The organism is Candidatus Dormiibacterota bacterium, assembly GCA_035544955.1.
Taxonomy (GTDB): domain Bacteria; phylum Chloroflexota; class Dormibacteria; order CF-121; family CF-121; genus CF-13.
In genome coordinates this window covers 1-112,682 of record DASZZN010000034.1, presented here as the reverse complement: position 1 = coordinate 112,682, position 112,682 = coordinate 1, and the positions used below count along the sequence as shown (strand labels likewise).

118 protein-coding genes and 1 tRNA gene (1 of these 119 running past the window's edge) are annotated in these 112,682 nt (G+C 65.9%); 49 read left to right on the top strand and 70 right to left on the bottom strand.

Annotated features, from left to right (window positions below):
* From VHK65_13035 to VHK65_13015, 5 genes are all read left to right on the top strand, one after another.
* On the top strand, window positions 1-820 hold the 3' portion of the coding sequence (locus tag VHK65_13035) for a trypsin-like peptidase domain-containing protein (GenBank protein ID HVS07069.1). It extends 236 nt beyond the left edge of the window; 820 of the gene's 1,056 nt are visible here — the last part of the coding sequence; its start codon lies beyond the left edge, outside the window; its stop codon occupies window positions 818-820.
* A 23-nt stretch (window positions 821-843) separates the two neighbouring features.
* Complete coding sequence (gene queF / locus VHK65_13030) at window positions 844-1,248, top strand: preQ(1) synthase (protein HVS07068.1); 405 nt, start codon at window positions 844-846, stop codon at window positions 1,246-1,248.
* A gap of 66 nt (window positions 1,249-1,314) precedes the next feature.
* Window positions 1,315-2,331, top strand: coding sequence for a pyruvate dehydrogenase (acetyl-transferring) E1 component subunit alpha (gene pdhA / locus VHK65_13025; GenBank protein HVS07067.1), 1,017 nt, complete (start codon window positions 1,315-1,317; stop codon window positions 2,329-2,331).
* Window positions 2,331-3,311, top strand: a complete 981-nt coding sequence (locus VHK65_13020) for an alpha-ketoacid dehydrogenase subunit beta (protein ID HVS07066.1) — start codon at window positions 2,331-2,333, stop codon at window positions 3,309-3,311. Before pdhA ends, VHK65_13020 begins: the two co-directional genes overlap by 1 nt.
* 11 nt (window positions 3,312-3,322) lie before the next feature.
* Complete coding sequence (locus VHK65_13015) at window positions 3,323-4,768, top strand: dihydrolipoamide acetyltransferase family protein (protein ID HVS07065.1); 1,446 nt, start codon at window positions 3,323-3,325, stop codon at window positions 4,766-4,768.
* A 20-nt stretch (window positions 4,769-4,788) separates the two neighbouring features.
* Here VHK65_13015 and VHK65_13010 read toward each other — a convergent pair whose 3' ends face one another.
* Window positions 4,789-6,447, bottom strand: coding sequence for an FAD-binding dehydrogenase (locus tag VHK65_13010; protein ID HVS07064.1), 1,659 nt, complete (start codon window positions 6,445-6,447; stop codon window positions 4,789-4,791).
* A gap of 55 nt (window positions 6,448-6,502) precedes the next feature.
* Between VHK65_13010 and VHK65_13005 the strand changes: the two genes are divergently transcribed.
* On the top strand, window positions 6,503-6,748 hold the full coding sequence (locus tag VHK65_13005; GenBank protein HVS07063.1) for a DUF4242 domain-containing protein: 246 nt from the start codon (window positions 6,503-6,505) through the stop codon (window positions 6,746-6,748).
* 10 nt (window positions 6,749-6,758) lie between these two features.
* Here the strand turns inward: VHK65_13005 and VHK65_13000 are convergent, their stop codons facing one another.
* A complete protein-coding gene (locus tag VHK65_13000; protein HVS07062.1) occupies window positions 6,759-7,355 on the bottom strand; it encodes a hypothetical protein in 597 nt (198 codons plus the stop codon).
* Window positions 7,356-7,756: 401 nt separating this feature from the next.
* On the opposite strand from VHK65_13000, the gene VHK65_12995 reads away from it, so the two are divergent.
* Window positions 7,757-8,662 carry a PQQ-binding-like beta-propeller repeat protein gene (locus tag VHK65_12995; protein ID HVS07061.1) on the top strand — a complete coding sequence of 302 codons (906 nt, stop codon included), beginning with the start codon at window positions 7,757-7,759 and terminating at the stop codon, window positions 8,660-8,662.
* An 18-nt stretch (window positions 8,663-8,680) separates the two neighbouring features.
* Here VHK65_12995 and VHK65_12990 read toward each other — a convergent pair whose 3' ends face one another.
* The 4 genes from VHK65_12990 to VHK65_12975 form a co-directional block, all read right to left on the bottom strand.
* Window positions 8,681-9,829: a D-alanyl-D-alanine carboxypeptidase gene (locus VHK65_12990; GenBank protein HVS07060.1), complete on the bottom strand. Its 1,149-nt coding sequence runs from the start codon at window positions 9,827-9,829 to the stop codon at window positions 8,681-8,683.
* Window positions 9,830-9,876: 47 nt separating this feature from the next.
* The gene (locus VHK65_12985; protein ID HVS07059.1) at window positions 9,877-10,092 is read right to left on the bottom strand and encodes an Rdx family protein; all 216 of its coding nucleotides are present in this window, start codon (window positions 10,090-10,092) and stop codon (window positions 9,877-9,879) included.
* Between the two features lie 66 nt (window positions 10,093-10,158).
* Entirely contained in the window at window positions 10,159-10,563 is a 405-nt protein-coding gene (locus tag VHK65_12980; protein ID HVS07058.1) for a DUF4260 domain-containing protein, read from the bottom strand.
* A complete protein-coding gene (locus tag VHK65_12975) occupies window positions 10,560-11,450 on the bottom strand; it encodes a 5'-3' exonuclease (GenBank protein ID HVS07057.1) in 891 nt (296 codons plus the stop codon). Before VHK65_12975 ends, VHK65_12980 begins: the two co-directional genes overlap by 4 nt.
* A 152-nt stretch (window positions 11,451-11,602) precedes the next feature.
* Here VHK65_12975 and VHK65_12970 point away from each other — a divergent pair, with 152 nt between their 5' ends.
* The 3 genes from VHK65_12970 (at window position 11,603) to VHK65_12960 (ending at window position 14,450) form a co-directional block, all read left to right on the top strand.
* Window positions 11,603-12,220 carry a twin-arginine translocation signal domain-containing protein gene (locus VHK65_12970; GenBank protein HVS07056.1) on the top strand — a complete coding sequence of 206 codons (618 nt, stop codon included), beginning with the start codon at window positions 11,603-11,605 and terminating at the stop codon, window positions 12,218-12,220.
* A gap of 100 nt (window positions 12,221-12,320) precedes the next feature.
* Entirely contained in the window at window positions 12,321-12,875 is a 555-nt protein-coding gene (locus tag VHK65_12965) for a hypothetical protein (GenBank protein HVS07055.1), read from the top strand.
* Window positions 12,876-12,878: 3 nt separating this feature from the next.
* A complete protein-coding gene (locus tag VHK65_12960) occupies window positions 12,879-14,450 on the top strand; it encodes a vanadium-dependent haloperoxidase (GenBank protein ID HVS07054.1) in 1,572 nt (523 codons plus the stop codon).
* Here the strand turns inward: VHK65_12960 and VHK65_12955 are convergent.
* The 3 genes from VHK65_12955 to VHK65_12945 all read right to left on the bottom strand — a co-directional run bounded on the left by VHK65_12955 (window position 14,447) and on the right by VHK65_12945 (window position 17,283).
* The gene (locus VHK65_12955) at window positions 14,447-15,847 is read right to left on the bottom strand and encodes an amidase (protein HVS07053.1); all 1,401 of its coding nucleotides are present in this window, start codon (window positions 15,845-15,847) and stop codon (window positions 14,447-14,449) included. The genes VHK65_12960 and VHK65_12955 overlap by 4 nt on opposite strands.
* Window positions 15,848-15,885: 38 nt before the next feature.
* A complete protein-coding gene (locus tag VHK65_12950) occupies window positions 15,886-16,593 on the bottom strand; it encodes a hypothetical protein (GenBank protein HVS07052.1) in 708 nt (235 codons plus the stop codon).
* A 111-nt stretch (window positions 16,594-16,704) separates the two neighbouring features.
* Window positions 16,705-17,283 (bottom strand): YceI family protein, encoded by a 579-nt coding sequence (locus tag VHK65_12945; protein ID HVS07051.1) that lies wholly within the window; start codon window positions 17,281-17,283, stop codon window positions 16,705-16,707.
* 87 nt (window positions 17,284-17,370) lie between these two features.
* Here VHK65_12945 and VHK65_12940 point away from each other — a divergent pair, with 87 nt between their 5' ends.
* Genes VHK65_12940 through VHK65_12925 form a run of 4 tightly spaced genes read left to right on the top strand, consistent with a single transcriptional unit; the run spans window position 17,371 to window position 20,217 of the window.
* A complete protein-coding gene (locus VHK65_12940) occupies window positions 17,371-17,838 on the top strand; it encodes a MarR family transcriptional regulator (GenBank protein ID HVS07050.1) in 468 nt (155 codons plus the stop codon).
* Between the two features lie 3 nt (window positions 17,839-17,841).
* Window positions 17,842-19,269, top strand: coding sequence for an MFS transporter (locus tag VHK65_12935; GenBank protein ID HVS07049.1), 1,428 nt, complete (start codon window positions 17,842-17,844; stop codon window positions 19,267-19,269).
* Between the two features lie 14 nt (window positions 19,270-19,283).
* Window positions 19,284-19,589, top strand: coding sequence for a Dabb family protein (locus VHK65_12930; protein HVS07048.1), 306 nt, complete (start codon window positions 19,284-19,286; stop codon window positions 19,587-19,589).
* A gap of 1 nt (window position 19,590) precedes the next feature.
* Entirely contained in the window at window positions 19,591-20,217 is a 627-nt protein-coding gene (locus VHK65_12925; protein HVS07047.1) for a CPBP family intramembrane glutamic endopeptidase, read from the top strand.
* Here the strand turns inward: VHK65_12925 and glpX are convergent.
* Window positions 20,214-21,239 carry a class II fructose-bisphosphatase gene (glpX, locus tag VHK65_12920; GenBank protein ID HVS07046.1) on the bottom strand — a complete coding sequence of 342 codons (1,026 nt, stop codon included), beginning with the start codon at window positions 21,237-21,239 and terminating at the stop codon, window positions 20,214-20,216. The genes VHK65_12925 and glpX overlap by 4 nt on opposite strands.
* A 146-nt stretch (window positions 21,240-21,385) precedes the next feature.
* Between glpX and VHK65_12915 the strand changes: the two genes are divergently transcribed.
* The 6 genes from VHK65_12915 (at window position 21,386) to VHK65_12890 (ending at window position 26,775) form a co-directional block, all read left to right on the top strand.
* On the top strand, window positions 21,386-22,105 hold the full coding sequence (locus VHK65_12915) for a lysophospholipid acyltransferase family protein (GenBank protein HVS07045.1): 720 nt from the start codon (window positions 21,386-21,388) through the stop codon (window positions 22,103-22,105).
* A gap of 103 nt (window positions 22,106-22,208) precedes the next feature.
* Complete coding sequence (locus VHK65_12910; GenBank protein HVS07044.1) at window positions 22,209-23,267, top strand: hypothetical protein; 1,059 nt, start codon at window positions 22,209-22,211, stop codon at window positions 23,265-23,267.
* A 389-nt stretch (window positions 23,268-23,656) separates the two neighbouring features.
* Window positions 23,657-23,866 carry a DUF5670 family protein gene (locus VHK65_12905; GenBank protein ID HVS07043.1) on the top strand — a complete coding sequence of 70 codons (210 nt, stop codon included), beginning with the start codon at window positions 23,657-23,659 and terminating at the stop codon, window positions 23,864-23,866.
* Window positions 23,867-23,980: 114 nt separating this feature from the next.
* Window positions 23,981-24,142, top strand: coding sequence for a hypothetical protein (locus tag VHK65_12900; GenBank protein ID HVS07042.1), 162 nt, complete (start codon window positions 23,981-23,983; stop codon window positions 24,140-24,142).
* A gap of 52 nt (window positions 24,143-24,194) precedes the next feature.
* The gene (locus tag VHK65_12895) at window positions 24,195-25,484 is read left to right on the top strand and encodes a Clp protease N-terminal domain-containing protein (protein HVS07041.1); all 1,290 of its coding nucleotides are present in this window, start codon (window positions 24,195-24,197) and stop codon (window positions 25,482-25,484) included.
* Window positions 25,485-25,518: 34 nt separating this feature from the next.
* Window positions 25,519-26,775, top strand: a complete 1,257-nt coding sequence (locus tag VHK65_12890; protein HVS07040.1) for an ArgE/DapE family deacylase — start codon at window positions 25,519-25,521, stop codon at window positions 26,773-26,775.
* Here VHK65_12890 and VHK65_12885 read toward each other — a convergent pair.
* From VHK65_12885 to gabT, 8 genes are read right to left on the bottom strand one after another with little or no spacing between them, the layout of a single operon-like run.
* Window positions 26,741-28,273 carry an acyl-CoA dehydrogenase family protein gene (locus tag VHK65_12885; protein HVS07039.1) on the bottom strand — a complete coding sequence of 511 codons (1,533 nt, stop codon included), beginning with the start codon at window positions 28,271-28,273 and terminating at the stop codon, window positions 26,741-26,743. The genes VHK65_12890 and VHK65_12885 overlap by 35 nt on opposite strands.
* Window positions 28,274-28,284: 11 nt before the next feature.
* Complete coding sequence (locus VHK65_12880; GenBank protein ID HVS07038.1) at window positions 28,285-28,698, bottom strand: TIGR03618 family F420-dependent PPOX class oxidoreductase; 414 nt, start codon at window positions 28,696-28,698, stop codon at window positions 28,285-28,287.
* Window positions 28,685-29,086, bottom strand: coding sequence for a pyridoxamine 5'-phosphate oxidase family protein (locus tag VHK65_12875; protein ID HVS07037.1), 402 nt, complete (start codon window positions 29,084-29,086; stop codon window positions 28,685-28,687). The genes VHK65_12880 and VHK65_12875 overlap by 14 nt, the downstream gene beginning before the upstream one ends.
* The gene (locus VHK65_12870) at window positions 29,086-30,168 is read right to left on the bottom strand and encodes an ABC transporter permease (GenBank protein ID HVS07036.1); all 1,083 of its coding nucleotides are present in this window, start codon (window positions 30,166-30,168) and stop codon (window positions 29,086-29,088) included. The genes VHK65_12875 and VHK65_12870 overlap by 1 nt, the downstream gene beginning before the upstream one ends.
* 1 nt (window position 30,169) lies before the next feature.
* The gene (locus VHK65_12865) at window positions 30,170-30,976 is read right to left on the bottom strand and encodes an ABC transporter ATP-binding protein (protein HVS07035.1); all 807 of its coding nucleotides are present in this window, start codon (window positions 30,974-30,976) and stop codon (window positions 30,170-30,172) included.
* Window positions 30,977-31,018: 42 nt separating this feature from the next.
* A complete protein-coding gene (locus VHK65_12860) occupies window positions 31,019-31,999 on the bottom strand; it encodes a GNAT family N-acetyltransferase (GenBank protein HVS07034.1) in 981 nt (326 codons plus the stop codon).
* A 13-nt stretch (window positions 32,000-32,012) separates the two neighbouring features.
* A complete protein-coding gene (locus VHK65_12855; GenBank protein ID HVS07033.1) occupies window positions 32,013-32,522 on the bottom strand; it encodes a hypothetical protein in 510 nt (169 codons plus the stop codon).
* Window positions 32,523-32,528: 6 nt separating this feature from the next.
* Window positions 32,529-33,848: a 4-aminobutyrate--2-oxoglutarate transaminase gene (gene gabT / locus VHK65_12850; protein ID HVS07032.1), complete on the bottom strand. Its 1,320-nt coding sequence runs from the start codon at window positions 33,846-33,848 to the stop codon at window positions 32,529-32,531.
* 134 nt (window positions 33,849-33,982) lie between these two features.
* Here gabT and VHK65_12845 point away from each other — a divergent pair, with 134 nt between their 5' ends.
* Window positions 33,983-35,533 (top strand): APC family permease, encoded by a 1,551-nt coding sequence (locus tag VHK65_12845; protein HVS07031.1) that lies wholly within the window; start codon window positions 33,983-33,985, stop codon window positions 35,531-35,533.
* Between the two features lie 51 nt (window positions 35,534-35,584).
* The gene (locus VHK65_12840; GenBank protein ID HVS07030.1) at window positions 35,585-37,030 is read left to right on the top strand and encodes a gamma-aminobutyraldehyde dehydrogenase; all 1,446 of its coding nucleotides are present in this window, start codon (window positions 35,585-35,587) and stop codon (window positions 37,028-37,030) included.
* Between the two features lie 21 nt (window positions 37,031-37,051).
* Here VHK65_12840 and VHK65_12835 read toward each other — a convergent pair whose 3' ends face one another.
* Complete coding sequence (locus tag VHK65_12835; protein HVS07029.1) at window positions 37,052-37,432, bottom strand: nitroreductase/quinone reductase family protein; 381 nt, start codon at window positions 37,430-37,432, stop codon at window positions 37,052-37,054.
* A gap of 181 nt (window positions 37,433-37,613) precedes the next feature.
* Here VHK65_12835 and VHK65_12830 point away from each other — a divergent pair, with 181 nt between their 5' ends.
* Window positions 37,614-38,087 (top strand): allene oxide cyclase family protein, encoded by a 474-nt coding sequence (locus tag VHK65_12830; GenBank protein HVS07028.1) that lies wholly within the window; start codon window positions 37,614-37,616, stop codon window positions 38,085-38,087.
* Window positions 38,088-38,124: 37 nt separating this feature from the next.
* Here VHK65_12830 and VHK65_12825 read toward each other — a convergent pair whose 3' ends face one another.
* Window positions 38,125-38,403 (bottom strand): hypothetical protein, encoded by a 279-nt coding sequence (locus VHK65_12825; protein ID HVS07027.1) that lies wholly within the window; start codon window positions 38,401-38,403, stop codon window positions 38,125-38,127.
* 51 nt (window positions 38,404-38,454) lie between these two features.
* Between VHK65_12825 and VHK65_12820 the strand changes: the two genes are divergently transcribed.
* From VHK65_12820 to VHK65_12810, 3 genes are all read left to right on the top strand, one after another.
* Window positions 38,455-39,438, top strand: coding sequence for an LLM class F420-dependent oxidoreductase (locus tag VHK65_12820; protein ID HVS07026.1), 984 nt, complete (start codon window positions 38,455-38,457; stop codon window positions 39,436-39,438).
* Window positions 39,435-40,046, top strand: a complete 612-nt coding sequence (locus VHK65_12815) for a DsbA family protein (GenBank protein HVS07025.1) — start codon at window positions 39,435-39,437, stop codon at window positions 40,044-40,046. Before VHK65_12820 ends, VHK65_12815 begins: the two co-directional genes overlap by 4 nt.
* A gap of 89 nt (window positions 40,047-40,135) precedes the next feature.
* A complete protein-coding gene (locus VHK65_12810; GenBank protein HVS07024.1) occupies window positions 40,136-40,723 on the top strand; it encodes a class I SAM-dependent methyltransferase in 588 nt (195 codons plus the stop codon).
* Here the strand turns inward: VHK65_12810 and VHK65_12805 are convergent.
* From VHK65_12805 to VHK65_12795, 3 genes are read right to left on the bottom strand one after another with little or no spacing between them, the layout of a single operon-like run.
* The gene (locus VHK65_12805) at window positions 40,720-40,992 is read right to left on the bottom strand and encodes a UBP-type zinc finger domain-containing protein (protein ID HVS07023.1); all 273 of its coding nucleotides are present in this window, start codon (window positions 40,990-40,992) and stop codon (window positions 40,720-40,722) included. The genes VHK65_12810 and VHK65_12805 overlap by 4 nt on opposite strands.
* Window positions 40,993-41,017: 25 nt before the next feature.
* On the bottom strand, window positions 41,018-42,832 hold the full coding sequence (locus VHK65_12800; protein HVS07022.1) for an ABC transporter ATP-binding protein: 1,815 nt from the start codon (window positions 42,830-42,832) through the stop codon (window positions 41,018-41,020).
* Between the two features lie 45 nt (window positions 42,833-42,877).
* Window positions 42,878-43,765, bottom strand: a complete 888-nt coding sequence (locus VHK65_12795; GenBank protein ID HVS07021.1) for a trypsin-like peptidase domain-containing protein — start codon at window positions 43,763-43,765, stop codon at window positions 42,878-42,880.
* A 150-nt stretch (window positions 43,766-43,915) separates the two neighbouring features.
* On the opposite strand from VHK65_12795, the gene VHK65_12790 reads away from it, so the two are divergent.
* Window positions 43,916-44,686, top strand: coding sequence for an SIMPL domain-containing protein (locus VHK65_12790; GenBank protein ID HVS07020.1), 771 nt, complete (start codon window positions 43,916-43,918; stop codon window positions 44,684-44,686).
* Window positions 44,687-44,884: 198 nt separating this feature from the next.
* On the opposite strand, the gene VHK65_12785 is transcribed toward VHK65_12790, so the two are convergent.
* The 12 genes from VHK65_12785 to aroH are packed head-to-tail and all read right to left on the bottom strand — an operon-like array spanning window position 44,885 to window position 54,572.
* Window positions 44,885-45,130 (bottom strand): rhodanese-like domain-containing protein, encoded by a 246-nt coding sequence (locus VHK65_12785; protein HVS07019.1) that lies wholly within the window; start codon window positions 45,128-45,130, stop codon window positions 44,885-44,887.
* Window positions 45,127-45,573, bottom strand: a complete 447-nt coding sequence (locus VHK65_12780; protein ID HVS07018.1) for a hypothetical protein — start codon at window positions 45,571-45,573, stop codon at window positions 45,127-45,129. The genes VHK65_12785 and VHK65_12780 overlap by 4 nt, the downstream gene beginning before the upstream one ends.
* A gap of 2 nt (window positions 45,574-45,575) precedes the next feature.
* Window positions 45,576-46,220, bottom strand: coding sequence for a response regulator transcription factor (locus tag VHK65_12775; GenBank protein ID HVS07017.1), 645 nt, complete (start codon window positions 46,218-46,220; stop codon window positions 45,576-45,578).
* Window positions 46,221-46,237: 17 nt separating this feature from the next.
* On the bottom strand, window positions 46,238-47,182 hold the full coding sequence (locus VHK65_12770) for a Fe-S cluster assembly protein HesB (protein ID HVS07016.1): 945 nt from the start codon (window positions 47,180-47,182) through the stop codon (window positions 46,238-46,240).
* Entirely contained in the window at window positions 47,175-47,606 is a 432-nt protein-coding gene (locus VHK65_12765; GenBank protein HVS07015.1) for a type II 3-dehydroquinate dehydratase, read from the bottom strand. Before VHK65_12765 ends, VHK65_12770 begins: the two co-directional genes overlap by 8 nt.
* A complete protein-coding gene (aroB, locus tag VHK65_12760) occupies window positions 47,603-49,195 on the bottom strand; it encodes a 3-dehydroquinate synthase (GenBank protein ID HVS07014.1) in 1,593 nt (530 codons plus the stop codon). The genes VHK65_12765 and aroB overlap by 4 nt, the downstream gene beginning before the upstream one ends.
* Window positions 49,192-50,337, bottom strand: coding sequence for a chorismate synthase (gene aroC, locus VHK65_12755; GenBank protein HVS07013.1), 1,146 nt, complete (start codon window positions 50,335-50,337; stop codon window positions 49,192-49,194). Before aroC ends, aroB begins: the two co-directional genes overlap by 4 nt.
* Window positions 50,334-51,092 carry an NAD(P)-binding domain-containing protein gene (locus VHK65_12750; protein ID HVS07012.1) on the bottom strand — a complete coding sequence of 253 codons (759 nt, stop codon included), beginning with the start codon at window positions 51,090-51,092 and terminating at the stop codon, window positions 50,334-50,336. The genes aroC and VHK65_12750 overlap by 4 nt, the downstream gene beginning before the upstream one ends.
* Window positions 51,082-52,386, bottom strand: a complete 1,305-nt coding sequence (aroA, locus tag VHK65_12745; GenBank protein HVS07011.1) for a 3-phosphoshikimate 1-carboxyvinyltransferase — start codon at window positions 52,384-52,386, stop codon at window positions 51,082-51,084. The genes VHK65_12750 and aroA overlap by 11 nt, the downstream gene beginning before the upstream one ends.
* The gene (locus VHK65_12740; GenBank protein HVS07010.1) at window positions 52,373-53,185 is read right to left on the bottom strand and encodes a prephenate dehydrogenase; all 813 of its coding nucleotides are present in this window, start codon (window positions 53,183-53,185) and stop codon (window positions 52,373-52,375) included. The genes aroA and VHK65_12740 overlap by 14 nt, the downstream gene beginning before the upstream one ends.
* Window positions 53,185-54,207, bottom strand: a complete 1,023-nt coding sequence (aroF, locus tag VHK65_12735; protein HVS07009.1) for a 3-deoxy-7-phosphoheptulonate synthase — start codon at window positions 54,205-54,207, stop codon at window positions 53,185-53,187. The genes VHK65_12740 and aroF overlap by 1 nt, the downstream gene beginning before the upstream one ends.
* The gene (aroH, locus tag VHK65_12730) at window positions 54,204-54,572 is read right to left on the bottom strand and encodes a chorismate mutase (protein ID HVS07008.1); all 369 of its coding nucleotides are present in this window, start codon (window positions 54,570-54,572) and stop codon (window positions 54,204-54,206) included. Before aroH ends, aroF begins: the two co-directional genes overlap by 4 nt.
* 265 nt (window positions 54,573-54,837) lie before the next feature.
* Here aroH and VHK65_12725 point away from each other — a divergent pair, with 265 nt between their 5' ends.
* The gene (locus VHK65_12725; GenBank protein HVS07007.1) at window positions 54,838-55,329 is read left to right on the top strand and encodes a hypothetical protein; all 492 of its coding nucleotides are present in this window, start codon (window positions 54,838-54,840) and stop codon (window positions 55,327-55,329) included.
* On the opposite strand, the gene VHK65_12720 is transcribed toward VHK65_12725, so the two are convergent.
* A complete protein-coding gene (locus tag VHK65_12720; GenBank protein HVS07006.1) occupies window positions 55,326-56,702 on the bottom strand; it encodes a M23 family metallopeptidase in 1,377 nt (458 codons plus the stop codon). The genes VHK65_12725 and VHK65_12720 overlap by 4 nt on opposite strands.
* Window positions 56,703-57,079: 377 nt before the next feature.
* Between VHK65_12720 and VHK65_12715 the strand changes: the two genes are divergently transcribed.
* Together VHK65_12715 and VHK65_12710 are read left to right on the top strand one after the other, a co-directional pair.
* Window positions 57,080-57,994, top strand: coding sequence for a CHAP domain-containing protein (locus VHK65_12715; GenBank protein ID HVS07005.1), 915 nt, complete (start codon window positions 57,080-57,082; stop codon window positions 57,992-57,994).
* Between the two features lie 17 nt (window positions 57,995-58,011).
* Window positions 58,012-59,388: a dipeptidase gene (locus VHK65_12710; protein HVS07004.1), complete on the top strand. Its 1,377-nt coding sequence runs from the start codon at window positions 58,012-58,014 to the stop codon at window positions 59,386-59,388.
* Between the two features lie 15 nt (window positions 59,389-59,403).
* Here the strand turns inward: VHK65_12710 and VHK65_12705 are convergent, their stop codons facing one another.
* The 4 genes from VHK65_12705 to VHK65_12690 form a co-directional block, all read right to left on the bottom strand.
* A complete protein-coding gene (locus VHK65_12705) occupies window positions 59,404-59,676 on the bottom strand; it encodes a hypothetical protein (GenBank protein ID HVS07003.1) in 273 nt (90 codons plus the stop codon).
* Window positions 59,669-60,571, bottom strand: a complete 903-nt coding sequence (locus tag VHK65_12700) for a hypothetical protein (protein HVS07002.1) — start codon at window positions 60,569-60,571, stop codon at window positions 59,669-59,671. Before VHK65_12700 ends, VHK65_12705 begins: the two co-directional genes overlap by 8 nt.
* A gap of 91 nt (window positions 60,572-60,662) precedes the next feature.
* Window positions 60,663-61,364, bottom strand: coding sequence for a response regulator transcription factor (locus tag VHK65_12695; protein HVS07001.1), 702 nt, complete (start codon window positions 61,362-61,364; stop codon window positions 60,663-60,665).
* A 9-nt stretch (window positions 61,365-61,373) separates the two neighbouring features.
* Window positions 61,374-62,993, bottom strand: coding sequence for an ATP-binding protein (locus tag VHK65_12690; GenBank protein HVS07000.1), 1,620 nt, complete (start codon window positions 62,991-62,993; stop codon window positions 61,374-61,376).
* A 221-nt stretch (window positions 62,994-63,214) separates the two neighbouring features.
* Here VHK65_12690 and VHK65_12685 point away from each other — a divergent pair, with 221 nt between their 5' ends.
* From VHK65_12685 to VHK65_12675, 3 genes are all read left to right on the top strand, one after another.
* Window positions 63,215-64,252 carry a zinc-binding dehydrogenase gene (locus VHK65_12685; GenBank protein HVS06999.1) on the top strand — a complete coding sequence of 346 codons (1,038 nt, stop codon included), beginning with the start codon at window positions 63,215-63,217 and terminating at the stop codon, window positions 64,250-64,252.
* A complete protein-coding gene (locus VHK65_12680; GenBank protein HVS06998.1) occupies window positions 64,249-65,388 on the top strand; it encodes a PQQ-dependent sugar dehydrogenase in 1,140 nt (379 codons plus the stop codon). Before VHK65_12685 ends, VHK65_12680 begins: the two co-directional genes overlap by 4 nt.
* Before the next feature lie 172 nt (window positions 65,389-65,560).
* A complete protein-coding gene (locus VHK65_12675; protein HVS06997.1) occupies window positions 65,561-66,163 on the top strand; it encodes a Tim44-like domain-containing protein in 603 nt (200 codons plus the stop codon).
* Window positions 66,164-66,559: 396 nt separating this feature from the next.
* Here VHK65_12675 and VHK65_12670 read toward each other — a convergent pair whose 3' ends face one another.
* From VHK65_12670 to VHK65_12655, 4 genes are read right to left on the bottom strand one after another with little or no spacing between them, the layout of a single operon-like run.
* On the bottom strand, window positions 66,560-67,156 hold the full coding sequence (locus tag VHK65_12670) for a JAB domain-containing protein (GenBank protein HVS06996.1): 597 nt from the start codon (window positions 67,154-67,156) through the stop codon (window positions 66,560-66,562).
* A 48-nt stretch (window positions 67,157-67,204) separates the two neighbouring features.
* Window positions 67,205-67,522: a hypothetical protein gene (locus VHK65_12665; protein ID HVS06995.1), complete on the bottom strand. Its 318-nt coding sequence runs from the start codon at window positions 67,520-67,522 to the stop codon at window positions 67,205-67,207.
* The gene (locus tag VHK65_12660; protein HVS06994.1) at window positions 67,519-68,442 is read right to left on the bottom strand and encodes a Tim44-like domain-containing protein; all 924 of its coding nucleotides are present in this window, start codon (window positions 68,440-68,442) and stop codon (window positions 67,519-67,521) included. Before VHK65_12660 ends, VHK65_12665 begins: the two co-directional genes overlap by 4 nt.
* Window positions 68,439-69,536: an SPFH domain-containing protein gene (locus VHK65_12655; protein ID HVS06993.1), complete on the bottom strand. Its 1,098-nt coding sequence runs from the start codon at window positions 69,534-69,536 to the stop codon at window positions 68,439-68,441. Before VHK65_12655 ends, VHK65_12660 begins: the two co-directional genes overlap by 4 nt.
* Window positions 69,537-69,678: 142 nt before the next feature.
* Here VHK65_12655 and VHK65_12650 point away from each other — a divergent pair, with 142 nt between their 5' ends.
* Together VHK65_12650 and VHK65_12645 are read left to right on the top strand one after the other, a co-directional pair.
* Window positions 69,679-71,340 carry a hypothetical protein gene (locus VHK65_12650; GenBank protein ID HVS06992.1) on the top strand — a complete coding sequence of 554 codons (1,662 nt, stop codon included), beginning with the start codon at window positions 69,679-69,681 and terminating at the stop codon, window positions 71,338-71,340.
* Window positions 71,341-71,378: 38 nt separating this feature from the next.
* Window positions 71,379-72,134, top strand: a complete 756-nt coding sequence (locus VHK65_12645; protein HVS06991.1) for a glycosyltransferase family 2 protein — start codon at window positions 71,379-71,381, stop codon at window positions 72,132-72,134.
* A gap of 33 nt (window positions 72,135-72,167) precedes the next feature.
* Here VHK65_12645 and VHK65_12640 read toward each other — a convergent pair whose 3' ends face one another.
* The 6 genes from VHK65_12640 to VHK65_12615 all read right to left on the bottom strand — a co-directional run bounded on the left by VHK65_12640 (window position 72,168) and on the right by VHK65_12615 (window position 79,769).
* A complete protein-coding gene (locus VHK65_12640; GenBank protein ID HVS06990.1) occupies window positions 72,168-74,009 on the bottom strand; it encodes a hypothetical protein in 1,842 nt (613 codons plus the stop codon).
* A gap of 34 nt (window positions 74,010-74,043) precedes the next feature.
* Window positions 74,044-75,180, bottom strand: coding sequence for a DegT/DnrJ/EryC1/StrS family aminotransferase (locus tag VHK65_12635; protein ID HVS06989.1), 1,137 nt, complete (start codon window positions 75,178-75,180; stop codon window positions 74,044-74,046).
* Complete coding sequence (locus VHK65_12630; protein ID HVS06988.1) at window positions 75,177-76,211, bottom strand: Gfo/Idh/MocA family oxidoreductase; 1,035 nt, start codon at window positions 76,209-76,211, stop codon at window positions 75,177-75,179. The genes VHK65_12635 and VHK65_12630 overlap by 4 nt, the downstream gene beginning before the upstream one ends.
* A 26-nt stretch (window positions 76,212-76,237) precedes the next feature.
* Complete coding sequence (locus tag VHK65_12625; GenBank protein HVS06987.1) at window positions 76,238-78,085, bottom strand: hypothetical protein; 1,848 nt, start codon at window positions 78,083-78,085, stop codon at window positions 76,238-76,240.
* A 60-nt stretch (window positions 78,086-78,145) separates the two neighbouring features.
* Window positions 78,146-78,220: transfer RNA gene (locus tag VHK65_12620), tRNA-Asn, on the bottom strand.
* 40 nt (window positions 78,221-78,260) lie between these two features.
* A complete protein-coding gene (locus VHK65_12615) occupies window positions 78,261-79,769 on the bottom strand; it encodes an NAD(P)/FAD-dependent oxidoreductase (GenBank protein ID HVS06986.1) in 1,509 nt (502 codons plus the stop codon).
* Between the two features lie 64 nt (window positions 79,770-79,833).
* On the opposite strand from VHK65_12615, the gene VHK65_12610 reads away from it, so the two are divergent.
* Entirely contained in the window at window positions 79,834-81,729 is a 1,896-nt protein-coding gene (locus VHK65_12610; protein HVS06985.1) for a bifunctional homocysteine S-methyltransferase/methylenetetrahydrofolate reductase, read from the top strand.
* Here the strand turns inward: VHK65_12610 and VHK65_12605 are convergent.
* Complete coding sequence (locus VHK65_12605; protein HVS06984.1) at window positions 81,701-82,231, bottom strand: nitroreductase family protein; 531 nt, start codon at window positions 82,229-82,231, stop codon at window positions 81,701-81,703. The two genes, VHK65_12610 and VHK65_12605, sit on opposite strands and share 29 nt — an antisense overlap.
* Before the next feature lie 17 nt (window positions 82,232-82,248).
* On the bottom strand, window positions 82,249-83,289 hold the full coding sequence (locus VHK65_12600; protein HVS06983.1) for a hypothetical protein: 1,041 nt from the start codon (window positions 83,287-83,289) through the stop codon (window positions 82,249-82,251).
* 137 nt (window positions 83,290-83,426) lie between these two features.
* Here VHK65_12600 and VHK65_12595 point away from each other — a divergent pair, with 137 nt between their 5' ends.
* Together VHK65_12595 and VHK65_12590 are read left to right on the top strand one after the other, a co-directional pair.
* A complete protein-coding gene (locus tag VHK65_12595; protein ID HVS06982.1) occupies window positions 83,427-84,830 on the top strand; it encodes a glutamine synthetase family protein in 1,404 nt (467 codons plus the stop codon).
* 19 nt (window positions 84,831-84,849) lie between these two features.
* On the top strand, window positions 84,850-85,260 hold the full coding sequence (locus tag VHK65_12590) for a PaaI family thioesterase (protein HVS06981.1): 411 nt from the start codon (window positions 84,850-84,852) through the stop codon (window positions 85,258-85,260).
* A gap of 1 nt (window position 85,261) precedes the next feature.
* Here the strand turns inward: VHK65_12590 and VHK65_12585 are convergent, their stop codons facing one another.
* From VHK65_12585 to VHK65_12570, 4 genes are all read right to left on the bottom strand, one after another.
* Complete coding sequence (locus VHK65_12585) at window positions 85,262-86,647, bottom strand: adenylate/guanylate cyclase domain-containing protein (protein ID HVS06980.1); 1,386 nt, start codon at window positions 86,645-86,647, stop codon at window positions 85,262-85,264.
* A 131-nt stretch (window positions 86,648-86,778) separates the two neighbouring features.
* A complete protein-coding gene (locus VHK65_12580; protein HVS06979.1) occupies window positions 86,779-87,369 on the bottom strand; it encodes an orotate phosphoribosyltransferase in 591 nt (196 codons plus the stop codon).
* A gap of 4 nt (window positions 87,370-87,373) precedes the next feature.
* A complete protein-coding gene (locus VHK65_12575; GenBank protein ID HVS06978.1) occupies window positions 87,374-88,579 on the bottom strand; it encodes an RNA polymerase sigma factor in 1,206 nt (401 codons plus the stop codon).
* 5 nt (window positions 88,580-88,584) lie between these two features.
* Entirely contained in the window at window positions 88,585-88,935 is a 351-nt protein-coding gene (locus VHK65_12570) for a YciI family protein (GenBank protein ID HVS06977.1), read from the bottom strand.
* A gap of 151 nt (window positions 88,936-89,086) precedes the next feature.
* On the opposite strand from VHK65_12570, the gene VHK65_12565 reads away from it, so the two are divergent.
* Window positions 89,087-89,833 carry a DedA family protein gene (locus VHK65_12565; GenBank protein ID HVS06976.1) on the top strand — a complete coding sequence of 249 codons (747 nt, stop codon included), beginning with the start codon at window positions 89,087-89,089 and terminating at the stop codon, window positions 89,831-89,833.
* A 59-nt stretch (window positions 89,834-89,892) separates the two neighbouring features.
* Here the strand turns inward: VHK65_12565 and VHK65_12560 are convergent, their stop codons facing one another.
* Complete coding sequence (locus VHK65_12560; GenBank protein ID HVS06975.1) at window positions 89,893-90,225, bottom strand: hypothetical protein; 333 nt, start codon at window positions 90,223-90,225, stop codon at window positions 89,893-89,895.
* A gap of 139 nt (window positions 90,226-90,364) precedes the next feature.
* On the opposite strand from VHK65_12560, the gene VHK65_12555 reads away from it, so the two are divergent.
* The 3 genes from VHK65_12555 to VHK65_12545 are packed head-to-tail and all read left to right on the top strand — an operon-like array spanning window position 90,365 to window position 92,919.
* Window positions 90,365-91,039, top strand: coding sequence for a response regulator transcription factor (locus VHK65_12555; protein ID HVS06974.1), 675 nt, complete (start codon window positions 90,365-90,367; stop codon window positions 91,037-91,039).
* The gene (locus tag VHK65_12550; protein ID HVS06973.1) at window positions 91,036-92,481 is read left to right on the top strand and encodes an ATP-binding protein; all 1,446 of its coding nucleotides are present in this window, start codon (window positions 91,036-91,038) and stop codon (window positions 92,479-92,481) included. Before VHK65_12555 ends, VHK65_12550 begins: the two co-directional genes overlap by 4 nt.
* A 30-nt stretch (window positions 92,482-92,511) precedes the next feature.
* Window positions 92,512-92,919, top strand: coding sequence for a DUF4388 domain-containing protein (locus VHK65_12545; protein HVS06972.1), 408 nt, complete (start codon window positions 92,512-92,514; stop codon window positions 92,917-92,919).
* Here VHK65_12545 and VHK65_12540 read toward each other — a convergent pair.
* The 3 genes from VHK65_12540 to VHK65_12530 are packed head-to-tail and all read right to left on the bottom strand — an operon-like array spanning window position 92,877 to window position 95,714.
* Complete coding sequence (locus VHK65_12540; GenBank protein HVS06971.1) at window positions 92,877-93,272, bottom strand: hypothetical protein; 396 nt, start codon at window positions 93,270-93,272, stop codon at window positions 92,877-92,879. The genes VHK65_12545 and VHK65_12540 overlap by 43 nt on opposite strands.
* 19 nt (window positions 93,273-93,291) lie before the next feature.
* The gene (locus VHK65_12535; protein HVS06970.1) at window positions 93,292-94,407 is read right to left on the bottom strand and encodes a potassium channel family protein; all 1,116 of its coding nucleotides are present in this window, start codon (window positions 94,405-94,407) and stop codon (window positions 93,292-93,294) included.
* Window positions 94,408-94,451: 44 nt separating this feature from the next.
* Window positions 94,452-95,714: an alkaline phosphatase family protein gene (locus VHK65_12530; protein HVS06969.1), complete on the bottom strand. Its 1,263-nt coding sequence runs from the start codon at window positions 95,712-95,714 to the stop codon at window positions 94,452-94,454.
* An 84-nt stretch (window positions 95,715-95,798) separates the two neighbouring features.
* On the opposite strand from VHK65_12530, the gene VHK65_12525 reads away from it, so the two are divergent.
* A complete protein-coding gene (locus VHK65_12525; protein HVS06968.1) occupies window positions 95,799-97,274 on the top strand; it encodes an MFS transporter in 1,476 nt (491 codons plus the stop codon).
* Here VHK65_12525 and VHK65_12520 read toward each other — a convergent pair.
* Window positions 97,271-97,780, bottom strand: a complete 510-nt coding sequence (locus VHK65_12520; GenBank protein ID HVS06967.1) for a methyltransferase — start codon at window positions 97,778-97,780, stop codon at window positions 97,271-97,273. The two genes, VHK65_12525 and VHK65_12520, sit on opposite strands and share 4 nt — an antisense overlap.
* 27 nt (window positions 97,781-97,807) lie before the next feature.
* Here VHK65_12520 and VHK65_12515 point away from each other — a divergent pair, with 27 nt between their 5' ends.
* Together VHK65_12515 and VHK65_12510 are read left to right on the top strand one after the other, a co-directional pair.
* Complete coding sequence (locus tag VHK65_12515) at window positions 97,808-98,980, top strand: amidohydrolase family protein (GenBank protein ID HVS06966.1); 1,173 nt, start codon at window positions 97,808-97,810, stop codon at window positions 98,978-98,980.
* 49 nt (window positions 98,981-99,029) lie between these two features.
* Window positions 99,030-99,347, top strand: coding sequence for a hypothetical protein (locus VHK65_12510; protein HVS06965.1), 318 nt, complete (start codon window positions 99,030-99,032; stop codon window positions 99,345-99,347).
* A 3-nt stretch (window positions 99,348-99,350) separates the two neighbouring features.
* Here VHK65_12510 and VHK65_12505 read toward each other — a convergent pair whose 3' ends face one another.
* Entirely contained in the window at window positions 99,351-100,055 is a 705-nt protein-coding gene (locus VHK65_12505; GenBank protein ID HVS06964.1) for a type 1 glutamine amidotransferase, read from the bottom strand.
* A 32-nt stretch (window positions 100,056-100,087) separates the two neighbouring features.
* On the opposite strand from VHK65_12505, the gene VHK65_12500 reads away from it, so the two are divergent.
* On the top strand, window positions 100,088-100,993 hold the full coding sequence (locus VHK65_12500; GenBank protein ID HVS06963.1) for an LLM class F420-dependent oxidoreductase: 906 nt from the start codon (window positions 100,088-100,090) through the stop codon (window positions 100,991-100,993).
* 94 nt (window positions 100,994-101,087) lie between these two features.
* A complete protein-coding gene (locus VHK65_12495; protein HVS06962.1) occupies window positions 101,088-101,336 on the top strand; it encodes a histidine kinase dimerization/phospho-acceptor domain-containing protein in 249 nt (82 codons plus the stop codon).
* Window positions 101,337-101,340: 4 nt separating this feature from the next.
* On the opposite strand, the gene VHK65_12490 is transcribed toward VHK65_12495, so the two are convergent.
* Window positions 101,341-102,978: a hypothetical protein gene (locus tag VHK65_12490; protein HVS06961.1), complete on the bottom strand. Its 1,638-nt coding sequence runs from the start codon at window positions 102,976-102,978 to the stop codon at window positions 101,341-101,343.
* Between the two features lie 103 nt (window positions 102,979-103,081).
* Between VHK65_12490 and VHK65_12485 the strand changes: the two genes are divergently transcribed.
* Window positions 103,082-104,308 carry a glycosyltransferase gene (locus VHK65_12485; GenBank protein ID HVS06960.1) on the top strand — a complete coding sequence of 409 codons (1,227 nt, stop codon included), beginning with the start codon at window positions 103,082-103,084 and terminating at the stop codon, window positions 104,306-104,308.
* Window positions 104,309-104,324: 16 nt separating this feature from the next.
* Here the strand turns inward: VHK65_12485 and VHK65_12480 are convergent, their stop codons facing one another.
* Genes VHK65_12480 through VHK65_12465 form a run of 4 tightly spaced genes read right to left on the bottom strand, consistent with a single transcriptional unit; the run spans window position 104,325 to window position 108,386 of the window.
* Complete coding sequence (locus VHK65_12480) at window positions 104,325-105,335, bottom strand: transglutaminase family protein (GenBank protein HVS06959.1); 1,011 nt, start codon at window positions 105,333-105,335, stop codon at window positions 104,325-104,327.
* A 2-nt stretch (window positions 105,336-105,337) separates the two neighbouring features.
* On the bottom strand, window positions 105,338-106,156 hold the full coding sequence (locus tag VHK65_12475; protein ID HVS06958.1) for a transglutaminase family protein: 819 nt from the start codon (window positions 106,154-106,156) through the stop codon (window positions 105,338-105,340).
* A 56-nt stretch (window positions 106,157-106,212) separates the two neighbouring features.
* A complete protein-coding gene (locus VHK65_12470) occupies window positions 106,213-107,106 on the bottom strand; it encodes a transglutaminase family protein (protein HVS06957.1) in 894 nt (297 codons plus the stop codon).
* Window positions 107,091-108,386, bottom strand: a complete 1,296-nt coding sequence (locus VHK65_12465) for a circularly permuted type 2 ATP-grasp protein (GenBank protein ID HVS06956.1) — start codon at window positions 108,384-108,386, stop codon at window positions 107,091-107,093. Before VHK65_12465 ends, VHK65_12470 begins: the two co-directional genes overlap by 16 nt.
* A gap of 278 nt (window positions 108,387-108,664) precedes the next feature.
* Between VHK65_12465 and VHK65_12460 the strand changes: the two genes are divergently transcribed.
* On the top strand, window positions 108,665-110,152 hold the full coding sequence (locus VHK65_12460; protein HVS06955.1) for an MFS transporter: 1,488 nt from the start codon (window positions 108,665-108,667) through the stop codon (window positions 110,150-110,152).
* A gap of 64 nt (window positions 110,153-110,216) precedes the next feature.
* Here the strand turns inward: VHK65_12460 and VHK65_12455 are convergent, their stop codons facing one another.
* The 3 genes from VHK65_12455 to VHK65_12445 all read right to left on the bottom strand — a co-directional run bounded on the left by VHK65_12455 (window position 110,217) and on the right by VHK65_12445 (window position 112,563).
* The gene (locus tag VHK65_12455; protein HVS06954.1) at window positions 110,217-110,396 is read right to left on the bottom strand and encodes a Flp family type IVb pilin; all 180 of its coding nucleotides are present in this window, start codon (window positions 110,394-110,396) and stop codon (window positions 110,217-110,219) included.
* Window positions 110,397-110,573: 177 nt separating this feature from the next.
* Window positions 110,574-111,965, bottom strand: a complete 1,392-nt coding sequence (locus tag VHK65_12450; GenBank protein ID HVS06953.1) for a glycosyltransferase family 39 protein — start codon at window positions 111,963-111,965, stop codon at window positions 110,574-110,576.
* 19 nt (window positions 111,966-111,984) lie between these two features.
* The gene (locus tag VHK65_12445; GenBank protein HVS06952.1) at window positions 111,985-112,563 is read right to left on the bottom strand and encodes a dihydrofolate reductase family protein; all 579 of its coding nucleotides are present in this window, start codon (window positions 112,561-112,563) and stop codon (window positions 111,985-111,987) included.
* Window positions 112,564-112,682 lie beyond the last annotated feature (119 nt).

The window sequence follows — 112,682 nt, the reverse complement described above, 5'->3', positions numbered from 1 at the left end:
CTTTGGCACGGCGTTCCTCATCGACACGCAGGGCGACTTCCTGACCGCGGCCAGCCTCATCGACGGCAGTCCGAGCCTCCGGCTGATCGACAACACCGGCGGAACCCATTCCGTGCGTGTGATCGGGATCGATACCACGCTCGGTCTGGCGGAGATCCGGGCGACCAACGAGGGCACGCCATTGCCTTTTGGCGACCCGGCGATCCTCCAGCTGGATGACCCGGTCGTACTGCTGGCCAGTCCCAAGGTCGCTAACCTGCGGCCGTCGACGCCGGCGGTGGTGACCCAGCGCAGCGCGACCCAGCTGATGCTGCGCGTGGACGACCTGCCGGGAGACCTCGGCGGGCCGGTGGTCGGGCCGGGCGGCAAGGTGATCGGCATCCTGACGGCCACGGGCAGAGCCCTTCCCATCAACCTCTCCTCGAGCGACATCGCGCAGTGGCATGGTCAGGCCGGCACCGCGATGCCCCTGGCGCCGATCCCCGGTACGCTGGTGTTGCGCGGCAGCGACAGCACCAGCTCGCCTACCGGTGGACTCAGCATTCAATCGGTCACCCCCACGCGCGCGTCGGCGGCGCAGGACACCGTCATCACCATCGCCGGCAGCGGCTTCATCGGCGGCGCCATGCTGGGTGTCCACTTCGTTCCCCTCGCCAGCCCCAACGGCGCCTTCGATGGCCTGGCGGCTACCCTTGCCAACCCGTCCACCCTGACTGTCAAGGTGCCGGCGGGCCGTGTCGTCCAGGACTACGTGATCCAGCTCACGAACGGCGATGGCAGCAGCACCAGCTCACGCACCGCCTTTACCGTCACTCCCTGAAGGCCTCCCGCTAGCATTAGCCGATGACGTACGGCGCCAGGATGATCGCCGAATCGCGGCTCGAGGCGGTCCCCAACGACACGCCGGACCGCGATTATGAGATCGACTTCACGATCCCCGAGTTCACCTGCCTGGCACCCGATTCCGGCTTCCCGGATTTCGCCACCATCCGGATCCGCTACATCCCCGACCAGAAGCTGGTCGAGCTCAAGTCGCTGAAGCTCTACATCAACAAATTTCGCGACCAGGAGATCTTCCACGAGGCAGCCGTGAATCGAATCCTCGATGACCTCCTCGCCCTGCTCGATCCGCGGTTCATGGAGGTGGTCGGTGACTTCAACGTCCGGGGCAACATCAAGACCGTGGTGACCGCGCGCCACACCCAGACGGGGTACTCACCGAACGGTGCCAGCCGGGCCCAGCCATAGAAATCATTGATAGTTACAATAGATAGGATTTTGCACTGATCGCGGACCACATTCCAGGAGCCATCCATGAAAGTTGAGCAGCGAGCGACGGAAGGCCGGACGAAAACCGTGCTCTCCGACAAGGACACCCTGCTCAAGCTCTACCGTGAGATGCTGCTGATCCGGCGCTTCGAGGAGAAGACCGCCGAGATGTACCAGGCGGCCAAGATCGGCGGTTTCTGCCACCTCAACATCGGCGAGGAGGCGACCATCGTCGGTACCATCTCGGCGCTGCAGCCCAAGGATTACGTCTACAGCACCTACCGCGAGCACGGCCACGCCCTCGCCAAGGGGATCGACGCCAGGGCGGTGATGGCCGAGCTCTTCGGCAAGGAAACCGGCACCTCGCACGGCCGCGGCGGGTCGATGCACCTCTTCAGCCAGGAGCACCGCTTCTATGGCGGTTATGCCATCGTCGGCCAGGCCCTCCCGATCGCCTGCGGCAGCGGCTATGCGATCAATTACCAGGGCACCAACGAGGTGGTGATGAGCATTTTCGGCGACGGCGCCACCAACATCGGTGCCTTTCACGAGGCGCTAAACGTGGCCAAGCTGTGGCATCTGCCGATCGTCTTCGTCTGCGTGAACAACCTCTATGGCATGGGCACCGCGGTGAGCCGCGCCTCGGCCGTCACCGAGATCTGGAAGAAGGCGTGCGCCTACGACATGACCGGCGAACGCGTCGACGGCATGGACGTGCTGGCCGTGCGACGCATCAGCGACCAGCTGGTCGCCCAGGCGCGCGAGCATCACGAGCCCAGCCTGCTCGAGTGTGTCACCTATCGCTACCGCGGCCACTCGATGTCGGACCCGGACACCTACCGCGGTAAGGACGAGATCAAGGAATGGCAGACCCGCGACGCGATCCTCAGCCTCGGCGAGCATATGAAGAAGGAGAAGATGCTCACCGACGACGAGATCCAGCAGATCGATGAGGAGGTCACCGCCCAGGTCGAGGACGCGGTCAAGTTCGCGGACGAGAGTCCGGACCCGGACCCGAAAGACCTCTATCGCAACGTCTACGCCGACGAGGTGGCGAGCTGATGGCCGTCCTTGCCATGCGCGACGCCCTCAACCAGGCGCTCCGAGAGGAGATGAAGCGCGATGCGTCGGTGTTCCTCCTGGGCGAGGACATCGGCCTCTACGACGGATCATTCAAGGTCACGCGAGGCTTGATGAAGGAATTCGGCGAGAAGCGCGTGCTCGACACGCCGATCGCCGAGGAGATCATCATCGGCACCGCCATCGGGGCGGCGATGTCAGGACTTCGCCCGGTCGCGGAGATGATGACGGTCAACTTCATCATGGTCGCTATGGACCAGGTGGTCAACGCGGCGGCGCACATCCGCTATATGTTCGGCGGCGGGACGAAGGTCCCGTTGGTGATCCGCACCCCGGGTGGCGGCGGCCACCAGCTCGGGGCACAACACTCCCATAGCCACGAGAACTGGTTCGCGCACGTTCCCGGCCTGAAGGTCGTCGCACCCGGCACGCCGGCCGATGCCAAGGGCATGCTGAAGTCCGCGATCCGGGACGACAACCCCGTCATGTTCATCGAGAACGAGGGCACCTATGCCGTCAAGGGCGAGGTCCCCGACGGCGAGCACCTGGTGCCGCTGGACAAGAACGAAGTCAAGCGGCCGGGCGAGCACATCACGATCTGCGCCCACTCGCGCATGCTGATCGTGGCCATGGACGCCGCTGCCGAACTGGAAAAAGAGGGCATCAGCGCCGAGATCGTCGACATGCGGGCGCTGCGGCCGCTGGACATGGCGCCCGTGATCGAGTCGGTCAAGAAGACGAGCCGGCTGATCACCGTCGAAGAGGGCTGGCGCTCGTACGGCGTCGGCGCGGAGATCGCCTCCCGAGTCTACGAAGAGGCCTTCGATTACCTGGATGCCCCGGTGGCCCGCATCGGCGCGGCCGAGGTCCCAGCCCCCTACAACAAGAAGCTGGAGAAAATCGTGTTCCCCGGTAAAGCCGACGTGATCGTGACCGCCAAAGCACTGCTCGGCAAGAACTAGGCTAGACGCTGATGGCGAACGTCCAGATGCCGCGTCTGTCCGACTCGATGGAGACCGGCAAGATCCTGCACTGGCTGAAGAAGGAAGGCGAGGAGGTCAAAAAGGGCGAGCCGCTGGTCGAGATCGAGAGCGACAAGGCCAACATCGAGGTGGAGGCCTACGCTTCCGGCAAGCTGAGCAAGATCGTTGTCCAGGAAGGCGAGAGCGCGCCGATTGGCGCAGTGATCGCCGAGATCGGGGGCGCCGCCGAGCCCGTATCGAAAGCGGAACAGCCGGCCGCCCCGAAAGGCGAGACGCCCGCGACGCCAGAAGGCCAGGCGGAGGCGGCCGGGCCCAAGCAAGACGCGAGGCCGGTGTCCGCCGACGCCCCGAAACCACAAGCCACCAAGGCTGAGGCGCACGTCGCGCAGGCCGAGAAAGCCGTGGCCGCCACCGCCCCGACCGCCGCCGATGCCGGCGGGGAACAGTATCCGCACGGCGGGCCGGACGACCGAACCGAAGTCGGTGCGGCCGCGCAGGCAGCGCTGGATGTCATCCGGCGCCCGGCGGAGCAAGAAAACGGCGAGCGGCAGCGCGTCTCCCCCGTCGCCCGTCGCCTCGCCGAAGAACTCGGCGTCGACCTGCGCCGCGTCCAGGGGTCCGGCCCGGGTGGGCGGATCCAAAAAGAGGACGTCGAGGCCGCGGCCCAGCAGAAGACGCAACCGCGGGCGGCCGCGCCCGCCGCCGTCGCCCCCTCGCGCGAAGCGCGGCAAGCGACGGCGCGTCCCACCGGCGAGGTCGAGATCGTCGAGCTCTCCAAGCTGCAAACGACCGTCGCGACGCGTCTCGCCCAGAGTGCGCTCTCGGCGCCCCATTTCTACGTGACGTCGGAGATCGCGATGGATGACGCCGTCCGGCTACGCCAGATGTTCAACGAGGCGGTCGACAAGTCGGAGGCGATCAGTCTCAACGACCTGGTGGTCAAGGCTGTCGCACTGGCGCTGACAAAGTTCCCCGAGGTCAACGCCTCATGGGCCGAGGGCCGGATCGAGCGCAAGCGCGACATCAACATCGGGATCGCGGTCGGTCTTCCGGATCGCCTGATCGTGCCGGTGCTGCGCAACGCCGACCAGAAGTCGCTCAAAGACATCGCCAGCGAGTCCAAGCAGCTGATCGAACGCGCTCGCAGCAACAAGGCGTCGGCGCAGGACTACATCGGCAACACCTTCAGCATCTCCAACCTCGGGATGTACGACGTCGACCAGTTCACCGCGATCATCAACCCGCCCGACTCGGGCATCCTCGCGATCGGCGCGATCGAGGACAAGGCCGTCGTGAAGGACGGCCAGGTCGTCGCCGGCAAGCGGATGCGGGTCACCCTCTCCGTGGACCACCGCGTCTTCTACGGCGTGACCGCCGCGCAGTTCCTGCAGGAGGTCAAGCGCCTGCTGCAGAGCCCGATGGCTCTGGTCCTCTAGCCGCGCCAGCCGCCGACCAGCTAACGGAGCGCGGCCGCGACGGCGCGGCCGGCAGTGCGACCCGAGAACAGGCAGCCGCCGAGGAAGGTGCCTTCCAGTGATCGATATCCGTGCATCCCTCCTCCCCCGAAGCCGGCGATCTCGCCCGCGGCATAGAGGCCTGGCAGGGGCGTTCCGTCGGATCGCAGGACGCGCCCGGACAGATCGGTCTGAAGGCCGCCCAGCGTTTTGCGCGTCAGGATCCGCAGCCGGACGGCGATCAGTGGGCCCGCCGATGGATCAAGGATCCGATGCGGCGTCGCGACGCGAATCAGCCGGTCGCCGAGGTAGCGTCGCGCGGCGCGAATCGCGAGGATCTGCGCGTCGTGGGTCATTCCGTTGGGGATCTCCCGGTCGCGGGCCGCGATTTCGCTTTCCACCTTGCCGAGATCCAAGCGCGGCTCGTCCGTCAGGGCGTTCATGCCGCGCACCAGATCGTCGACGTTGGTGGCGACCACGAAGTCGGCGCCGCGTTCCTTGAAGGCTTCGACCGGCGCCGGGCCAGACTTCGAGATCACCCGCCGCAAGAGCAGGCCGATGTCCTTGTTCGTCAGGTCGGGATTCTGTTCCGACCCGGACAGCGCGAACTCGCGCTTGATGATTCCCTGCGTCAGCACGAACCAGGAGTAGTCGAAGCCGGTCTTCCTCAAGTACTCGAGCGTGCCGAGCGTATCGAAACCGGGAAACAGCGGCGCGGGCAAACGATTCCCAGCGGCGTCGAACCACATGGACGAGGGTCCGGGCAGGATCCGGATGCCGTGGTGAGGCCAGATCGGGTTCCAATTCTGGATCCCCTCCACGTAGTGCCACATGCGATCGCGGTTGATCACCGTCCCGCCGGCGGATGCCGTAATGGCCAGCATGCGGCCGTCGACATGGGCCGGCACGCCACTGAGCATCTGCTGTGGCGGTTGACCAAGCCGGGCCGGCCAGTTCTTTCGGACCAGGTCGTGGTTCCCGCCGAGCCCGCCCGAGGTCACGATCACCGCTTGCCCGCGGAGCTCGAATTCCCCGATCGCGACACGCGAGCTGGGCCGTCCTCGGTCCACCGCGCTCGGCTCAAGGATCGCCCCATGCACGCCATCAACGGCGCCGCCGCTGACCGTCAGCGCGTCGACTCGATGCCGGAATAGCAACCTGACGAGGCCGCGCGACGCCGCCTCGCGCACACGCCGCTCGAAGGGCGCCACGACGCCGGGGCCGGTGCCCCAGGTCACATGAAACCGCGGCACCGAATTCCCCGGACCCCCGGCCAGCGAGCCGCCTCGCTCGGCCCAGCCGACGATGGGGAAGAACCGAATGCCCTGCGAGCGCAGCCACGATCGTTTCTCGCCGGCTGCGAACGCGATGTAGGCCTCGGCCCACTTCCTGGGCCACCGGTCTTCCGGCCGATCGAACCCGGCCGTCACCATCCAGTCCTTCAGGGCCCGCTCGTGCGAGTCGTGAACCCGCAGCCGGCGCTGCTCCGGCGAGTCGACGAGGAAGAGCCCGCCGAAGGACCAGAAGGCCTGCGCGCCCAGCCAAGGCGCCGGTTCCTGCTCGAGGAGGATGACTCGGCGACCGGCGTCGGCCAGCTCGGCCGTTGCCACCAGGCCGGCAAGGCCCCCGCCGACGACGATGACATCGGCGGGGTCAGGCATTGCCGCTACCATAAGGGCCACTGACGACAGCTTGAAGGGAACAGGAGGTAGATTCGTGCCGACATTCATGGACGTACACGATGGGATGCACGTGACTCCGCAGCAGCTCGCCGAAGCCCATCAGAAGGATGTCGATGCGCAAAAGGGTACCGGCGTCGAGTACGTGCGCTACTGGCTCGACTCCAAGGCTGGAAAGGTCTTCTGCCTCGCGAAAGGGCCGAACAAGGAGGCCGTCGCGGCCGTGCACAAGAAGGCCGGGCATCCCGCGAATGAGCTTTACGAGGTCAGCGAGGGCCAGTAGGCCCAGGTCTCTAGCCGCCGAAGGCTTTGCCCAGGCGGCGGCGGATCTGACGCCAGGACAACGCGTCTCGTACGCGGTCCAGTCCGCGCCGTGACGGAGGAATCGCCTCCGGCTTGTAGCTGGCGCCGAACTCGCTCGCGTACGCCACCAGGTCGCGGAGCTCGAGCAGGGGGATCGCGTACTCTCTCGTAACCTCTCGGAGCAAGCGCGCCGTCCGTTGCTGGACGCCCGGGCTTTCTGGGCGGCAGAGCGCCAGAGGGCGGGCATGCTGCGCGCGCATGCCCTCGGGGTGGATCACGATCCTCCCCCAGCACAGCACGGCCCCTCCGAACATGTAAGGCTCTTCGCGCAGCGCCCGGGTCATCGGCGCGATGTCGTGATAGGCGTAGATGCCGCAGCTACACGCCGGCTCCGGCGACATCCGCTCCTCGTCGTGCCGGTGCAGTCCAGCGCGGGCGAGGCGCAGGCCAGGACGGGTTTGACATTCCGCGTCGAGCCGATCAAGGGGCGGCCAGAGCGTCTCGGCGACCGGCGATTGGAGGCGGCCACGGGTCCAGGCATCGTCGGGGTCCACGCGCCAGAAGCGATAGCCGACGGCGGGGATCATGCCGGAGTTGTCGCCGGAACCTCTTCTTCCCTCTCCGTCCGCTGCGGCTCGCGCTCAGGCGCAAGCAGCGGCTCAGAGATCGGTTCCGGTATTTCGATGACCCTGACAGGCTTGCTCGTGAATCCCATGATCCAGCCCTCGTTTTCACAGTAACAAAGAACGGCGTTCTTGAGGCGAATCGCTATTGCCTATACTTCGGCAGCGTGCAGCCGGCATTTCCTAAAAGACTGATAACTGCGCTGCCGCTGATCGGGATAGCACTCCTTGCGATGGCCGCCTGTTCCGGGTCACCGCCGACCGCGGCGCCGCAGAAGTCCGCCCAGCTGGGTGAAGAGCTTCCACCGCCGTCGCCCCTCCCTGTAACAACGCCCGCAGCCACGCCGACCGCAGCGCCAGGCGCCATGCCCGCCAACCTGCTGATCGCCGACCGGGCGAACAACCGTGTGATCGAGGTGACGCCCGACCGCAAGATCGTCTGGGAGTTTCCGCGACCCGGTGACCTGCAGCCCGGTCAGCGATTCCGTTGGCCGGACGACGCGTTCTACGCACCCGACGGGAAATCGATCGTCATCAACGAGGAGGAGTCGCACGCGATCGTGCTGGTCGATTATGCGACTCACCGGATCGTATGGCAGTACGGCGTGTCGGAGCGTTTCGGCTCGGCCAAAGGCTATCTCAATGGTCCGGACGACGCCTACATGTGGCCCGACGGCAACGTCGGGGTAGCCGACATCCGCAACTGCCGCCTGATCCTCATCGCTCACGACACGAAAGCCATCAAGACCCAGCTCGGTCGGACGGGCTACTGCGCCCACAATCCGCCGAAGAGTTTTGGCTTGCCGAATGGCGACACGCCGCTGGCCAACGGGCACGTCCTGATCACCGAGATCCTCGGCTCCTGGGTGAGCGAGGTCGGCTGGGACGGCACGGTTTACTGGACGACGCGGGTGCCGGGCATCCGCTATCCCTCGGACGCGCAGATGCTCCCGGACGGGAACATCCTGCTGGTCGACTACTCCCGCCCTGGGCAGGTCCTGATCATGACGCCGAAGGGGCAGCCCATCTGGCGTTATGCGCCCAGGTCCGGCCCGGGAATGCTGGACCACCCATCGCTGGCGATCGAGCTCGGCAATGGGCTGATCGCGCTGAACGACGATTTCCGCAACCGGGTGGTGGTCATCGATCCAAAGACGAACCAGATCGTCTGGCAGTACGGCGTCAACGACCGACGCGGGCGGACCGATGGTTTGCTGTTCGTTCCGGACGGCATCGATCTGAAGCCGCCGAACTGGGGCAATCCTGCATAGCACGACGTGTAAGCCGAACTAGAGTCCGCGCGTCAGGCGCCAGCCAGCATCGGGGCCAGTGATCGGCGCAGCAAGGAGCAGTGGAACCTCGGCCTTGTGGGCGCCGGCATCGATGAGCAATGTCCCGACGCGCGTTCCAGCGGCGAGCGAGGCCGGCAGCTCGTCGAGCCTCACCTGGCGCGAGACGGCCGTCCCATCGAGCAGCACCCAGGTGACCGACCGGCTCGCCACGATCGCCCCCGCCTCGTCCCATGGCGTCCGGAAGCGGGCGATGACATCGCCGCGACTGACGATCGAGTGCGCATGCAGCGACGGGGTAAGCCCTAGCAACAGCGCACTGGTTGCCTTGAAGGCGCCAGCCAGCGCGTTAGGCTGTCCCATCACTGCGCCGTAAACCCGCACCGAAAGGCCGTCGATCGTCAGGTCGGCCGCCATGACGAAGCATCCGCCGGCCTCGTCGGTGTGCCCGGTCTTGATCCCCAGGACGCCTCCCTGGCCGAGGAGGGTATCGAGATTGCGAACGACGCCCGCCACGGGAAGGGTCGCTTGCGATTGGGCGACGATCTGCGCGAAAACCGGCTGCAGCATCGCGGTTTGTCCAAGCTTGATCAGATCTCCCGGGATGCTGACACTCAACGGCGAGAACCCGCTGACATCCGCGTAATGGGTCGCGCTCAGGCCCAGCGCCACCGCTCGCGTGTTCATCTGGGCGACAAAGGCGGGCACGGAGCCGAGGTCCCAGGCCGCCAGCATCTCGGCGTAGTTACTCGCCGAAGGCAGGAGCAACCCCTGCAGTAACTGGTACTCACTCAGTTGTTCCCCCGCTACCACCGGAAGTACGGACTCACCCTGGTTTCGCTCGGCGAAAAAGGTGTTGACATCGGCGCGGGTGACGGTGAGCGCCGGACCGGGTTCGTTCAGCACCAGCGGATGGTCTTCCAGAACGAGGAGCGCCGTCATCATCTTGGCGGTGCTCGCCATGGGCACCGGCGATTGTCCGCCGAAGCTCCCGACCTCGCCGATGCCGTCGACGGACAGGGCCGCCTTGCCCTGCGCGGGCCAGGGGAAAACGGGCGCGGCTCCAAGGAGCAGCTGCGCTGGGACGACGGAGGTCGCCGCGGTTACCGGCAGCGGGCGGAAGTACTGGAAGGCCGCGGCCGCCAGCACCAGGACGAGCAGGTACGGAAGTGGACGGCGAACGAGTGAATTGTGCGCTAGCGCCAGGCGATCGGCGGTCCGAGCACCGGCTCGGCCAGGCCGAGGATCTCACCCCGATTGGGGAAACGACGCAATTTGACCTTGCTGAAGATGAGCTGGTCGTCGAGCGCCACCTCGAAGCGCCCCTTGCTGCCCGTGCGCAGGGACACTTCGATCATGATGGGCGCCCAGGCCCCGAGGATCTCAGCCGCCAGACCGACGGCTTGGTCCAGGTAGTTTCAGGGAACGCAGTATTCGATCGTGACGCGGTGCTTGGGGTCAATCACGAGCCAAGCGTATCAGCGATTCCGGCCGATGCGTCCGAGATGCGTGTCCTGAAAGCCGGTCGGTAGCTTGAGGCCGTAACCGAGGAGCCGATCCACGCCGATGTGGCCGAACCAGATGAGCGCAATGGGCAGGTCCGCGCTCGCGCTGGCCAGAACCCCAACGATTCCGATGAGCCCGGGCAGCAGCCAGCTATGACCGAGGTTGTAGACCGCGGCGCCCGCGCGCGGGCCACGGAGGTAGCCGAGCATGAACAGGTCCGGAGCAAGGATCAGCACGGCGTAGAGCAGCCACGCGCCGGAGTACTTCCAGAACAGGAGCAGCGAAAGCACGAGCATCATTCCACCTTCGAGCCGCTGCAGCACGATCGGATCGAGCAGGAAGGCGAGCGGACCGCGGCGAGCATCCCGGCCCGTCATGGCCGCGGGGTACGAATGGCGGCCGGTGGTCCCGCCAGGGCACGGACGAGCCGGTCGATCGACGAGCCGACGCCATAGATCTCGCTCGGTTTTGCGAGCGCCTGCGGATCGCTGGGTGTGGCCGGGCGGGTCCCTTTCGGTTTTGGGACGGGCGCGATGCTGACCGGGACGCCGACCCGACGCGCTCGCTCGATGTAGGCATTGGCCGCGTCGCCGAGTTTGCCGCTGGCGATGATGCCATCGAGATCTTTGAAGCGCCGCACCAGCTGGGCGGCGGTCTTCTCCCCCACACCAGGAACACCAGGCAGCCCGTCGGATGGGTCGCCGCGCAGCACCGCGTAGTCGCCGTAGGAACGGCCCGGGATGCCGTACCGGCTCTCGACTTCCGCCTCATCGACCACGAGCAGATTGCCGATTCCTTTCTGCGTATAGAGCACGGTGACGTCCGGATCGCGCACCAGCGAAAAGAGGTCGCGGTCACCGGTCACGATCTCGACCTTGCCGGTGATCTTCGGCAGCAGCGAGGCGATCACGTCTTCGGCCTCGAAGCCCGCCGCCCCCATCACCTCGACGCCAATCGCGCGCAGCACCGCGTGGATGATCGGCTCCTGTGGCTGGAGCTCCGGAGGCATCGCGCCGCGCTCGAGACGCTCCGTCTTGTAACTCGCGATCACCTTCACCCGAAATGCCGGCCGCCAGTCTTCATCGGTCGCGACCACGAGCGCCTTGGGCTTCCGGTCGGTGACCAGGCGAGCCAGCATGTCGAGGAATCCGCGCACGGCGTTCACCGGCTGGCCGTCCGGAGCCTTGAAGGCGCCGACAGGAATGCCGAAGAAAGCGCGGAACATCAGGCTCGAGCCGTCGAGGAGGAGCCAGTCCGTTGCCATGGTCTCTCGATCGTATCCGAGCGTAACAGCGAACTCAGGATTAGTCGCTTCTTAAAATATCTTGACCGTTATCCTAGTTTGGCGTAGGGTGAAGCCGCTCGGAGTGGGCCGGGCGTGCAGTAGGGTCGCTATTTAGTCAGGGAGGGGAACTCATGACAGACCCGGGGATCACCAGACGGCAGATCATCAAAGTTGCCGCGGCGGTTGGCGCCCTCGGTGCGGTGGGCCTCCCGTCGGTAGCATTCGCCGAGGGGGACGGCAAGGGAGCCGGAAGGATAAGGTGGGACCTGATCGACATCAGCCCTCCCGATGTCAGAGCTGGCGGGGACGACACAGCGAGCTCAGAGGGTGAATTTACGCTGACCCTGACGGGCAGTGGAACGTTCCGGCCCGGGCATCCTCGTCAGGTGACCGGTGGTGGGACATGGAGCACAACCAATCCGGATGTGCCGGGCAGCGGCACCTATCGGGTGACGGAGCTCGTCAGCTGGGTTCTCGCGCCGGGCCACCTGCGGCCACCCCTCGTCGACCACATCGGAAGCCTCGCCGATACGCGCGCTGGACTGGCTGTCCTCCGCATCAAGTACTCCGATGGACTCGACGGAATCCTCTTCGTCAGCTGCAACCTGTTTGGCACGCCGCCGTCCGTTGACGAGGGGATCAATGCTTCGAGGGGGTTCGTGAACTTCTTCATGCCGGCGCCCCCGGGGTTCGGCAAGCACTCGAACCGCACCCTGTTCCACGCGCTTCACGGGGAACAGGAAAACTAGCTCACCGCAACGTATGTGTAGCTAAGCGGATCGTCCGGGGAGACGCCGCTAGGCGTCTCCCCACTTTCAGGCAAGCCTAAGAGGATAGGAGGGAAATGGCATGTTAGGCAATCAGTTGATTTCCGAGCCACTCGGTCGGTTCAGCGGTGTTCGGGGGCGGCGACGGTTCTGGCTCCTGGCTGGGGCCGCACTCCTGGCGGCTGCCCTGGTTGGCTCCGCCACCCGATCGATAACCGCAGGCGCCGAGAGGGAGGGCGATCACCAGGTCGCCGGCGCGGGGAAGACCATCATCGAGGGTGGGACCGGCGCCCCGTCGTTCATCCCAGTGATCACAGTGCTCGCCTTCCACGCCAGTGGGCAGAGCGGGCACTTCGAATGTCTGGCTCTCGCGCCGACGACCGCATCTGGCGCGCCAGAGAGCGGGCAGTTCGAAGTCAACGCGATGTACGTCACCGGAACGGTCAGCTCGGTGCAGGTATCGGGCGGCACCGCCGTACTGAAGGGGACGGCGACCGTGACCGGGCTCGGAGCCGGACCCAGCCAGGCCTTCACATTTACGGTGAAGTCGGGAGGCCCCGGCGCCACAGCCACGCTGGTCATTTCGGGGTTGACTTTCCATGAGATCCTGCTGGAGGGCCAGGTCACGATCCATTAGCTAATGAGCGAGCGAGAACCGCTTCGCATTAATCGCCGAACCGCGCTGAAATGGGGCGTCCTGGCGGCGGCTACACCAGCGTTGAGTGGGCTGCCGCTCGACGCCTTCGCCTCCAGCGACAGCGCCGTCCTGCTCTGGAACGAGGCGGCGCTACAGGGGGTCAGGGATTCGAAGCTCGGGCCGCCCATGGTGGCCCGGGCCCTCGCCATCGTCCACACCTGCATCTTTGACGCCTGGGCCGCCTACGACCATCAGGCTGTCGGGACCCGACTCGGCGGCGCTCTCCGCCGGCCACCTCGGGAGCGCACGCTGGCCAATATCAACACGGCGATCAGCTTCGCGGCGTACCGGGCGGCTGTCGATCTATTCCCTGGTGACCGGGGGAGCGTTCTCGACCCGCTGATGCGCCGGCTCGGTTATGACCCCGCCAACACGACGGACAACATCAGCACACCCCAGGGAGTCGGGAATGTGGCCGCCCGGGCGGTCCTCGATTTCCGGCACCGGGACGGCGCGAACCAGCTGGGCGACGAGCCTGGTGGGAAGCCTGGCGTCGCCTACTCGGACTACACGGGCTACAAGTCGACAAACGATCCGATGGATCTGAGGCCGGGCAGCAAGTTCGACCCTGCGACTGTCCACGACCCGAATCGCTGGCAGCACCTGCGCTACATCGATGCGAGCGGAGCCGACTTCACCCAACCCTTCGTCGGCGCCCAATGGCAACACGTCACGCCGTTCGCGCTCACCAACGTCGCCCAGCTACGATCGCCGACCGGGCCAGCCAGGTTCGGCTCCGCGGCATACGAGTCGCAGGCCCGCGCTCTGCTCGCCCTCAGCGCCGGTCTCAACGATGCGCAGAAGATGATCGCCGAGTACTGGGCGGATGGGCCGCACTCCGAGCTGCCGCCCGGGCACTGGGACCTCTTCGCCCAGTTTGTCTCACGCCGTGACCATCATGGTGCGCACAAGCACGGGGTCGACGCCGACGTCAAGCTCTTCTTCGCCCTGACGAACGCCGTCTTCGACGCGAGCGTCTGCTGCTGGGACAATAAGCGATTCTACGACTCGGTCCGGCCGATCACCTCCATCCGCTACCTCTTCCGAGGGCAACAGGTACGTGCCTGGGGTGGCCCGTATCGGGGCACCCGACTGATCGATGGTGCGGACTGGCTGCCCTATCAGGCCTCAACGTTCCCGACGCCGCCCTTCCCGGAGTACAGCTCGGGTCACAGCACCTTCAGTGCGGCCGGGGCGGAGATCCTGAGACTCTTCACAGGGAGCGAGACGTTCGGGGCTTCGGTCACGTTTCCGGCGGGCAGCTCGAAGTTCGAGTCCGGAGCCGTGCCGGCCGCCGATCTTACCCTTCGCTGGGCAACGTTCGGCGAGGCCGCCAACCAGGCCGGATTCTCGCGGCGCTACGGGGGGATCCACTTCGAGCAGGGCGACCTGGACGCCAGGTCCGCCGGCCGCCGCGTCGCCCGGCAGGCGTGGGCCAAGGCGCAACGCTATATCAGCGGTGCTGACGACGACCGCGATCACGGCGACGAGAACGATGACCGCGAAACAGACTAATTACGGCGCCCGGCGGTAATGTCCGCTTGCGGCTTGAGCGTCGCCTCGAGCTGGGCACCCAGCGACAGGATGCTGTACTCGTCACGCGGCCGGCCGACGAGCTGGATGCCGATCGGGAGCCCCGCCTTCGAGGTGGCCAGCGGAAGGCTGATCGCCGGCTGCCCGGTGCCGTTGAATGGGTGCGTAAAGCTCAACCAGTCGAGAAACTCGCCGGACGCCGTGTCGACGTCCTGGCCCAGCGTTCCGATCTTCGGCGCGGGATCGGTGAGCGTCGGGGTGAGCAACACGTCGATCTGGTCCCAGGTCGCGATCAGCCGTCGCGCCTGCTGATGGAGCTCGGTCAACGCCTTCAGGTAATCGACCGCCGTCGACAACGGCGCGGCTTGAAACATCCGTTCATTGAGAGGGTCGAGCAACTCCGGCCTGGTGATTGGTAACGCGCCGACGGCCGTGACGGCAAGGATCTGGATCAGCGGGCGAAACTGCCCGAGGTCGGGTTTCACCCGGCTCACACGATGCCCGAGGCGGGCCAGCTCCGCCGCGACGGACTCGACGGCGGCCGCGACCTCCGGGTCAACCGCAGCCGGCGCATCGATGGTCCATCCGACACGCAGCAGCGCCGGCTTGCGCTGCGCCGCCGCGAGGAATGGTTCCGGAATCTCAGCCCAATACGGATCGCCAGGCAGGTGGCCGCTCATGGCGTCGAGGCCGAGCGCCGCATCCGCGACAGTCCGGCCAATGATGCCGCTGGTGGCGAGCCCCGCCCAGTCTTCCCCGAGCAGCGGCCCGCTCGAGATGCGGCCCCGCGATGGCTTCAATCCGACAACTCCGCAACACGAGGCGGGGATGCGGATGGAGCCGCCGCCATCGCCCCCATGGCTCAGGGCACACAAGCCCGCCGCCACGGCCGCGGCCGCGCCGCCACTCGATCCGCCGGCGGTCCGGCTCTTGTCGACCGGGTTGCGGGCCGGTGGGAACATCGGGCCTTCGGTAACGGGCCGCGTCCCGAACTCCGACGCGTTCGTCTTGCCCAGGATGACGGCACCCTCGTTCTTCAGCCGGCCGATGGCAAAGCCGTCGACCTGGGCGGTGGACGTCTCGAACACGCGGGAGGCGAGGCTGTTGCGATACCCGGCGAGGGCCGACGTCTCCTTGATCGAGACCGGCACCCCGTCGAGCAGGCCGAGGTGTTCGCCCCTCGCCACGCGCTTTTCCGCCGCGGCGGCCTGGCTTTCCGCCAGCTCCCTGGTCAGGAGAACGTAGGCATTGAGTTCTGGGTCGATCGCCTCGATGCGCCCGTAATAGAGCGCGACGAGTTCGCTCGGCTTGACCTGCCTGGCCGCGACGGCGCGCGCCTGCTCGAGGGCACTCTTGACTGCCCAGCCGTCATCGATCACCCGCTAACTTTATCGACGACGCGGGAATCCCGCGAACACTACCGCCACTGCCAGGAGGAGAGGATCGCGGCGAAATCGCCACTGCGCATTTGCTCGAACTGGCTCGGTGGCGCCGCCAGCGCGACGATGTAGGTGGTCGTGCCGTAGTTGACGAAGAGAAGCTGGCCACTGGACTGCGGTGTTTCGATGTCAACGCGGAGCGCTGGAGTGCCGCCGATCGTGGTCGACGTCAACGTTCCGAGGTGGGCCTGCATCTGGGCGGCGACCTCGCCCCAGTGGTTCTGGATGTCCGCCAGAGGGACCAGCTGGCCGAAGTCCGCCACGTCGAACTCGGATCGCTCACCACTGGAACGCCTGGCCAGCGCGAGGACCACCCGCCGACCCGCGACGAAGCTGGTAGTCGTCGGGACCCAACCGCGCGGGGCCTTTACGGAGAAATGACCGTCGGACGCCACCGCCGGCCCCCCCAAATTCAGCGAGATCAGGACGCCGATGGCGATGACGGCGACGATCGCCAGGATGCCGGCCGGAAGCAGCAGCGTCCAGTTCGGTTGCCTCGTACCCGACGCTCCAAGAGCAGGGAACGGCTGTGGCGTACTCGGAAGAGCGGGGTCCGGCAACGGGCCGCCCGCGGTGACGGGCGGTGCCCCCGCATCGGCGACCGTCAGCGGCATGTGGCAGTGCGGGCAGACGGTCTCCCCCTTGATGTACCACGTCCAGCAGTTGCGGCAGACAGCCCGGCTCACGCGTGACCCTCAGGAAACGCAACGGTTGGTCTTCGCAATCCCGCTGCGACGGGCCTGAAACGAAACAGCCCGCCACAACGCTGGCGGGCTGCTGTATGAAAGAGGGTCGGCTTAGCGGGACTCGACCGCGGCTTCGACCTCGATTTCCTTCTTGGCCGCAGCTGGGGTCGGCGCCGGGACCGCCTCGAGGTCGATCTCGAGCTTGACATCGTCACCGAGCAGGAAGCCGCCGGCCTCGAGTGCCTGGTTCCAGGTCAGGTCGTAGTCCTTACGGTTCAGCTTGGTCTCGGCGGAGAAGCTCACGCGGCGGTTGCCCCACGGGTCCTTGCCCTCGCCGTTGAAGCTGGCGTTGAGCGTGACCTCCTTGCTTTTGCCGCGGATGGTCACGTCACCGATCACCTTGAAGTCCGAGGGCTCCTTACCTTCGACGCGCGTGCTCTTGAAGGTGATGGTCGGGTATTTCTCGACGTCAAAGTGCCCATCGGCGCTGCGCAGGTGGTTGTCACGCATCTCAACCCCGGTATCGACGGTCGCCGCATCGAGGACAACGTCGACTTTCGCCGTGTTCAGGTTGTCGTTGTCGACCTCGATGTAGCCCTCTTTGGCCTTCATCTGGCCGCGCACTTTCGACATCATGTGCCGGATCGTAAACGTGACGCTGCTATGACTCGGATCGATTGCCCACTTCATCTAACTCGGTCCTCCCGGTCTCTCAAGGATTTGTTGCGTATACAACAATCGCTAGAGCAAACAGTTTGATGGGACAATCTATTCCGTATGGCCGCCGAGCTCAAACCTGCCGAACTGCGTGCCTGGGCGGCCTTCCTAGATGCCCAGGCCGCCCTACTCCGCCAGCTGGAATCGGAACTCATCGAAAAAGAGAACATGACCCTCGCCGAGTTCGACGTCCTCATCCAGCTCGGGATGGCCCCCGACCGGCGCCTCCGCATGACGGAGCTGTCGGAGCGGGTCCGCCTGAGCCGCAGCGGTCTTACCCGCCTAGTCGACCGCCTGGTTCAGGCCGGCCTCGTGAAGCGGGGCAAGTGTGCCGAGGACCGGCGGGGCACCTTCGCGATCTTGACGACGGTTGGCGGATCCCGCCTGCACCGTGCCAGGCCGGTCCACCTGCGCGGCGTCCGGGAGCATTTTGGCAAGCGCCTATCCGCAGCGCAGCTGTCTGCGCTAGCCGATGCCCTAGAGCCGCTCGGGCGTCCCATGCGGACCACACCGGCCGGCGCCGACTGACCGATGTCGCAAAAGTGGCGCACCATGCTTGGTGTTTCGCTGGGGGCGTTTTGCCCACCGATCGGCATCAGCACGATTTCAATCGGACTCCCCGTGATCGCGGGTGCGTTGCACCAGCCGGTCACGTCGGCGGAATGGGTGATCGTCACCTACGTGCTCGTCATCACGTCGCTGCTGATGACGTTTGGGCGACTGGGCGATCTGATCTCGACCAAGCGGCTTTATGTTGTGGGCTTTGTCGTCTTCACGCTAGGCGCCCTCGCCAGCGGGCTCAGCCCCGGCTTCGGATGGCTGCTCGCGAGCCGCGCGTTGCAGGGGCTGGGCGGCGCGATGATGTTCTCGGTTGCCGCCGCCATCGTCACGCGTGCCTTCCCGCCGACTGAACTAGGCCTGGCGCTCGGCATCAATGCCGTCTTCATCTATGCCGGGCTCACCGCCGGGCCCCTAATCGGCGCATTCGTCCTCGTCACCGGGTCGTGGCGCGGTCTCTTCCTTGTCAACCTGCCGCTCGGCCTCGGCGGCATCCTCCTCGCGCTGCTCTTCTTGCGCGAAGATGCCAGGCCGCAACGCCGAGAGCCCACGCGCTTCGACGTTCCCGGTGCACTGCTGGGCTCGCTCGCGCTCTTCTGCCTCTTGCTTCTATTGAGCCAGGCCCCGAGCTGGGGCATCCTGTCGCCCGCCGTACTCGGCCTGCTGGTGCTGAGCGCCGGGCTCGCGATTGGCTTCGTCCGATGGGAACGCCGGGCTTCAGCACCCATGGTCGACCTTTCGATGTTCGGTGACCGGCTCTTCTCGGCGGCGCTGGCCAGCAGCGTGCTGGCCTACCTCGCGATCTTCATGCTCAACCTGCTGGTCCCCTTCTACCTAATCCACGGGCTGGGGTTCGATTACTTCCACGCCGGGATCCTGCTGACACCGGTGCCGGTCGCGATGCTGGTCTTCGCGCCAATCAGCGGCTGGCTCTCGGACCGCGTCGGGTCGCGTGCTCTGACCTCGGGCGGGATGATCCTGGTTGCCATCAGCTTCTACTGGTTGAGCCGGCTCGGGCTTCATCCGAGTTACGCCGACCTCGTCCCGCCACTGCTGGTCAACGGAGTGGGCACCGGTCTCTTTACGTCGCCGAACAACAGCGCCGTGATGGGCGCGGTGCGAGCGGCGCGAACGGGGACCGCGGCCGGCCTGCTCGCCACCAGCCGCAATCTCGGCATGGCGCTGGGCACTGCCACCGCCGCCGCCGTCATCGCGTTTCGAATACCGGCCCACCTGGCCGAGCATGCCGGACCGACGGCGGCCGCGCTCGCGTCGTATCAGGACGGCTTCCTGGTCGCCGGCATCGCCGCGCTGCTGGCCGCGGTGACGTCGATGGTGCGCGGGTCCGCGGCCTCGGCCGATCAGTCGTCGCGGGCCGTCGAGCAGCAGGCGATCGGGTAAGCTCGAAACCGCCAGTGCTGCGCCACGTTGCCCTCTTCCGCTGGAAGCCGGAGACCACCGCCGAGGACGTGTCCAAGGTCGAGGCGGCCCTGCATCAATTGCCCGCCAAGATCCCGTGCATCCAGTCCTACCGATACGGCCGCGATCTCGGCGTCCAGTCCGGCAACGCCGATTTTGCGCTGGTGGCGGACTTCAGTGATCAGGAAGGGTTGCAGACCTACGCGAACCATCCGGACCACCAGGCGGTGATTCAGAACCTGATCCGGCCCATTCTCGCGCAGCGCGAGGCGATCCAGTACGTCATCGACCACTCGGATTAACGTGACGGCCGCGCCGGCTGTCCTGCGCACAACCGTTGCGAGCAGCTGGTCGTGGATGCGCCTCGACCTGGCGGTTCGGCTCGTCCCGCTCACCCTTGTCCCCTTCGTCTTCAGCTGGCTAACCGGGACGCCGCTGCGCGACCTCGGGCTGGTGATCACGCATCCATCGCGCGACCTTCTCGTGGCGATCCCCGCCGCGGCGGCAGGCTTTGCCATTGCCGCGGCCTTCAACGTCTATCTCTCGCGCCGCAGCGGCCGCTGGTTCGTGCCCACGGAGCCGGACCTGCTCGTGCAGAGCGCCTATTACCTTGTGCTCAACGCCCCCATCGAAGAGTGGTTCTTTAGGGGATTCCTGCAGGGCAGCCTGGCTCGCTGGTGGAACGCGCCGTTGCTCGCCGTGCTCACAGCCACCGCGGTGTTCGGCGCCTATCACTTCATCGATCGCTGGGGTTGGCGCCCGGTCGTCGGGGCGACGGCCGCTGGCCTGACGCTGGGTCTGATCTATCTCTGGCAGCCGTCGCCGCCATCGTTACTCGCCCCCGTGGTGGTCCACGCCGCGATCACCTGCGGCTTTCTCAGCCTCGGGCCCTACCTCGTGTATCGCTGGCGCCTGGTCGGTCGGGGCTAGCCTTCTTCGGGCTGGCCCAGCCACTCCCGCTGCTTGTAGCCCCAGTGGTGGCGCGCGTAAATCCGGCGAAGCGTGCCCGACCGGCTACGTGTGACCAGCGATTCCGTCTCCGCCCAGTTCATGTGGTACTTGACGCCCTGGAGCATCTCGCCATCGGTGATCCCGGTGGCGGCGAAGAAAACATCGTCGCTACGGACCAGGTCGTCGATGCCGAGCACGCGGTCGAAATCCGCGCCGGCGGCTTCGGCTTTCTCTTTCTCTTCGGGGTTGCGGGCGTAGAGCTTGCACTGGATCTCGCCGCCGAGGCATTTCAGCGCGGCGGCAGCCAGCACGGCTTCGGGCGATCCGCCGATGCCCATGAGCAGGTCGAGACCGGTGCCGTCGATGGCGGTCATGACGGCGCCGGCGACATCGCCGTCGGTGATCATCTTGATGCGGGCGCCCGTCTCGCGGACTTCCTTGACCAGCCCCTCATGTCGCGGCCGGTCGAGGATGACCACCGTGAGATTGCTGACGCGCATGCGCTTCGCTCGAGCAACCCGTTGCAGGTTGACCGCCACCGGGTCATCGATGTTCAGCGAGCCGGCAGCATCGGAGCCGGTCGCAATCTTGTGCATGTAGTGGACGTGCCTGGCGTCGTAGAGCGACCCGCGCCCGGCGGCCATGGCGACGACGGAGATCGCGTTGGGCAGTCCCTTCGAGAGCAGCGTCGTGCCGTCAATCGGGTCAACCGCCACATCGACTTGCGGAGGCTCGCCGGTGCCGATCCGCTCGCCGATGTAGAGCATCGGCGCTTCATCCTTCTCACCCTCGCCGATGACGACGATCCCATCCATCGTGACGAGGCCGAGCGCACGCCGCATGGCGTCGACCGCGGCGCCATCGGCGTTGTTCTTGTCCCCCCGGCCCATCCAGCGCGCACTGGCCAGAGCCCCGGCCTCGGTGACCCGAACCAGCTCGAGGGCCAGGTTTCGGCTGATCTCGGCAGACACGCTTTCGGTCGCCCCGAGCGGGCGAGCCATCAGGGCGTTGTAAAGGTCCTCAATGGACCTATGCCAACCGACCTGTGGTTGTTACGCTTGCGATGTTCCGGCATGGAATCCCGCACCTACTTTAGCTGGGCGGGCCGCCGGAGGGGAGAATTTTGGGAACCACAAGTCCGCCGCCCGTGACGGTTCCCGCCTGGACCCAGCGAGGATCGATCCGCGGTGCGCGCGCCGTGCTGCAAACCTTCCTGATCTTTCCGCTGATGGGCGCCTTCTCGCCGCTCACCGTGATCGACCGCTACCGGGTCAAGCCTCTCAAGGGCGGTGCGGTCTTCGTCTCCAACCATAGCAGCGCCCTCGATGCGGTCGTGATGCTCCAGGCGCTCCCCGCCCGCTTCCGCTTCAGGGCCTTTGTGGTCGCAGCCGCCGACTCGATCTTCAAGCGCAAATGGGAGGGGGCCCTGACGCAACTGCTGATCAACACGTTTCCGATTCCGCGGGCGGGTGGCGCCCGACCCGCGCTGGATCGATTGAAGGAACATCTCGCCCATCGCTGGTCGGTCGTCATCTTTCCCGAGGGGACGTTGTCCCGGACCGGCAATATCGGGACCTTCAAAAAAGGCGCCGCGATCCTGGCCATCGACGCCGGGGTGCCGATCGTGCCGGCCTACGTCGACGGCCTCTACGAGGTCTTTCCCCGGTTCCGCCGAATCCCCAGGCGGCACCCGGCGAGCATCAAATTCGGCGATCCCCTTTACCCGCAGTCGGGCGAGGACTACGACACCTTCATTGCCCGGACGGAGCAAGCCGTCCGCACGCTGGCCGGGCCCAAGGGGCTGCTGCGGGACGAGCCGGCGCCAACGGGCTCAGCCTCAGCCGAGGGCTCGAATTACTGGTACTGAAACGCACTTTGGGCGGCCTCCCTCATTGACATCCGCCACAGGCGGTGATAAGACTGGGCGGATCGTTTTCCTTAGGCCCCTTTAACAGAGGAGGAGTGGGACATTGATGCTGCCATTGATGGCGCGCGCTCGCACACTCGGATTGGCGATGGCCCTGGCAACCACAGGACTTGGCGCCGTCGCGACGGTTCCCGCCTCGGCTGACACCCAGAAGACGTGGAACATCACGGTTGGCGGCGAACACTTCGCGTCGTTCGCCTCGCTGAACCGCTTCTACGTATCGGACATCACCGTTCATCCGGGTGATCTGGTCAATTTCAATTGGGCAGGATTCCACACCGTCACCTTCAACCCGCCAGCCGGGAAATCCGTCCTCGATTACGTGTTTCCGCCGGGCCTGACCGGCTCCACTAGCCTGGACACGCCCACCACTTTCGTCAACGGGACTCCCGGCGGCGGTGGTGGACCGGGATCGCCCCCGCCGCCACCATTCACGCTCAAGATCGGAGCCAACCTCCCCAACGGGACCTACCACTTCCAGTGCATGCTCCATCAGTACATGCACGGCTCGATTCGGGTTACGCGGGGCGATCTACCGCGCACCGATGCTCAGAACCAGACGCGGGCACACGCGCAGATGGCAGCGGACATCGCACGATCGGTCGCCCTTAATGCCGCCTTGCTGCGTCGCGATAGCGAAGACGGCGCCCTGGTCGGCGCCGGCGATCGAACCATCGACTTGATCAACTACTATCCGACCGAAGTCCGCGTCCAGGCCGGGGAAAAGGTGACCTTTAGGCTGGCGAACTTTGGCGATCCGCACAGCGTCACCTTTGGCTACGCGAGTGCACCGCTGTCGCCCCCCGGTGAGATCTTCGCCTCGGCCCCCTCACCCGCAACCTACAGCGGCGGCAACCTGAACTCCGGGTACCTGATGTCCCGGAGCATGTTCAAGTACTGGAACCTGGCTGGGAAGCTACCCGGCTTCATACGCCGGAGCGAGTACACGATCACCTTCACGACGCCTGGGACGTATGGGTTCTACTGCACGATCCATGGCGGCATCCTGCCCAACGGCACCGTGGTCGGAATGAGCGGCCACGTCACCGTGGTGGCACCTGAAGACGACAACGGGAACCACGGAGACCGGGCAGCAAGCTGACCGGCTGTTCAGGAAATCGATAAGGCCGGGCACGCGCCCGGCCTTTATCTTTTTTGACGACGCACGTCTTAGGGAGCTCATAGGGTGCCCTCATGAGGGCTTCAATGTCGGCGCGCAGGATTGATCCTCATGGAGGCGTCGGACGGCGAGAGCACGGCCCTTCCCGCCTTTGCGGCGGTGGGCATCCTTGCCCTCTTCGTGCTGCTGTCGATCTCCGGCTACCTCATCCTGAGCGTGCGATAGGTCTCAGGCAGCCGCCTTCCCCAAGTTTCCCTAACGGCTAATGCCATTCGACCCTTGACTCTATGTCATTGCTGACACAAAATAGGTGATAGCGCTTATATCACGGGGGCAAAAGCGAGCGGGCCCATGCCACGGAGGTGGACTCGTTGGCAATTCTGATCTGGGCGATCGTCGCGATTCTCGTGATTCTCTGGCTGGCCGGCATCGGCTTTCACATCGGCGGCACCCTCATCTTCCTCTTGCTCTTGCTGGCGATCATCGGCGTCGTCTACCAGCTGTCCGTCGCGATGCGCACGGGCACCGGGCAGCACCACCACACCACCGAGGTCAGGGAGGTCGAGCACACAGACGTCTGACGTCGTCGCCGAAGGGAAAAGCGGCCGCCGGACCGCTTTTTTTGTTGCCCGGAGCCGTCTACAATTTGCCCACCGGCCACCCGTGCACCATGCCAGAGGCCGAGGAGGTGGGGAATGGACGACAGCGAGTTCCTGAAGCTACTGACCCACATCCACGACGAGATGCTGGAAGTGGTCAGAGAGCAACACCCCGCGCACGAGCAGTTCGCCGCCTGGCTGCTGGGACAGATCGAGGGGCGGCTCCGGATGCGTATCGGCACCGTCAAGACACCCTGAGCGCTCAGGCGCCGGCCGCCCGAATTCATCGCATCGTATCGTTCTAAGCACCATGGCCACCACTTCCCAACCGACCAGCGGCAGCTCCGCCGACGGTTGGACGCTGAAGCAGATCAGCAACGAGATCCCCCTCACCGACTCGGCTCGGGATGTGCTCGAAGTCGCGCAGCGATTCGCGGCACAAACCGGGGCACCCACCGTCGAACCCCTGCATGTGCTCTATGGCCTCGTGTTCTTGCCACGCAACCCCGCCCGTCGGGCTCTCGAAGCGATGGGGGCGAACATCGAGCAGCTGGAGACGCCTCGGGTCGGTGCTGGCAACGCCACACCCTCATCCTGGAAGACGGTGCCGATTGGCAGCGCGACGCGGTACATGCTAAACCACGCGCACCGGGAAGCCGAGCAGCTGGGCCACTATCGGGTGGATCCGCTTCACATGCTGCTCGCCCTCTTGTATAAGGACTCGACATCGACGGCAGAGGTGCTGGAGAAGGCCGGCGTGACCTTTTATGCGCTCCGCCAGTACCTCACGACGCCCGGCTCCGCGACCAAAGGACTCCGCAGCCGGCCACTGCCGTCGCTCGATGGCGTGGTGCGCGTGAGCCCGGTCTTCGCCATCCCGCTCGGTGCCACGATCATCGGGGGTGTCGGGCTCTGGTCCGGGGCCGCCCCGGGTCTCACGATCCCGCTGAGCATCTTGCTCGTCGTCGGTGGCTGGGTGACGTCACTCTGCATTCACGAGTTCGGCCACGCGTTCGTCGCCTTCCTGGGTGGTGACCGATCGGTCGCGTCCGCCGGCTACCTCTCGCTGAACCCACTCAAGTACACGCACCCCGTGCTCAGCATCGCCCTGCCACTTGTGTTTCTCCTGATTGGCGGGATCGGTTTGCCTGGCGGCGCGGTCTATCTCAACGAGCGTGCCATTCGCAACGATCGCTGGCGCACGCTCGCCTCGGCCGCAGGCCCGCTCGGCAACCTCCTGTTTGCCGTATTGATCGCATGGCCATTCCTCGTGTTTGGCGGCGTCCCGCCATTCGGCGACGTCCATTTCTGGGCCGCCCTGGCCTTCCTCGTCTTCCTCCAGGTCACGGCGATCGTGCTCAACCTGATTCCGATTCCTGGCTTCGACGGATTCGGAATGATCGCCCCCTGGCTGTCGATCGAGCTGCGTATTCTCGCCAGCCGGTTAGGGATGCTGCCCTTGCTGATTCTCTTCTTCCTGCTCTGGCGGGGCGGGCCGGTGAGCGCCGCGTTCTGGAACTTTGTCTACAGCCTGACGGGTCTTCTGAACGTGCCCGTCGATCTGATCATTTACGGCCAGCAGCAGATACCCCGCTTATAGGCAGCGCAACTTCTCACCCCACTACACTCACCCCGTGATCGCCGAGCGACCAGAGACCCGGGCGCTGCAAGCGCTCGACACGGACGCCTGCATCCGGCTGGCGCAGGATCTCGTCCGGATCCCTTCGGTGACCGGCAACGAGCGCGCGGCACAGGATCTCGTGGCGCTCGTGCTCGAGGAGGCGGGGCTCGAGGTCGACCGCTTCGAGGCGGACGTTAGCCGGCTCAAGGCCCATCCACGATTTCCCGGCATGGAGGTGGAGCGGACGGAGGCCGTGCTCGTGGCCGGCCTGCTGGGGCAGAAGGGGGAGCGATCGCTGGTCCTCAACGGCCACGTCGACGTCGTCCCGCTCGGAGACCGCCAGGCCTGGCATGCCTCTCCCTGGTCGGCACACATTCAGGCGGGGCGGATGTACGGGCGCGGCGCGTGCGACATGAAGGCGGGCCTCGCGGTCGGCATCAGCGCCGCCGCGGCCCTCAAGAAAAGCGGGCTGCCGCTACGTGGCCGGCTCGTTGTGCAAAGCGTCGTCGGCGAGGAGGATGGCGGCATTGGCACCTTCGCCATGGCGGATCGCGGCTATCGCGCAGATGCCGCCTACGTCCTGGAACCGACCCGGCTGCGGCTGATCCCGGCGCAGGCCGGCGCACTGACGTTCCGGCTACGGATCGGCGGCCGGTCGGCGCACGCCTCGGTTCGCTACGAGGGCGTCAGCGCGATCGAGAAGTTCGAGCTGGTCGAAGGCCGGCTCCGGCAACTCGAGCGATCCCTGAATCAGCAGCCACATCCACTCTTCCGCGACTACCCGATAGCCTACGCGCTCAATATCGGTCGCATTCGGTCGGGTTCATGGTCGTCGACCGTGCCCGACGAGTTGGAGTGTGAAGGTCGCGTCGGCGTGCCGGTCGGCATGGCGGCGGCGGAGGTGCGCCGTCAGTTTGCCGCGGCCCTCGCCGATGCCGCACAGCGCGATGGCTGGCTCAGTGAGCATCCGCCGCAGCTCGAGTGGTACGGGGGACAGTTCGATGCGGTCGAGGTTGACCCGGATCTTCCGGCCTTCGCGGCGCTCCGCGCCGCGCACACGCAGGAGTTCGATGTGCCGCCCGAGGTCGTAGGTGCTCCGTACGGATCCGACATGCGCTTGCTGGTGCACGAAGCCGAGACACCGGCCATCCTCTACGGACCAGGCGATATCCGCCAGGCGCACGCCACTGACGAGTGGATCGCGGTGAACGAAATCGTGCAGGCGGCCCGCGTCGTTACCGCCGCGGCAGCCCGATACCTCGCGGCCTGATCTCGACGCCGGCCTCCGCCAGGAGGCCACCCATCCAGGACTGCGCCAGCGAAAACGCGAGACGGCGCGCCGACGACTCCCCCCTATCGCCGTCTACGGCGCTGGCTTTGCTCGCCAGGTCAAGCGCGGACTCGCGCTCGGGCGCATCGAGCCGTTCGAGCTCCGCGCCCAGGGCGTCGAGCGCGTCGCCTTTGCGCAGCACACGCAGGACATCGAGCGCCAGCACGCTGGTGGTGCCCTCCCAGATGGGTAGCACCTGGGCATCGCGAAGGAGGCGCGGCAATCCGGTGTCTTCCATATAGCCTTGACCGCCGAAGCACTCGATCGCTTCGGACGCGACGGCCACCGCCTGCTTCGCGGTGTAGAGCTTGGCGAGCGCGATGCCGACTCGAAAGACCGCGGTATCGCCCGGCTTCGTCGTCCCCGCCTCGATCCGTCCCAGCAGCTGCGCCATCCGCATCGTGAGGTAGAGCGCGGCGTCGGCCTCCGCGGCCAGTTCGCGCAGCACATCGGCATGCAGCGGATGCTGCTCGAGCTTTCGACCGAACGCCTGGCGTTGGGCTGCGTATGCCTGCGCCAGCATCAGCGCACGGCGCATCGTTGCCGCAGCCGTGATCGCATTGTGCAGCCGCGTGATGTTGAGCATGGCGGTCATTTGCGCGAAGCCACGGTCGGCATCGCCGACCAGCTCCGCCTCGGCGCCGTCGAGCGTGACTTCACCGGTCGCCATCGCGCGGGTTCCCAGCTTGTCCTTCAGCCGATCGATGCGATAGTGGTTGCGGCGGCCGTCGGGACCATCGCGTGGCAGGAGAAAGAGCGCGAGGCCCCGCGTTCCGGCCGGAGCGCCCTCCGGTCGAGCCAGTGCGAGGGCGACCTCGCACCCGATGTTGGAGCAGAAGAACTTCTGCCCGAAGAGACGCCAGCGATTACCATCACGTTTGGCGACGACGGCGTTTTGCCCAACGTCAGAGCCGCCCTGGCGTTCGGTCATCCACTGGCCGGATGTCCACGCCTCGCCGGGATCGCGGCTGATCAAGTGCCCGAGCACCGCACGCGGCTGCCCGACGCCGCCCGCATCGGTGAGCACCCGGGCCGCGCCGTCGGTCATCGCGACCGGACATAAGTAGGTTGCGGTCGACGGCGCGAACAGGTAACACAGGGCCGCCTGCACGAGGCGCGCTTCGGCGCCGAGACGGGAGGGGTCCTCGTATGGCAACGCAACCAGCCCAGCTCGTGCGGCCACCGACGCAAGGTGCCGCCAGGCATCCGGGTAGACCACCTCGTCGACACGCTCGCCCCACGCGTCGAACGACCGCAAGAAGGCCGGCTGGCCTTCGCAGGCATCCCCCCACGCCTGGAGCTCTTCGGCAGCGGCCCGACCCATCTCGCGGAACGCTGGCTCGACCACGTCGAGGGTTTCGCGTCGAAGCCACGCCTTAAGCAGGAGACGCAGCGTCGGGTCAGCGTCCCGGGTGTTGGCCGGCAGCAGCTCCGGCATCACGCTGGCGCCTAGATCATCTGCCCGGTCACCGTGACCGGCTGGATCTTGAAGGTGACCCGGTGTTCGCCGGGTTCGAGCTCACGGAACTTCTTGCCGGTATAGCGATCGGAGAGGCGATCGATGACCTCGTGTTTCGGGTCGGGGATCAAGCTGACCAGGCGACCTCGGATCTGTGCGTAGCGGTCCGGGGTCTTCGGATCGACGAGGAGCATCGTCAGCTCGCGGTCGCGTTGCAGGTTCTTCGGCCAGGCACGATTGGTGTTGCTGTTCAGCCAGACGAAGCCGTCTTTCAGCTCGAACCACACCGGATTCAACTGCACGGAGCCGTCGTCCCGTTTGGTCGCAATCACGACCAGGATCGGCAACGCCGCCAACTTCCGAACCGCCGGGCTGAGCGCCGCTGCCTTCTTAGCGCCAGCCATCGATCGCGCCCGTGACGCGTAACGGCTCGATCTGAATCTTGATCCGGCCGGTGCGGGGGCCCTGGTAATCCTTCTTGAGGTAGCGATGCGAGAGCTGATTGATGTGCTCCCCGCCGGGGTCTTCCGCCCAATTGACCATGCGCCCCTCGACCTGCGCCCAGCGGAACATTTCCTTCGGATCGATCAAGAGCAGCGTGATGCGCGGATCCCGCTGTAGGTGTTTGAACCAGCCACGATTGGTCCCGCCGTTGATCCAGAAGATCCCATGCTTTTGCTCGAACCAGACCGGCACAATCTCGACGGAACCGTCCTTGCGGTTGGTCCCGATGATCGCGGGAAAGACCTCCTGGGTAAACGCCTGCATTTTCGGGCTGAGCTCAACTGCCATCAGACGACCTCCCACTTGAATAGACGGGTGGCGAGCACCACCGTGATCCCGAGCCAGATGAATATACCGAGTAGATCGCCACGCACCGCCCAGAGCGAGGCGCCGTCGACACTGATGCTGCGCAGGGCGTCCGAGACATAAGTCAGCGGCGAGTATTGCGTGATCGTCTGCAGCCACTCCGGCATGCTGGAGCGCGCAAAGAAGATGCCGGAGAGGAACATCAGCGGCAGGGAAACGAGGTTCGCGATTGGCGCCGCGGTCTCCTCACTTTTGGAAGCCCCCGAAATGGCGAGGCCCATCGCCAGGAAGACGCCGCCACCAACGATGCCAACGATCAGCAGGTAGAGCAGGTTTCCCGCGAAATGGAAGTGAAAGACAAAGAACCCGACCGCCAGCAGGACCACAATCTGCAACGCCACCGTCGTTAGCCGGGTGACCAGCTGCGAGAAGAAGAAATCGCGAACCCGCATGGGCGTGGCCATCAGGCGACGAAGGATCCCTCGCTGCTTCCACTGGACGAAGGTGAACACCACGCCGAAGAGTCCGGTCTGCATGATCGACAGGGCAATCATGCCCGGCACCAGGAAATCGACGTAGGTCAGGTTGCGGCTTTGGACCGGCTGGGCCTGCAGCGTAAAAGCCGGCGCGATGCCGGCCTGGGCAAAGGAGGCTCGATCCATGAATTGGTTCATGATCGCGATCGCGACCTGCGAATTCTGGGGATTGCCCTGGTTGTAGTAGCCGGCGATGGCGGTCGATCCCTGGCCGATGGACGCCGGAAGGACCGCGACCAGGTCGCGGTTTCCCTGGGTGAGCTCGCGCTTTTCGGCATCCAGGCTGCCCAGGTGCAGCTTGACCGCCTTGATTCCCCGAAGATTGCTGATGATGGTGTCGCTCACCTGGTTGTGGGCCTGGTCGACGACGCTGATGTTGACCGAGGCGGTGCTCCCGCCAAAGTTGATCAAGCCGAAGATGCCCATGATCATCAGCGGCACCAGCAGGCTGAAGAAGATGGCACCGCGGTTGCGGAAATAGGCCTTTAGCGACGACCAGGTCAGCATCACGAAGGGGCTGCGTTTCACGCTAGCTTTCGCGAAGTCCGTGACCGGTCATGTCGAGGAAGACGTCCTCGAGGTTGGCCGATCGCTCCACCCGCTCACCCTGAAATCCCTTGTCGAGGAGCCGCTGTATCAACGCGTCGGGCGGCTCCATCGCCAGGATCTTGCCGTGGTCCATGATCGCGACCCGATCGCAGAGGGTCTGTGCCTCGTCCATGTAGTGGGTGGTGAGAAAAATCGTCCGGCCCTCGGCACGGATCGATTGCGCCAGCTCCCAGAGGTTCCGGCGTGCCTGCGGGTCGAGTCCAGTCGTCGGCTCGTCGAGAAACAGGATTTGTGGCTCGTTGACGAGCGCTGTGGCGATGCTGAAGCGCTGCTTCTGGCCGCCGGACAGTGTGCTCACCTTCGAGCGCGCCTTCTCGGCAAGGTCGACTTTCTTGAGGATGGCCATGGCGTCGACCGTTCGCCTATAGAGGGCGGCGAACAGGTCCAGCAGTTCGATCAGGCTCAGGCCGTCGAAGAAGGCGGACGATTGGAGCTGCACCCCGATCACGTTCTTGACCCTCTGGGGATCCCTGCGAACGTCGATGCCACCCACGAGCGCCTGGCCGTCGTCGGCGCTGCGCAAGCCTTCGAGGATCTCAACCGTCGTCGTTTTGCCGGCACCATTGGGACCCAGCAGTCCAAAGATCTCTCGCTCCTTGACCCGGAACGAGATACCGTCGACGGCGATCAGGCTGCCGTAACGCTTGCGCAATCCCTCGACGACGATCGCAAAGCCCTGCGTCTGCGTACCGAGGCCCGGCTCGCCGGGCCGCGTGACAATACTCATGCAGCAGCCATTATCGCTGCTGCTTCTGTTTGTCCTCGGAATTCAGATTGCGGGCACCGCCGTCATCGTCTTCTCCAGGACGACCATCACCTCGCCCGGTTTGAACCCGAGTTCGCGGTTGATCGCCAGCATGCCCGCGTTATCGGCGCGGTTGTCGGTGTGCACGGAGGAGATCCCGTGCTGCGCCGCGTAGCTGGTCACCAGCAGCTTCAATACCCGCGCGATCCCACGCCGGCGATGACTGCGAAGCACGCCGGTGTCGCCGACCTCGGCATCGCCATCGGGGCGGCGAAGAAGATAGCTCAAACCGACGATGTGATCACCGTCACGGGCCACAAAGAAGCTCTCGAGCAGAACGGAGGGGCGCTCGAAGATGCTTCGCGTGAACGTCTCCAACGGAGGATCCTCCCAATCGACGTGCGCCTCGTGCGGCATGTCACGCCAGATGGCGGTGTTGCACCGATAGAGCTCTTGACGAGTGTGCTGGCCGTCGATATCTGGAAGCGCAACGGTCTCGATGCCCCCGGCGCGCAGGCGGCTCCGGAGCTGGTCGAGGGTGCGGAGATCCACGGTGCTCGGCTTCTGGCGCGATGTCTGGTAGCGCTCGAGCTCCTTAAAGCCGCGCTTCTGGAGAAGCGGTCGAGCTGCCGCGAGCTCCGGCTCGCGCGTTTCGGTTTCCAGCCATCTGACGGCGGCTCTCGCCGCGAAGCGCTCGACCTCGTCGGCCAAGCGGGCACCCAACCCTTGCCGCCGGTACGCCGGAGCCACCACGACGAATCCGCGGGAGCGATCGATCCACCGCTCCCCATCCTCACCGACGGCAGCCTCCGCCGTCCCCGCCAGCACGCCCTCGGTCGTCCATGCACCAAGCCTCAGCCGTGGCTCATCCACCGGGCGCAAGGTCTCTTCGAAGAGAAACCCCGGGACATCCTCCTGCCAGTGCCGGAACTGGTTGGCAAGGTCGAGCCAGGGCTTCAACTCTTCCGTCTTGACGGGCCGGATCGAAAAGGGGGTGCCGGGCACCCCCTCACACTACCTAGAAGTTCAGTGAGACCGAGCCACTGATGGATGCGCTGTAGACGACGCAGCCGACAAACCAGATATTGGCGCGATAGTGCGTGAGCGTCGCCCTGAATGTTCCCGTGCCGGTTCCGCCGTCGACGCCGACACCGACCAGCTGGCCCGTGACGGCATATTGCTGATTGGTGCAACCGGTAAATCCCCTGATCTGGGTGACGGTCCCTGACCAGGGTTTGAACGAGCCCCGGATCTCGTCCGGCCATCCGTTGATCACCGTGTTGATTCGAAAACTACCGCCGGTGATCGAGACGGGATGAGTCGTGAGGACTTGATGCCGGACATCGATGTACCAGGCTCCGGCGAAACTTCCGGTGGCCTCGCCGACGAACTGGCCCTCGGTTGGCGTGGCATTCGGCAACTCTGTGCCGTGGATCCACTCGGTGTAGGCGCTGCTGGCGGCCGCGGTCACGGTCATGACCAGGGTTGCACCGAGAGCGAGCGCGATCGAAAGCGCGGGTCGTTTCATGTTCCCTCACACCCTATTGAGTTGATTGAGCGCCTCTTCGAGGATGTCGAGACCGCGATCGAGTTCTTGCTCGCTGATCGTCAGCGGAAACAACAAGCGGATGACATTGTCGTAAAGGCCGGCCTTCAGCAGGACGAGGCCGTGCGCGTGGCAGTAGCGCAGCACCTCATTGGTCAGCGCCCCCGCCGGTTCGCGGGTTGCACGGTCGGTGACCAGCTCCATCGCGATCATGGCACCGAGCCCTCGGACGTCACCGAGCTGCGGATGACGGTCCCTCCAGGCGCGCATCCGTGCCAGCGCACGATCGCCGAGCCGGTTGCCGCGTTCGGGAAGGTTCTCCTCCATGACGACGTCGATGACCGCCAGGGCCGCGGCGCACGCCAGGGGATTGCCGCCGAACGTCCCACCCAACCCGCCCGGGTTGGTGGCATCCATCAGCTCGCTGCGCCCGACGACGGCACCAAGCGGCAGCCCGCCGCCCAGTGACTTGGCGAGGACGATGAGATCCGGCTCGACGCCGGAATGCTCGACCGCGAACATCTTTCCGGTGCGACCGAAGCCGGTCTGCACTTCGTCCGCGATCAGCGGGATCTGGTACTCGCTGCAGAGCTTGCGAAGGGCTGGCAGGAAATCCGGCGGCGGCACCACGAAGCCGCCTTCGCCTTGCACCGGCTCGACGATGATGCCGGCGACCCGATCGGCACTCACGGTCGTTTTGAACAGCTGGCGTACGGCCTCGACGCAGGCGCCTCCCAGGCTCTCGGCGGCCATGCCGGCGGGACGTCGGTACTCGTAGGGATAGGACACCTGATAGACCTCGGGCGCGTACGGGCCGAAATTCTGCTTGTAGGGCGCAACCTTTCCGGTGAGCGTCATCGACATCAGGGTGCGGCCGTGAAAGGCATTGTGAAAACTGATCACGGCCGGGCGCCCGGTCGCCTGGCGCACCACTTTGACGGCGTTCTCGACCGCTTCCGCTCCGCTGTTGAGCATGAGGGCCTTCTTAGGAAAAGCGCCGGGCGTGATCTCACAGAGCCTCTGGGCAAGGCGCACATAGACCTCGGGCATCATCACGGGCCCGCCGGAGTGGACCAGTCGCTCGGCTTGCTCGCGGATGGCCGCGACGACGCGGGGGTGGCCATGGCCGACGTTCAGCACGCTGATGCCGGTGGCGAAGTCGATGTACCGGTTCCCGTCGACGTCGGTCAGGCTGGCGCCGCTTCCGGCAGCCGCGAAGACGGGCATGGTTGACGCCATCCCACGGGGCACGTAGCGGTCTCGCTCAGCCTGGAGTTCCCGCGATCGAGGCCCGGGCCAATCGGCCATCACCCGCATGATAAGCACTCGACCGATGGCTCTTGACGGCGATCATCGGAGCCGCCATGCTTGGTTCGCCGCGAGGCCGGGAGACGTACGGGCGCCGTTCGCGGTTGTAATCATCGATTAAGGAGAGGGCAAGCATGTCTAGCCGCACACCAACGATCGAACGACCAGCGGTTCGAGCGGAGACTCCCGAACTCAAACGCGGAGCGCTCAAGCTGCTCGACACCGTGGTCATCGCCGTTTCCAGCACGGCACCCGCCTACAGCGTCGCCACGGCTATCGGTGCGCTGGCGCTCGCCGTCGCCCTGGCTGCCCCGGCTGCCATCTGGGTCGGGTTTCTGCCGGTCATGGGCGTGGCGATTGCGTACTACTACTTGAACCGCGTCGATCCCAACTGCGGCGCCTCCTACAGCTGGGTGGGCAAATTCGTGAATCCGAAGCTCGGGTTTTTTAGTGGCTTTGTACAGATCGCGGCAAGCCTCATCTTCCTTTCGTTCGCGGCGCCTCAAGCGGGGCAGGCGACGTTGCAGTTATTCAACGCCTTCAACCTGACGGGTATCGGGCCGCTCAACCTCGACACCACTTCCGTGGCGAGCCAGGGGGCCGCGGTGGTCATCGGCGTGCTCTGGTTGGCCTTCGTGACGTATATGGTTATGGTTGGAATCCGCGTCGCTGCCAGATTCCAGTACGTACTACTCGGGCTCGAGTACTTCATCGTCCTCGGCTTCGCCATCGTCGGTTACTTCCACGGAGGCGGCTCCACCTTTTCCCTCAGTTGGCTCGACCCGCGCTCCTTCGGTTCGGTCGGCGCGCTGGCCGCCGGTGTCGTGATCTCGGTTTTCTTCTACTGGGGGTGGGACACCGCCGCCAACCTCAATGAGGAGACAACCGACGGCCGTGAGAACCCCGGGCGTGCCGGCATGCTTGGGATGATCGCCTTGCTCTTCATCTTCCTCGTGGCCGCCATCTCGATTCAGATGGTGCTTACCCCCGCGGAGATCCAGGCGAACAGCGCCACGACGCTGAGCGCCTTTGCCAAGAAGCTCGTAGGCGATCCATGGGCATCGCTCGCCATCCTTGCCTTCCTTTCCTCGACGGTGGCCACCGTGCAGACCACCTTGCTGCCCAGCGCGCGGACGGCCTTCTCGATGGGCCGCGACGGCGTGCTAGGCGGGATCTGGGCGCGTGTCCATCCGACCTGGCGCACACCGGCCGTCGGTACGCTCATTCTGGCGACCATTGCAGGCGTGGTTGCGCTCCTTTCGCCCGCCATCGGCGCCCTCAACGCAATCGTCGCGGCCGGCGTGACCGGGCTCGGACTGTTGGTCTCCGTCTACTACGGCCTTGCGGCCGTCGCCTGCGTCGTCTACTACCGTCGCGCCCTGAGGCATAGCGCAAAGGGCCTGATCTTTGCCGGCATCGTGCCAGCCCTTTCGGCGATCGCTCTCTTCGTGCTTGGCGGCTACCTGATCTACTACTACTGGACGCAGACCGATAAATTCGAGGTCAACGCCACGAACGGAAAATTCGTGGTGGCCGTCCCCGTATTAGTCATGGTCGCCGCTGTCGTGGCGCTGATCTACTCAGTGGCTCGCCGGCATTCACCCTTCTATCGGTTGGCGCGGATGGAAGCGGCGCCGGATGCCTTCTCCAATGTGCCGGCGGCGGATGCGGAGCGGGTCAGCTGAGTCGGAAGCTTTCGTCAACAGGCGGTGGTGCGAGAGGAGGTTGAGAGCGTCATGGCAACAACGGCACTAAAGCGCCGTCAGATGTTCATCGGCGGCGAGTGGGTTGACGGCTCCGGCAATGAGTCGCAGCAGATCATCAACCCGGCGACCGGCGAGGTCATGGCCGAGGTGCCGAAGGGTACCCAGGAGGACGTTGACCGCGCCGTCAAGGCTGCTCGCACGGCCTACGTGGACTGGTTCGAGACCGTCCCCAAGGAGCGCAGCGAGATGCTGCTCAAGCTGGCGGATGCGATTCTCGCCGACGCCGAGGAGATGGCGAGCATCGAATCGGCGAACGTGGGCAAGCCGCGCGCCCTCTTCCTCTCGGAAGAGATCCCACCCTGCGTGGACAACCTGCGGTTCTTCGCCGGCGCCGCCCGCACGCTCGAAGGTCGGGCGGCCGGCGAGTACATGCGCGGTTACACCAGCATGATCCGACGGGAGCCCATCGGCGTGGTTGGCTCGATCGCCCCCTGGAACTACCCGCTGATGATGGCGATCTGGAAGGTCGCCCCCGCCCTGGCCGCGGGCAACTGCGTGATCCTCAAGCCGTCCGAGTGGACGCCGCTGACGGCGTTGCGGATGGCCGAGCTGGCGGCGGATATCTTTCCACCCGGCGTCTTCAACGTCATCACCGGTGACGGCGAGCCAGTGGGAGCGGGGATCGTCCGCCATCCCGGCGTCAACATGGTGTCGTTGACCGGCGATGTCGCAACCGGCAAAGAAGTGGCGAGAGCGGCCTCGCAGACCTTGAAGCGCGTGCACCTCGAGCTCGGCGGAAAAGCGCCGGTCGTCGTCTTCGATGACGCCGACCTGGAGGCGGTCAACACCTGGGTGAAGATCGCCGGCTTTTTCAACTCCGGGCAGGACTGCACGGCGGCTACCCGCGTCATTGCCGGCCCGAAGATCTACGACAACCTGCTCGCCTCGCTGACGAAGAGCGTTCAGTCGGTCAAGGTGGGCAACCCGCTCGAGGAAGGTGTCGACATGGGCCCGATGGTCGCCAGGGAACAGCTCGAGCGCGTCGAGGGGTTCGTCGACCGAGCTCGCGAACATGGGGCCAAAGTCCTGGTCGGTGGTGCGCCCATCCCCGGCCGCGGCTACTTCTACCAGCCGAGCCTGGTTACCGACGTCCAGCAGGACTCCGAGATCGTCAAGAAAGAAGTCTTCGGCCCGGTGGTCACCGTGCAGCGATTCAAGGATGATGACGAGGCAATCGCCTGGGCCAACGACGTCGACTACGGGCTGGCGGCGTCAGTCTGGACTCGCGACATCGGCCGCGCGATGAACGCCGCGCGCCGCCTGCAGTTCGGCACGGTGTGGATCAATACCCACATCCCGCTGGTCAGCGAGATGCCCCACGGCGGCTACAAGCAGAGCGGCTACGGCAAGGACCTGTCGATGTACTCACTCGAGGAGTACACGAACATCAAGCACGTCATGACCGCGATCGACTAAGTCCGAGTAGTCGCGCCGGGCTTAGACCGTTACCTCGATCAACGGGCTGAACTCGAGCATGGTGTCGACGTCGTCCCGCTTCCAGTGCTTTGCCACTTCCTCGAGAATCTCGCGGCGCTCCTTTGGGTCCGTGATTTCGCGGGCAGTCGCGGGGAGGTCGGCACGAGCCCCGCGTTTGACGTGGAGCGTGAACTTCGGATTCGCGTCCAAGTTGGCCAGCCAGCTGCGGCGCGTGCGGGAGGGTTGGCCGCTGATGTAGAGCCGGCCGCCGATGTTGTGCAAGACGATCTCGAGCCGGCGCTCCTGCCCGCTCTTCCGGCCGGTCGTCGAGATGTCGACGACCGTCAGCGGTCGGGAGAGGGCGTCGCGGACCTTGTCGTCAAGCGGTTGACGAACTGCCATTGACCTCTTTTATACGGCGAGGCTATGCCGGCCCGCTCAGATGAATCTTGATTGGGACGAGCTACCAGGCGAATTGGGGCCTCGTTGACAGGCCAGGGAGGCCGATGTAGCCTTCTCGCACGGTCTTATCAATGACCGGTAAAGATCGCGTACGGGCTTCGGGGAAAAGAAGGAGGGATTCATGCAACGGAACTTCAGGCTGGGTTTAGCGGTCGTCATGGTGGCGTCGTTGGCACTCGCACTGTCGGGGACGGTGTCCGCGTCCGAGTCGTCCCGATCGACCGTTCACGTCATCGAGCACGCCGTCACCGACGCCGTCTTTGATGGCAGCGATCACCCGGGGAGCATTCTCACGTTCCATAACCCGATCTACGACAAGACCGATAAGGTCAAGGTTGGGAGCGACCGCGGCGACTGCACCAGGATTGAAAGCGGATCGGCGGGCACCTGGGAGTGCCGCTGGACGACGTTCCTGGCCGGCGGCCAGATCACGGTCGAGGGGCCCTTCAACGACACCTCGGATACCGTGCTGTCGATAACCGGAGGCACCGGCATTTACAGCCAGGCGCGCGGGCAGATGAAGCTCATTTCGATCAACAACGGCGCTAAGTACCACTTCATCTTCGAGCTGAACCGCGGGCAGTCAGGTAACTAAGGAGATCGTCGACCCATCGACGGGGCTGGCCTTGCGTTCAGGGTCGGCCCCGGGTGATGGCAGTCTCGTACTCCGGAAAGTATCGGGTGATCACCGAGAGCTTGAACTCGCGGAGAATCGACTCCTTGGGCTCGCGGTCGAGGAGGAATCGGAAACTATCCCGGACCAGTTCGCCCGCCGAGCGTCCCCTCCCCCATCGGTCAAGCTCGGCCCCCGACACCTCGACGGTGTGGTGTGTGTCGGAGCCGCCGTCGACAAGGTCGACCTCGCACCGGTGCCCGCTGGCCGTCGGCGTACAGGCGACGTCGATCCGCATGGCTGAAGCTTAATGGGGCATACGGGCTCCGCCCGCCGGTAAACTCGACGCATGGCAATCAAATTTGGCGTCTTCGTGCCCCAGGGATGGCGCACAGACCTGATCCGGATCAAGGACCCGGTCGAGAAGTACGAGGCGATGACGCGGGTGGCCCAGGCCGCAGACACGGGCCGATGGGACTCGATCTGGGTCTACGACCACTTCCATACCGTGCCCGAACCGAAATTGGAAGCTACCTTCGAATGCTGGACGATCACCTCGACGCTGGTGCGGGACACCAAGCGCGTGCGCGTCGGCCAGATGGTCGGCTGCAACGGCTATCGCAACCCGGCGCTCTACGCAAAGATCGCCTCCACCGTCGACGTCGCCAGCCACGGGCGTCTCAACGCTGGGATCGGCGCCGGCTGGTACGAGCACGAATGGCGCGCCTACGGCTACGGCTTCCCGGAACTGAAACAGCGGATGGGAATGTTCAAGGAGGCCTGCGAGATCATCCACAAGATGTGGACCGAGGACTATCCCACCTTCAAGGGGAAGTACTACACGATCGACCGGCCCATCAACGAGCCGAAGGGCGTTCAGAAGCCGCACCCACCCCTGTGGATCGGTGGGTCCGGCGAGCGGGTCACCCTCAAGCTGGTGGCGCAGTTCGGGGATGCCTGCAACGTCGGCGGAGACCCCGAGACGATCCGGCACAAGCTCGACGTCCTCCGGGAGCATTGCGACGGGGCCGGCCGCAACTACGACGACATCATCAAATCGGCAGAGGTCGAAGTCCTGGTCACCGGCAGGGGCGAGGACCCCGAGCGGGTCAGGGCCAAGGCCCGCGGCGACGAGTCCTTCCGCGAGGGAACGCTGGTGGCCGACGCCGACAAGGTGGTGGCGCACCTGGAAACCCTGATCGAGGCCGGGATCGACTATTTCATCATCTATATCCCGGGCGTCGCCTACGACCAGGAGCCGCTTCACCGCTTTGACAGTGAAGTGATTCCGCGGCTGGCGGCGGCGACCCCGGTACACTCGACCACGGGATGACGATCAGCGAACCCACCGTCTACATCGACTTCCTCTGCCCCTGGGCGTACCGGGGAGCCATGTGGCTGGCCGAGGTCGAGAAGGCCGGCCGGATCCGGCCCCAGTTTCGGTTCTTCTCCCTCAGCCAGAACCACGCTGCCCATGAAGGGCATGCCCAGCCGCCGGTCTGGGAGCGCGACCCGATGGCGCAGGGCTTACCGGCGTTCCTGGCTGCCACCGCCGCCCGCGCGCAGGGCGCCGAGCTGGGAGACCGCTTCCGGCTCGCGCTTCAGGGTGCCAAGCACAAGGACTATCTTCCGGTCGATCACCATGCGACCCAACGCGTCGCGGCTGAGCGCGCGGGTCTGGATGTCGCCCGCTGGGAGATGGACGTCAAGACCACCGACTTCAAGACGCTGGCCCGCGAGCACGAAGAGGCGGTACGGCGCGGCGTGTTCGGTGTGCCGACGCTGGTCTGGCCCGAGGGCCGCAGCTACTACGTGAAGATCACGGACATCATTCCGGCGGAGCGGGCGGTTCCCCTTTACGACGCGATCGAAACGGTCCACCGCTTTGGCGAAGTGATCGAAATCAAGACGCCGGAGTCGGAAGGGACCCTCGCCGCCTGACCCAGAACTGGCACGATCCCGCGTTCGCGGAAGCGTGGGACGCCCGCCACCTCGCGGGCAATCCGGCTCGCGCCGAGCACCTCGCACTCTTGCTCGCGATCCTGGAGCAGGTTAAGGGTGGTTGGATTCTGGATCTTGGGTGTGGCTCCGGCCTCGTCGCCCAGATGGTGCTCGATAAGTCGGACGGCGCTCGGGTCTTTGGCCTCGACTCGTCGGCGGCAATGCTTAGCATCGCGAGGCACCGACTCGGTCGCTACGGCGACCGGGTCAACCTGGCTGAGGGCGACCTCACCGCGCTGGATCGTGTCGATGCGCCCGCGAATTGCTCCGCGGTGATCGCCGTGCAGTCGCTGCATCACCTCGAAGAGGCGCAGTATCGGACGGCCGTTCGGTGGACATTCGAGCATCTGGCGCCGGACGGATGGTGCTTCATCATCGACCGCCTGGCGATTCCTTCGGAGACGCTGTATTCAGCGTTCTACGAACTTCGCGAACGACAGGGCCAGGCTCCGAACCCGCCGGATTGGTCAGGTTACCTGGGCTGGCTCGAAGTCAACGGCGACCGCCCGCTGCCGGTGCAGGGCATCCTGCGTCTCCTCGAGGAGGCCGGGTTTGAGGCAGCCGCGCTCGACGTCCGCGGCGACCGCGGAATGCTGATCGGCCGGCGCCCGGCTTAGTCGCCCTCGAACATCACGTCGTCGATGTAGCAGTACATCCAGTTCTCGCCCGGCTCGAGTGACTTGACGATGGGATGGTCGGTCGCGCGGTAGTGCTTGGTCGCGTGCTTGTTCTTCGACGAGTCGCAACACCCGACGTGGCCGCAGACCTCGCACAGCCGCAAGTGGACCCAGGTGTCACCCATCTTCAGACATTCCTCGCAACCTTTGGTGTGCGGCCGCGGATTTCGGATTAGCTCGAGGTGCGTACAGACTTGTGTGGTTGCCATCGTTGATTCGATTCTCCTTCCCTTGTCAGGCGATGGTGGCTAGCTCGTCGGCAGCCTCGAACTGCCGGTGATACAGTCGCGCATACAGTCCGCCTTGCTGAAGCAGGTCGGCGTGGCGGCCCTGCTCGACCACTTCCCCATGGTCCATGACCAGGATGACGTCGGCCGCCAGGATGGTCGAGAGACGGTGGGCAATGACCAGTGAGGTGCGGCCTTCGAATAGCGGCCGCAGCGCCACCTGGATCAAGTGCTCCGATTCGGAGTCGAGGTTGGAGGTTGCCTCGTCGAGGATCAGCACACGCGGGTCCTTGAGGATGACGCGAGCGATGGCCACGCGCTGCTTCTCGCCGCCGCTCAAGCGATGCCCCCGCTCACCAACCACCGTGTCATAGCCTTCCGGCAGTGACGCGATGAAATCGTGGATGTAGGCGGCCTTGGCGGCAGCCACCATCTCCGCCTCCGTCGCATCAGGCTTCGCGTAGAGCAGGTTGTCGCGGATCGAGGCATGGAAGAGGAACGTGTCCTGGAAGACCATCCCGACCTGGCGGCCCAGCGATTGGAGCGTCAGATCGCGAACATCGTGGCCGTCCAGCCGAACGGCGCCGAGCTGCGGATCGTAGAAACGGGGCAGCAGGTTGGTGATTGTGGTCTTGCCTGCCCCCGTGGGGCCGACCAGCGCGGCCAGCTGGCCAGGTTCGATCTTGAAGGAAACGTCTTTGAGCGCAGGGCGGTCGCTTAAGCCGTAACGGAACGTGACCTGGTCGAATTCGACCTGGCCGCGCGCCTGGTCGAGGTGGACCCCGTCAGCCTTCTGATCGATCACGACTGGAAGATCCATGTACTCGAAGATGCGTTGGAAGAGCGCGAGCGAACCGACAACGTTGACCTGCAGATTCGCGAGCGAGCCCACCGGGCCATAGAGACGGCCCAGGAGGACGGTCGCAAAGGTGACCACCGTGCCGAGCGATTCCTGTCCGGTCACCACCAGGTAGCCACCGAACAGCCAGAGCACCGCTGGGCCCGCGGTGCCGAGCACGCCCATCAGCATGAAAAACCAACGGCCGATCATCGACTGGCGAATGTTGAGCAACCGGAGCTCGTCGTTGAGCTTGCGGAACCGCAGGGTTTCGGCGCTCTGCCGCACGAACGCCTTGACCAATTGCATACCGGAGATCCCGAGGGTCTCTTGCATGTAGGCGGTCATCTCCGCCAGCTTCCCCTGGGTCGCCTTGCGCGCCTGGAAGGTCGCCTTACCGACCTGGCGCGTCGGCAGCAGGAAAGCCGGCAGCACGAGGAGGGCTGCGATCGTGAGCTTCCAGTCAAGCGCGAACATCAGGACCACCGTGCTGCCCAGAATGACCACGTTGTTCACGAGGCTGAAGATCGTGTCGGAGACGACGCTCTGCACCCCATTGACGTCATTGCTCAGCCTTGACATCACATCGCCGGTCCGCGTGCCCGTGAAGAACGCCATCGACTGCTTCAGCACGCGGTCGAACAGCTGGTTGCGGAGGTCGAACATGATGCTCTGGCTGATCCGGTTGCTGAAGTACGACTGCAGGACGCCGATCAGGCCGCCCAGCAAGGATGACCCGACCAGGATACCGATCAAGAGCGCGACGTACCCAAATGCGCCGTTGCGCGCGGTCAGATAGTTGATGAGGTCACGGGTCACGATGGCGGGGACCAGCCCCAGCCCTGCCGCCGCGCCGATGCAGGCCAGCACGACCAGCGCGAGGCGCCAGTACGGGATGAAGTAGCTGAAGACGCGCCTGAGGAGCGGCCACTCCAGCTTGACCCCCGGTTCCGGCTCGTGAAAGCCGCCGTGCCACCAGTACATGCTGGTTAGCCTACCCAGCCGAGGCTGGCTTCGAACGAAGCCCCTTTAGCTCTGGCGTTCGCCGACCGTGATCGCGATGTCCTTTCGCTCGCCCGCCCGGACCACCCCAAGCCGGTGCGCCGAGCCGACTTCGAGCGCACCCAGCTTGTCGAAGAGCTCATCCAGCTGCCGCACCGGGTCGCCGTCGATGGTCACGATCGTGTCGCCCTGCAGCAGGCCCGCCGTCTGAGCGGGGCCACCCGCCTCGACCGTGACGATCAGCAGGCCACTGTCCTGCCCGACCTGGCTGGCGAGCGCCTGGCTCAGCCGCACCGGCTGCGCGCCGAGGCCGAGATAGGCCCGGCGGATCCGGCCATGGGTCTTCAGGCTTTCGGCGACCCGCTCGGCGGTCTCGACCGGGACGGCGCGGCTGATGCCGCGTCCAAAGTTCCAGCTGTTGATGCCGACGACGCGGCCCTCGGCATCGACAAGAGGGCCGCCCGAGAATCCCGGCAGCAGCTCGGCGGTCGTCTGGATGAGGCGTTCAACCTGCCCGCCCCGCCAACTTCGGAACGAACCCGACATTCCGCTGACGATCCCAAACGTGACCTGCAGATCGCCCGGCTGACCAAGCGCGATCACGAGGTGGCCGGGACGGATGTCCGTCGACCGTCCGCGTGGTGCGGACACGCCTCCCAGGCCCTCGGTCCTCAACAGGGCAAGGTCGGTGCCGTGATCACGACCGGCGATAGCGGCTTTCACCGTCGATTGAGCACCCGTCACCTGGATGTTGTCTTCGTGCTCGAGGACGTGATCGGCAGTCAGAACAAGGTTGTCGGCCCAGACGATGCCAGTGGCAGGTCGGCCCTGGCGGGCGTCGATCCGCACGATGCTCGAACCGAGGCGGGCGACGAGCTCGGCAATTTCGCGTGAAAGATCGGAGAGGGTTGCCATACCCACACGCTATCGCCTGGGTCCGCCGGCGTCATCACCCAGACGCCCGGGAAACCAGCCGCCCATTAGAGCAGGTGTAACGCTTTGGTCCTGGACCACGTTCTTACGTCAGATTCATAAACCCGAGTTCATCTGAAGGAGAACGACATCATGCAATCGCTGAGGGCTACGTTTGCCACGCGTGGAATCCTGATCGTCATCGGCGCCTTGATCGCGATCGCGGCATCGGGGGTGACGGCGGTGGCCGTTCGGGCCGGTGCCGGCGGATCGACTCAGACCTCGGTCGGCGCCGGCGCCGTTGCCGGCCCGCGCGACACCATCACCGTGGTCGGTGAAGGGACCCAGAACGCGACACCGGACAACGCCGTGATCAGCCTTGGCGTGTCAACCCGCCAGGGCACCGCGGTAGAGGCGATGAACGCTGCGAACACCGAGATGACGGCACTGCTGAAGGCCATCAAGGCTCAAGGCGTCCAGGACGCCGACATCCAGACGACCGGCATCAACGTCTACCAAGACCAGCAGTACAACGTGATTGGCTACCGTGCGTCGAACACGGTCAACGTCAAGATCCATCACATCTCCAATATCGGCACCGTCCTTGGGGCGGCCCAGGGGGCGGTGGGCAACGATATCCAGATCAGTAGCATCTCGCTCCAGCTGAGCGATAACACCAACCAGCTGAAAGGGGCGCGCCAGGCCGCGATGAACGCGGCGGCCGCTCGGGCAAAGGAATGGGCGGGCCTCGCCGGGCGCCACCTCGGCAAGGTGCTGTCGGTTTCGGAAGTGATCGGCGGATCATCGTATTCGCCGTGCGGTGCGGGCGGCCAATGCGGGGGCGGTGGCGGCGGCGCACCCGTCCAGGCCGGGCAGATGAACGTCACCGTCGACGTGGCGGTCGTCTACGAGCTGACCGACTAAGCGTCAGGCGATGTGTGCCCCGACTTCTTCGTGACAGTCGGGGCACTCTTCTTCCGGCCCCGGAGCGTGGCCGGCGTGTTTTGACTCCATCGGATATTGCGCCGCACGCCACGCGGCCAATCCGCCGCGCAGCGCCCAGGCCGGCCGGCCTTGCTGTCGGAGGAATTGCGCCACACGGGCGCTGGTGCCCTCATCGGGTCAGGTGCAGTAGGCGATAACCTCGCGGTCCGGCGGCACCGACTCGAAGTACTTCGCAATTTCGGCCGCCGGCCGGGCGGCCTGCAGGCCGCGGATGATGGGCTCGGGTGGGATGCGGATGGCTCCGGGTATTCGGTGGCTGACGGCCGGGTAGACCAACGAGCTGGTCACATCGAGCGCGACCGCCTCACCGGCGTCCAGTTTCGCTCTGGCGGCAGCCGGATCAATGCGCGGCGCGATCATCATCGGCGCGGTTCGGGCGGCGCCTCGGGCAGCAGCCAGGGGAGCGCTTCGGCCATCGGTCGCACAAGCGTGGCGTGCTGCTCGTGGCTGAGCCGGTCGCGCGCCAGGATCCCGAGCGCGGCGCCCAGTAAGGCGTGCTCGCCCTTGTGTCCGACGTCGCCGTGCTCGGCCTTCCACGACACGAGTGAGGTGCGGCCTTCGGTCAGATCCAGGATCCGCTTTTTCGCGTCATCCCAGGCCTGATCCCGATTGGTCTGTTCGAGGATGCGAAGTGCGGCTTTCTCGGCGTCCCGGAACCGCTGCATCGCGGCCGGGTCCTCGTGCCGGTCCCAGCCCCAGGCGGCGCGCTCGATGCCGGCCGGCGACAGTACCCGGGCGTCATTCAGCAGCCGATCGAGCCCTTCCTCGTGGGAGCCATAGCCATAGCCTTCCGCGTCAACTGCCATCCTTAAACCAGGATCCAGCCTAACCCAATTGCCCGGGCGACGGCTTCGGCACGTGAGCGCGCATTCAGTTTGCCCAGGACCGCGCCGGCATGGAATTTCACGGTGTGCTCGCTGATTTGCAAGCGGCGGGCAATCTGTCGATTTGTCAGACCTCGCGCCATCCACTGCAGCACCTCGAGCTCCCGCGGTGTGAGCGCCTCGGCCGGTGCCCGGAGCGACGGCTCGATGCGTTCCTCCTGGGGCAGCAGCGTCATCAGGTCGGCGCGCGCAATGGTCACCAACCCACGGGCCGAGGCGCGCAAGGCCGCCGCCAGGGTTTCGCCATCGACCGCGGCCGGCAGCAAGGCAGACGCGCCGAAGGTCAGCGCCTGCGAGACCGCGCCGTGGTCGCTCGCCAGCGCGACAATCGGCAAGCCCGGTTGGGCAGTGGCCAATCGGGCGATCGCGTCGAGCTCCTCGGCTTCGCCTTCGCCGGCATCGAGCAGCACCGCATCAGGAAGCAGCTGCCCGGCAAGCGATGCGGCTTCGGCGACTCCGGTCGCCCCAACGATTTTCATGCCACTCATCCCCTCGACCAGCACCGCCAGTCCGCCGCGGGCCAGCGGGTTCGCGGAGACGATGAGCACCCGAAGCTCCGCCATGCTCATGGTTGTACCCAAGGATCTCACGGAGCATCCTCCGGCAGCCAATCTCGAGTCAGAAACAGCCAGAAGGCCAACCCGGCGTACGGCCCGTACCGCTTGAAACGGCGCTCGATCGTCCGATCGCTCACGGGGCGCTTGCGACCGAGCAGCCGCGCATAGGTCGGTCGAGTCCACGAATCCAGAATGAGCCGGTCGTACCGCCCCAGCATCAGCATGATGTGCGCCGCGGCGTACGGCCCAACACCTGGCAGTGCCCGCAGCCGGTCGGCCACCTCGTCGTCCGGCAGATCGTCGCGCGACGCACCCGCGAGCGCCTCAAGATCGACCCGACCCTTGGCCACGTCGGTCGCGAGCGTCTTGAGATAAGGGCCGCGGTAGCCGGTGCCGGCAACCTTCTTATAGAAACCAGCCGGCGCCGCGGCCATCACCGCCGGCGTGGGAAAGGCCCGCCCGTAGGGACCAGCGGCGGGCGCGCCCGGCGCCTTCTCCCCCAGGTGCTCGACCAGCGCGTTCACCATCCGGGTGGTTCCGCCCCAGGATGTGTTCGTGGTGCAGATCGTCTTGACGACGTCTTCGAACACGGTCGGGCTGCGCACCATCCGGCCCGCGCCCATCAGGACCCAGGCGAGATCCGGGTCCTCGGCCGCCACAGCATAGAAGGGCGTTAGATCGAGGTCGAGGCTGAGGACGTGGCGCACCTGCGCCATCACGGCGGCGGCGACCTTCGGGGTCAGCGATTGGCTCGTGACCGAGATGAGGCCGCGGCCAGGACGGGCCTGCGAGATCGTCAATGTGCGCGCGCCGACTCCAGCGATGGGCACGGTGATTTCGAAGGTCCAGACTTTCTGGTCCAGACGCATCGGCGGCAGTTCGGCAATACCGTGTGAGAGGAAGACCCGCCGGAGGTCGATCACCTCGCCCGCTGGGCCTACCAGTGGGAATTCAGCAGTCCAGCCCTCAACCATCCATTGCGGCGAGAAAATCCAGGGCCGCCAGGTATCCCTCGAAGCCAAGGCCGGAGATCACACCCTGGGCGGCCGCGGCCGTCACCATCCGATGGCGCTCCGGGTCGCGGGCGAAGACGTTGGAGATGTGAACTTCGACAACGCGCTTGCCCGAGCCGCGCAATGCATCGGCGAGCGCCAGACTGTAGTGAGAGAGCGCCCCCGGATTGATGATGATGGCGTCGCAGGATGCACCGTCCTTTTCGATCCAGTCGATCAACTGGCCCTCGTGGTTCGACTGCAGGCAGGAAAGCTCGAAGTCGAGCTCACCGGCCCGCTCGGCGAGCAGCTTTTCCAGGTCGGCGAGGGTCTGGGTGCCGTAGACCTCCGGCTCGCGGCGCCCGAGCGTGCCAAGGTTGGGACCGTTCAGGACGAGGACTTTCACGCGGGTAGCACCTCCGCCAGCGATGACTCGACCACGGACGGCTCGACCGACTGACCATACTCCGCCCGACCGATCTCGGGCAGGAGAACCCAGCGGAGCTCGCCTGCCCGCGACTTCTTATCGTGGCGCATCGCCTCGATCAGCTTGGCATGAGCGACGGCTGGTCGGTCCGCGAGCAGACCGGCGTCACGCAGAAGCGAATGCTGCACCGCGACAGTCTCGGGCCCGCAGGCACCTGTGCGCAGGCTGATCAGCGCCGCCACCTCCATACCCCAGGCGACTGCCACGCCGTGCCGGAGCGTCCCGAATCCGGCGGCCCGTTCCAGCGCATGACCGACCGTGTGCCCGTAGTTGAGGATGGCGCGAACGCCGGTCTCCTGGGGATCCTGGGCGACGACCGCGGCCTTGATCGCAATCGCGCGACCAACAGCCTCGCGCACCGCATGTGGCTCGCGCCGCAGCACCGCCGGCAGGCTCGCGACGAGCCAGTCGACGAATGATCGGTCGGCGATGAGGGCGGCCTTGATGACCTCGGCCAACGATGCCCGGTACTCCGCGTCGGGCAGGGTGGCGAGGTAATCGAGGTCGCAGAAAATCACCGCGGGCTGGTGAACCGCGCCCACCAAGTTCTTCCCGGCCGGCAGGTTGATTGCCGTCTTGCCGCCGATGCTGCTGTCGACCATGGCGAGCAGTGTGGTCGGCATCTGGATATAGCGGATGCCGCGCATCCAGGTCGCGGCAGCAAAGCCGGCTACGTCGCCAACCGTACCGCCGCCCAGGGCGATGAGAGCACCCTGTCGATCCATGCCTGCAGCCGCCAGCGCGTTGTAGATCTCCGCCAGCACGCTGGGTTCCTTGGCGGCTTCCCCGGCCGGCACCAGGTGCAATTGCACGGTGAGGCCGGCGCCGATCAAGGCGTCTGTGAGCGCGTTGGCATGCCGGTTGGCGACGTGTTCGTCGCTGATCACGACGACGGTCCCAGAGACGTTCATCCGTTGCAGGGCGGCCGGCACACGGTGGCGCAGGCCGTAGCCGACGATCACATCATGCGGTGAACCCGGGACATCAATCGGGATGCGCTGCGGTCCTCCCCCGGAGAGCCGGTCGCGGACCTGCTCGGCAACCGCAATCGGGTCGATGCCATCGGTCTTGACGACTACGTCCGCTTCGAGGTAGCGGATAAGCCGGCTCGGCAGCAAGGTGGCGATAGCGGACGGGGCGCCGTGCTGCAGCAGCGGTCGATCGCTCGATCCATTCAGGCGGCGGGCTAGCTCACCAGGCTCCGCCAGCAGGGCAACGACCGTGTTGCCACTTCGGATGCGGGCCCAGTTCTCGTCGCGCATCGGCGCGCCGCCGCCGACCGCGACCACCGAGCCGTCGCGCTCCAGGGCGCGCCGCAGGCAACGCGACTCGCGCTCCCGGAATCCGGCCTCGCCTTCACTCGAAAAAATCTCGGCGACCGATCGCCCCGCATCCGCCTCGATCACATCATCGAGGTCGACGAACGGCCGCTCGAGTCGGAGCGCCAGATGCGGACCCACGGTTGACTTCCCGCTGCCCATGAAGCCGACGAGCACGACGTTGTTCAACGGCGCGTCTCCTGCAAGTAGCTCTCGACGTTCCGATGCAGTTCGGTCATCGAGTCGCTGCCGAACTTCTCGAGCAGAACGCCGGCGAGGACCAGGGCAACCATCGCCTCCCCCACCACCCCGGCGGCCGGCACGACGCAGATGTCGCTGCGCTCGTAGTGGGCCCGCGCCGGTTCCTTCGTCTTGAGGTCGACGGTGGCCAGCGGCTTGAGCAAGGTCGAGATCGGCTTCATGTAGCCGTGCACGACCAGCGGCTCGCCGTTGCTGACGCCACCCGTCAGTCCGCCGGCGCGGTTTGTCTCGTGGCCCAGGCGCCCGTTGTCGTAGACGGGCACGTCATGCACCTGCGAGCCGGGCAGGCCTGCTCCCTCCACGCCATCGCCGATGGCGACGGCTTTGCAGGCCGGGATACTGACGATCGCCTGGGCGAGCAGGCCGTCAAGCCTCGTGTCCCACTGCCGGTAGCTGCCCAGGCCGGGCGGGACGCCTTCGGCGATGACGGTGAAGACGCCGCCGAGCGTGTCGCCTCGTTCGCGCGCCGCATCGATCGCGCGCACCATCGCCTCGCCGGCAGCTCCGTCGGGGGAGCGGACCGCCGAGGATTCGACCTCCTCCCAGGGGATCGGCGACGGTACGGTGGCCTCGATGGCGCCGACGGAGCGGGTGTAACTGCGCACCTCCATGCCGAATTCCCGGAGCAGTAGTTTCGTCACGCCGCCCGCCGCCACACGAGCCGCCGTCTCGCGCGCGCTAGCCCGTTCCAAGACATCGCGTGCATCGTTCGCCCCGTACTTGAGCATGCCGGCCAGGTCGGCATGGCCCGGACGCACACGAGTGATCGGCTTGCGCTTGACCTCTGCGGCATTGACGGCCATGACCTGCCGCCAGTTCTCCCAGTCTCGGTTCGCGATCTCGAGCGTGATCGGCGAGCCGAGCGTCAAACCGCCGCGCACGCCGGCGACGATGTGGGCCTCGTCGTGCTCGATCAACTGCCGCCCGCCGCGGCCGTGACCACCCTGTCTGCGCGTCAGGTCGCGGCCCAGGTCTTCCTCACGCACGGTCAAGCCGGCGGGCACGCCGTCGAGGATGACGGTCAGCCGCTCGCCATGCGATTCGCCGGCGGTGAGCAGGCGGAGGGTCATGCCGGCACCGATGCGCGATCGAGCGCGGCCCGCATCACGTCAATGGGCGCCTTTCTGCCGGTCCATATCTCGAACGACGCCGCACCCTGGTGCAGGAGCATGGCCCGACCCTCCGCCGATCGACGGCTGCGTAGGTCGAAGAGGACTTGATCGGTTCGCAGCCAGGACGCCGGTGGAAGCTCGGCGGGCGTGGCATTCACGACCAGCTGCGCCTTCGCGACCGCCTCCTGCAGCTGGTCCATCTTAACCGGGCCGCCACGGACGATCTCGAGGTCGTGGCACAGGCGTCGTGCCTGCTCGACGTTGCGTGCGACCACCCAGACTTCGGCAGCCGGCTGCAGCGCGGCGGCGACGGCTCGCGCGGCTCCGCCGGCTCCGATGATCGCGACACGGGAGTAACTCCCACCCATCTCGGCGAGAGCGCGCTGGAAGCCCTCGATATCGGAGTTCCAGCCCTTCAGTTTCGCGCCCTGCCGGCTGATGGTGTTCACCGCGCCAATGCGATCGGCCTGCGCGTCGAGGTCATCGAGGTACGGGATGACCGATTCCTTGTGCGGGATTGTGACGTTGGCCCCGAGGATGCGCTCGTCTCCGCGCAGCTCGGCCATCGCGCCGGCCAGTCCAGCCCGGTTCACCTCACGAAGCAGGTAGCGGCAATCGATGCCGAGCGCTTCGAAGGCGGCGTTTTGCATGCCGGGCGAGAGACTGCGGGAGACGGGATCACCCAGCAGGAGCACTCTGGCATCAGGATTCATGGGTCAGGTCCTGCAGTTGCGCAAAGAAGTTGGGATACGAGACGGCGACGCAGTCGGCGCCCTCGATCGTCGTCGGACCGGAGGCGACGAGTCCCGCCACCGCCAGCGCCATCGCGACGCGGTGGTCCCCGTGCGGATCGACAGTCGCGCCGTGCAGCGCGGCCGGCCCCTGGATACTGACGCCGTCCGCGCGCTCCTCCACGATGGCGCCCATTCGGCGAAGGCCTTCGGCCATAGTGGCAATCCGATCGCTCTCCTTGACGCGGAGCTCTCCGGCGCCACTGATGGTGGTGACCCCCCCTGCCTGCGTCGCTAGCACGAGCAGGGCAGGGATCTCGTCGATGGCGGCCGCCACATCGGTAGCATCGAGGACAACGGACCGCAGGCGTTGGCCGGACACGGTCACCATGCCGCGGGGCTCGATGTCGTCGGAAGATGCCTCGACCCTGACGCCGGCACCCATCGACCGCAGCAGCTCGAGAAACGCGGTCCGCGTTGGGTTGAGGCCGACATCGCCGATGATCACCGACCAGCCAGGCCTCAACGCCGCGGCCGTCATCCAGAACGCGGCGGAGGAAAAGTCGCCAGGCACGGCCAGCTCGATCGGCCGTAGCGGCTGATGCGATGGCCGGATCACGACGCCGTCCGCCGTCGCGTTGACATCCGTTCCCATCGCTCGCAGCAACCGTTCTGTGTGGTCCCGCGTGGGCGAGGGCTCGACGACGGTCGTCGGACCGCTGGCGGAAAGTCCGGCCAATAGCAGCGCGCTCTTCACCTGGGCGCTCGGGATGGGCAACGCGTAGCGCCGACCCTGGAGCGATGTTCCCCTCACGCCGATCGGGGCTCGATCCTCTTGCGATTCGATCCTCGCCCCCATACGCCTCAGCGGCTCGATCACTCGAGCCATCGGGCGGCGGCGGAGCGAGGCGTCGCCGTCGAGGGTCGCTGTTATCGAGCTGCCGGCGAGGATGCCGAGCAGCAGTCGCATCGTGGTCCCGGAGTTGGCACAGTCGAGGTTGCCATGCGGCGTCGCGAACGAGCTCAGGCCCGCCCCACGGATCCGCGCCGTGCGACCACTGCGCTGGAGGTCGGCACCGAGGCCGCGGAGACAGGCAACGGTCGCCAGGACATCTTCACCTTCGGGGAGACCGTGAACCCAGCTTTCACCCTGCGCCAGGGCGGCGAGCATCAGGCCACGGTGGGCAATCGACTTATCCCCGGGGACGGACAGTTCGCCGGCAACGCGCATCGCCGGTGAGACGGTGCGGGCGGACTGCACCTCAGCGAGCGGCATGCACGCCCTGCCTGAAGAGCTCGCCCACGCGCTCGCCACGGTTGATGCGCTCGCGGTAGTCGCGCAGCACCTCGGAGAAGCGGTCGATTGCCTCGACCAGGGGACCGCGGTTCGTGGTCGTGATGTCCTCGTACAGGGTGGGATCACCCTCGGCCAGGCGCACCATGCCTCGAAATCCGGGACCGCCGAGCGCCGGATCCGCAACCGGTCGCACTGTCTGGGCGTACGCGATGCTGATGGTGAAGGCCAGGTGGCTCAGAAACGCCATCTGCCGGTCGTGCGCCTCGGCGGAGAGAACTTGCGGCCGCGCTCCCAGGGCCCGGACCATTCGGAACCACTCGTCGAACGGGGTCAGGTCTTGCCCGTCATCCGGCGTGAAGATCCATGTCTCGCCGCGGAAGAGCGTGGCATCGCTTTCACCCAGGCCGCTTCGCTCCTTGCCCGCGACGGGGTGGCCGCCGAGGAATCGATCCGGAGCGGGCAGACAGCGCGCCCAGTCGAGCACCGGGCGCTTCACACTGGCCACGTCGGTGACGATGCCGCTTCGTGGCACGATGCCCGCCAGGCGTTCGAGCACCGTCCGGATCTGGTTGATGGGCGTGGCGACCACCACGATGTCGCAGTCGGCCAGGTCGCGCAGGTCGGTCGACGCGCGGTCGACTACGCCACGCTGCTGCGCCGCCAGCACGCCATCCTCGTGATGGGCGACACCGCGGACCTCGATCGACCCGCCCAGCCGGCGTAGCGCCAGGCCGAGTGAGCCACCGATCAGCCCGAGTCCGACGATGCCGACCCGCATCACGCCACTCCGACGGTCCGGTTGAGCGCCGCGGCCACCGCATCGACCTGTTGGACGAGGTGGGCGAACGCCTGCGGGGTCAAGGATTGCGCACCGTCGGAGAGCGCGACCTCCGGCTGCGCGTGCACCTCGACGATCAGGCCGTCCGCGCCCGCCGCGATCCCGGCCAGGGCCATCGGGGTGACCAGGGAGCGGCGGCCCGTGCCGTGGCTCGGGTCAACGATCACCGGAAGGTGACTCAGTTCCTTGATCAGCGGCACGGCGTTGAGGTCCAGCGTGTTTCGCGTGTAGGTCTCGAAGGTCCGAATCCCGCGCTCGCAGAGGATCACGTCGTAGTTCCCCTGGCTCAGGATGTACTCGGCCGAAAGCAGCCATTCCTCGATCGTCGCCGACATGCCTCGCTTCAGCAGGACCGGCTTGCGCAAACGACCGACTTCGGATAGCAGCGGGAAGTTCTGCATGTTGCGCGCGCCGATTTGCAGCACGTCGACGATGTCGGCCAGCGTCCCGATGTCCGCCGCCTCCAGGACCTCGCACACCAGCGGCAGGCCGGTTTCGCGTTTTGCCTCCCGCAGGATCTTGATCCCGTCGCCGCGCAGCCCCTGGAAGCTGTAGGGCGAGGTGCGCGGCTTGAAGATACCCCCACGCAGCGCGTGGGCCCCTGCCGCCCGTACTTTCCGGCAAGTCTCGAGGTACATCTCCTCGCCGTCAACCGAGCACGGCCCGGCCACGATCCAGGGGCGGTCGCCACCAACCTCGTGGTCACCGACCCTGATGCGAGTATCGCGCGATCGGAACTCGCGGTTCGACAATTTGAATGGCTTCGTGATGGGTACCACCTCAGCTACCCCGGGGGCCTCGATGAAGAGCTCCCGCAAGGCGAATGGATTCGTGCCGATGACGCCGATGACGGTTCGCTCCTCACCGTCGCTCAGGTGGGTCCGGCAACCATGCGCCTCGACCTGCGAGACGACCGCCGCCACCTGCGCCGGGGTCGCGTCGTGCCGCATCACGATGATCATGCTGTCACCCTCAACTTCTCCGCGCCGCGCAGGTAGACGAAGCGCATCGCCGATGACGGCCAGTCGGTGTTGACGAGGAGCAGCACGCGGATGCACCGTGGCAGGCTCCGCGGGTTCGAGGAGGGCACGGCCATTTCGTGGCCACAGAGCAAGGGCACGTCTCCCCAACCGAATCCCCGGGCCGCGGCGGCGGGAAACTCGGACGTCAGGTCGGGCGTCGTGGTGAACCAGACGGCGGCGATGTCGCCCGGACTGAGCGCGTTCTCGCGGGCGAGCTGCGCCAGCAGCTCCGTCGTGGCGTCGACTATCGCCGTCTCGCTGTCTTCTTCAGTGGTCGTCGCGCCGCGAATCCCTCGAACCGCCATCCTTGTTTGCCTCCTGGGCGCGCCAAGTTACTTGTTTGTGTTAGGAGGAGGCCGGTGAACGGGGGCGGCGGGAGGGGCGGCGCTAGCCCATCCCGAGCCGGTCCCGTGCCGGCCCGAGGTAGGCGTAAAAGTAGAAGCCCGCGAACTGAACCCGCCCTGACATGTGCGGCACATCGTACAAGATGTTTTGTCGCCACGCAAGGGCCGATCGTAACCTCCCTCGGTATCCCTCAACGGCGCAATACTTCCGGCAGAGGAGGCATCCATGAAGTCGATCCGAATTCAAATGGGCATCATTCCGGCGGTCGCCGCCCTCTGGCTGGCGGCCTGCGGCAGCACCGCACCCAGCAGTAACGCCCCATCGCCAGGCGGCGCCGCGCTGATCCACACCGCCTCGATCAAGGTGGGGGACAAGACGCAAACGGTGCTGAAAAATGCCAAAGGGCTCACCCTGTACTTCTTCACCCCCGACACGGCGACGAAGGTTGCCTGCACCGCCGGATGCACGTCCAACTGGCCGCCGCTCCTCGCCACCTCAGGCACACCCAGCAGCAACCCGGCGCTCCCCGGCGAGCTGACGGTGCTCAACGGGGCCAATGGCAACCAGGTTCTCTATAACGGGCACCCGCTTTACACCTACATAAAGGACGGGGACGCGGCCGATGCTTACGGGCAGGGAATCGGCGGAAAGTGGTTTGCGGCAACGTCCGACCTGGCGGCCGTGACCGCTACTCCGGCGCCGCCGCTGGGTTACTAGCGCGAGGCCGGAATGGGCGCCGCGGGCTGCGGAGCCAGGTCCGGGAGCAGCTGCATGGGATCGACGGGGCTGTTCTCGATTCGAACCTCGAAGTGGGTGTGCGGCCCGGTCGAGTTGCCGGTAGAGCCCACCAGGCCCACCAGCTGGCCTCGGTGGACGAGGTCACCTTCCTTGACCCCGATCGTGAGCAAGTGACCGTATAGCGTTTTCAAGCCGGCATCGTGCTGGATGATGACGTAGTTCCCGTATCCGACGAGGGTTCCGGTGCTGTCGGCCATGGGCCGGGCGAGCATGACGACGCCATCCGCCGCCGCGAACACCGGGGTTCCCAGCGGCACTGCCAGATCGATTCCCGTATGAAAGTGGGGGAATCCGGCATAGGAAGCCTCGAACACGTAGGGCGTCGGGCCAAAGCCTTGCGTGATGGTCGCGTGCGGGATCGGCCAGAGCAGGCGCCCGGTCGAGGCCAGCACCGGGTCTTCCGCGATCAGCTGGGCCGCCTGCTGGAAGTCCTGCTGGGCGAAGACTGCCTGCTCGATCTGGCTGAGCACACTGTCGGTCTTCATCTTGACGAGCTTTGCCCGCCGCACCGCCATATCCGGCGAGTCGGTCTGCATGGCATCGAGCGCCACCAGCGCCTCGTCGATCGTTCCCTGCAGTTGCGTCTGGAGCGACTGCTCGCTGGCGATCTCCTGGGCGAGGGTGGTGCGGACGATCACCAGCCGGGATAGGGTGTCCTTCTTGGCGTGCCGGCTGCGCTCCAACGTCGCCTGCGCATGGGCCAGGGCGACGTCGTCGGCCTGTACCGCCCGGATCAGGCTTCGCTCGCGATCCAGCACGACGTCGCTGTAGCCGAGGGTCTCCAGCAAGCCGCCGAAGCCGCCGGAGCGGATGAGGCTGGCAAAGAAGTTGTCCTGGTGTTTGTAGAGGCGCCGAATAATGGTGGCGAGCTGCGTGCGGTCGGCCTGGAGCCGGGTGCTGACCTGCTCGTGCAGCGCGCTGACCGCGGTGATTCGGCTATCGAGCGAGGCCACCTGCTTCTCGGCGTCGACGATCTGCTGGCCGAGCGCGATCAGGCTCAACTCCGACTGGTTCAGGGACTTCTCCAGCATCAGGGCATGGGCCTCGGACGCCGTGAGGTCGGCGATCAGCTGGCCCTGGGGCTGCCGGTTTAGAAGGCCCGTGTTGGTCGGCGACGGGCTGGGCGCGGGTGAGTGCGAGGGGCCCGGCTGGGTCGGATTGGCGACGGGTGAGGTCGTCGGGCTCGGGCCGGGTGAGGGTGAGGGTGACGCCCCCGGCGTGCCGGCCAGGACCGCCGCCGGTGCCACCAGCAAGCCGAGCAGCCCAACCAGACTGAGCAGTAGGACCGCCACTCTACGCCCACGCTTCGGTCCGGCGACCACCGAGCGTCGAGAGTTCACAGTCCTACCGAAGTATTTACAACTGTTAAGGCGCGGGCTTGTGCTTCCTGCCCTATCGAACCCCAAACGGTGCCTCCGTGGGCCCCTTCCTGCCCATTTCGTATTCGAACCCGGCCGGTGCGCCTCCTGAGCGCCAAGCGTTACTCTGACCCATTTTCACATTTTTGTCACGACTTCCCTGCTTCCACCTTTCCTGGGAGCCCACCCGAACACTTGCGCCGGCCTAACCTGTGCTACCATCCTGAAAAACCAACTCGGGCTATCACGGGGGAAGTGATCTGGCACAGAGCCGGTTTTTAACGCACACGCTTGTTTTGTTAGCGGCGGCCGTGATCCCGGTACTTACAGCCTTCGACCGACTCCACACTGACACCGCCTACGGCGCAAATCCCACCCCTTCGGTTTCACTGCGGACCACGCACGTCGACGACGTGGTCCTGAGTCAGGGTGGGTTCATCATGAAGATGAGCACTTCAAGTGTGGACACGCCGGTGCGGCGCGATGTCGCCTACTACACCATCAAGTCGGGTGACACCGTCCAGAGCGTCGCGGGGCGCTACGGACTGACGCTGGACACCCTGCGCTGGGCCAACAACGTCACCGACGTGACCGCGGTCGTCCAGGGCGAGCGCCTCGTGGTGCCGCCTGTCAACGGGATCCTGGTCAAGGTCCAGGCGAACACCCAGCTGAGCGCCCTGGCCATCCAGTACCACGTCAAGGTCCAGGACATCATCGATTTCAACCTGATCCGGGATCCGGATCACCTGAAGGCGGGCACCATGGTGATGCTGCCCGACGGCGTCGGACCATCGCTGGCCGATCCGGGGATCGGCAAAAAGACGGTGCGCTCGGTGACCTGGAACCGCTTCGGACCGCAGGTGACGAACTACACCATCACCTACAGCAACACCCCGACCTACGGCTCCGGCGGCAAGTTCCCCTACGGCTATTGCACCTGGTGGGTCGCGCACAAGCGTTATGTGCCGTGGTCTGGCAACGCCTGGCAGTGGTGGTACAACGCGCAGCAGTTCGGCTTCGCCGAGGGCCAGGTCCCGATGGTGGGCGCCATCATGGTGCAGGGCATCAGTTGGTCCTCGCCGGTCGGACACGTAGCGTACGTCGAGTCCGTGAACGCGGATGGTTCCTTCACCGTTTCCGAGATGAACTACGGCGGATGGGGGCGGCTGGATTATCGCACGATCAAGTCCACGGCCGGACTCGACCTGCTGGGCTTCATCTACTAGCTAGGCCCCCGCCAGCAATGACCGCGCCCGAAGAATTCCTTGACGACACGCGCGACCAAGGCCTCAGAGAACTCGAAGACTTTCTCAGGATCCCGAGCATCTCGAGCCAACCGGAGCGCGCCGCTGACGTCCGTCGCGCCGCCGCTCACTTAGCCGAGCAGTATCAGCGCGTCGGACTCGAGAACGCCGAGGTCATCGAGACGGCCGGGCATCCGGTCGTCTATGCCGACTGGTTGAAGGCGCCCGGCAAGCCGACCGTGCTCCTCTACGGTCACTATGACGTCCAGCCGGTCGATCCCCTCGACCTCTGGAAATCGCCACCTTTCGAGCCGAATCAGGAAGATGGGGTGCTCCTTGGGCGCGGCTCATCCGATGACAAGGGACAGATCGCCCTGCACTGGCAGGCGATTCACGCCTGGCTACGGACGACCGGCGAGCTGCCCCTCAATCTGAAAGTGATCGCCGAAGGCGAAGAGGAGATCGGCAGCCCACACTTCGAGGAGTTCGTACAAGCCAACCGGGACCGGCTCAAGTCGGACTACTGCGTCATCAGCGACACGGCCATGGTGGCGAAGGGATTTCCCGCCATCACCTACGCGCTGCGCGGATTGATTTACTTCGAGCTCCGGGTCGAGGCAGCCAACACCGATTTGCATTCCGGCAGCCTCGGCGGCATTGCACCCAACCCGGCTCAGGCCCTGGCCGAGATCCTGGTCCGGCTCAAGGATGCGGCCGGCCACGTCCTGGTGCCCGGGTTCTACGACGGCGTGCGGCCCCTGAGCGACGACGAGCGCCGTCAGTTCGCGCGCGTGCCCTTTGACGAGGCGGCGATCAAGCGGACCTATGGCCTGCGGGCCCTGCACGGCGAGGCGGGCTTCACACCGACCGAGCGCAACTGGGCGCGGCCAACGCTCGATGTTAACGGGATCTGGGGCGGATATCAGGGGCCCGGCGCAAAGACGATCATTCCGGCCTGGGCCGCCGCCAAGTTCAGCTGCCGCCTCGTCCCTGACCAGGATCCAAAGGCCATCAGCGAAGCGCTGCGGGGCTATCTCGAGGAGGTTCAGCCAAAGACCGTACGGGTCAGCCTCACCGAGCTCAGCGGTCACGGCGATCCGTGGATCACGCCCGTCGACCATCCCCTGATCGGCGCCGGGCAGCGGGCTTTGCGTACGGTCTACGGTCAGGATCCTGCCCTGATCCGCGCCGGCGGCTCGATTGGCGCGGTCGAGGTCATGGGCCGGCTGCTCGAGGCGCCGTGTCTGCTGATCGGCTTCGTCTTACCGGATAGCTTTGCGCACGCGCCCAACGAGCGCCTCGACCTGGACAGCTTCTACCTGGGCCGGAAGGCGGCGCTGCATCTCTGGGAGGAGATCGCCGCTATCGGGGCGTAGCCCCCGACGGATCGATCAGTCGCCGTTTTTCGCGCCGTTGTGGGTCAGGCTGGCCCGCAGCTTTACGAAGTTGGCCCGGAGTTCGGCTTGACGAGATGCCGAGGCCGCGCGCTTCAGCCGGTCGGAGCGGCGGAATCCAAAGACGGCTTCCCAGCCGACTTGAAGCAGCGCGCCGGCGTACTCGTCGAGAGGAATGTGCTCCGCCTGGGCGGCGGCTTCGATGTAGTCCTCGAGTGTTGGATCGACGTCGGCAACAAGCTTGCCCGATACCACATTCCGCCTAGGCATAGCGATGTGATTGGTAGCGCGGCTTCAACTTTTCCTGGTAGTCGAGAAAGCCGAAGTGAAAAGCGTGGTTTGGCTCGAAGAGTAGCGCCTGGCGCGGCCAGAATTCCGATAACGCCGCCTGCTCGCGCTCCGGCTTGTCGAAACGGTGGAACAGTTCAGCCCGCGCAAGGGTTCGGACATCTTCCAACCAGGGATGGTCGTTCGATGTGAGTTGAGCGTCATCCAGCGCAGCCAGCGCGGCCTCCAGCGTCATCGCGGAACGACCGCGCAACACCGCTTGTTTCATCCTCAGCTGTCCGTTAGGCAAGCGGGCAGAGAGCGATGGGAGGAGCGAATCGAGATCGGCCAGCACCGGTTCCCAGTTTCCGGTCTTGGTGGCTTCGAGATCCAGCCCAAGACGCTCGACGTCCGCGTCGCTGAGCTCTGCTCCCGCCCGGGCGAGCTCGTACCGCGCCTGGTCGAGCTTGCCGGCTAGCCGCGCGAAGGTGGCCCGGTAGCCGAACGACTCGTCAAACATCGGCAGCCCCCGCATGTAGAGGAACATGTCGTCCGCGATCTTCAGCTCGTAGTAGTGGTCGAAGATCGGCTGGATCACCCGCTGGCCCAGCTCGAAACGGTTCCACAAGTAGTGGTAGCGAGCCATCGCCAGCACCGTGGGGCTCCCGACCTGCTCCAGACGGACATGCCGGAAGCAGGCGGCCATCTCGTCGATGCGTCCCTGCGCCTCATACTCCTGGCCCAGCCCGTAGTTCAGCCAGCCTGAGGTCGGGAACTGCCGCACCCCTTCCTCGAAGATCTCCCTGGCCCTGACGCGCTGATTGGTCCGGAACTCGACGATGCCACGGGCCCGATACCACATCTCCTGCTCGCCGCCAGGCAGGCGGCGGCGGTCCATTCGGTCGAGGACGACGCCAAGCTCGCTCCACTGACCGTTGAGGCCATACTCGTCTATCAGCCGCTCGATAGGGGTGGCGGAGATGGGTTCGTTAGTCGGCGACGAAGCGGTAGCCGATCCCCGGGACGGAGTGAATGTAGTGCGGCTTCTCGGAGTCGCGCTCGATCTTCTTGCGCAACCGGTAGACGTGGGCGTCGACGGTGCGCGTCTCGATCTCGACCTCGTAGCCCCACACCTTGCGCAGCAGCTCGCCGCGGCTCACCACCTGTCCCGCCTGCGAGGCCAGTAACGACAGCAGGTTGAACTCGGTGAGCGTCAGGGCGACTTCCTTGCCCTCGCGCCACACCTGTCGGCTGTTCATGTCGATGATGAGGCCTGGGAACTCGAAGCGCGTCTTGGGCTGTGCCTGCGAGACCGCCTGCTCGCTCCGACGCAGGTGCGCGCCCACCCGGGCTAAGAGTTCCCGTACCTCAAACGGCTTGGTCAGGTAGTCGTCGGCCCCCACCTCGAGCCCTACGACGACGTCGATCGTGTCGTTCTTCGCGGTCAGCATGATGACCGGGACCTGGGTGCCGTCGGCCCGTAGCTGGCGGCAGACATCCATCCCGGAAACCCCCGGGAGGTTCAGGTCGAGGATCACCAGGTCGGGCTCGGACTTCTCGATCATCTCCATGCCCTTCTCGCCGGTATCGGCTTCGATCAGGTTGAGGTTTTGACCCAGCATTGCCATCCGGACGACCTCCCGGGTCGGGGCATCATCCTCGATCATCAGAATCGTCTTCGGGAATGACATGGGTCGCGCCTACTCCTTCTCCAGAAAGTTCGTCACTTGCAGCATGAATTTCTTGAGTTCGATCGGTTTCGCGATGTAGCCACTGCACCCAGCGGCCAGCGCCTGCTCCTCGCTGCCCTTCAACGCGTTCGCTGTCAGGGCGACCACTTTGATGCTCCGTGTGGCCGGGTCAGCTTTGAGCTGGCGGGTAACCGCTAATCCATCAACGCCGGGAAGCTGCATATCCATCAGTATTAGGTCGGGCCGGAGGTGGCGGGCCTTCTCCAGGCCCTCCTGGCCGTTCGAGGCGGTGTCCACCGTGAAGCCGTTGCCCTCCAGGACCATCCGGGCCAGGTCCAGGTTCGAGGGGTTGTCCTCCACGACCAAAACCCGGTTCCGCTTGCTGGGGCCGGGCCGGAGCGGGAACTCGACAGTGAAGGCCGTCCCCTGGTCCGGGGCGCTCTCGAAGTCGATCGTGCCGCCGTGGAGCTCGACCAGCTTCTTGGTCAGGGCTAGCCCGAGCCCGGTGCCAGGGTACTCTCGGTTGCTGGCGCTCTGCACCTGGTAGAAGGCGCCGAAGATCTTGTGCTGGACGTCTTTGGGGATGCCGATGCCACTGTCCTTGACCGTGATCCGGAGCGCCGTGCCCTGGACTAAGGCCTGGAGGCCGACCTTCCCGGAGGGCGGCGTGAACTTGATGGCATTCGACAGGAGGTTGTAGAGGACCTGCTTAAACTTGTTCTTGTCCGCAATCAACAGGGCGTCCTGCGGCTCGACGCTGGAGCCGATCTCGATGTCCTTCTTCATCGCCAGCGAGCGCACGACGTTGAGCACCTCGCGGACGGCGGAGTCGACCCCGAACTCTTCGTAGACCAGGTCCATCCGGCCCGCCTCGACCTTGGTCAGGTCGAGGACATCGTTGATGAGCGAGAGCAGGTGCTTGCCGCTGTTATAGATGTTGTCCAAACAGTCATGGCGTTGTTTCTCGGTGATCTTGCCGGCGAGGTCGTCCCGAAGGAGCTCCGAGAATCCGAGGATGGCATTGAGTGGCGTCCGCAATTCGTGGGACATGTTGGCGAGGAACTCGGACTTGAGCCGGCTGACTTCGGCGATCTGGGCATTGGCGGTTTCCAGCTCCCCGAGGTGGTTCTGGAGCTGCTCGTAGAGGCGTCCGTTCTCGATCGCGATCGAGGCCTGGTTGGTGATGACTTTGAGGATCGCGGCGTCAAGTTCGGTGAAAGGGTCGACCCGCTGGCGCGAGATGGTCATCGCGCCGACCACCCGCTGCGTCGTCGCCAGCGGCTGGACCATGAGCGAGCGCGGTGATCGGCTCTGATCGAGGATCTTGAAGCGCGGGTCGAGGGTGGCGTCGGCAATATTGAGGGTCTCGAGCTGCTCGACGGCGTAGCCCAGGATGCCATCGCCAAGGACGAAGCGGGCGATGTGGGGCACCATGTCGCGGTGCGGGTAGGTGGCGGTGGCAGTCAGCTCCCGGCTGCCCTCGTTGAGCAAGAACACGGTTGCCGCATCGAACTGGACCATCTGGGAGGTGGCTCGCAACATCGCCTCGATGTTGTCGTTCAGTGAGAGCGAGGCGGAGAAGAGACCACCGAGCCGGTTCAGCAATTGAATCTCGGGGTCGGCTGTCACGTGCGCGACATTATAGGTCATATTTTTTGACACAACCACGTTCGCGATTGTGGGTTTCGATACTGCAACGTCACGCTGCGTAACTTCTTTCGCGGGTTGTTCCCGCGAGCGTCACACGGAGACTGAGCAGCACCGGTGCCGGTGCTGTACGCCCGAAAGGGCGGCGGCCTGACGGCCGCTGGACGGCGCCACCACCCGGTTGTTGAGTAGCATGACGCGACGTGAAGGCGATTCGCTTCCATCAGCACGGCGGCCCCGAGGTGTTGCGCTACGAGGACGCGCCCCAGCCTGAGCCGGGCCCCGGTCAGGTCCTGGTCGCGCTGCGGGCGGCCGCCCTCAACCACTTGGACATCTTCACCCGCAGCGGCGGCGTACCCAAGGTCCCCCTCCCCCACATCGGCGGCGCGGACGGCGCCGGAGTGGTGGCGGCGACGGGTCCCGGCACGAGCCGGTATCCGGTCGGGACCCGCGTCTTCTTCGACCCCGGGTTGAGCGACCACACCTGCGACTACTGCGCTCGCGGCGAGCACAGCCTCTGCGACAAGTGGGAGATTCTCGGCGAGCATCGGGACGGCACCTTCGCCCAGGCGGTCGTCCTGCCCGAAATCAACCTCCGGCCCATCCCGGAAGGCCTGAGCTTCGAAGAAGCCGCCGCATTTCCGCTGGTGTTCTTGACGGCGTGGCGGATGGTGGTCACCAAGGCCCGCGTGCAGCCGGGCGAGTCGGTGCTCATTCTCGGCATCGGCGGCGGGGTGGCGCTGGCCGCGCTGCAGATCGCCAAGCAGGCCGGGGCGCGCGTCTTCGTGACCTCGGGGAGCCAGGAAAAGCTCGAGCGGGCGAAGGCGATGGGCGCCGATGTGCTGATCAACCACAAGGCGACCGACTTCTCGAAGGAGGTCTGGGACATCACGCAGAAGCGTGGGGTCGACGTCGTGATCGAAAACGTCGGCGCGGCCACCTGGGCCGGGAGCATCCGGGCGCTGGCCAAAGGCGGCCGGCTCGTCACCTGCGGCGCCACGTCGGGTCCCAAGCCGGACGAGGACATCCGCCGCATCTTCGTCAAGCAAATCACGATCTACGGCTCGACCATGGGCACCCCGCACGACTGGGAGCAGTTGAACCGGTTGCTGGCGGCTAAAACCCTGCGCCCTGTCGTCGACCGGACGCTCCCCCTCGAGCAGGCGGCGAAGGCGCAGGAGCTGCTGGAGCACGGGGAACACTTCGGCAAGATCGTCCTCACAATCCCTCCGCTTTCGTGAAACGCTCGACGGTGGCCGCGCTGATCGGCTTGCTCCTGGTCGGCTGCGGCCAGCCGACCGCCAAGGCGACGCCGACCGGGTCGCCCCGCCATACGCCGACGCCGACTCCGAGCCCGACGCCAGTTCCGACGCCCACACCCCTGCCCCCGCCACCCAATCTGGCGCCCGCGGGCGGATTCGGCGCGCCCCCCGGTTTTTCGGCGTACGTGTATGCCCGCGGCCTCGGCGCGACCACCTCGATGGCCTTTGGCCCGGATGGGCGGCTCTATGTGCTGAGCGCCGGCGGCTCACTCGCCGTGGTGCCGTCACCGGGTGCCGGTCCGCAGACGTTGGTCTCCGGCCTGCCCACGGCGCTGGGCCTGGCCTGGCGCGGCAATGATCTCTACGTGTCAGTGCGTACAAGCGTCCGCCGCTATCAACTCAGCAACGGCGCGCTCTCCGGTGGCGGCGCGGTGGTCAGCGGGTTGCCGGTTTCCCAGCATCAGAACGACTGGATTCTCCCCATGCCCAACGGTGACTTTCTGTTGGGGGTCGGGTCGACCTGCAACGTCTGCAACGAGGGCGACTCGAGAAGCGCCAGCGTGCTGCGTTTTCGCAGCGACTGGAGCTACGCCGGCGTCGTTGTCCGCGGTGCCCGCAATCCCTACGGTCTTGCGCTTCGACCTTCGACCGGCGAGGCCTATGTCACCATCAATGGCCAGGACAACCTCGGCTCGCAGCCGGCTGATCATCTACTGCGCGTGTCCGATGGCGAAGACGCGGGATGGCCGCGCTGCTGGCCAGCCTATCCGGACGGGAGTCTCCACGGGAACTGCGGTGGAGTCGCCCCGCCCGTCGCGGTCTTCGCGCCGCACTCGTCGGCCGACGGCATCGTCTTTTACTATGGCGCCGAGTTTGGCGCAGATTACCAGGAGAACGCCTTCGTCACCGAGTGGGGCGCAAACGTGGGGGGCTCAATCGGCCGTCGCGTGATGCGGGTGGTGTTCTCCGGGTCCGGTGCGAGCGAGCACGGGCAGGTCACCGATTTCGCGACCGGATTCTCGCATCCGCTGGCTATCACCGAGGCCTCCGACGGGGGCTTGCTGGTCGGCGACTACGGGACGGGCCAGATCACGGAGATCTTCCGGACGAGCTAACGCCCGAAAGAACGCAGCGGCTAGGGCCGTCGCACTACGTATCGGCCTGGTTGATCGCTTCAAGGACCTGACCGGCTGGCTTAGCGAAGGCGAGGCGACCGCCAGCCAGGGATACCTCACGTCCGAGGGCGGCCCCTTCCATCGTCCAAGCCGCCAGTGGTACGGACAGGTGATGCCGGGCTCGTGGGCGGCGAATGTCGACAGTGACGGCGTCGATGGCAAGCTCGGCGGCATCATCTCCATCTGCGCGCACGACCCGGCCTTCGACGAGAACGTATTCCTCGCACAGGTGCAGCGGCTGTTCTTCGCCGTCCTCGAGGCGTGGACGGCGCTCAAGCCGGCGCTGAGCCAGGGCGTCATGGCCTCGCTCATCTGGGAGGAGCAGAAGGCGCAGATCGCCACCTACCGGGAACGGGGATGGCGCAACGTGCTGAGCCAGCTGGCGTTCACCAGTTCCGTCGTCGCCGGCGCGGTCAGCGGCACTGGCTTCGACACCGTCACCGTCCGAATCAACGCCAACTCCGCCGACTACGACATCGACGCCGGCGGGAATGTGATCCGCGGTGACACCGAACCATGGGACTGGACAGAAGATTGGATTTTTCAGCGCCCGTCGCTGGCGGAGACGGGCAAGCCGGGGACCATCAGCTCGCAGGCGTGTCCGAACTGCGGCGCGTCGGTCAATGTTGACATCACCAGCATCTGTCCGTTCTGCGATGCCGCGGTGATCAGCGGCAAGTTTGGTTGGTTGTTAACGCGAATCGATCGCGTCTAGTCCCACCGTTCGCAGACGTTCCGGCGCTCCGCGCCGTTCACAGACGTCCCGGCGCTCATTGGTACGCCGGGAGAATTTCGAAAGCCCTTGTCGCGGGCTTCGAAATTCAACGGCCGAGCTCCCGCCGTTCCCACAAACGCGCGGACACACGCGGCCAAAACGCAAGGGAGATGCGCGCGTACACCAGTAGGTGAGGTGGGCGCGGTGGGAGCTCGGTTTCAGCCGCTTTTCGCGGCTGAAAACAGAAAACCGACCATCGCTCAGTGGTCGGTTTTCCTGCCCCGTCTGGGCCGTACCCGCCGGCAGGCGAGCTCCACTATTCTCTCACTGCCGGGGCCACTTATGGGCTGTCGAGTTGTCCCGGAAACTCCGCCCCTGATAGCGCCGCTATAACGTCTATATAGCACCGGACTCGCGTAGGCTGCGGAAACGTTCGGCGCAGACCACCAGGTGATCAAGGACTTCCACTCCGAGTAGCCGGCCCGCCTCCTGGAGGTGGCGGGTGACCGCAAGATCCTCCGGGCTCGGGGTCGGGTCCCCCGATGGGTGATTGTGGGCCAGGATCACGGCGGCGGCGCCCAGGGTCAGCGCCGGCCCAAACACTTCACGCGGCTGTAGGGCGGCGACGTTGAGGCCACCGACCGCGACCTTTTCACAGCCGACCGGCTGGTTGCGCGTATTCAGATAGAGGACCGAAAAGCACTCCTTCACGCTGCTCCGCAGCTCCTGGAACTGCAGAAGCGCCTCGCGCGGCGAGGTGACCGCTGGGGCCGCGCTGTCCGCTGGGACGTGCCAGCGCCGAGCGAGCTCCCGCACCATGAAGAGGCGCCGCACCTGGGCGGGCCGGAACCCGTGCCGGCGAGCCGACGCCCGCAGATCGCCCGGCTGCCGCTCGACGATGCCGCCCTCCGCCAGCAGCGCTATCACTCCTGACAGATCGCCCCGCTGCCCGACCAGGGCAGCCAGCAGGCCCGGCTCGTCCGGCGCAGCCATCGCCGCCATACTACTACATTATTGTGTAGTAGTCTACGCCAAACAAACTTAGTGGTGGCTGAAGACGGCGACCAGGATGATCACGACCACGATGATGATCAGGACCACCGCGCCGACGCCGAGCAGCAGCGCGCCCATGTTGATCGTCGTGTCCTTGATGGGTGCCTGGACCGACAGGGGCGGTCCGGGCTGGACGGGCGACCCGGCACCCGGCGGGAGGGGGGCGCCAGGCGGCGCCGCCGGACGGTCGACAAAGGCACCGGGCGGGCCGGGTGATTGGGGCGCGGGCGGTTGCGACCAGCCGGTTCGGTCGCCTGGGGTCGGGGTCGGCGTGCTCTCCGCGGGCGGTCCGTCTTGTTCCTTCATCCTTGCCACTCCGATGCTTGCGTGATGTTGTCGAGGACCCAACCGAACTGCCCGCTGGTCACGGTCGCCTTGCAGTAGCTGCAGACACCCGACTCGTTGATCGACAACGGCGCGCCGCAGTTGGGGCACTGGGTGACCTCGGCCGCTTCCCCCGCCTTGGTTCGCGCCGCGCCGCTTCGCGTAAACGTCCAGTACTCCGTGAAGGGTTGGTCCTTTTGGGAGCCGAAGATGACTTTGCTGGGATTGGCGTCTTCCACCTCGTAGTCCGCGGCGCTGGCGTCGATGCGGACCGTGATGGAGTCGAAGTTCGGATCGGATTGCGCCTTGACGATCTGCACCCCGCCGATCACCAGGTTGTCGAGGATGTTCTTCTTATGGGCCGCGATCATCGCATCGATCTGGTTCTTCCAGCGGTGATAGATGCCATCGGACATATAGACGCGGGCCGGTTCCAGGTTGCGCTCCATCCAGGCTTTCTGCAGCGCGAAGAACGCCGCCTGCGCCCGATCGAGGAACATCTGCTGGTTGAAGTTCGGGTCTTTGGCCTGCAGCGCGGCCAGATCATCGCTCAAGGTCGAGCGCATCTGGGCCATGGGCGAATAGGCCGGGCCCCAGTTGGACGCTTGCACGGGATTGCCGACGCTCATCCGGCGATAGGCCTGCCAGAGGCCGAACAGGATGATGAGAAAGAAGATGAACCCACCGCCGCCTCCCCCGAAGAGGAAGAACGGCAAAAGGAACCCGGCACCGCCGAAGCCGCCGCCCCCGCCGTAGCTCCCGCCACCACCGAAGCTACCTCCGCCGCCGCCGCCACTGAAGTGGCCGCCACCTCCGGCCCGGGCAAAAGCCAGCAAGGGGCTCATCAGCACCAGCGCCATCGCCATCAGCGCGCCCAGGACGAGTCGCCGGCGCCAGCTCACGTTTGTGCCGGTGCGCCTCCGCCCGCGAGTGATTGACCACAGTTGGTGCAGAACTTGGCGTTCGCCGCGTTCTGCGTACCGCACTTGGGGCAGGCCATCGTGGCGCCGGTCGGAGCCGGGGCCGGTGAGAGGACCTGTCCGCAGCTGTTGCAGAACTTCGCGTTCTCGCTGTTCAGCGCATGACAGTTCGGGCAGCGGACCTGGATCTGGCCGCCCGCGGCGACTGTCTGACCCAACTGGCCGGCGACCAGCCCCCCGACGCCCAGTCCGACGCCCAGGAATGCCGGGTTGGCTCCGCCCTGACCGGGCCCTTGCGCCAGACCCTGGCCGGCCCCGATCATCGCCGCGCCGGCGGCGTACTGCTGGAAGCCGCCCGCGAGCTTGGTGTACTGGACGTCCTTGAGGAAGTTCTTCAGCTTGTCTTCGTCCTCGGGCTTGAGCGTGATCGTGAAGTTACCGAGGCGGACGATCTGGAGACCGTAGCTGTTGATGTTGCGCTGGACCTGGGCGATCGTCTCGGACTCAATTTCGTCCGTATGGGCCGCGATGCCGAGCAGGGGCCAGCCATTGGTCACGACATGGGATACGACATCGGTGCGCAAGGTCTTGAGCAGCTGCTCGCGCATCCAGTCGGTGATCTCGTCGTTGGTGGAAAGGTTCTGTGTTCCGACGAGGTTCACGATTAGCGACTGGGGTTCGATGACCTTGAGCGAGTACTCGCCGAAGACGCGCAGGCCCACGCCAAAGTTGGTCTGCGGATCGACGACGTTGTCGATCGCCCCGCCGAATGGCAGGTTGGGGAACTCGCGCGTTGAGATGAAATAGAGCTCGGTGCGAAACAGGTTCCCGCCGCTGGCGGCGTCGACGAGGATGCCGAGGAAGGGAATTTCCGATGAATCGAGGGTGACCCGTCCCGGCTGGATCGTGCCCTGGACGCGGCCGTCGCGGAAGAAGACCGCCAGCTCGTCCTGTTCGACCGTCAGCTGCGTCAACTTGCGGATGTTCGTGTCGGGCCACTTGAACAGAATCTGGCCCTTGGCCGTATCCGGCCGGGCGATGAACTCGCGCCGGACCTCCTGGCTGAAGATACCCATCTAACCCTCCGTTGCTGGATCGAGGCGGTTCGCGCCGCCAATCCGCCTTATAGCAGAAAAACGGGCCATCCAACCAAGTCCTTCCCCTGGCGACCCGGCGTTAAACGAGGTCTGCGCCCGCAAGATACCGCCGGTCGCGGTCTTGCTCTTCAGGATGGTTGCGCCCGAGATGCGCCCGGCATCCGCCAGGGCGGCTGGGCGCTTTTGGCTCGCCGCCGATCTGCCGAGTGCCGCCATCGTGACACTGGCGGTAGCGGCATTGGCGGCCCTCGTCGTGTTCGATCTCTCCCCACCGCTCGCCTTCAACGACGACTGGATGTACTCGTGGTCGGTGCGGCAACTGCTCGCCGGGCACGGGCTGCACATCTTTCCGGAAAGCACGGCGCTGGCGCTGGTGCAGGTGGTCTGGGGCGCTGCCTTCAGCCTGGGGCATCCCGACCAGCGGCTGCTCCGGCTGAGCGTCGTCCCGCTCGTCTTCCTCACCGCGTGGTGCAGCTTCTGGCTGGCGCGACGGCTCGGCGCCGATCGGTTCTGGTCGCTGGTCGCGGGTGCGACGCTGCTGGCCATGCCACTCTTCATGACGAACGCCACCAGCTTCATGAGCGACAACTTCTACGTCGGGCTCGTGATGGCCGCCGCCGTGACCGGTGTGGCGTGGATCATCGGCGGGCGCTGGCGCTGGCTGTGCGTGGCGTTGCTGATCATGGCGCCGCTGCAACGACAGGTTGGCCTGGCGCTGGTTCCCGCGCTGACGCTGGGGCTGCTCCTCTGGAAGCGGCCGACGTGGACGCGGTCCGACAGCCTGGCGGTGGTGGCGATGTGGACCCTGCCGGCCGCCGCCCTGGTGCTCGCCGGCCGGTTCGCGGTCGACCAGCCGCTGTATTCCGTGGTCGGGCCGTCGCAGTACAACATCGGGCACGCGATCTTTCCGCTGCCCGCCATGCTGGGATTGGCTCTGATTCCCTTTTTGGTGGCGCTCGCCTTGCGGCCGGCGGCCACAACCTTCCCCTCCCCCGCACGAGGGGGAGGGAGATATAGCGTGCTCGGTCGGGAGAGCGGCTGGTCGCTGATGTCGGCCGCGCTCGGGATCGTTGGTGCCATCGGATGCCTGGTCGATCTCCTCCAGTTTGGAATGACCTTTCCCGGAAACGTCTTCAGCCCGCTGGGGTTCGCGTCGATCCTCTCGGGATCCAAGCCGCCGATCTTTCCCAGTCCCGTGTTTCGCGCGATCGAGATTGCGGCCGTCACCACATTTGTCCTGCTGTTCGTGCTCCGCCGGCGCGGGTGGACTCCGCGCGCGCATCCACCCGATGCGCTCTTGCTCGTGATCATCAGTGCGCTGCAATTCCTTCCGCTGCTGGCGGTGCAGTGGTTCATTTACGACCGCTACTACTTTCCGGTGATCGCGCCGCTGATTCCGCTTGTTGCGGTCCTCGCCGCTCGGGCCAGTCGTCAGCGTGCCGCCAAGGCCTGGGCGACGACCGCCGTCGCCGCCGGGCTCACGCTGTACGTGGTGGGACAACAGGATTACGTGGCATGGCAGGTCGCACGCGACCGGGCCGCGCACCTCGCCTATCAGACGGCGTCCCCCGACCAGGTCCAGGCCGGTTTCGAGGCCAACGCCGTCTACGTCGAGCTGCCCAGCTATGCGCGAACCGGACGAGCGGACTTCTTTGCGATCCTCGGCCCGGCCCATCCGCAGGTCAACCTCGACTTTGCCCAAGCCGGGGACCCGCGACCCGGCGTGCCGTATTCGTCGCTTGCTCCGGGAAAGATCGTGCTCGCCTCGCCGCCCCCGCCCTAAAGGGCGGGAAATCGCCCGGGAGCCGTTGAAACATCAAGATGTCGGGCCTCTCTGTGATCGTCCCCTGCTTCAACGAGGAAGGCTCAGTCGGGACGTTTCTCCGCGAGCTGGCCGCCCAGGCGCGCTGGTTCTCGAGCTTCGAGATCATCGTCGTCGATGACGCGAGCCGCGACGGGTCGCCGGCCATCATCGAGGCCCTCGCCGCAACGATTCCGCTTCGCGTCATCACCCATCCGCGCAACCTAGGACTGGGCGCCGCGGTGCGAACCGGCTACGACGCCGCCCGTCTGCCATGGGTGACGTACCTGCCATCCGACGGCCAGGTGCCGCCCGGGGAGATCCGGAAATTCTTGCCCTTCATGGCGGACTACGACGTGATCATCACGCGACGCGGCGATCGTCCCGGTTACACGCTGTACCGGCGGCTCGCGTCGAGCGTATACACCGCGTGGGTCTCGCTGGCGTTCGGGCTACGCATCAGCGACTTCAACTGGGTGCAGGTCTGGCGGCGGTCAATGTGGCTTTCCCATCGCAGCGCATTCGACAGCGTCTTCTTCTGCGCCGAGTTCCTGGTGCGGTCACGTCCGGACCGACCCCGCATCGTCGAGATCGAAATCGGCTACCGTCCCCGGCGACACGGCCGGGCAAAGAATGGGTCACCACGTGCTGCGCTCAGAGCGGCCTGGCACATCCTCAGGCTCTTCGCCGCGGAGGGGTCTGCGGGTCGCCTGCATTTTCTGCACCCGATCGCACCCGACCGCATGGCACCCATTACTCCGGAGAAAGCCTCCTAAGAGCCCCACCCTTCTCTCCCCCAGAGGAGGGAATTACTTGCCGACGTCCCACCAGACGTCGACGCCGCCAACCGTTTCTGCCGGCCGCCCTAGCATCCAGGTGAACATCGCGGCAACGGCCTCGTGACCATCCATCGGCCCGACGATCACCGTGCGCACATCCCAGTGGCGCAGGTCGGCCATCAACGTGGGCCGCATCGCCTCGGGCGGCGGCACCGCCGCCGCGCCTCCCTCGAGCTTGACGAGCAGCGAGCCGAGCGCGCTGGACGGTGGGCTCAGCGAGGGGCCCGGGACGATCGCGTCGCCTTCGGGCATCCGAAAGCGCATCCCACTCGCCGCTTGCCACACCATGGCCTCGGCACGCCACTGCCGCGAATAGGGGGCGATCAATGCGACACTCCCCTCGGGAATGCGTTCAGCCGCCGCACTGGCAAAGAATGCCGGCACCTTCACCGGCGCGACGGGGTAAGGCAACCGGGGAATCAGCGACACGATCACGAGCGCCACGGCGGCCAAGCTGGCAAGAACCCGCACCCTGCCCTCCCCCATAGGGGGAGGGGAAATGCGCGACGGGAGAGCGTCAATGAAGAGGGCAAACAGGAGGCCGGCGAAGAGGAACGCGTACAGCATCAACCGATCGGGGAGCGCCTGGTTGAGGACCGGCAATAGCGTGAGGCCCGCCCAGGCCGCGATGAACGGATAGATCAACCACCGGCGGGCGATCCGCGCACCCGCGACGAAGGGGAGGAGAAGGGCAAACAGAGCCACCGGGACGGGCGTGCTCAGGCCGGCCACGTGGATCACAGGACCCATCGACAGCGCGGCGATGGAGATCAGCATCAGCGTCGCGAACTGGATCAATCGGTTGTCGTTGGCGCGCCTGGCCACAATCACCAGTACGGCGATCAGTGGTAAACCCAGGTAGGCGTCCCATTCATAGATGCCGGTCGAGAACCGGTGCGTAATCGCGTCGGCAAAGGGCGGCCGCACACCCTGCATAGGAGTGGGCACAATGAAGCCGAGGAGGTCGCTGACGAACAGGCGCTGACCCCAGATGCTGCCGTGGACCTGCTGCGGCCCGAAGAACTGAACCGCGAGCGGATAGCCGGTGAGCACAATGATCGCCACGGCGGCAATGCCGAGGCCGCGCAGGACGAACGGCGCCCGGATCCGCAACTGACCGGGGTACATGCCCACGAGCAACGCCACCCCCAGCGTCGCGACCAGCGCCTCGGTGGCGAGTACTTCCTCGGCGATCAGCAGCTGGACCGCTCCGACCACGCCCAGCGCCAATCCCAGCCAGATCGCGCGACGGCGCTGTCGCACGATCAGCTCGTCGAGCACGATCAACATCAAGGGCGGGGTGAAGGCCGCCGTCATCTGCGGATGGCCGAGCGCCTGCGCCACCATGAATGGCGAAAAGCCGTAAAGCAGACCGCCCAGGAAGGCGGCCAACCAGGAGTTCGTGTAGCGGCGAATCGCGAGGAACGCGCACCACGCGCTCAGGCCCAGGGAGAGGACCAGCAAGACGTTGGACGCCAGGACGGCACCCGGGCCGAGCGTCAGCGGCGCCACCAGGGCGGCCAGCGGCATGAACGCCGTGTTCCACATCAGGTTGACGCCCGCCGGATAGTCGAGGTGAGTGGTCAGCAGCGGCATCTGCCCATGCTGGAGCGCGAAGGGAAACCAGCGCAGGAGCCAAAGCACCAGTTGCGGGTCACCGCCCGCTCCCGCTTGCAGCGTGGTCGGGGACCGCCACACGCTGCTGAAGAGCAGGGCCGCCAGGCCGAGATAGAGTAGCGCAGACGGAAGAAGCCCCCACCACCCTACCCTCCCCTGCAAGCGGGGGAGGGAGATTTTGCTCAGGGCCCCCACGCTCCCCTCCCCCGTGAGGGGAGGGTGATAGCGGTCACGCCGCGGCGGCCTCGCGCCGGGTGTTTCGCCCGGTGATCGCGTCGGCGACCCGCTCGACATGCGACAGCGGCATTTCGGGATACATCGGGAGCGACAGGCTATGGGCGGCGAGTCGCTCGGCATTGGGGAATGCCCCCAGCTGGTAGCCGAGGCCGCCAAGGACAGGCTGGGCGTGAAGGGGGATCGGGTAATGAATCCCGGTTTCGATCCCCTGCGCCGTCAGCGAGGCCCGCAGGGCGTCGCGTTGTGCGGCCTGCACCACGAACAGGTGGTAGACATGGCGCCCTTCCTGCGTCGCAGTCGGGAGGCCGACCGATCCGCCGGCCAGGTGCTCGCGGTAGGCGTCCGCCAGGTATGCACGGCGAGCGTTCCAGCCATCGAGTTGCGGCAACTTGACGCGCAAAACGGCCGCCTGAATGGTGTCGAGCCGGTGATTGAGCGGCAGCGCGATGTGCTCGTATTTCGCCTTCGAGCCGTAGTTGCGCAGGGTGCGAACGGTTGCCGCGACCTCGTCGTCATTGGTGACGAGCATGCCGCCGTCTCCAAAAGCGCCCAGGTTTTTCGCGGGGTAGAAACTGAAGGCGGCGGCCCAGCCGAAGCTCCCGGCTCGATGACCGCGGTAGAGGGCACCATGGGCCTGGCACGCGTCCTCGATGACGCGCACGCCGGACTTTGCCGCGAGCTCGAGGAGCCAGTCGATTTCGCCGATCTTGCCGTAGAGGTGGACCGGCAGGATCGCCTTCGTCCGCTTCGTGATCGCGCGCTTGACGGCCGCAACGTCCACCTGGCCTTCGTGGTCGCAGTCGACCAGCACCGGCCGCGCGCCGACCGCCATGATCGCGCCCACCGTGGCGATGAAGGTATTGGCCTGGGTGATCACCTCGTCGCCCTCGCCGACGCGGGCCGCTCGGAGCGCGAGCTCGAGCGCTGAGAGGCCCGAATCGACGCCGATGGCGTGCTTGACGCCGCAGTAGCGCGCCCACTCGCTTTCGAAGAGCGTCACCGCCTCCCCGAGGATGAAGTCGCCACGCCGAAGGACATCGTCGATCGCTTCGCTGAGCGCCGGCTGCAGCGAGCGGATCTGTGCGTGCAGGTCGACGAACTTGACGGCGCTGCTCTCCGCCGGGTTCATGCGGCTTTCGCAAGGGCGGGCCGCAGCATCACCGGTACACCGCGCTGTGCAATCGACTTGTTGATGGCGACGAGCACCTCGACGACCCGCAGCCCATCACTACCATCGCTCAGGGCCTGACGGTGCGCCGTTACCGACTGGAGAAAGTGTTGGCACTGGTTCTTGAGCGGTTCGGTGGCCGGAATCGCCGGACTGACCACCTCGCCGCTGTGGGTGACGAGCTTGAACTCGCCGAAGGTCTCGTAGCTGGGCTCGCGCATGGCGCCCTTATCGAAGATGCGCAGCGGCTCGTTGGTTTCCAGGTCGTTGAAGAACGCCATCTTCCCGCTGCCGACCACCGTGATCTCCCGCACCTTGCGCGGGTCCAGCCAGCTGGCGCGAACGTTGGCGATGACGCCACCATCGAAGCCGAGCGTTGCGAATGCCACGTCCTCGCAGCGCGAGGAGAGGAACGACGCACCCTGGGCCGACACCCAGGACGGTCGCTGGTTGAGCAAGTGCAGCAGGATGGAGACGTCGTGCGTCATGAGATCCCAGACGACGTTGACGTCGGAGCGGATCGGACCCAGGTTGGTACGGGTGAAAGTGAGGTACTCGAGCTGGCCGAGCGTCCCGGAGCCGATCACCTTCTGCAGGTGGTTGATGCCGGGTTTGTAGCGAAAGACGTGGCCGACCATCAGCACCAGGTGCTTCTGCTCCGCCAGATCACGCAACTGACGCGCGTGCTCGACGTCGGTGGTCATCGGCTTTTCGACGAGGCTGTGCTTGCCCGCCTCCAGGACGGCTCGCGCTACCTCGTAGTGGCGCGTGGCGTCGGTGGCGACCACGACGGCGTCAACATCCGGGGCCGCCAGCATCTCGTGGAGCTCTCGGCTGGTCCGCACGCCGGGCGCACGCCGCTCGGCCTCTCGCAACCGGTCGGGGCTGACATCGCACGCCGCCACCACGCGGCATCCGTCCAGCTCGGAGAACGCCCGAAGGTAGTTCAGGCCCCAACGGCCGCAGCCGACCAAGCCGATGCCGATGGCCACGAATTGATGACGAATTGCCCGGCGATTTATTGCTGGCGGCTGCTCGCGGTGACGCCTGTCCAAAGCTGGACGCCACCACGCGTCACTGGCGGCCGGCCAAGCAACTCGGTAAAGAGCGCGACCACGGCCACTCGGTGCGGCATCGGCCCGACGACGACAGTCGTGACGGCCCAGGCGTTCAGATCCGCCCGCATGCGATCCAAGCTGTCGGGGTTGAGGTCCGGCGCGGCTCCGTGCTCGATCGCGACCATCTCGCTGCCGAGCACGCTATTGGGAGGGTTCGCCCGCGGCCCCGGGATCAAGGCATAGCCCTCCGGCATCTTGAAGGCCATTCCCGACTGCGCCTGCCAGAGCATGCCCTCGGTGTTGCCGCCGCGGACATAGGGCGCCACCAGCGTGACCGATCCGTCCGGCAGGAGCGATCCGAGCGCGCCCGTAAAGAAGGCCGGCGTCGACATCGCGGCGGCTGGATACGGTGTCCGCGGGACGAGCGGAAGCAACGCCAGTCCGACGGCGGCCAGGGCGAGCGCGCGGTGGCGCCCGTTGGGCCAGCGCAAGGCGTGGTCGACAAAGCCGGCGAGCAGGATGCCTGCGAAGAGAAAGACAAACAGCATCAGCCGGCCGGGCAAGATATTGCTGACCACCGGGACGATCGCGAGGCCGGCCCAGAGACCGATGAAGGTGTAGAGGATGGCGCGCAGCGGGATCCAGCCCCGCAGCCCGACGAAGCTGATGGCAAGGAGCACGACCGGGATCGGTGTGACGTGCCCGCCGACGTGCAGCGTGATGCCCAGCGAGAGCAGCGCAAAGAGAAACGCGAGCAAGGCGCAGAGGCGCAGCATCAAATGCGGGCGGGACCGGATCGCCGCGACGGCGAGCAGCACCAGGAGAGGCACACCGAGGTAGGCATCCCACTCCGCGAGGCTCCCCGAGAACTGGTCACTGAGCCGGAGGGCAAAGCCGGGCGCGAACTGCTGCACGCTGGTCGGGGCGATGAAGTTGAGGAGGTCGCTGACGTAGACGTTGGCGGGTTGCAGCGAGCCGACCACCCGTTGAGGACCGAAGAATTGCGAGGCCAGCGGTCCGACCACCAGCACCAGGAAAACGATCGCCGCCACCCCGGCCGCGCGCATGGCATAGCCGAGGTGCGAGGCGATTTCCTTACGTTTGGCGGCCATCAGCAAGGCGGTTCCAGCCGCCCCCACGATGACCTCGGCCGCGAGGAGCTCCTCGCCGGTCAGCAGCTGGGCCGCACCCAGCAACCCTAGCAGCGCGCCGCTGCGGAGGCAGGTCCACCGCTGGCGCACCAGGATCTCGTCGAGAGCGAGCAGCATCAACGGAGGGATGAAGGCAACGGCAATCTGCGGGTGCCCGAGGGACTGCGCGATCAGCGCGGGTGAGAATCCGTACAGCAGGCCGGTGAGCGCAGCCGCGAACGGCGACCTGACGAATCGCCGCGCCGCGAAGAAGCCCGCCCACGCCGAGAAGGCCAGCCCCAGCGTCGCGAGCAGGTTATAGGCGACCACCGGACCGAGCCAGAGGGTGACCGGTGACAGCACGAGCGCCGGCAGCGGAAAGAGACCGCTCCAAGAAAGGTTGGCGCCGGCCGGATAGTCCAGGTAGGTCGTCAGTAAGGGATTCCATCCATGGCCTAACGCGAAGGGCACCCAGCGCAAGAACCAGATGGAAAAAACCGGGTCGGTTCCCAGGCCGACGGCGGTGGTCTGTGGTGAGACCCAGGCGCTGCTGAACAGCACGACGGCCAGCGCCACGTAGACTGCGAGCCCGATGGCCGCGGCGACCCATGGTCGCGGCCAGCGCACGACGGCTTGTGCCGGCCGGCGCGCTGCGGTCTCCTCCAGCCGTAAAGCCACAGAGTGAAAACGCGGTGGGCTACCGCTTCTGGCTGATCGGCACCGGGGATCGAAACGAGTTGGCTCCGGAGCCCGGATTCGAACCGGGAACCGTCGCGTTAACAGCGCGCTGCTCTACCGTTGAGCTACTCCGGAACGCCAGGCGCGATCCAGTATATCCGCCAACCTCCGCCAGCTAGCTCGCGATCCGCTCCGGGACCTGCCGGCCGGCTTGCGTGCCCGTCTCCCCCACCCGCTCTTCTTCCTGGTACTCGGCGTCGGTGTTGACAAGCCACGGATCGTAGTGCGCGCCCGTGGCAATATTCCGCGCCACCAGGATCCCCGTCATCATCGAGTGATCCTGATTGTTGTAGTGATGCATCCCGTTGCGGCCGACGAGCCACAGATTCGGCAAGGCCCGCTGCAGCCATTCGCGCACGACCGCGACATTGCCGAGGTAGGCGCCGTCGTAGACGGGATAGGCCTTCGGCTGCCGGTAGACCAGTCCCGCCTTCACCTCGTCCGCGCGGCAGATGCCCAAGGCGACCAGCTCGCGCCGGCCCATGTCCAATAACTCCGCGTCCGACCAGCTCCAGATGCCGTCCTGCTCGAAACAGAAGTACTCCATTCCCAATCCCGTCAGGCCACTGTCGTCCACCATCGCAGAGCTGAAATTCCTGAAATTCGCGATCCGTCCGACCTTGACGCCCGGATCGTGCACGTAAATCCACTGGTCGGGAAAGACGTCGGCGCGGTCGACGACCACGTTGACCGTAATGAAGTCGCGGTAGCCGAGCGCGTCGGCCGCCGCCCGCACGATCGACGGCGCGGCCGGCTGCAACTTCGCGATCAGGTCGCGGATCGGCATGGTGCTGATGAACTCGCTTCCCAGCACATCAAGCGTCCCACCCGCGCTATCGCGCACCACCACCGACAACACTCGCCCACCCGCGTGACGGACAGCCATCACCTCCTCGCCCAACCGCACCGGGTGCCCGCTCGCCTTTAGTCGCGCCGCCACCGACTCCCACATCTGCCCGGCGCCCAAGCGCGGATAGCGGAATGAATCGACGAGCGTCTTCACAATGGCGTGCTCGCCACCCCGCAACGATGCGGGTAGGAGGGCATTGCGCATCACTTCGAGCAGGTTCAGGCCACGGATCCGCTGCCCCGCCCAGTCGGCGGACAGCTGGCTGGTCGGGATCCCCCAGACCTTCTCGGTGTAGGTCTTGAAGAAAATCTCGAACAGCCGCCGGCCAAACTGATTCGACACCCAGTCCTCGAAGGACTGCGGATCGACCACCGGACGGAGCCGCGCCCGCGCGTAGCTCACCAGGCAGCGCGCGGTCTCATACGGGCCGAGGTTGAGAAAGGCGTTCGAAGCCTTGATCGGATAGTCGAAGAACTTTCCCCGGTACATGATGCGCGTCAGGCGGGACACCGGCCGGATCTGATCGCCAAGGACCTCGGTCCAGAGTGCCTCGATCTCGGGGCTTTTCGAAAAGAACCGGTGCGGGCCGACGTCGAACCGGCAGCCCATGAACTCGAGCGTGCGGGCGATGCCGCCCACCTGCCGCGGGTCCTTCTCCACCACCGTGACCGGGGTCCCATGCCGCGTCAGCTCGTAGGCCGCCGACAGGCCGGCGGGCCCGGCGCCCATCACCACCACGTGGTTCTGCGAACCGGGCGAAGTCGCATCTGCCATCGGCAAGGGAGCAACTCCCGGTAGCCGACCCCTCTTGCGGCCCTCTACCTTACTATTGCGGTCCGTGGCGTCAGGCAGCCCGAAACCCCGCACCCATCCGTTCGTCGAGCGGCTTCGCCGAGGTCCGCTCCTGGGCGACGGCGCCATGGGCACACAGCTCCACGCCCGGGGCGTCAGCTTCGAGCGTTCCTTCGACGAGCTCAACCTGACCGAGCCCAAGATCGTCGAGGAAATTCACCGAGCGTACATTTCGGCTGGGTCGGAGCTGATCGAGACCAATACCTTCGGAGCCAACCGGATCAAGCTCGCCCGCCACGGGCTCGACAATCGTGTGCGGGACATCAACTTCCGGGCGGTCAAGCTGGCGCGCGAGGCCCGCGAGATCTCCGGCGAGCCGGTCTTTATCGCCGGGTCGATCGGGCCCATCGGTCAGCAGCTCGAGCCGATCGGCCGGATCACCATCGCCCAGGCGACGGCCGCTTTCGAAGAACAGATCGCCGCGCTGCTCGAGGGCGGCGCGGATCTCCTGGTGCTGGAGACCTTTACCAATCTCCCCGAGCTGCTCGCCGCCGTCACGGCGGCAAAGAAGACCGCGGACCTGCCGATCGTCGCCCAGATGACCTTCGCCGAAGACGGCCTCACGCTGAGCGCGGAGGAACCCAGCCAGGTGGTCCAGGCGCTCGAGCGCGCCGGCGTCGACGTCATCGGCGTCAACTGCGGCGTCGGTCCCCAGGTCGCATTGCTGGTGCTCGAGGAAATGCGCCAGCAGACCCGGCTGCCGCTCTCCGGCCAGCCCAACGCGGGACTCCCTGCGCGTGTTGAAGGACGGTTCTTCTACTTCGCCACCCCCGAATACTTCGCGACCTATGCGCGCCAGGCGGCGGATCTCGGCGTGGCCTACATCGGCGGCTGCTGTGGCACTACCCCGGCGCACATCGCCGCCATGCGCGCCGCGCTTCAACCGGTTGCCGGCGCGCCCCGAATTCGCCAGGCCACTCGCTCGACCTCGGTTCCGATCGATCTCAACCCGGCCGAGCAGCTGCCCCCCACGACGTTCGCCCAGCGTCTCACCCAGGGCAGCTTCGTGGTGAGCGTCGAGATCGATCCGCCGCGCGGTCTCAACCCGTCAAAATGCATCGCCGGCGCTCAGCTCATCAAAGATGCCGGTGCCGACGCGATCAACATCGGCGACAGCCCGATGGCGCGCGTCCGCATGAGCGCCCTGTCGCTGGCGATCATGATCAGGCAGGAAGTCGGCATCGACACGCTGATCCACTTCACCTCACGCGACAAGAATCTGATGGCGCTGCAGGCGGAACTGATCGGCGCGCACGCCCTGGGCATCCGCAACATCATCGCGTTGACCGGCGACCCTCCGCGCATCGGCGACTATCCGTCGGCGACGGGCGTCTGGGATGTCGATTCGATCGGCTTGATCAAGATCTTGCAGCGGCTCAACGAGGGCTATGACTGGCTCGGAACATCGATCGGCAAGCCGGCTAACTTCACGATCGCGTGCGCCGTCAACCCGTCGGCGGACGACCTCGATCACGAAATCGATCGCTTCCGCCAGAAGATCGAGGCCGGTGCCGACGTGGCCATGTCCCAGCCTCTCTACGACCTGGCGACGCTGGAGCGCTTCTTCGAGAAGACCGGGCCGCTGCCAATCCCATTCCTGCTCGGCGTCCTTCCGTTGCAGTCATCGCGGCACGCCGAATTCATGCACAACGAGGTCCCGGGCATCGTGGTTCCGCAGCAACTTCGCGACCGCATGCGTGCCGCCGGCGAAAACGGTATTGCCGAGGGGCTTACGCAATCGCGCGAGCTGCTGAACGACACCCGGCACCTGGTGCAGGGCGTCTATCTGATGCCCTCCTTTGGCCGCTACGAAGTCGTCGCCGAGCTCGTTCGCTGGCTGCGCCACGAGCGCGTCAGCGCGTCCCGAGCCGCTCCCGGCTAACAAGGTCGTCCAGCGGCCGGCGCCCACGCGGGATACCGGCGTTGGGCGGCAGGCGCAACGCTTCTGGGCTGGCCGGATACCCGATCGAGAGCACCGTCCGCAGATAGCGGTTCTCGGGGATGCCCAGCAACTCGCGCGCGCGTTGCTGATGCTCTGGGTAGATCGATCCGATGCAGGAGCCAACGCCGTGCGCCCAGGCGGCGAGCATCAGGTTCTGCATGAGCCGTCCCTCATCCATCCCGCTCCAGACATCGTCACCACGCATCACGAGCGCGAGCGCCAGCTTCGCGCCGGCGAGGTGCCCGGCGAACCGTCCGCACTTGGAGAGCGCCGTCAGCGTGTCGCGGTTCGTGACGACCACCAGGTCCCACGGTTGGCTGTTCTTGGCCGATCCCGCCCACCGGCCGGTGTCGAGGATGTCGCGCAAAACGTCATCGGGGATCTCGCGGTCCGAAAACTGACGCACCGATCGCAGCGACTTGATCAGCTTCGTATCAGGCACCGGCCCAGTCTAAAGCCTCAGCCCGGGGTCGCTTCACGCCGCTCCGCGCGCCGGTGCTCGACCTCGATGAGGGCCTCGAACACGGCCAGCAGGATGAGATCGACCGCCAGGTCGGCCAGTGCGCCCAGCTGCTGGTAATAGAAGGTGAAGAGGTCCGTCAGGAAGATCGACGCGAGAATCGAGCGCTTGAACCAGCGCAGCGCGTGAACAGGAGACCGCAGCACCAAATACACCAATCCGACCAGGGCGAGACCACCCGACACGGCAGAGGCCACCAGCAGCGGCAGATCGACACTCTCTCCAGGCCCTGTCGTCGCGGGCGAATAGACGAGCGTGAGGCTGGCCACGATGGCGCCCAACACCCTGACCAACAGCACCGCAATGGCAAGGCGTCCGCTCCAGCGCGAGCGCAGGCCGCTCTCGATGCGCTTTTGGATCCATCGCAGCCGTACGCCAAACGCGCTCCGGGCAGGAAGATCGGGCCGGCGGGCGGCCACGACGTGCTCGATATCGCCCAGCAGGGTGGTGCCCGCGGCGCCACTCTGGCGCAACCAGCGAATCAGGTGGTACTTCTCCGCCGGATCGAGGTCGTGCAGCGCGGCGTCCTGCAGCAGCATCAAGGCGTTGGCGAGGTACGTCTCCTCGTCCCAGACCCGGTGCCGTTCCAGCGAGCGCCACCAGAGGAAGAGCAGCACAAAGACCACGTAGATGAGCGCGATCGCCGGCCGGTAGAAGTAGTTGTTGTCGCTGGTGATGAATTTGCCCAGCTCGTCGATGAAGAGTCCGAATCCGAGGCCGGCAAGCACCGCCGCCGCCCGCCGGATCCGGTGGCCGAGGTAGCCCAGCAACATCAGGACGCCGGCCACCAGCAGCGCCCCGCCCCAGAGCATGTGCGCGATATGGAGCCCGCCGCCGCCAAGGCGCGGATACCCGGTCGCACCCAGTAAGAAGCGCACCCCGAGGACAGCCGCGACCGCCGAGACCAGGAAGGTCTCGAGCAGCGGGCCAGCATCCAGATTGCGGATGAAGAAGGGGCGAGCGGGCTTTTCTGGACCCATCGAAGATGGGCCACCATAGCGCGTGCCTTATGGCGAAGTCAACGCGACCATCACAGATTTGTGTAACTTCCTAGACCCTTGACACGCGTGGTCCAGCACGGTACATGTGTTCACACAAAGCCGTCCAAGGAGGGGATATGGCGGCGACCGCACTGACTGACACGGCAACGGCTGCCGATATCGAGGCAAAGCGCCGAGAGGTCGTGGCACAGGCGGAGGCAGCGGGCCTCCGCCTCGTGCGCTTCCTCTACTGCGACAACGACGGCATCATCCGTGGCAAGAGCGCCGGCATCACCAACCTGAAAGAGCGGCTCGAAACCGGCATCGGCCTGACGGTCGCCATGCAGGCCTTCACCATGCTCGACCATTTGGCCAGTGTCGATGGGATGGGCCCGGTTGGCGAGATCCGTCTTGTGCCTGATCCAAGCACGTTCGCCATTGCACCCTATGCTCCGCACACCGGCACCGTCCTGGTCGACATGCAAACGCTCGACGGCCGGCCCTACGCCGCCGACGGGCGCGGCTTCCTCAAGCGGATGATCGAACGCGCGGCCGAAGACCACGACCTCTCGCTCATCGCGGCCTTCGAGCCCGAGTGGTCGCTGGCCATCAAAAACGGCGGCGACAACTTCTCTCCCGTCGACGACAGCGGCTGTTTCACGACGACCGGCATGAACATCGCGGCACCCGTCATCGACGAGATCGTCGCCGCGCTGGAGTCCCAGGGCCTGACAGTCGAGCAGTACTACGCCGAGCTCGGCTGGGGCCAGCAGGAGCTTTCGATCCGTCATGCGCCGGCGCTGCGAGCGGCCGACCGCCACATCATCTATCGCGAGACGGTGCGAGGCGTCGCTCTCCGGCACGGTCGCTATGCGTCTTTCGCGCCCAAGCCCTGGGGTGATCAGGCGGGCAACGGCTGCCACCTGCATTTCTCAGGCTGGAACCAGGACCAGAGCGTCAACCGCTTCTATGACGGCAGCGCCCAGTACAACATCTCGACCCTGGCACGCCAGTTCATGGCGGGCGTGCTCGACCACCTGCCGGCGCTGCTGGCCCTGACCTGCCCCTCGGTCAACTCCTATCGGCGCCTGCAACCGCAGATGTGGGCCTCGGCCTATCGCGCCTGGGGACCCGACAATCGGGAGGGCGCCCTGCGCGTTGCCTCGCCGTTCAAAGGCCACGAGGAAGCGTCCACCAACGTCGAACTGAAAGCGTCCGACTCCAGCGCCAACCCCTACATCTCGCTCGGCGGTGTGATCGCCGCCGGACTCGATGGCATCGAGCGGCGGCTCACCCTCTCGCCGCCCGCGACCGTCGACCCCTACACCCTGAGCGACCACGAGCGCCAGGCGATCGGCGCCGACCGCCTGCCCACGAGTCTCAAAGAATCGATCGCGAACCTGAAACGCGACAGCACGCTCACCGACGCGCTGGGTGAGCGCCTCGCCACCTCCTACCTGGCCGTCAAAGACCTCGACATCGAGGCCTTTGCCGCGGAGGACGAGGCCTTCGAGTTCCGTCAGCACATCTATAAGTACTGACGTCCTTCATTTGAAAAGCCTGACCCCGCAACTCCCCCGCTTCGATGAGCCGAGCGCATTCCTCAAAGCGCTCGGGATGACGTTCGAGTCGGTCAGTCCAGACCGGGTGGTCGCGTGGATCGAGCTCGGTCCGGACCAGCACACGCCGTGGGGCGTCGTCCATGGCGGCGCGTACACAACCGCGATCGAGAGCGCGGCGAGCGTCGGGGCATCGGCGGCGGTTCTGGATCGCGGCCAGTTCGCGGTGGGCGTCAACAACGTCACGGACTTTCTCCGCCCGCACAAGAGCGGCCGCGTCAAGGTCGTCGCCGAGCCGATCCAACAGGGTGCCACGCAGCAGCTGTGGCAGGTCATCATCACGAGAGCCGACGACGGCAAGGTTGTCGCCCGTGGACAGGTCCGCCTCCAGAACGTTCCCCTCGATCGCTAAGCTACGCGTCGGCGACGTTTCTAACCGCATAGAGGCGCCATTCGCCCGGCACCCCCTTGAGGGCCCGAACGCCACGATCAACGAAGTCGATCTGCGAGCCGACGACCAGATCCTTGACGGTGCTCGAGACGAGTACCTCGCCCGGTCCAGCGAGGTCCGCGATGCGAGCCGCGATGTGCACGGCGATCCCGGCAAGTTTTCCTTCGCCGAGCTCACACTCGCCTGTATGAACGCCGGCTCTGATCGTTAAACCGAGGGCGGTCACCGACTCAGCAATCGTCCGGGCGCAGCGAATCGCCCTTGCCGGGCCATCGAACGACGCAAAGAATCCATCACCGGTCGTGCTGACCTCCTGTCCGCGGAAACGCTCGAGCTGGCGCCGGATCAGGGCGTTATGCCGGGCCAGAAGATTTCGCCAATCTCGGTCGCCAAGTCGTGCAGCTGTCGCCGTGGAGCCGACGATGTCAGTGAAAAGGATCGTAGCGAGGACCCGGTCCGGATCAGGTCCTCGCCGAACTCCCGTGACGAATTCCTCGATTTCACCGAGGAGCGCTTCGGTATCACCTGCCCATGGCAGATGGTCGACGCCGGAAAGCTCAACGAGTTGGGCACCTGGAATCTGAGTCGCCATGAAGTTCGCCTCGCTGGCTGGAGTGATCACGTCGCCACCGGCTTCTCGCCAGGCGGAGGCACCATGACCAAAGCGGGCGTCACGGCGGTAGAGCACGAGCGTTGGGACGCGGATCGTGGGAAGCACGTCGCGTACGTCGATCTGACTGTTCATGCGAAGAAGAGCGATCGCTGCTCCCGGGCTGGCGGCGTGTCGCATGAAGGTGCGCCAGGATTCGCGGTAGCCCGGGTTGGTCGAGAGGCTCGGCGCCGGAAGACTCGGATCGATGGAGTCCGGCCATGCGGTCTCGATAGCCCTGAGTCGCGCCTCCAACTCCTCATCGGTCATCAGATACGAGCCGGTGCGCGCGAACGAACCGTAGAGGATAAGTGCCGCACTCTGCTCCGGATAGGTGGCAGCGAACAATGCGCTCATCGCGCCGCCCTCAGAGACGCCGAACAGGGCTGCACGCCTGGAGCCCGCCGCCTCCATCACCGCCCGAACGTCGTCCATCCGCTCTTCGAGAATCGGTAGCTGATTCGAGGGAACCCGGTCGGAAAGGCCCACACCGCGCTTGTCAAACAAGATCAGGCGCGAGAAAGAGGCGAGGCGTTTGAGGAACCGGCTCTGATGAGGATTCTCCCAGGCCAGCTCAACATGGGTGACCCAGCCCGGAATGAAGATCAGATCGATCGGTCCCTGACCCAGCACCTGGTATGCGATGTGAACGTCGCCGCTTTTGGCGTACTTAGTCTCGGGAACCATGGCATCGAGCATGAGCGAACCACCTGCGCTCGTCAACGTGTGACGATCGAGGCTACAGGAAGGATTCGGCCTCAAACGCTTTACGCACTCTGCTGCCGTGTGCAGCAGCCCACTCAGCGAGGGACGGATTCCGTGCCATGGCTCTAGGATGGATCCTCGAGCGGTTCGTGCGCGGCACACAGCGGACATTCCTCGGGCGTCCACAGGTTGTTCCCCAAGCGCTCGAGCGCCTCCAGGGCGAGGTCGTGATCGTGCGCGAAGCGGGTTGACCACGCGCCGAAGGCAATGAGCGTCCCGAATGCCACCGGCCGAGCGCCGCAGGCGAGCAGGTCCTCGTAGGTTCCGCCCACAGCCGATCCAGCATTGGTCACGTCGTTCACGATCGCGACCGTCGCACCTCGCAAACCATCACGTAGCGCATTGGGGATCCGATAGCGCACCTGGTACAAGGCCTTCGATGGCGGCGGCGCAAAGCGCTCGGCAAAGGCAAACGCGGCGTCACACTGCTCCGCCACCATCTCCGCCAGGAAGGCGCCACCGGTCAGCGGGCCACAGACGACCTTAAAATCGTGTCGCAGAAGCCGTTGGGAGAGCGCGATGGCGAAAGGCCGAAGCGCCGTCGGGCGCTGCAGCAATAGATCGGGCTCGAGCCAGCGATCGCCGTGGTGACCGGACTCGAAACGGAAATGCCCGCTTCGACGGGCCATCAGCTCGACCAGGCTTTTCGCTGGCACGACCCTACCGGAAAAGCCGCTGCTCGAGGAGCGAGCGCTCCGAGAAGTTCTCGGTCAGGTCCAGGGCGCGTCGCTGCGCCGCTCGCGCCTGTTCGCGACGGCCGAGGTCGTTCAACAACTCGGCGTGTGCCGCATGGAACAAGTGATAGCCGTCCAACATCGGCGCGATCGCCTCCAGCTCTTGCAGCGCCGGCGCCGAACCCTCGACCTTCCAGAGCGCGATCGCACGGTTGAGCCGGACAACCGGAGACGGCGCCAGCGCGAGCAGCATGTCGTACAGCACGACGATTTGAAGCCAGTCCGTCGCCTCGAAACTGGGCGCCTCCGCATGGCACGCGGTAATCGCCGCCTCGATCTGGTACGGCCCGGGCCGGCCGAGGCGTGCAGCCCGTTCGATCAGGGTGATCGCCTCGGCAATCAGGGTCGCGTCCCATTGGGCGCGATCCTGGTCAGCAAGAAGGACCAACTCGCCGGATTGCGTGAATCGGGAGTCGCCACGCGCGAGATGAAGCTTCATCAGCGCGAGCAGCCCGAGGACCTCGGGTTCGTCAGGCAGCAGTCGCGAAAGGAGCGCGGCCAGCCAGGTTGCATCCTCGGCGAGATCGCGCTGGAACGGGGCGGTGCCGTGCGTTGAGAGGTGGCCCTCGTTGAAGAAGAGGTAGAGCACGGCGAGCACTTCGCCCAGGCGCTCGGCGAGCTCAGCTCCGGATGGGGCTCGATACGGAATGCCCGCCAGTGCGATCTTGCGCTTGGCTCGCACCAGCCGCTGAGCCACGGTCTCTTCGGAGGCCACGAAAGCTCGCGCGATTTCCGCCGTGCTGAAACCGCATACCGCACGCAGGGTGAGGCCAACCTGGGCCTCGCGGGAGAGCGCGGGATGGCAACAAGTCAGGATGAGCCGCAGCCGATCGTCCTCTTCGTCGCGTCGAGGCTCGAGCGCCACTTCAGCGAGCTTGCGGTCGTACCGTTTGTCGCGCTCGATTCGGTTGAGGGCGCGCCGCGAGGCGACGGTCAGGAGCCACGCGCCGGGTCGGGCCGGAATGCCCTGCCGCGGCCAGCTTTCCATGGCCGCGACCAACGCGTCCTGGGCGCACTCCTCCGCCAGGTCAAAATCGCCGAAACGGCGGATGAGTGTAGCCGTGATCCGGCCCGCTTCCTCGCGGAAGACCTCGGCGAGAACCGACGCAGCCGGTGCGGCGGCGCTCCTCACTCTTGCTATCGCTGCTCGATAACCGGCCTGATCTCTAGCGTCCCACGCCCTGGCCAACTCTTGGCCATGGCCAGTGCCTCGTCAAGATTGGCAACCTCGACCTCGGCGTATCCGCCGACGATCTCCTTGCCCTCGAGGAAGAGACCATCTTTCACCAGTGGCTTGCCGTCGGCCTGGAAACGAATCGTCGTTGCCGTGTCGGGACCCTGTAACTGATTACCATGGCCAAGCCGCGCCTGATTTTCCGCGAACCAGCGCCCGACCTGGCTATACCGCTGCCTGAGTTCGTCCGGGGTTAGCGCGTCAAAAGCGGCCTGGTCGGCCGCCGTTCCACAGAAAAGAAATACGTATTTCATGTTTTCACCTCCTGCCCTTACGACAAACGGCAACCCCGGAAAATCGACACCGGCTCCTGTCTAAGACTAAGTTAGGGCCGGAAGGCGCCGTTTAGAGGCTGTTCAGGAAGGACCGGCAAAGTTGAGCCACATGCGGTGGAGTCCGAGACCCGTGCCTCGACGCGCGGTTGCCGCGATCGCTGCCCAGCGTCGCCGCTGGACGGTTGGCGTGCTCGGCGCCGCGGTCGTCGCTCTGTTGGTCTTCGCGATCCTTGAGGGAGACCTCCCCGAACTCGTCCGGGATGGTGCGTTCTTCGTCGGGCACCTCCTGCGACAGTTCGGTATGGCGGCGGCCTTCGGGCTGCTCTACCTCGAAGAGTCCGGCGTCCCAATGCCAATGCCCGGCGACGTCTTCGTCATGTACATCGGCCATCACGCTGGTCACGGCCTGCTGACCTGGCTGGCGGCCTGGCTGGGGCTGATCGCCGTCGTCGTGCTCGGCGCGAGCAACCTCTACTGGGTCTCGCAGCGCTGGGGACGCTCCATCGTCGAGCACCGGCTCGCGAGGGTGCTGCACTTGACGCCGGCGCGCATCGACCGCGCCGAGCGGTGGTTTGGTCGCTATGGAGTCTGGACGCTCGTCTTCGGGCGGCACATCCCCGGACTTCGCGTGCCGCTCACGGTCGCCGCCGGGATCTTTCGCGTCCCCTACGGGGTCTTTATCGCGAGCGTCGCCATCTCGACGGCCGTCTGGGCGGGATTCTTCATGATGCTCGGCGCCGTGTTCGGCGGGCGGATCGGGCATCTGCTCCAGCTTCATCGGGAGGGCTACGTGATCCTGCCGGCGGTCATCGTCCTCGCCTTCGGCATCTACCTTCTTGTCCTGCTACGCCAAGCAGCAAAGCCAGAGCCGGCTTGATGCGGGGAGACCCGGAGGACTGAGGGTAGGCGTCCTCCGGGCCTGGTATATGGGGAGCGCTACTCCTCGCCGTTGAACTGATGGTCGACGTTCGGGTCGTTCGCGTTGTCCGCGTGACCGCCGGCGGCGTCGGTCGTCTCGGTCGAGGCCGGTTCGGTTGCCGATTCGGTCGGTTCGGTGGTCGCTTGGCTCGGGGCCGCCGCGGCCACGCTTGCTGCCGCCACGGTTGATTTTACGGCGTCAACGGCACCCAGCGCGCTGAACTTCACGGTCACCAGACTCGCCGCTGACTGGTGCGCCGGCGCCTTCGCGAAGGCCCCGGTCGCAGAAACGATCGCCGCCGCGAGAACCACTGGCACAGCCAGCAGCCCAATCGTCTTCGGCGTCTTCAATAATGGACACCTCCTAAGGTTTGGCCCGTGCAAGGGGGACCTGACGCCCAAGTCTGGCCACGGCAAATGAACCCACCCTAAAACGGGGGCAGCGCAGGCTTTTAGATATCTTTTAGGCGCCGTACGGATACTGGAGGGCATGAGAGTGTTGCTGATCGAGGACGACCGCAAGCTGGCGGCCAGCATTCAGCGGGCTCTGGGCGAGTCGGGGCTCGCCGTCGACATCGTCCACGAGGGCAACGACGGGATCGCGGCGGTGCTCAGTACGCCCTACGACGTGCTGGTCATGGACGTCATGCTGCCGGGCGCCGATGGACTCTCGGTCAGCCGCCAGCTCCGTCAGCAGAAAGTGAGCGCGCCGATCTTGATGTTGACGGCCCGCGATGCGGTCGACGACCGGGTGCGCGGGTTGGAAGCCGGCGCCGACGACTACATGGTCAAACCGTTCGCCATGCGTGAGCTGCTCGCGCGCATCAGGGCGCTCGCCCGGCGGCACCTCCCCGATCGCACCTCCGTGCTCACGGCGGGCAATATCGTGCTCGACACGGCAGCCCACACCCTCAAGGTCTCGGACAAGTACGTCGAGCTGACCGCCAAGGAATTCGCGATCCTCGACTTCTTCATGCATCATCCGGGACGCCTGCTGACGAGGGCGCAGATCATCGACCACGTCTGGGATTACGACTTCGAGGGCGGGCACAACCTGGTCGAGGTTTACATGGGACGGCTGCGGCGCAAGCTCATCACGGCCGGCGCCGGCGATCCCTTTGTCACGGTCCGTGGAGCCGGGTACCGCTTAGAACCGCGTCGATGAGCCGGATGCTCGCCGGCACGCGCGTCCGGCTCACGCTCGCCTTCGCCGCCGTCCTCGCTCTCGCGATCGTGGTGGCCGACGTCGCCCTCTACCTCGCGCTCTCGCGGGCGGAGACCGGTGCCGCGGCTGACGTTCTCGTCTCCCATGCCAATACCATTGCCAGCGGCATCGACGACGTCAACGGCCAGGTGCGCTTCGGGGCGGGCGATCTGCCGACGGAGACCCAGCAGGGGATCGCGGTCGATGCGGCGATCGTGGCCCCCGATGGCTCGATCAGCCAGACGCCGGGACAGGCCCTCTCCGACGCGACCCTCGCCGGAATCGCGGCTACCGCGCGGACGAACAAGACGCCGGCTCCACCGTTCAGCGTGCGCGATAGCCGGGGAGTGCCGCGCCTCGTCTACGCACTCCCGCTGCAGACGAGCCAGGGAGCGACGGCGGTGTTGATCGTCAGCCGCTCGGTCAGCGAGCTGCAGACGGCCTTGAATCAAACCATCCTCTTCCTCGGCGTCCTGTCGGCCCTGATCGTGCTCGCGGGAACGCTGCTGGCGCACCGTCTGGCGGGCAACATTCTCGAGCCGGTGCGACGCATCGCCTCGACCGCGCGCTCGCTGAGCCAGCACGACCTCAATCGTCGCGTTGAGGTCGACGTTCCGCCGGATGAGCTCGGCGAGCTGGTCGAGACCTTCAACGGGATGCTGGCGCGCCTCGAGGCGAGCTTCGAGAGCCTGCGGCGCTTCACGGCGGACGCGTCGCACGAGCTGCGCTCCTCGCTGGCGCTGATGCGCAGTGAGCTGGAAGGAACCCTTGCCCGGGCACGCACCCCGGCCGAGTACCAGCAGGTCCTGCGCGGGCTCGAGGCCGAGGTCGAGCACATGGCCCGGATGGTCGACCAGCTGCTGATGCTGGCCCGGGCCGACGCCGGCGCGCTGCAGCCGGCGGAGACGAATCTCGATGTCGCCGACTTTCTCCACGAGACGGCGGCGCGCTGGCGGCCGGTTGCGGAAACGCGGCACGTCCGGGTCGACGTGGACGCACCCGATTCCGGGAGCGTCTTTGGGGACCCCGACCTGCTGCGGCGGGTCATGGACAACCTGATCGACAACGCCACGCGTCACACGCCGGAAGGGAGCGCGGTCCAACTGATCGGCGCCCCCACGCCGCGAGGCTGGAACATCGACGTGCGCGACGAGGGGCCCGGCGTCCCGGCAGCCGCTCGCTCGGTGCTCTTCGAACGGTTTGTCCGGGCGGACACCGCGCGCGCCCGCGATACCGCCGGCGCCGGACTGGGTCTCGCCCTCAGCCGGGCGATCGCGGAATCGCACGGTGGCAGCCTGCAGTTGCTGGATCAAAACGGCTCCGGCGCCACCTTCCGGCTCTTCCTCCCGAAACTCTTCCCCGCCGCGCTACCCTCCCCTGGAGTCTCGTCGACCTCCGGTTAGGTTCTCTCTCCGCTGCGCGTTTATGCTTCGATGCCCATCTGGCTCGTCGTGCTCGGCGTCATTGTGATCGCCGTGGGGGTGGCGCTGGTTGTTGGGGTTCGACGGCCCCGCTCACTCGAGGATGAGTTGAAGCAACCAGTACCCGCACCTCCGGTTGGGGCCGCGCCGTCAGGGCAAGCGTCGGCTGGGCACGCACCGCTTGCCGCGACGATCGAGGCTCTGGTGACACGGCGGGCCACCGGCAAGCTCGAGGTGACCTCCGGCGATCGAAGCTGCTCCCTCTATTTCCTCTTCGGCCACCTCTTTTATGCGGAGAGCGGCAGTTTCAAAGGCGAGGATGCCCTACAGGCCGCCCTTGCCTGGGGCCAAGTATCGTCGGCGTTCGATCCGAGCGCTCACCTCCCCAGCGAAGAGACGTTTCTGCGGCCAACCGCGTAGCGGACCAGCCCCTCCGACCACCCGGCCGCCACGACCAGGAACCCGAGCGCGATCCATCGCGGACGCCGGTACCACGAACCCAGTGCCATCACCACGTCGCCGGTGAGGCGAACCGCAACTGCAGCGGGCGACATGTTAGCCAGCACGTAGCGACCGGCGGCAGTCCCTCGCAGCCGTTCCACGTCCGCCGCCGTGAGCACGATCGCCGACCCGGCGATCGGTAGCGCGAGGCGCGTCACGATCCCGGCGACCGGCCGATGCCGCCACAGCAGGGTGTTGGAAATGAGCGAGGCCGAGATGTCAGCGGCCAGCTTTAGCGGATGGACCTGGTGGAGCAGGACGCGATCATCCATTTGCCGGGTCTCCACCGGGTTATCGCTTCTTTCGCCGCCGAAAGCGGCGCTGCTCCCGCTCGCGGTGCGGAAGGTAGGAACGATCACCGATCCATTGCGCCGGAATGATCGCCAGCGCGCGGGCCAGGCCATTGATGGGCGCGGCGTAGTTGGAGCGAAACTTGGCGAACTTGGTCCAGGCCTCCTCGGGGGAATTGCACTGATAGCCCGCCTTCTTCAGGCGCTCCCAGGCTTCGTCGAATTCGAAGCGCTCGATGACGGGCGTATCGGCCGGCACCGCCCAGCGGCGGAAGTACCAGGAGAGGTCTTCGACCAAATGGTTGCCGACGCGATACATCAGCTTGGCCGGCCCCTCGGATTTGTCATCGACGGTGCTCATGACGAGGACCGCGGCATCCATCACGGCCCCAAACGAGTTGAGCCATGCCTCGTTATCGTGACTCGATCGAAAGAAGACCAACGAGGGGTAGGCCAGGTGGCTCTCCAGCACCGCCGCCGCCCACAGTTTCCAATCGTCAAAGGTCTTGATCAGCTCGTCGCGCATATTGTGTGCCGCCGCTGTCTCCAGAATCTGGACGCCGGAGGGCGGCGCGCCGGCGAGTGCATCGAGCGTCACGACTAACTCCTCGCGTCGCTGAAATGCCTGATACAGCGAAAAGAGGAGCGTGATGGCGAGCGCCGCGAAGATGATGCCGGTCGTGCTTTCGAAGATGGTCGCCAGGCGCGCCGGTACCCCGATGGGAATGATGTCGCCGTAGCTGAGCGGCACGAGGGTCGTCGCCGAAAAGTACAGCGACGTGCCCAACGAGTCTGGTGTCGGGCGCAGCTGCTCGCGCAGTCCATCGATGATCAACCCGTATCCGAGCACCAGCGCCAGCCCCCACACGGCGAAGGAGAGGAGGACGCCGATCGGGCCGTAGGTCGCCAACCACCGCTCGCGCCGGGGGATCGACGACATCCGATTGCCCACCCATCGCCAGGTGAGCCAGGCCCCGCGAAGCAGGTAGCGCACCGTCGCCAGCTTGTTGATCGCCGGGCGAGGCAAGACGACCGACTGAAAGAGGTCGTAGAAGACGATCAGGACGAGGGCGACCCCAACGACGATCTCCCCCCAGTGAAGCGCGGCGAGGAGCATGGCTCATTATGTAGTCCTGACGGCGGAGCCTAGAGCTTCGTTACCTACTGCGACTGGTCATTGTTGTTCTCGAAATCGAACAGGTCGAGCAGATCGCTGATCGAGTCGAGCCGGTCGCGCGGAGGCGCTGGCTTGCCGCCCGACTGGTAGTTCCCGCCCGTGGGGGTGGCTACGTCGAACTGATGGTTCCGCGAAGCAAGGGTTGGCAGTCCATGCAGCCGCTCGATCAGCTTCAGCGTCGAGGCGTGCTCTGCGGGCTTGCGCGACAGCACCGGGCCCCGCCGGGCGAATGGCGAGATGACCCAGAACGGCACCCGGATGCCCAATCCGTAGGCATCCACCTGTGGCGGCGCCACATGATCGAAGAAGCCGCCGTGCTCGTCATACGTGAGCAAGAACGCCGACCGCTTCCAGGCATCCGACTCGCGTAGCGCGGTGATGATCTCCTGCTGGAACCCCATGCCGACCGAGATATCCGCTGGCGGATGCTCGTCGAAGCCCATCGAGAAGCTCGGGATCACCCAGGAGACGTCAGGCAGTTCGTCATTCTCGCAGTCGGCGAGGTAGTCGGCCTTGGTCGCCGTCGTTCGCGGATCGTGCGCCCATCGACTCCAGAAGACGGCAACGTTGTCGCTGTCGCCGGAGGGAACGTCGTCCGAGCCGATGCTGTAGATCTTCCAGGTGACATCGAACTCGTCGAGCAGGTCGAGGATGATCGGCCAGCCGCCCGAATCGAAGATTCCATAACCCCAGAGGCCGTTCGTCGTGATGCCGCCCGATGTTCCAGACATGAGGTAGAAACGGTTCGGCCAGGTTGGACCGAGCAGCGAGCAGAAGTAGTTCGCGCAGAGCGCTGAGTTGCGGAACAAGCTGTAGTAGAAGGGCAGCTCGCGCTGCGTGTAGTAACCGATCGCGTCGTTGCCCCCAGTGGTATAGAAGCCGTCCATCTTGCCCCCGTCGTACTGCTTGTGGACGCCATTCCACCCGTGGGGCGGATCGTTGGTCGAAAGCGCGGTGAACTCGAATGGGGCATGTCGTCCGCCCGCCGCATCCGGCTGCGTGTACCCCGGCGGCGGGCCATAGCCCTTCGCCTGCACCTGGCCGGAGTAACCGAAGTAGTGGTCGAAGGAGCGGTTCTCCTGACACGAGATGATCAAGTGCTTGATCGGTGACTTCTTCTTGTCGGGACGTTGCGCCCGCGCCGCCACCGACAAAGGCGTCCAGAGGGTTCCGCCGAGAACTGCCGCACCCGCTACCGCGGACTTCTTGAGAAATGTTCGACGTGTGTAGGCATCGTTCTTTGCCATCTGCGTCCTCCCTTCCTCCAGTGGTCAGGAGAGTCTACCCCTGGGGTGATACGATTCGCGCCCGGGATGCGTTAAGGGGAGAGAATGGCCGTCACGTCGCTTCGGGGAGAGCCGACAGCACGACTCAGCTTCGGCCGGCTGGCGGCGATCAACGCCTTCTGGTTCGGCGGCGGCGCCCACTGGCAGCCGATCTACATCTCGCTCATCCCGGTCGGCGCCACCCTCATCGCCGGCTCCAACGCCGATCTTCTGATCGGCCGGGTGACGGCCGCGGGCGGGGTCTTTGCCCTACTCACCCCCATCCTCGTCGGCTGGCTGAGCGACCGAACCGTGACCCGCTGGGGACGCCGGCGGCCCTGGATGGTAGCCGGCACTGTTCTGAACATCATCGGTCTGGGTTTGCTGGCGCTCTCGACGAATCAACTGACCTTTATCGCCGCGTACCTCGTCGTGCAGTTGAGCAACAATGCGGCCGGGGCTGCCTACACGGGCGTCATCCCGGACGTCGTCCGGGCGGAGGATCGAGGCCGCGCCTCGGGCTTGCTCGGCACCATGAACCAGCTGGGAACCGTCGTTGGCGTCGGGCTGGTGGGCCTCACCTTCAAGCTCTACGGTGATACGCGCGCCGGCCTTCTCGCCGGCTACGGCGTCGTCGCCGTCATCCTCGCCATCACGCTGTTGATCACCGTGATCGCGGTCAAGGAGCCTCGGATCATCCCCCCACCCCGGCCCTCCCCCCGACAGGGCAGGGGAGATTTGTCCATAGCGGCCATCGTCTGCGGTGGGGCCTTCCTCGTCGCCCTCATCGCGTTGTTCGCGATCCTTCTCCTTCAGCTTGGCTCCTTCCTATGGCCGGTCGTCGCCGTCTTCCTGGCGGCCGGCATCGTCACCGTGATGGCCGCGCGACAGCTTCCGGCGCTGATGGCATTCTTCCAGGCGTTCCGTTCCAACGACTTCTTCTGGACGTTCGCGACTCGCGCTTTAGTGACATTGGGCATCTTCTCGATCCTTCCGTTCATGGAGCTGTACTTCCGGGACGTCGTGCGCGCGAAGGATGCCGGCGCCGCCAGTGCCTTCTGGCTGCTGGCGGTGATTGCCGGGGCGATCATCCCCTCGATGATCGGCGGCGTCCTGTCGGACCGGACCGGGCGGCGCAAGCTGTTCGTCTACATCTCCAGCGCTATTCAGGCCGTCGTCGTTTCCATCCTGCTCTTCGGCCTGGTCCGCTCCCTGACCGTGCTGTATGTCCTCGGCATCCTCTACGGCATCGGCTACGGCGCCTACTACGCCGTCGACTGGGCGCTCGCCTGTGACGTACTTCCCAATCGCGAGGAAGCGGCGGGGCGAGACATGGCGCTCTGGCACGTCTCCTTCACGCTTCCGCAGGTGCTCGCGCCGGCCATCCTGGCCGGGTTTCTCCACTTCTTGAACGAGCCGGGTCACCAGCTATTGGGCGTCGCGAGCGGCAACGACCTGGGCTTCCGCTTCATCTTCGGGAGCGCGGCGCTGTGGTTCATCCTCGGAACGGTGATGGTCAGCCGTATCCGAGGCGTTCGCTAACGGCGCCGAGCGTCGCCCCTCGGGTAGCGGGGCCACCAGCCTGGCACGGCGCGCCGGTAGCTGTCGTACTTCGCGCCATGCCGGCGGTGCAGCGCGGGCTCCTGGTAGCCACGAGCAAACGCCACAAATGCCGCCGCGACGGCACATCCGTACAGCAGCAACACAAGCTGCCCCAGAAGGAGCGCCTGGCCGGCGATCGTGGCGAAGACTGCCAGGTACATCGGATTGCGCACAAACCGGTAGAGTCCCCCAACCACCAGCCGCTCCGTTGGCGAGACCGGCGCGGGCGTGCCGACGCCTTCCACCACGAATTGCACCAATGCGTGAATCAGCACGCCGAGGCCCGTGACAAGAAGCAGCGCACCCACCAATCGCAGTGGCGCCCAGTAGGGCAATGGGTCCTCGACACGCCAGCCGGTGAGCCACCAGGGGACGAGGCCGGCGACGACTCCAGGTGCCAGCACGAAGAACACGGCGCTGCCGGCGGCAGCCGTTGCTCTACCCATCTCCGGTGATTAACTTGTACCACCGCCATGGCCGTACGCGACGTCCGTCCGCTGCTCGAGTTGTGGGAGGACGTCCAGGCCGTCGACCATCACTGTCACCCCCTCCGACGATGGCCCTTCCAGCTGACCGGGCCTGAGCTACGCTCGGCCTTTACCGAAGCGATCGATCCGGCGATCGCCGATCAGCATGTGATCTACACCGCGGCCTACCAGGGCGCGCTGCATCGCATCGCGGTTGAGCTTCACTGCGATCCGAGCGAAGGCGCCATCCTGGACCATCGCAACGCGGCCGACCCGGCCAGGTACGCCAGGCAGTTGCTCGGCCGGACGGCGACCGAGGTGATGCTAGTCGACCATGGTTTCGCCTCCAGTGATGCCTTCACGGTCGACGAGCAGCAACAGGCCACCGGCATCCCACAGCTCGAGATCATTCGCCTGGAGACGCTCGCCGAAAATCTTGTCAAAACCGCGAGCGAACCTCGGGAATGGTTCGCGAACATCCGCGCAGCGCTGCGAGCCGACGTCGCGCGCGGCGCCGTCGGCGTCAAGACCATCTGCGCCTACCGCGCCAGCCTCAAGCTCGAGCCGGTCGATACGGACGCGCTCGGCGTTGCCTTCAGCAGCCTGCGTTCACGCACCGAACGCGACGAACCGCTGCGCATCACCGGCAACGCCATCTGCCATGCGCTCGTCTTCGAAGCGGCCAAGGAGTGTCAGGAACTCGACGTGCCCTTGCAGGTCCATTGCGGCTTCGGCGATCCGGACGAGGACCTGGCCGAAGCCTCGCCGCTCGGTCTCCGGCCGCTCTTCATCGATCCCAGTTACCGCGGCCTGCGAATCGCTCTCCTCCACTGCTACCCCTATCACCGCGAGGCCGCCTACCTCTGCTCGGTCTTCCCCGGCGTGTACATGGACCTGTCGCTGACCATCCCCTTCGCCGCCCTCGACGGCGCGCGGGCGATGCGCGAAGCGCTCGGCCTCTGCCCCACCAGCAAGCTGCTCTATGCCAGTGACGCGACCCGATATCCCGAGGTCTATCTCGTTGCGGCGACGCTGCATCGCGAGGCACTCGCCGACGCGCTCGGTGAACTCGTCGAGCGGCGGGTCATGTCGCGCTCTGCCGCGGTCGACGCCGGCCGGCAGGTATTGGCCGGCAACGCCCGCCGCCTTTACCCGCTGCCAAACGGACCCCGGCAGTAGGCCAAACGGCCTAACCGGCGGATCGGATTGAAACGCATCATGTCATGACATGAATCCCCTCAACGGTGTGGCGCGCATCCTCCTCATCGCGGACGATCGCGAGAGTGGGGAGCCCTATCGCGATGCGCTGGCAGCCGGCGGGTACGAGGTCTCGCAGGCCATTAGCTTCGTCGAGGCGCTCGACTCCCTGATGCCGGACCCGGATGTCATCGCTCTCTGCGAGTTGGCGGTGTTTGCCTACCCGGCGCAGAACGCCCAGGTGCTGAGGGTTCCGGCGGAGATGACACCGGCGGCGCTCGTCGTCGAGGTGCACCGCCGCGTCGCACTGCGTGCCACGCTGTACGCCACCATCGCCCAAGCGGCCTGACGCCTACTTGATCAGCTCAGCGAACGCGGCCAGCAGCACTCGTGACCGTTGCTGCTGCGCGCCTAGATAGATTCGCAGCTCGTCGCGCACCTCGTCCGCCGTCCGCTTCCAGACCCTGCCCAGGGTAGGCTCGGCGACCCGCAACCACGCCTCCACCCCATCGGCGTCGACCTCGAAATGAAACTGCATGCCCCAGGCGTTGCCGCCCAGGCGGAAGGCCTGGATCGGCACGTCATCGCCGGCCACCAGGAGGTCGGCGCCGGCGGGCAAGTCGAACGTATCTTCGTGCCACTGGAAGACCCGATCGCCGCTCTGGAACGCGCCCAGCAAGGCGTCGCGCTGTCCCAGGTCAGTGACCCGCACGGGTTTGAAGCCCAGTTCGTGCACCGCCGCCCGGTAGACGGGTGCGTCGAACGCCCGTGCCAGCATCTGCGCGCCCAGGCAGATCCCCAGCACCGGCAACCCGGCGTCCGCCGCCCGCCGCATCAGCGCTCGTTGGGTGAGCAAGTAGGGATGACGGTCGATCTCGTCGACATTCATCTCGCCGCCGAACACGATGAGGCCGCCGATTTCTTCGAGGTCCGGCCACCTGACCTCGGCCTCGAAGGCGTCAAGGCGGATGAGTGGGACGCCCGCCTCGGCGAGCACCGCGGCCGTGATCCCCAGGGTGTCATCGCGGTCATTCCGAATTCCAAATACCGGCTTCATCGGGTTCGCTGATATTCTCCTTGAGGGCGACTATGAAGATCGGACTCGATATCGCTGACTTCACCTGGCCCGTCGGACCGGCCAAACTCGGGAGCACGCTCGGCCAGATTGCCCGCACCGCGGACCAGGCCGGCTTCGACTCCATCTGGGTGATGGACCACTTCTGGCAGATCCGGATGAACGGCCCCGAACACCACGAGATGCTCGAAGGCTACAGCGCGCTCAGCTACATGGCTGGTGTAACCTCGCGCGTGAAGCTCGGCACCATGGTGACGGGCGCCATCTATCGCTACCCCGGTATCCTGGCGAAAACCGTCACCACGCTCGACGTCCTCTCCGGCGGACGCGCCTGGCTGGGCATTGGCGCCGCCTGGAATGAGGCCGAGAGCAACGGCCTCGGCATCCCCTTTCCGCCGATAAAGGAGCGCTTCGAGCGGCTCGAAGAGACACTCCAGATTTGCCTCGCCATGTGGGAAGGCAAGCGCGGAAGCGAAAAACCCCTCCGTGGGGCGCATTACCAGCCGGAACGGCTACTGAACTCTCCCCAGTCCCTCACCCGCCCTCACCCACCCATCCTCATCGGCGGCGGCGGGGAAAAGAAAACGCTGCGCCTGGTGGCGCAGTACGCCGACGCCTGCAACCTCTTTCCGACTCCCGAAATCCCGCGCAAGCTCGACATCCTGCGCGAGCACTGCAAGGCCGTCGGCCGCAACTACGACGACATCGAGAAGACCTCCCTCTTCCAGTTCGACCTGGGCGACAACGGCGAAAACCTCGGCAAGGTAATCGGGGGCCTGAAGTGGCTGGCCGGCATGGGCATCCAGACCGTCATCGGGCATGTGCCGAAGATCTACGAGACCAAGCGGCTCGAGCTCATTGGCGAAAAGCTGATTCCCGCCGTAGCTGACCTCGAGGCCGCCACCGCCGGCTTGCGCTAGGACGCTGTCAGCTTTAGGGGCAGGGCGATTGTAAGGCTACTTGTGGTCGACGAGGCTCCCTTGACAATCTCCGCCGGGGGGCCAAGCTTATGCCGTGGAGGACGCCCTGGCGATTGGCAACCCTGAGCTGAGGGGCCTGGGTCATGACCTGCGCACACCGCTCGCGGTCATCAACGGCTACGCACAGTTGCTGAGATCCGAAGATTTATCGCCGGAGCAGCGCGCGCGAGCCTGCGATCTGATCCTCGAGAAGTGCGAGGAACTCAACACGGTGATCCGACGCCTTCTCGAGCCGAGTGAGTCGGGACTGCAGACGCCAGTCGCGGTCGAGAGGACAGCCTAAGGCCTTAACCGACCCAGGCTAGCCAGAGTTGATGGGTCAGGCGGCGGCGCCTCGTCATCAAGCGGCCCCATGCCCCGCTGCGCCGGACGATCACGACCGGCTCGCGGATTTGATCAGGGTGGGCGAACGCGGTCTGCATCGTCATAAAGAGTCGATGCATGTCGGTCTTCGGTCCTCCGACCATCACCCTCTGCGGCCCGCTGAGAAGAACGCCGCGCGGTCCGCTCATCGTCTGATAGTTGACGGCGATCGCGTCGCGCAATGCCCCCCAGTACGCAAGCAGCGAAATGCGCGCCCGCGGGATCTCTAGCCGGGTTCGCCCGAGCACCACCAGACGGCGGTCGGTCAGCAGGAGAATCGACGAGGTGCCCAGAACGCCGACGTAATGGATGGAGGCTTCAGCCAGGAGCCGCTCGCCGGCACTGGGGATCCCGGCGGCCATGACGCTCTCGGCGTAGCGCCTATAGTCGAAGTCCGGCACGTCGATCAAGGTTGGCCACCCGTCGTCGGTGCCATCGCCGGGATCGCGCACCACGAACCGCTCGATCGCGCCGGCCTTCTCCTTCGGCCCCGGTAGGTCAGGCACTGCCGGCGGATCGTCGAGGAGCGATTTTGACGCCGGGGCCGTCGGGGCCCGGCTTACAAACCAGGAGTCGGGCCCCTTCCAGCACAAGACCATCGCAATCAGCGGCAAGAGCAGGAACAACCCGGCCAAGGCGACCGTGAGCCAGCTCGCGTTGGACTCGAGGATGGCGAAGTCGTCCGTGTGCGCGCCGTTGATGGCCATGAGGTAGCCGTCGAAGACCTCGATCTGGACCGTGTCTCCCACCGCAAACGCGCGGTCCGGCGCAGCGCCATTCGCCAGCCTGATCCAGGTTCGCGAACGGTTGACCGTCGGTACGTCCGTGGGAAGGCGGATGTCGATATGCCCTCTGGCCGAAAAGCCCGTCACGACCGCCGGCGTGTCGAACCGGCAGGTTAGCGGGTCGGCCGACGCCCGCTCACACAGTGGGGCTCGCTCATAGGCGGCGAGCTCCGCCCGGTCATGAATTCCCAAGAACACTGAGCCAAGGGTGAACGCCAGGCCGGCGACGGCGCAGCCGGCCATGAGGACGATCCCCGCCCGACGAGATCCGGCGATGGCGCTCGCCTTCATCGCGGCGTCGGCGCTGCCATTCTTCGACGGAGCAGCGCTCACCGGTCGTAGCGGGATCCCGAGATAAGAGGCGAACGACCCCATTCGTGCCGGCGTGAAGCGGTCCACCCACAGGAGGGCGTTTCCGTCTCGGTTGACGAAGTAGTAGCGAGGGGCACCAGGGCGGGCCGTCGTCAGGTATTGGATGGCGACGACGTCGTGGCGTGGCACTCTCTGTGGTGGCTGGAACATCTTCTTCCACCGAATTTCGGTGGCGTCGGCGCTGAGCGTGCGTGGCTGAAAGGTCCGTCCGACGACTAACACGAGCAGTGCCACCGGAAGTGCGAGCCGCGCCTGGGCCCCGGCTGCGTTTCCACCTATCCAGATGATCAGGCCGAGATATGCCCCAAAGATGACCAGGATCGCGACGGCAATCCGGAACGGATGAAAGTAGTGAAGGCGCTCGGCAGGCGCCTGGAATTCCGGAGCGTAGGCCGGGAGGCCCATGCCAGATCAACGTCGCCTAGCCGGAAATCTCCCTCCATTTCAACATATAGCAGGGACGGGGACTTGCGGCAAGACCCCGGTGATGGCCCACAATTCGGTTTCGATGCGCGTTCTGCTGTCGACAATCGGGTCGCGTGGCGACGTCCAGCCGTTGGTCGCACTGGCGTCGGAACTGAGAGAGCTTGGTCAGGAAGTCCGCCTGTGCGCGCCGCCCGACTTCCGCGACTGGATCGAGGCCCTCGGGATCCCCTTCGTCCCCATCGGGCCCGAGGTCCGACCGTTTGCGATATCCAGCCCACCAGCTGTCCGCGCCAGACCCTCGCCCGAACAGATGCGTCAGATTGCGGACGCTACGGTCGCCACCCAGTTCGAGGTCATACCGGCGGCCGCCGAAGGGTGCGACATCCTCGTGGGAGGTGGGGCATTGCAAATCGCCCTTCGTTCGGCGGCCGAGCTGAGGGGAATCCCCTACGTCTACGCGAGTTATTGCCCGATCTCCTTGCCCTCGTCGCACCACGCGCCGCCCGCATGGCGGGGAGACTCAGCGCCGGACGGTACGCCTGACAACAGCAAGCTCTGGGCTGAGGATGCACAACGTTGGAACGATTCCTGGGGCGTGGCGCTCAACGCGCATCGGGCATCCGCGGGCCTGCCCCCGGTCGCTAACGTGCGGGACTACATCTTCACCGGTACGCCCTGGATCGCCGCCGACCCAACCTTGGCGCCCTGGCCTGAGCCTGGGGACCCGAACGTGATTCAGACCGGCGCCTGGATCCTGCCGGACCAGCGTCCGCTGTCGGCAGAGCTGGAGACATTTCTCGAGGCGGGCGAACCACCCATCTATCTGGGCTTCGGCAGCATCCGCACGCCGCAAGACCTCAGCCAGAACATGGTCCGGGCGGCCCGGGCGCTCGGACGCCGCGCGATCGTGTCCCGCGGGTGGGCCGACCTGGCACTTCCGGACAAAGAACCCGATAGCCTGTCCATCGGAGAGGTCAACCAGCAAGCGCTCTTCAAGCGGGTCGCCGCCGTCGTGCACCACGGGGGCGCGGGCACCACGACCGCGGCCGCGCGGGCCGGAGCACCCCAGGTCGTCATCCCCCAGCACTACGACCAGTTCTATTGGGCACAACGAATCGCCCAGCTCGGAATCGGAAGCGCCCACCCGCCCGTCGTACCGACCGCTGACTCGCTGGCCGCGGCTCTCAGCCACGTCCTGCAGCCCGACGTGGCGGCCCGTGCTCGACTCATCGCCGGCGCCGTGCGCACCGACGGCGCACAGGCCGCCGCGCAGCGATTGGTCGCCGCTCGTTCTGAAACGAGTTCTTAAAAGCGGGGTTGTCGCCTCAGGCGGTTTCGACGTGCGCGTGCGGAACGCTTCGCCGCTCGCGCGCGTATTGCACTGCGGTGAGACCTACACGCCGCTGGCTGGAGAGTTGGCCCTTGTGCGACGCCTTATAGCTGCCCGACGTTGGCGCCACGTCCCGATAATCTCTCCCAACCGCAACCGTGACATAACTGAGGCCGACCTCCCGCCCGTGGGTCGGATCGAAGGCCACCGCGACCGCTTCGGGGGCATTTTTCCCTCCCCCTCCGGGGGAGGGCAGGGTGGGTGCCGCCGGAACCAGCACATCAACCCAGGCATGCGTCCCGCCTTCACCCAGCAAATGCCCGGACACGTAGCGCGCCGGGAGCTCGCAGAGGCGGCAGAGCGCCAGCATGATGTGCGCGTAATCCTGGCAGACGCCCTGGCTCAGGGCAAGCGCCTGTGCCGCCGTGGTCTCCACCGAGGTGACGCCCGCCGCGTAGCTCATCGTCTCGTAGACCCAGCGATTGATGCGGCGCGCCAGCGGCAGTGCGTCCTCACCGGCCATGCGCAGGCTGGTGGCGACCGCGCGCAGCGCCTCGTCGGGTTGTGTCAGCGGCGATGGATCGAGATAGCGGCGATCGGTCAGCGCCGTCCCGGGCATGCGAAGTGGCCCAAGGGCGAAGCGCTCGACCACGATCCAAGCTTCGAAGTCGATCGCGGTTTCGACGAAGGGGACGTGGAGGTCGAGGACCACATTGCCGAAGACATCCCGGCGCTTGGCAACCGTCATCGGAGAGACCGAGACGTCTAGCTGGTGGCGCAGCCGCCGTTGGTCGCCATGACGCTTCGGCGGCAAGACGACGAGGTGATGATTCAGGTCCGCGATCGGCCCGGGGTACTCGTAGTGGAAGTTCTGGTGAATCAGGTACACCGAGCGCTGCACCCGACCCCAATCGATCTCCGTGTGATTGAGGAGGCCGAGCGACTTGATCTGCGACGAATCGAGGGCCACGATCGATGCATCGATGCGGGGCAGCCGTTCCTGCACTTCTAGGGAACCTCTTTCCTCTCCCCCACCGCGGCGGGAACGCGAGACGGTTGACTGGGGGGTTGGAGCTCATCTGCCCAAACCACGAATTTCCTCAAGTCCACCAGACCATAGGTGGTTACCATCGCCACGTCAAGCGCGTCGCGTCCTCGCCCGATCACGATGCGGCCGATGCGCGGGGTGTTGTTGCGCGGGTCGAAGGTGCGCCAGTGCCCGTCCACATACGCCTCGAACCAGGCGGCGAAGTCCATCTTTGCGTATGGTGGCGGCACGTCGATGTCAGGAAGATAGCCGAAAACGTAGCGCGCCGGGATGTTCAGCGCGCGGCAGAACGTGACGGCCAGGTGCGCGAGGTCGCGGCACACACCCACCCGCCGCTCGTATACGTCGAGTGCCGTGGTGAGCGGGTTGCTGGTCCCTAACTGGAAACGGACGTGATCATGGACCCAGTCACAGATCGCCTGGACACGGCCCCAGCCCGGCGGGATCGATCCGAACAGCTCCCAGGCGATGCTCGACAGCACGTCCGAGAGGCAGTAGCGGCTGGGCAGCGTATACACCAGCACCTCGTCGGGCAGCTGCTCGACCGGCACCTGCGGGGCGTCTGGCACGACCTCGTCAGGTCCACCGGGCACCTCGACCAGGGCGTCATAGCCGATCCGGAACGAGCCCGCCGGCATAGTGGTGCGGTAGCAGACGTTGCCATAGAGATCGCGGTAGTGATGGAGGGGAACGTCAGGCTCGCTTTCCCACGCCTGGCGCAGGACCCGGTGGGGGCCGTCGGCACGAGGCTGCATCTGAAGAACCGCCGGGGTGGGCACGGCAACCTCGAAACGGATTTGGCATCCAACGCGTACGCGCCTGGTCAATGGCTGCGTCACTGCTCGGCCCAACTTTCCCCTCCACCGCTTGCGGGGGAGGGTAGGGTGGGGGCCGTTATCCGGCGGATCACGACCTCGACCTCAGGCGTTTCCCCCGGCTCGGCCGCCACGAAGACGCCGTGCAGTGGGGCCGCGTCGTCGTAGTCGCGGCCAACAGCGGCCGAGACATGGTGATCACGAACGGTGGTCGCATAAGTTGGATCCAGCCCGACCCACTCGCCCTCCGGTGTGGCCACCTCTACCCAAGCGTGACTCTCCAGGGTCCCCAGGTCCTCGTCCGGGACCCAGTAGCCACTGACGTAGCGCGCAGGCCACCCGAGGTACCGGCATAACGCAAGCATGACATGGGCGAAATCCTGGCAGACGCCGACCCGTCGTTCGAGCACGTCGGCCACGCTGGTCATGACGCTGGTGGAGCCCTTCAGGTACGCGAGGTGCTCGGGCAGGCGGCGAGTCGCGAGGTACAGGGCCTCGCCATCGCCCGCGTGCACTTCCAGCGTGCGGGCCAGTTCGGCGACCGCGGGCAACCACGGCACGCGCGGACTGGAAAGGGCAAACTCGAGGGCCGGGTCGCGGGCCAGTCGTTCGCGCTCCCAGGGACGGTCGAGGTGAACCTCCTCTGTCGCCAGCACGCGCACCTCGCTGTGCGCGGTGATGACGAGTTCCAGATGCGGCGCCTCGACCGAGACCAACCAGACGGCGTTGCCAAAGTAGTCGACCGACGAGCTCAGCTCGGCGTCGGGACTCACCTCGAGGTGAAAGTGCTCCAGGCGCTGCGATCGTGTTTTTCGCGGCTGCAAGCGCACCTCGTTGCGGCTGCGCTGCGCCACCGCCGGATACCGATGGCGGCTCGAGTGCGCGATGGCATAGAGGTTCAGGCCGCTACCCACGTGTCTTTGACCCCACCACCCGCCGAGGAATTCACGAGCCAGGCCTCGGTGGTCGGCGCGACCCGCGTAAGGCCGCCCGGGACCACCCAGGGCGACGATCCCAGCAAGACGAACGGCCGCAGGTCGCAGCGACGCCATTCGATGGTGCCGTCGGTCATGAGGCAGGGCAGGCGCTCCAGATCGAGCGCCGGTTGCGCGATCAGACTTGCCGGCTCCGCCTCAACGGCGGCGGCGGTGGCCGCCCGTTCCTCGGCCGGCGCGATCGGGCCAAAGACGATCCCCTTCCCCCCACTGCCCTCGACCGGCTTGAAGACGAAATCCTCGAAGTGCGCGAGAGCGTGCCGGCGCTGCGCAGGATCGGTGAGATCCAGGGTGTACGGCTGCTCCAGCAGCGGTGGCTCGCCAAGGTAGTAGCGGACCATGTCGGGAACGTAGGGGAAGAGCGACTTGTCATCGGCGATGCTGCAGGTCGGTGCATTGGCGAGCCCTAGCTCGCCGTTGCGCCAGGCAGCGATCAAGCAGGGGACGCCAATCACGGACCCGCCGAACCCCGCCAGGGGGTCCAGGTAATCCGGCGAGAAGCGGTGGTAGATGGCGCTCACGGGATGACGCTCCGCGCCCTTTAGCCGCCAGACTCCGCGGTGACTGGCGAAAAGATCTTTTCCTGTGACGAGCGGAGCCTCCATCAGGCGCGCCAGCTCCTCGTGTTCGTAATAGGCGGCGTTGAGTGGACCCGGGCTGAGCACGACCAGCTCCCCATCCGACGGCGCCCGCTCGCGAAGCACCGCCCGCAGTCGTCGCGGGTAATCCTCGAGCCGCGCGGCACCGAAGGCCGGCATCGCCCGCCCCAGCACCCTGCGCGTCGCCCAGCGAGCGGCCAGTGCATAGCTGATGCCGGAGGGCACGCGCACGTTGTCCTCGAGGACCAGCCAGCGCCCATCGACTTTGACCAGGTCGATGCCGGCGACGGCAATCTGTCCGGGGCGCTGCGCCGCCGGACTGCTGGCGCCGCGCAGGTAGGACGCCGACCCGTAGACAAGGTGCGCCGGGATCCGCCCGGCCCGCAGGATGCGCTGCTGCCCGTAGACGTCCTGGATAAAGGCATCGAGGGCGAGCGTACGTTGCACCAGCGCGCGTTCGAGGGCGTGCCATTCGGCGGCAGCGAGGCGGCGCGGGAGAGGGTCGATGGGGATCGGTCGATGCAAGATTCCGCCATCGTCTTCGGGCACGCCAAAGGTGACGCCCCGTTCGGCGAACAGACGCGTCGCTTCCTGTGCCATAGCGGGATTGACACCAATCGCTCCATTTCCCTCCCCCGCTTGCGGGGGAGGGTAGGGTGGGGGCTGTGGACGCGTAGCGACCTGGGCCATGACCTCACTGTGAGGCTTGGAGAGCGGTGGGGTAACGTGCAGAACTCACAAGTTTCGCGGCCGAGCTTGTGCAGCCATGCCGATTAACGACCCCCACCCTACCCGCGGGGGAGGGAATTGAACCGGAGTCCCCCAAAAGTAGGGGGTCAGTATCTGAATAATCGTCCGCAGGCAACGGTTCTCGTTGTATGAGCACTGAGATTTCGACCGCGTCGACCGTCGATCACAAGATCAATCCACTGCCGCGCAACCTCGGCCTCGCCCTCGCCGTCATCGCGGTGGCCCAGTTGATGGTCGTCCTCGACGCCACCATCGTGAACATCGCCCTCCCTTCGATCCAGAAAGCATTGCAATTCAGCGCTACTGGCCTGGAATGGGTGATCAACGCCTACGCACTCACATTTGGGGGCTTGCTGCTCCTCGGCGGCCGGGCCGGTGACCTCTTCGGGCGGCGGCGGATGTTCACCGCCGGGATCGTGGTCTTCACCCTCGGCTCGCTGGCCGGTGGCTTTGCCACCAGCGCGACCTGGCTGATCATTGCCCGGGCGGCGCAGGGAATTGGTGCGGCAATCGTCGCGCCGACGGCACTGTCGCTGATTGCCGATACCTTTAGCGAGGGCCCGGACCGCAACCGGGCGCTCGGCGTGTATGGGGCGGTTGCCGGTGCCGGAGGCGCACTCGGGCTGCTTCTCGGAGGGGTGCTTACGAACTTTGCCTCCTGGCGATGGGTCCTATTCGTGAACGTGCCGATCGGCATCGTGCTCGCGATCGTGGCCCCGCGCGTGCTGGCCTCCTCGCACCGCCGGCCCGGCCGGCTCGACCTGCCCGGAGCGCTGACCGTGACGGGTGGAATGGTGAGTCTCGTTTACGGCTTGTCGCACGCCGCCACCTATGGCTGGACGGACATGGTGACGCTCATGGCGCTCGGGCTGGCGGTTTTGCTCCTGCTCGTGTTCGTGACCATCGAGTCGCGCAGCCGGCACGCGCTGATGCCGTTCACCATTTTCGCGCAGCGCAACCGCGATGGGGCCTACATGCTCTCTCTCGTCATCGGCGTGGCCGTCTTCGGCGTCTTCTTCTTCCTGACGCAGTTCGTGCAGAACATCCTGGGCTTCAGCCCGCTGGTCGCCGGCGTGGCGTTTCTCCCGTTGACCGCCGCCATCATCATCACGGCGCAGATCGTCGCTCGGCTGGTCGGCCGGTTCGGCCCGCGGCCCTTCATCACGATCGGCCCCTTGCTGGTCGCCACCGGCCTCTTCTGGCTTTCGCAGATCAATGACCAGACGAGCTACCTGACCGGTCTTGTCGGACCCATGCTGCTGATCGCCGTCGGGATGGGCAACATCTTCGTCCCGCTCACGCTGATGGCGGTCGCAGGGACCACTTCGGAAGAGTCTGGCCTCGCCTCGGCGCTCCTCAACGTCGGGCAGCAGATCGGTGGATCCATCGGCATCGCGCTCCTCGGGACGATTGCCGCGACGGCGACGAAGAATCAGCTGGCCGGCGTCATTCCGACGCATGCGGCGCTGAATCACGCGCTAGCAGCTGGCTACGGATCCGCATTCCTGGTCGCCGTGGGAATCGCGCTGCTGGGGTTTGTAACGGCCGTCCTCGTCTTCCGCGGAACCCGCAGTCCGCAGACCGCCGCCCGGCTCGCGGAAGAGACCGCGGCCTAAAGAAAGTTCCGGTAAAACGAGAAAGGGCCCCACGTTGGGACCCTTTCTGTCGTTTGCGGTGAGCCTACTGGCCCAGACCGCCCGAGATGTTGCAGAAGACGTTCTTGACCTGGTTGCCGAGGATGATCAGAACTACGATGACCACGACAGCGATCAAGACGAGGATAAGGGCGTACTCGACCATACCCTGCCCTTCCTCACGGTTGAGCAGATTGCGGATCTTGTTGTAGATGGTGCTAAACATTGGTGTCACCTCCTGTGAAAGAGACTGGGCTTAGTGTGGCATCCAGTCGTTCCCAGGAGGTCAAGGCGGTGAACCCGGTCTGCGCAGAAAAAGTGACGGACCAGTGAATGATGGGCCGTTCCTACCTGAAATTACGTAGGGCCATCCACCATCGGACGTCAGGTGCCCGGGCGGGGCTCAGTGCTGGTAGACGACCGCCCCGCCGCCCAGGCTCTCGACGGCATGGAAGTGAGCATCCAGCCAGCCGCGGAACCCGGGCACGCGGTCGAGGCGGGGGCCGTCGACCAGCACCCACCGAACGTCGTATCGCACACGGGCGGCCTCCAGGTCACCTACCGTGAGCAGTACGGCCTCAGTCCGCTGGCCCGAGGTGTCGACCAGCGACCCCGGCATGTCGCGGTCGGCTGCCGCAACCGCGTAGGCGTTGTCGCTGATCCAGAAGTCCCCCGGCCCGCTGGCCGCGCGGATCGCCGCCACCATTTCAGCGTCGTGAAGATCCGGGCGAAGGGCCACCCTTGCCTCGCTTACGGCAACTGCGGCGCCGGTGGCCGCGGTGACCAGCACCAGGGCGGCAGCCGCAACCAGGGCGCCCCGTCCCAGCTCGCCAAGATTCCCAAGGCCGACGGCCGCCGTCATCGCCAGCGCCGGCGACAACATCACCAGATGATGCGGAAACAGCGGCTGGTAAAGGAGCACGGCCAACACCGAAGCCAGGACCCACGCCAGGGGCATGACGATCGTGCGATCGCGGCGCAGCAGGGCGACGAGGGCGCCAAGGGCGGCGAGCACCTCTAACGGCAGTTCGCGCTGGACTAGCAGGAATCCGAGATTGCCATCAAGGCCTCCCTTCTCCGCCGCTCCCGCACGCAGATGCATCAACACCAACTGGTCGACGGCGGCACCCAGCGATGCCAGCGCTGGCAGCAGGATCACGAAAGATCCGAGCAGCCCGCCAGCGATCGCCGCTGCGACCAGCCGGCCGCGCCCGCGAGTCGCGCCGAGCAGGACCAGGGCGATCGGCACGAGGCTGACGGCGCCGAGCAATTTGATGCCCACGGCCAGCGCCAGCGTCAGCCCGGCACCGGCGGCGAGCAGTTCCCGCACTCGTCCATCGGCCCGGACGGCGGCGAGAGCGAGCGCAATGGCAACCGTGCTCAGCGCAACCGCCGGCCCATCGGCCTGCAAGACCACTGACTGGTGAAGGTAAACAGGGCTGGTTGCCGCCAGCACCAGGGCGAGCAGGCCAGCCAGGTCACCGGCCAGCAGCCGACTGACGACATACGTCGCGGCTAATCCGACCAGTCCGAAGAGGAGGACCCCGACCCGCAGACCCGTCAGCGAGTGCGCAAACCGATAGAACGGCAGAAAAGCGTAGTAAAACCCGGGCGGCTGCGAGGCAAAGACCGAGCTGAACAGCGGCTCACCGCGCGCGAGGGCACGAAGCGACTGCCAGTAAGAGCCCTCGTCGTCGCCAAGGGAGGCACGCAGGAGGATTGCCTCGGCCGCGACGAATCCGATGCCAACGAGGACGGCCGCCCACGCCGCCGACGCCCGCGGCCGCCACCCCATTCCCCAATGCTAGAAAAACCTACGCTGCCTCGACGGCCCGCCTGTAGACGAGGATCGCGATGCCATCGCCAACGGTCTTCGACTCGGCCAACTTCAGCATCTTCATGTCCTTCGTATCGCCGAAGAGGCGCTTGCCGCTTCCGAGGATGACGGGAAAAACCATCAGGTTCAGCTGGTCGACGAGATCACTCGCGATCAGCGTCTGCACCAGCCTGGCGCTGCCGCTGACGAGGATGTCTCCCTTCAGCCGCTGCTTGAGCTTTCTGACCTCATCCAGGACGTTGCCGCTGAGGATCGTCGAGTTGTTCCAGTCGGCCTTCTTGAGCGTCTGGGAGACGACGTACTTGGGCATGCTGTTGAATTTGGCCGAGAATGGGTCGCCACTCCTCGACGGCCAGGCCTCAGCAAAGCCCTCATAGGTCACTCGGCCCAACAACTGCGCCTCGGCGTTGTTGACCTCGTCGATCTTGAACCTGTCGCCCTCATCGCTTCGGGCGAACTTGAAGGTCCAGCCACCGTGTTTGGTGTGCTCGCTCCCGCCCGGATCCTCCATCACACCGTCGAGTGAGACGAACTCGGTTACAACGATCCTTCCCATGTGATTCTCCTTCTCCTTGCTGTTTGCGGCTTACCCTACTGACTCGTCGAACGAGAAGAAGCCAAATCGACACGAGCCCCCACCCACCCTCCCCGAACGTCTCAAACGCTCGCTTGGCA

Bases quoted from the DNA above. Each gene is read 5' to 3' on its own strand.
- VHK65_12545 (HVS06972.1), top strand. From the start codon at position 92,512: ATGCCCATCTGGCTCGTCGTGCTCGGCGTCATTGTGATCGCCGTGGGG.
- VHK65_12855 (HVS07033.1), bottom strand. From the start codon at position 32,522: ATGAAACGACCCGCGCTTTCGATCGCGCTCGCTCTCGGTGCAACCCTG.
- VHK65_12840 (HVS07030.1), top strand. From the start codon at position 35,585: ATGGCAACAACGGCACTAAAGCGCCGTCAGATGTTCATCGGCGGCGAG.
- VHK65_12670 (HVS06996.1), bottom strand. From the start codon at position 67,156: ATGGCTGCGCCGGACGAGCCGGGCCTGCTGGCTGCCCTGGTCGGGCAG.
- VHK65_12790 (HVS07020.1), top strand. From the start codon at position 43,916: ATGCAATCGCTGAGGGCTACGTTTGCCACGCGTGGAATCCTGATCGTC.
- VHK65_12700 (HVS07002.1), bottom strand. From the start codon at position 60,571: ATGGACCGCCGCCGCCTGCCTGGCGGCGAGCAGGAGATGTGGTATCGG.
- VHK65_12525 (HVS06968.1), top strand. From the start codon at position 95,799: ATGGCCGTCACGTCGCTTCGGGGAGAGCCGACAGCACGACTCAGCTTC.
- VHK65_12490 (HVS06961.1), bottom strand. From the start codon at position 102,978: ATGGGCCTCCCGGCCTACGCTCCGGAATTCCAGGCGCCTGCCGAGCGC.
- VHK65_12725 (HVS07007.1), top strand. From the start codon at position 54,838: ATGAAGTCGATCCGAATTCAAATGGGCATCATTCCGGCGGTCGCCGCC.
- VHK65_12875 (HVS07037.1), bottom strand. From the start codon at position 29,086: ATGGCAGTTGAGCTCAGCCCGAAAATGCAGGCGTTTACCCAGGAGGTC.
- aroH (HVS07008.1), bottom strand. From the start codon at position 54,572: ATGGCGGTTCGAGGGATTCGCGGCGCGACGACCACTGAAGAAGACAGC.
- VHK65_13015 (HVS07065.1), top strand. From the start codon at position 3,323: ATGGCGAACGTCCAGATGCCGCGTCTGTCCGACTCGATGGAGACCGGC.
- aroC (HVS07013.1), bottom strand. From the start codon at position 50,337: ATGACCCTCCGCCTGCTCACCGCCGGCGAATCGCATGGCGAGCGGCTG.
- VHK65_12460 (HVS06955.1), top strand. From the start codon at position 108,665: ATGAGCACTGAGATTTCGACCGCGTCGACCGTCGATCACAAGATCAAT.
- queF (HVS07068.1), top strand. From the start codon at position 844: ATGACGTACGGCGCCAGGATGATCGCCGAATCGCGGCTCGAGGCGGTC.
- VHK65_12865 (HVS07035.1), bottom strand. From the start codon at position 30,976: ATGAGTATTGTCACGCGGCCCGGCGAGCCGGGCCTCGGTACGCAGACG.
- VHK65_12535 (HVS06970.1), bottom strand. From the start codon at position 94,407: ATGCTCCTCGCCGCGCTTCACTGGGGGGAGATCGTCGTTGGGGTCGCC.
- VHK65_12845 (HVS07031.1), top strand. From the start codon at position 33,983: ATGTCTAGCCGCACACCAACGATCGAACGACCAGCGGTTCGAGCGGAG.
- VHK65_12785 (HVS07019.1), bottom strand. From the start codon at position 45,130: ATGATGATCGCGCCGCGCATTGATCCGGCTGCCGCCAGAGCGAAACTG.
- VHK65_12975 (HVS07057.1), bottom strand. From the start codon at position 11,450: ATGGCAACGGACTGGCTCCTCCTCGACGGCTCGAGCCTGATGTTCCGC.
- VHK65_12770 (HVS07016.1), bottom strand. From the start codon at position 47,182: ATGGTTGAGGGCTGGACTGCTGAATTCCCACTGGTAGGCCCAGCGGGC.
- VHK65_12980 (HVS07058.1), bottom strand. From the start codon at position 10,563: ATGACGGGCCGGGATGCTCGCCGCGGTCCGCTCGCCTTCCTGCTCGAT.
- VHK65_13000 (HVS07062.1), bottom strand. From the start codon at position 7,355: ATGATCCCCGCCGTCGGCTATCGCTTCTGGCGCGTGGACCCCGACGAT.
- VHK65_12970 (HVS07056.1), top strand. From the start codon at position 11,603: ATGACAGACCCGGGGATCACCAGACGGCAGATCATCAAAGTTGCCGCG.
- VHK65_12600 (HVS06983.1), bottom strand. From the start codon at position 83,289: ATGGGTCCAGAAAAGCCCGCTCGCCCCTTCTTCATCCGCAATCTGGAT.
- VHK65_12935 (HVS07049.1), top strand. From the start codon at position 17,842: ATGTCGCAAAAGTGGCGCACCATGCTTGGTGTTTCGCTGGGGGCGTTT.
- VHK65_12960 (HVS07054.1), top strand. From the start codon at position 12,879: ATGAGCGAGCGAGAACCGCTTCGCATTAATCGCCGAACCGCGCTGAAA.
- VHK65_12895 (HVS07041.1), top strand. From the start codon at position 24,195: ATGGCCACCACTTCCCAACCGACCAGCGGCAGCTCCGCCGACGGTTGG.
- VHK65_12555 (HVS06974.1), top strand. From the start codon at position 90,365: ATGAGAGTGTTGCTGATCGAGGACGACCGCAAGCTGGCGGCCAGCATT.
- aroF (HVS07009.1), bottom strand. From the start codon at position 54,207: ATGATCATCGTGATGCGGCACGACGCGACCCCGGCGCAGGTGGCGGCG.
- VHK65_12540 (HVS06971.1), bottom strand. From the start codon at position 93,272: ATGGATGATCGCGTCCTGCTCCACCAGGTCCATCCGCTAAAGCTGGCC.
- VHK65_12645 (HVS06991.1), top strand. From the start codon at position 71,379: ATGTCGGGCCTCTCTGTGATCGTCCCCTGCTTCAACGAGGAAGGCTCA.
- VHK65_12505 (HVS06964.1), bottom strand. From the start codon at position 100,055: ATGAAGCCGGTATTTGGAATTCGGAATGACCGCGATGACACCCTGGGG.
- VHK65_12455 (HVS06954.1), bottom strand. From the start codon at position 110,396: ATGTTTAGCACCATCTACAACAAGATCCGCAATCTGCTCAACCGTGAG.
- VHK65_12445 (HVS06952.1), bottom strand. From the start codon at position 112,563: ATGGGAAGGATCGTTGTAACCGAGTTCGTCTCACTCGACGGTGTGATG.
- VHK65_12965 (HVS07055.1), top strand. From the start codon at position 12,321: ATGTTAGGCAATCAGTTGATTTCCGAGCCACTCGGTCGGTTCAGCGGT.
- VHK65_12515 (HVS06966.1), top strand. From the start codon at position 97,808: ATGGCCGTACGCGACGTCCGTCCGCTGCTCGAGTTGTGGGAGGACGTC.
- VHK65_12885 (HVS07039.1), bottom strand. From the start codon at position 28,273: ATGCCGGAGCTGCTGCCGGCCAACACCCGGGACGCTGACCCGACGCTG.
- VHK65_12585 (HVS06980.1), bottom strand. From the start codon at position 86,647: ATGCTCGATGCCATGGTTCCCGAGACTAAGTACGCCAAAAGCGGCGAC.
- VHK65_12530 (HVS06969.1), bottom strand. From the start codon at position 95,714: ATGGCAAAGAACGATGCCTACACACGTCGAACATTTCTCAAGAAGTCC.
- pdhA (HVS07067.1), top strand. From the start codon at position 1,315: ATGAAAGTTGAGCAGCGAGCGACGGAAGGCCGGACGAAAACCGTGCTC.
- VHK65_12945 (HVS07051.1), bottom strand. From the start codon at position 17,283: ATGAAGTGGGCAATCGATCCGAGTCATAGCAGCGTCACGTTTACGATC.
- gabT (HVS07032.1), bottom strand. From the start codon at position 33,848: ATGGCCGATTGGCCCGGGCCTCGATCGCGGGAACTCCAGGCTGAGCGA.
- VHK65_12880 (HVS07038.1), bottom strand. From the start codon at position 28,698: ATGGCTGGCGCTAAGAAGGCAGCGGCGCTCAGCCCGGCGGTTCGGAAG.
- VHK65_12500 (HVS06963.1), top strand. From the start codon at position 100,088: ATGAAGATCGGACTCGATATCGCTGACTTCACCTGGCCCGTCGGACCG.
- VHK65_12780 (HVS07018.1), bottom strand. From the start codon at position 45,573: ATGGCAGTTGACGCGGAAGGCTATGGCTATGGCTCCCACGAGGAAGGG.
- VHK65_12805 (HVS07023.1), bottom strand. From the start codon at position 40,992: ATGGCAACCACACAAGTCTGTACGCACCTCGAGCTAATCCGAAATCCG.
- VHK65_12550 (HVS06973.1), top strand. From the start codon at position 91,036: ATGAGCCGGATGCTCGCCGGCACGCGCGTCCGGCTCACGCTCGCCTTC.
- VHK65_12705 (HVS07003.1), bottom strand. From the start codon at position 59,676: ATGCCTAGGCGGAATGTGGTATCGGGCAAGCTTGTTGCCGACGTCGAT.
- VHK65_12815 (HVS07025.1), top strand. From the start codon at position 39,435: ATGACGATCAGCGAACCCACCGTCTACATCGACTTCCTCTGCCCCTGG.
- VHK65_12900 (HVS07042.1), top strand. From the start codon at position 23,981: ATGGACGACAGCGAGTTCCTGAAGCTACTGACCCACATCCACGACGAG.
- VHK65_12450 (HVS06953.1), bottom strand. From the start codon at position 111,965: ATGGGGTGGCGGCCGCGGGCGTCGGCGGCGTGGGCGGCCGTCCTCGTT.
- VHK65_12595 (HVS06982.1), top strand. From the start codon at position 83,427: ATGGCGGCGACCGCACTGACTGACACGGCAACGGCTGCCGATATCGAG.
- VHK65_12775 (HVS07017.1), bottom strand. From the start codon at position 46,220: ATGAGCATGGCGGAGCTTCGGGTGCTCATCGTCTCCGCGAACCCGCTG.
- VHK65_12675 (HVS06997.1), top strand. From the start codon at position 65,561: ATGCCGGGCTCGTGGGCGGCGAATGTCGACAGTGACGGCGTCGATGGC.
- VHK65_12510 (HVS06965.1), top strand. From the start codon at position 99,030: ATGAATCCCCTCAACGGTGTGGCGCGCATCCTCCTCATCGCGGACGAT.
- VHK65_12825 (HVS07027.1), bottom strand. From the start codon at position 38,403: ATGCGGATCGACGTCGCCTGTACGCCGACGGCCAGCGGGCACCGGTGC.
- VHK65_12465 (HVS06956.1), bottom strand. From the start codon at position 108,386: ATGGCACAGGAAGCGACGCGTCTGTTCGCCGAACGGGGCGTCACCTTT.
- VHK65_12740 (HVS07010.1), bottom strand. From the start codon at position 53,185: ATGCGGGTCGGCATCGTCGGACTCGGGCTGATCGGTGGCTCACTCGGC.
- VHK65_12835 (HVS07029.1), bottom strand. From the start codon at position 37,432: ATGGCAGTTCGTCAACCGCTTGACGACAAGGTCCGCGACGCCCTCTCC.
- aroA (HVS07011.1), bottom strand. From the start codon at position 52,386: ATGCCGCTCGCTGAGGTGCAGTCCGCCCGCACCGTCTCACCGGCGATG.
- VHK65_12940 (HVS07050.1), top strand. From the start codon at position 17,371: ATGGCCGCCGAGCTCAAACCTGCCGAACTGCGTGCCTGGGCGGCCTTC.
- VHK65_12695 (HVS07001.1), bottom strand. From the start codon at position 61,364: ATGTCATTCCCGAAGACGATTCTGATGATCGAGGATGATGCCCCGACC.
- VHK65_12570 (HVS06977.1), bottom strand. From the start codon at position 88,935: ATGAAATACGTATTTCTTTTCTGTGGAACGGCGGCCGACCAGGCCGCT.
- VHK65_12665 (HVS06995.1), bottom strand. From the start codon at position 67,522: ATGAAGGAACAAGACGGACCGCCCGCGGAGAGCACGCCGACCCCGACC.
- VHK65_12800 (HVS07022.1), bottom strand. From the start codon at position 42,832: ATGTACTGGTGGCACGGCGGCTTTCACGAGCCGGAACCGGGGGTCAAG.
- VHK65_13020 (HVS07066.1), top strand. From the start codon at position 2,331: ATGGCCGTCCTTGCCATGCGCGACGCCCTCAACCAGGCGCTCCGAGAG.
- VHK65_12820 (HVS07026.1), top strand. From the start codon at position 38,455: ATGGCAATCAAATTTGGCGTCTTCGTGCCCCAGGGATGGCGCACAGAC.
- VHK65_12485 (HVS06960.1), top strand. From the start codon at position 103,082: ATGCGCGTTCTGCTGTCGACAATCGGGTCGCGTGGCGACGTCCAGCCG.
- VHK65_12520 (HVS06967.1), bottom strand. From the start codon at position 97,780: ATGGGTAGAGCAACGGCTGCCGCCGGCAGCGCCGTGTTCTTCGTGCTG.
- VHK65_13010 (HVS07064.1), bottom strand. From the start codon at position 6,447: ATGCCTGACCCCGCCGATGTCATCGTCGTCGGCGGGGGCCTTGCCGGC.
- VHK65_12635 (HVS06989.1), bottom strand. From the start codon at position 75,180: ATGAACCCGGCGGAGAGCAGCGCCGTCAAGTTCGTCGACCTGCACGCA.
- VHK65_12615 (HVS06986.1), bottom strand. From the start codon at position 79,769: ATGGCAGATGCGACTTCGCCCGGTTCGCAGAACCACGTGGTGGTGATG.
- VHK65_12750 (HVS07012.1), bottom strand. From the start codon at position 51,092: ATGAATCCTGATGCCAGAGTGCTCCTGCTGGGTGATCCCGTCTCCCGC.
- VHK65_12995 (HVS07061.1), top strand. From the start codon at position 7,757: ATGCCCGCCAACCTGCTGATCGCCGACCGGGCGAACAACCGTGTGATC.
- VHK65_12830 (HVS07028.1), top strand. From the start codon at position 37,614: ATGCAACGGAACTTCAGGCTGGGTTTAGCGGTCGTCATGGTGGCGTCG.
- VHK65_12795 (HVS07021.1), bottom strand. From the start codon at position 43,765: ATGGCAACCCTCTCCGATCTTTCACGCGAAATTGCCGAGCTCGTCGCC.
- glpX (HVS07046.1), bottom strand. From the start codon at position 21,239: ATGGCTCGCCCGCTCGGGGCGACCGAAAGCGTGTCTGCCGAGATCAGC.
- VHK65_12655 (HVS06993.1), bottom strand. From the start codon at position 69,536: ATGGGTATCTTCAGCCAGGAGGTCCGGCGCGAGTTCATCGCCCGGCCG.
- VHK65_12710 (HVS07004.1), top strand. From the start codon at position 58,012: ATGACCGCGCCCGAAGAATTCCTTGACGACACGCGCGACCAAGGCCTC.